This window comes from Thermococcus sp. M36 (genome assembly GCF_012027355.1).
In the GTDB taxonomy this organism is placed as follows: Archaea; Methanobacteriota_B; Thermococci; order Thermococcales; family Thermococcaceae; genus Thermococcus.
Genome location: NZ_SNUH01000001.1, coordinates 328,844 through 437,126, shown reverse-complemented (window position 1 = coordinate 437,126; position 108,283 = coordinate 328,844). Strand labels below are relative to the sequence as shown.

Below are 108,283 nucleotides of genomic sequence, written 5' to 3'. Positions count from 1 at the left end.
ACTTCTTGTTGGTAACGAGGATAAACCCCTCAACACCGTTCCTCTGGAGGAGGGTCATAGTGCGGTACAGAATCTCCCTTCCAGCTACCTTGACCAGGCCTTTGGGCTTTTCACCCATTCTGGTTCCAAGGCCCGCCGCGAGAATTACTGCCTTTCTCGGTGTCACTGGCATCACCTTTTTAAGCCCACTTTCGAGGTCGGATTAGAAAGCCGGAGTTAAATTAACTTCAAGTGATTTGAACCTTTCGGGTGAGTGAGATGCGCGTTGCTGTCCTGTATTCCGGCGGGAAGGACTCAAACTACGCCCTTTACTGGGCGCTGAAGCAGGAATTTGAAGTGAAGTATCTCGTTAGCATGGTGAGCGAGAGCGACGAGAGCTACATGTACCACGTGCCGAATATACACCTTACTGAACTGCAGGCAAAAGCGGTTGGAATTCCGCTCATCAAGGGATTCACGAGCGGTGAGAAGGAGAAAGAGGTTGAGGACATGAAGGCCGTCCTCGAGGGGCTTAAGATAGACGGCGTCGTTGCCGGTGCTCTGGCCAGCGAGTACCAGAAGCAGAGGGTCGATAGGGTAGCAAAGGAGCTTGGCATAGAGAGCTTCGCTCCCGCCTGGCACCGCGACCCGGTTGACTACATGCGCGAGCTGGTGGGAATCTTTGACATCGTCATGGTCGGCACTGCCGCTTACGGACTTGACCGGGGGTGGCTCGGCAGGAGGATAGACGAGAAGGCCCTTGAGGAACTTGTGAAGCTCCATGAGAAGTACAAAATTCACGTCGCCGGCGAGGGCGGTGAGTTCGAGACCTTTGTGAGAGATGCCCCATTCTTCAGGGCGAGGATAGTCTTCGATGAAGTGGAAAAGAGGTGGAGCGAGTGCAGCTATTCGGGCGTGCTTGAGGTCAAGAGGGCGCATCTGGAGTGGAAATCTTAAAATGGGAGTAAAAGGGAGCTTCCTGAAATACCACATATCCATAGGCCAGCGCCCAGTACTTGGTCGGTATTGTGGATCTGCCCTTTCTCTCCGAATGGCGAGGCTCGGGAAAGAAGATGCTGGGTGGCAAAGTTTATTAAGTGTCTGGAATTATTATGCCCGGTGGTATAATGATCGAGGTCGAAAACCTCGTCAAGAGGTTCGGTTCTACCGTGGCGGTCAACGGGATAACCTTCACCGTTAAAGACGGCGAGATATACGGCCTTCTTGGTCCCAACGGGAGCGGAAAGAGCACGACTATGAAGATTCTCTCGGGGATTCTGACGCCAAGCTCCGGAAGGGCTTTCGTCGAGGGGATAGACGTCTCGGCCGACCCCATAGGGGTTAAAGAGGTAGTCGGCTATGTCCCTGAAACACCGGTTCTTTACGAGAGCCTGACCCCTGTGGAATTCTTTAACTTCATCGGGAGCGTGAGGAGGATTCCGGAGGAGAGGCTCCAGGAGAGGGTGGACACCCTTGTGAGAGCCTTCGGGATAGAAAAGTATATGGGCGAGATGATAGGTTCTCTCAGCTTTGGAACAAGGCAGAAAATTTCCCTGATAGCGGCGATGCTCCACGACCCGAAGGTTCTGGTGCTCGACGAGGCGATGAACGGTCTCGACCCAAAGAGCGCGAGGATCCTGAGGGAGCTCCTCCTCCAGTCGCGTAGGAGGCGTTGACGGTGGTTGTGTAGAGGGCCATGACGAAGGGCAGCATGGCATATGTGGCAAAGGTCACGGAAGCCCTGAGCTCGTCCCCGGAGCCCACAACGGCCCCGGCCATCATGAGGCCGAAGAACAGGAAAGCCACCGACTGGAAGGCTATCCCCCTCTTTATGTCCCCAGTTTTCCGCAACTGCTCTTTGAACTTCTTCGGGTCGGCAGCTATCTGGGGATTGTTTTTTAACCTTCTGTAGTGGAGCTCCCGGTAGAGAATTTTAACTATTTCCCTCATGCTCTCACCTAAAGCGTCTCCTTCAGGGCCCGCACTATGCTTGCCACCTCGTGCTGGCTCTCTGTGAGCTTAAGGAAGACATCCTCAAGGCTCTCCTCGTGGGCGAACTCCTTGAGCTGTTCCACCGTCCCCTCAGCGATTATCTCGCCGTTGTATATGACCCCAACCCTGTCACATATCGTCTCCGCCAGAGCAAGCACGTGGGTCGAGAAAACTATGCTCCTGCCCTCCTCCCTGAATATCCATGGGCGTCTTCGAGCCCCTCAGACTCCTTCCTGTAACAGCAGGTGCCAGGTACCTCAGTGTTCTGCTCGCTATAGACAACATCCCAGCGGTGGTGGCCCTGTTTCCGTCCGTCTCTGTCCTGGCTGCGAAATACGGTATGCCTGGTCTCGTGGGATTTCTGTGGATACTCGTGGGGACATTCCTTGGCCACGTCCTTGGATTGGCCGTCTTCACCTTCTTCGGCTCGGCGAGCGTCGGCGGCAGGTTTTCAAGGCTGAGGACGATGGCAAGGGTTCTCGGCGTCCTGCTCTTCATAAGCATGTTCTATGCCCTCAACTACATACAGCAGTACGTAAACGAGCACTACGAGGAGCTCCTGCCGTTTTTCTCAAAGTACTCTGTGGCATACCCGTTCTCGATAGTCTCGATAATTGAACCGCTGAACTCCTTCCTGCTGGTTCTGGGCTATCTTGCGGTTCTTGTCCCCGTCTACGCCGTCATCCTCGGCAGGCTCTGGCGCAGGATGGAGAATGGGGCCGTTGTTTCCCTGACTAAAACGGTGCGCTTCAGGGCCAGAACACACCATCCTGTTGTCGCCATCGCCCTCAAAGACCTCAGAATAGCCCTCAGGAAGAGCGCCCTCTTGGTCGGGCTGATATTCCCGCTCTTCATAATTCTGCCCAGTGCTATCAACCTCCTGATGGCGGGGGCAGTGAGGGAGTGGGCCGTCGTCTCCGTCCTCCTTATGATAGCCTGGGTGGCATCGGTTGGGGTGGACACCGTCCTTAAAATAGACGGCAGGGAGTTCGAGTTCCTCCGGAGCCTCCCGATAACCCTCTCGGGGTTCCTCAGGGCGAAGCTCCTCGTGATGAACGCGGTCCCTGTAACGGCTGGCGTTTTCCTGGTTCTGGCCTCAACTTATCTGAACCCGGGAATACTCAAGCTGCTCCCCGCTGCACTGTTGCTGCCATTCCTCACCTCATCGATATCGCTGGCCTTCTTCTATCACGGGGAAAAAGAGCTCTCGGTTCCGGAAACGAGTTTCGGCCACGTCCTTGCTCTGATGCTCGTAAACGGAATCGTCCTTGGAACCATAGCTGGGGTGTGGTATTTCCTCGGTTATCCCTACGTAATGGCCGTGGCTGGGGTGGCCCTTGCGGGGGTCATGAGAGCCATCAGCAGGTGACGTGGAACAGGGCGAGAACCTTTTTCTTTCCCCACAGCTCGTTGAACTTTTCAGCGGCTCCCTCTGTGGGGAGCTCGATGACCTCTTTTTCCACCACCAGCTCCCTGCTCTCCGGCAGGAGCGAGAGCATACCGTAGGCGCCGGTGCCGACGATGAGGACATCGAAGTCCTCGCTCAGGTATTCCCTCAGCTCGTCCGGGTCGAGCCTATGACTCGTGCCGTGCTTGTTCTTGCTGAGCCACTTTTTGCGCTTCTCAATCTTTCCGCTCGGGTAGATAACAACGTCGTGGCCGTAGGTTTTCCCGTCCACTACTATCCTCCCGAAGCCGGGAAACTCGATCTTCACAGTATCACCTCGGGCTCAGCGCGTCCCGGAGTATCTTTCCGTGGTCAAATGCGAGGGGGAGCTTGAGGGCCTCATCTATCGGAACCACGTGGACGTCTTTGGCGTCGTCTCCGGCCTTCAGCTCTCCAGTCCCAACCGCCAGAAAAGCCGCCGTAACAGTGTGTCCTCTTGGGTCTCTTGCCGGGTCCGAGTACACCCCGACCAGCCGCAGGAGCCTGACGTCCAGGCCAGTCTCCTCCTTCGCCTCTCTGACCGCGGCATCTTCGACCCTCTCCCCGTACTCCACAAAGCCCCCGGGGAGGGCGTAGTGGCCTTTGAAGGGCTCGCGCCCCCGTTTGATGAGAACAATGCCGTTGTTGTAGAGAATAACCAGGTCAACAGTGAGACCTATACACCGATGCATCTCAACCTTCAGCTCTGGGTGGTTTTTGGTGAGAAATTCCTCCAGCTCCTTCCGTACTGGAGCTATATCGTGGCCCTTCGGGGCCTTAACAAGCAGGACGTACCTGTCCATAACACCACCTCAGGGAAGTCCCTTGTCATCATCTTCAGCATGCTGACGTCTCATCATCGGCGGTTATAGTTGTTCCTGTGGATTTATCTTTTTCTCTTGAAAACCTCGCCCTTTAGGGCGGGGATGCAAAGACTGAAAATCAAGCCTGTCAGCAGGAAAGCGACACTCTTTTAAAGCCTAAAAACCATACCATACCTTGTGATGAAACGGACGATAACCGTGAAACTCCAGCCAAGCAAGGAACAGGAGGAAATACTCAAAGAGTTAGCCCTAATCAGCTCAAAAGTCTGGAATATGGTGAACTATCTCAGGAGACAGGAGTTCTTCCAGGGCAAGCCCATAGACTTCCTAAAAACACAGAAGATAACTTATGAGGAATTCAAAAAAAGAAATTGGCTCAGCAACAGTTCAAACAATAGCCAGAAAGAACGCTGAAAGCTGGAGAGGCTTCTTCTCCCTCTTGAGGAGCAAGCGGGACGGTGAGCTTCCAAAATGGATGAAGCCAAAACCGCCGGAATACATCAAAGAGGGCAATCTGATAGTCCTAAGAAACACCCAATACCGCATCGAAGACAACGAACTAATCCTGATGGGACTCGGTAAATTCAAACGCTTGGAAGTCCAGTTCAAGGGGAGAATACACTTGAAGGGCAAGCAGGGAAGGTTGGAAATAACCTACGATCCCGTAAGGCGGAAATGGTATGCTCACGTGAGCTACACGGTGAAAGAAAAACTAATTAATGAGGAATGGGTCGAACTCCCAAGAGAACCCAAAGGAAATCTCTCCGCTGGAATAGACTTGGGAGTGAATAACTTAATGGCCGTTTACGTTGAGAACGGGGAGAGTTTCCTCGTGAATGGGAGACCGTTGAAAAGCATTGCATTCTACTGGCAAAACAAAATTGCCGATTACCAGTCGAAACTCAATAAATCGGGTTGTAAGAGGAGTAGAAAACTCCAAAGGATGCACCAGAGGACCAAACTTCAAGCAAAACACTACATCAATACTGCAGTTAGACAGACTGTCGAAAAACTCTATCACCTTGGAGTTTCGAGGATTGTGGTTGGCTATCCAAAGGGAATAGCCAGAGGGTCGGAGAAGGGTAGAAAACAGAATTTTATCCTCTCTCACGTGTGGCGGTTTAACACGGTGATTCAGCGACTCAAGGAAGTCGCTGAAGAGTATGGTATTCAGGTTTTGGTTGTTAATGAGGCTTTCACGTCTAAAACTTGCCCCGTCTGCGGGAAGCCCCACGAGGGGGCGAGGTTTGTTCGTGGATTATTTAAGTGTCCCGCAGAGGGGCTTATCTTCAATGCAGACTTGGTTGGGGCGTTTAATATTTTGAGGAAGGTCGTGAAAACGATAACCCCGAATTTGGGCGGTCTTTACGCTCAGAGGAGGGGTAACGGGAGGAAGACCCTCCCCGAGGGGCTGAAAGCCCGCTTTGAGTTGGGCTTTAATGGAGCCCCTCGAACCTCCCCGTCTTTAGCGAGGGGTTAAACCGTTGGAACCCTCGCCCTTAGCCGGGAGGAGGTCAGATCGTTAGCTTTTCGACACCCACTTTCATGGCGAGCTTGTTCACATCATCTTCCGAGAAGTTGAAAGCCCTGTGTTCCAAAAAAAGGGCTGTGAAGGCGTTTGCCCTCTTCAGCGCCTGGACGAAGGGACAGCGGGTGTAGAAGTATGAAAAGCTGGCGAGAAAGACATCGCCTGCCCCGGTGGATTCTTTAACTTCTACTCTAACGGGTCTGTATGCATACCTGCTACCCCTGAAATAGGCAAAGCCCGTCTCGGGGCCGTTGGAGGCCAAGAAGACTTCCACCTCCTCGGGTTTTAGGTTCTTCAGGTAGTCCATTTCCGAGGTGTCCGCGTGGACGACCTTCAGCCCCTTGAGAAATGACACATCTGCCTTCTGGAGCATTACATTGCCGGGCCTTGGGGTCCTTATAAACCCCTGGACGTCTGCAGCTAAAAACGCTGTCTTTTTCTTCAACTTCTCGACAATATCCGGGGGGATTTCGTTCGCAACTGGGTTTAGCAGAACCATGTCGTACCTTTTTGTGGGTGCTTTGGATATAGGGGTGGCCCTTGAGAGAAGCCTTAGCGTCCTCCTGTTGGGGTCGAGATAGCGGAGCTCATATGAAGTGCTCTTGTCAGATGGCAGGGCTCTCAGCTTTATTCCCGCCCTTTCCAGGGCCTCCAGCCACTCATCGGGGAAGTCGTCCCCCACGCTGGTGAGTACCTCGACGTCACAGAAGTTCGCGAGGGCCACGGCGGAGTAGTAGGCCCCACCGCCAATCCTGGTTTCCGGCTTTGCATCCCTCACAATGATGTCTATAACAAGGTGTCCAACTAGAAGGCACTTCATTTTTGCCCCGCCTAATTTCACTTTCTAGGCGTGACTTAAATAAAAATCTTTTGGAAATTGGGCGAAAAGTTTATAAAGGCAAAAGCGAAAAGCTTAAAAGGATATGTCCTTTTGGGGTGGGGCTATGAGGCGCCTGGGCAAAGTTTCTCACTACGCGAAGCAGGGGTTTTTGATTCTGCGCACCGACTGGGTTCCATCGCTCAACGACCCGGTGGTTGACAAGGGGCTCACCGTGGTCGGGATAGTTAAGGATGTCTTTGGGCCGGTTAAGAGGCCCTACGTTGCCGTCAAGCCCCGTGTCAGGGATCCCGAGGGCTACATTGGGGCTGTGCTCTATGTGGACACGAAGCGCAAGAAGGTTCGGCAGAATAGATCCGCCAGGAAACGTGCCAAGGGCGGAAAGAGCAGACGCCCTGCCCCCAGAAAGAGGGGGTGAGAGCCTTTGGCTGATAAGAACGTATGTCCCGTATGTGGTTCCGATAAGCTGTTTTACGATCCGAGGAGAGGCGAAATCGTCTGTTCTGTCTGTGGTTACGTCGTTCAGCAGAATGTCATTGATGAGGGTCCCGAGTGGCGCGCCTTCGACCCCGACCAGCGGGCCAAGCGTGCCAGGACTGGCGCGCCCATGACTCTGATGATCCACGATAAGGGCCTTTCCACCGATATAGACTGGCGCGATAAAGATATCCATGGCAACCAGATAACCGGCATGTACCGGACGAAGATGCGCCGCTTGAGGATGTGGCAGCGCAGGATGCGCATAAACGATGCCGCGGAAAGAAACCTCGCCTTTGCTCTCAGCGAACTCGACAGAATGGCTGCCCAGATGATGCTTCCGAGGCGCGTCAAGGAGGTGGCGGCCTCACTCTACCGGAAGGCGGTCATGAAGAAGCTCATCCGCGGGAGGTCAATAGAGGGCATGGTCTCGGCGGCGCTCTACGCCGCCTGCAGGATGGAGGGCATCCCGAGGACGCTCGACGAGATAGCGGCCGTTTCAAAGGTCACCAAGAAGGAGATAGGAAGGAGCTACCGCTTCCTGGCAAGGGGGCTCAATCTGAACCTCCGCCCAACGAGCCCGATTGAGTACGTTGACCGCTTTGGCGATGCACTCAACGTCAGTGCAAGAACCAAGAAGCGCGCCAAGGAGATACTTCAGGAGGCCATCAAGAGGGGGATAACGAGCGGCAAGGGCCCGACCGGACTCGCCGCCGCTGCGCTCTACGTTGCCTCCCTCCTTGAGGGCGAGAAGAAGACCCAGCGTGAGGTTGCGGAGGTAGCGCACGTCACAGAGGTTACCGTCAGGAACAGGTACAAGGAGCTCGTCGAGAAGCTCGGCATAAACGTCCCGATATGAGGGATGGGCTTGCTGGTAGCGGTAATGAGCGACACACACCACGGGGACAAGACGAACAACCTTCCTTCCCTTCTTTTAAAGGAACTTGAAAAGAGGAAGCCCGACCTGATACTCCACGCGGGCGACGTTACTTCGGCAGAGCTCCTCGAAAGGCTTGAGGACTTCGCCCCCACTGTGGCCACCCGGGGCAACGCCGACCATCTAGGTCTTCCAGAGGAGCAGGTCGTCGATGTGGAAGACGTGAGAATTGGCGTTCTCCACGGCCACCAGTTCTTCTCGCTCAACGCGCAGTTCCTGACCCTCAAGGCCCTGGATATGGAGGCTGACGTTCTAATTTTCGGCCACACCCATCGCTTTTACCACGACACCTATTCCGTCCATGGAAACCGTGTCGTCCTCCTGAACCCCGGCTCGCCTACGTTCCCGAGGATGGACTCCGCGGGCTTTGCCCTCCTGGAAGTTAAGGGTGAAAAAGTCAGGGTTGAGCGGGTAAGGTTCTGGTGAGCCCCCCTTGGCCCCAGAAAAATGATTTCACGTGCATAGTGGATCTAGAAACTCCAGAAAAGCTAAGGAAGGAAAAGAAAGGCCATCAGCTCTTGATGGCGAGCTTGATGTCCTCGGCCTTGACGGTCTTCCTGCCGGCGTGGTGGGCGAGGTCGACCGCCTTCTTGGCGATCTCAAGGGCCTTCTCCTCGAGGTGCTCTGCGAGAACCTTGGCGGCCTCCTCGCTGACGCGGGCGGCGCCGGCCTTCCTTATAAGCCTGTCAACCGGGGCAATTGGCAACTCAGCCATTTTCCCAACCTCCTAAACGTTGTTTTGCAGGTATCTGCGTTTTATTCTAAGAACGAAGGCATATATAAACCTTTCGGAAATGGGGGGCTCTGAGGGCAATACTCGGCCGTTTTTGGGTGGGATGTAGAGAAATCAGGAATCATTCCGCTGTTAACTTATGGAATACCTTATACTCACCAGAGGGCAAAGTTCTAAAACGGGTTTTCCTGCCTCCTACGGCTGTTATATCCTTTGAATCCCCGTAAATTCTTGAAAGGAAAACGGGAGTTTGGGGCTTCGGGGGATAAAAGGGGGCTTTCCTATCCATTTAAAGACATGGATGTCCCAATTATGCACCGTAGCATTTTTATAGGGATTGATGCAACCCCTAATTTACCTAGGAGGTGAAAGCATGAGTGAAAGGTTTGACAAGATATATGACTACTACGTGGACAAGAGCTATGAGCCCAACAAGAAGAGAGACATCATAGCCGTGTTCCGCGTGACGCCGGCCGACGGCTATACCATTGAGGCTGCTGCCGGAGCGGTTGCCGCTGAGAGCTCAACCGGAACCTGGACAACCCTCTACAACTGGTATGAGGAGGAGCGCTGGGCCGACCTTTCGGCCAAGGCCTACGACTTCCACGACATGGGCGATGGCAGCTGGATAGTGAAGATAGCCTACCCGTTCCACGCCTTTGAGGAGGCCAACCTCCCCGGACTTCTGGCCAGCATAGCGGGCAACGTCTTTGGAATGAAGCGCGTCAAGGGCCTCCGCCTCGAGGATCTCTACTTCCCTGAGAAGCTCATAAGGGAGTTCAACGGCCCGGCATTCGGTATCGAGGGCGTCAGGAAGATGCTCGACATTAAGGACAGGCCGCTCTACGGTGTCGTTCCCAAACCAAAGGTCGGCTACTCTCCGGAGGAGTTCGAGAAGCTCTCCTACGAGCTGCTCTCCAACGGTGCTGACTACATGAAGGACGACGAGAACCTCACCAGCCCCTGGTACAACCGCTTTGAGGAGAGGGCCGAGATAATAGCCAGGATCATTGATAAGGTCGAGAACGAGACCGGCGAGAAGAAGACCTGGTTCGCCAACATAACTGGCCCGCTCCTTGAGATGGAGCGCAGGCTTGAGATCCTCGCAGACCTTGGCCTCAAGCACGCCATGGTCGATGTCGTCATAACCGGCTGGGGCGCACTCGAGTACATAACCGAGCTCGCCGCCGATTACGGCCTCGCCGTCCACGGCCACAGGGCCATGCACGCCGCTTTCACAAGGAATCCCCACCACGGCATCTCAATGTTTGTTCTTGCCAAACTCTACAGGCTCGTTGGTATCGACCAGCTCCACGTCGGAACGGCTGGAGCCGGCAAGCTCGAAGGAGGAAAGTGGGACGTCATCCAGAACGCGAGGATCCTAAGGGAGAAGCACTACAAGCCCGAAGAGAACGACGTCTTCCACATGGAGCAGAAGTTCTACGGCATAAAGCCGGCCTTCCCGACCAGCTCTGGCGGACTGCACCCGGGCAACATCCAGCCGGTTGTTGAGGCGCTCGGAACTGACATCGTCTTCCAGCTCGGTGGCGGAACGCTCGGACACCCGGACGGACCGGCCGCTGGAGCTAGGGCCGTCAGGCAGGCCATCGACGCCATCATGCAGGGAATACCACTCGACGAGTATGCCAAGACCCACAAGGAGCTCGCGAGGGCCCTCGAAAAGTGGGGCCACGTCACCCCTGTCTGACCGCACTGACGGTTTTTCTCTTCCCTTTTCGTCTTCCGTCCAACTTTTTCTCCGCAGGTGATTTAACCTCCCGAGGTGTTCCACATCCGGTGAGTGTCATGGTTCACCCGGGGGGTTTTCTGGAAGTCATAACCGGCCCCATGTTCGCGGGTAAAACTACCGAGCTGATAAAGCGCATTGAGAGGCAGATGTTCGCCAAGAGGAAGGCGGCGCTCTTCAAGCCCGCGATAGACAGGAGGTACTCGGAGGATGAGGTCGTTGCGCACAACGGCCTCCGCTACGAGGCCTTTGTCATCCCAACCGACGAGACCGGCGTTGATAGAATAGTCGAAATAACGAGGAGGGAGAAATACGAGGTCATAGGGATTGACGAGGTTCAATTCTTCCCCATGGGGATCGTTGAGGCCCTGGACATGCTCGCGAATGAGGGCGTTTACGTCATCGCCAGCGGCCTCAACCTTGACTTCAAGGGGGACCCGTTTCCGGTCACGAAGGAACTCCTCGCCAGGGCCGACAACATAGTTTACCTTACAGCCGTCTGCACAGTCTGCGGGAGGCCTGCAACCAGGAGCCAGCGCCTCATAGATGGGAAGCCCGCCCCCCGCGACTCCCCGGTAATCCTGGTCGGGGGGCGGGAGAGCTACGAGGCAAGGTGCAGGGAGCACCACGAGGTGCCCTAACGCGAGAGCACCTCCCTCCACGTGTTGATGTCCTTGAGCCCGTGGCCGGTCGCGACGACCACCACGCTTTCGCCCCTGTCTATTATGCCCTCCTCCCTCATCTTCCTCGCGAGCGCCAGGGCAGTCGCAGATGAGGGCTCGACGAAGAGCCCCTCCCTTCCGAGGAGCATGCCCGCTTTGACGGCTTCCTCGTTGGTCACGGTGTCGAGATGCCCACCGCTCTCCTTTACGGCCCTGAGCACGTTCTCTCCGTCCACCGGGGCCTTGACCGCTATGGCGCTGGCGACCGTCGCGGCTTTCTTCGTAATCTTCTCGATGGGCTTTCCTGTCTTCCATGCCTTAACCACCGCATCGTATCCCTCTATCTGAACCCCCGCTATTCTCGGTAGCTCTTCTATGAGGCCTACCCGTTGAAACTCATTGAGACCCTTCCAGATGGCCCTCAGGTGGGTTCCGGCCCCGATGGGCACGACTATCCAGTCCGGAACGTTGAAGTGGAGCTGGTCAATGATCTCGAAGCCCGTCGTCTTCTGCCCCTCAACCCTGAAGTGGTAGTTGCCCGTCAGGTGGTAGTTCTCCTCCCTGGCCTTTCTCTCGGCCTCCGCAAGGGCCTCGTCGTAGGTCTTCCCGAAGACTTCGACCTTCGCGCCGTACATCCTCGCCTGGACGAGTTTGCCCTCGGGGGTTCCCTCCGGCACGACTATGGTTACTTCAAGTCCGGCTTTGGCGCCGTAGGCACTTATAGATGCCGCCATGTTGCCGGTGGAGGCCACTATAATCCTCTGGGCGTGGAACTCCAGGGCCTTGGTTATCTCGACGCTCGAGCCCCTGTCCTTGAAGGCCCCCGTCGGGTTCTCGCCCTCGTTCTTGACGTAGAGCCTCGTGATGTCCAGCTTTTCCTCAAGCTTCTTCACCCTGTAAAGCCTCGTGCCGCCCTCGTTGAGCGTGACCACCTTTCTGAGGTTGGAAACCGGGAGGAACATCCAGTACTTCCATGTGTGGGGGTGCTCCCTAAACCAGGGGTCGCTGTCTTGGATGACCTCCGCGATGTCGTCGTAGTGATACCTGACGTCCAGCGGGGCACCGCACCGGGTGCACTTGTAAACCCCGCACGCGAGGGAGTACTCCTCACCGCACTCTGTGCAGACGAGCTTTGAAGCGAACATAGTGATCACCGCTGGTACTTCATCGGATACCTTTTAAACCTGAACCCGACCGAAAAGCTTAAAGTAATCTTTTCTTACATCAGGTTAGGGAAAGAGGGGGTGAGACCATGGAGTCAAATAAGAACATGGGGAGGCTGCTCGACATCCTCGGAAACGAGACGCGGAGGAGGATACTCATCCTGCTCACCAGGAGGCCGTACTTCGTCAGCGAGCTGAGCCAGGAGCTCGGCGTTGGTCAGAAGGCCGTACTTGAGCACCTCAGGATACTTGAGAGTGCAGGCCTCATCGAGGGCAGGACGGAGAAGATCCCCCGCGGCAGGCCGAGAAAGTACTACACCATAAAGCGCGGCTTCCGCCTTGAAGTGCTGCTCACGCCGTACGCTTTTGGCACGGAGATGTACGAGCCCAAGGCCCCGAGACAGACGAGGGAGTACGCGCAGGCCAAGGCGCTGATAAAGTCCACCGAGCCGGCGGAGGCAAAGATCGGCGAACTGCTGACCTTCTTGGGCGAGATCCAGGAAAGGATTGAGGAGGTGCTCAGGACGAAGCAGGAGCTGGAGGAAGTCCGCCTCCTCACCGAGACGTACATCGAAAACCTCTTCAGGCGCATAGCCCAGGAGAACGAGAGGGAGTTCGAGAGGCTTTTGAAGGAGTTCCGCCCGAAACTCCCGAGAAAAATACTTGAAGACCTTGAGGGCTTTTAGGAAGACCCCGGAGGATAATAAAGCCGGAGAAAAAAGCGTTTAGAGCATCTTGCCCTCTTCCTTCATCCTCACGAGCCTGGTTATGTAGCCCGCTATCCTGTTCCTGATGGTCTTGCTGGTGACGTTGGTGAGCTCGGCGACCATCCTCTTGTTGTGCTCGAAGTCCCTGGTGAACTGGTCGGGATAGCGGTCAAACAGCTCGCGGGCAACCCTCTTGATGAACGTCTGCTTGATGTTTCCCATCATCAACCCCCCGTTAGCTTGATTCTGACAGCCGTAACTCACATCATAAGAGGCCTTTTAAAAGTTTTCCCAGAACCGGCAAAAATAAAGTGGTTCCTCACTCCTTCCCGAGCCTCCTGCGGAGGACTTCGAGTACATCAACGCTGGTTTTTTCGGGATAGACTTTTCCAAGGGAGTTCACCCTTACGATGGCGAACCCCGCGTGAGCCCTCACAAGGCCCTTAACGGCGCGCCTCAGGTCCATCCTATCACCCGATGTAGTATTTCTCTGCCACACTTAAAAAGTTTTTCATTGGTTTGACCGGAAATTTATAAACTCCCATACATATCCAGGGGCATGCTTAGGGAAGTCATCCGCTGCAGGGGGCACAAGAACGTTAGGGCGACGCATAAATCCACCCTTGAGTTCACGAAGGAGGACTACCTTACGCCGCGCGGGGACTGCATACTCTGTGTCTCGGCAGATAGGGGGATAAACGACTTCAGCAAAGAGTTCAAAAAAGCCCTTAAATCCGGGAAACGGCTTCTGATCCGCATCCGCGTGGGTGATCTGGTGGATGAGGTTCTCGCCGAGGGAAGCTCTGACCTGATCCTCGACCACGAATACTCCATGGTCGTCAGAAAGAGCACATACATTGACGCCAGAACCCTGGCGGTGAGGGCCAACAAGGCTGCACGGGACATAAACAGAGAAATAGTGGAGCTCCTGAAGAACCCTGAAACGGAGGCCGAGGTGGAGCTTATAGTCATTGACTAGCCCGGGAGGGCTCGCTGTCTCCGTCGGCAGTTTTTTCGTTTTCCGCAATGTTCCTGGGAAGTGCCCCAAACAGGGCTATTTCCTCGGTCTTAGAAAGGACTTCGTCTAGGTCTATGGGCGGGAACTCCCTCCGGAGTATGGACGTTTCGGTGCTCTCGAACGTCCCCTCCTCCACCATCACAAAGAGGGACGAGCCCGTTAGGATCATGTAGTCCTTCAGGGAGGTCAAGAATTTTATCACGCTCCTGAAGTCGTTGTAAATTACTAGATGTTCTATTCCCTCCAGTATGACAATGACGCCTCCTCCGCGCTCGGAAACGAACCTTATAACGGACTCCTGGAGAACGTGGAGCTTGGAGGGGTCGACTGAGTTGGGTGCTTTTATCCTGCTGATCCATATTACCTTGTCGAAGCGGGGGCACATCTGGGGCTTCCTGTTGCGCCCCACGTATATGGCTCCCTTCGCCAGCCTGCACAGCGGCTTCAGTTTGGGCGCGTCCTGGGGCTGCACTGTGAAGCCTCCACGGGGCAGAACCTCCTCCAGGCCCGCCTCATAGGGGGCGGCTTCACCCGGTTTTGCATCCTCATGAATTGCATCCGGCACTGTCCCCGAGATGGATCTGTAAAAGAGCCTCAGGTAAATCGACACGGCGACGGTTATTGTGAGGTATGAAACCGTGAAGAACACTGCCATTATCCACCACATACCCGTTTCCGTGTACGACACTATCATCGCTCCCAGCGCGCCTATTATCGCCGATACCGAAGAGATAAGGGCCATTTTTGCCAGACGTTTTGAGAGGGGAGTGTCGAACTTCCTGTAGTACGTGTACGACATGTATGCCGAAAACAGGGCTACCACCAGTACTACTACCCCGGCGATGACACCCCAAGGGTTGTGTACCTCCATACGGCCCTACCTCTAAACATCTATGCCTTAGGTTGTACTTAAACTTTGGCATCCCCCAGAAAAAATTGGGCTGTAAAAATCAGCCCTTAAATCCTCTTTGAGACCGCCAGCCCAACGTACCTGTCCGATCCCCCGTAGTAGAGGTACATCTTCCCACCGTGCTCCACCATCGCCTCGGCGAAGACGACGTTGTCCACCCAGCCCTTCTTTTCCCACTCGAACTCCGGCTCCAGCAGGGGCCTTTCGGTCCTCCAGAGAAGCTTTCTTGGGTCTTCTCTGTCAAACAGTGCCGCCTGCACTGTATATATGAGGTCTCCGCCCATCCAGAATGCCTCGTTGTGGATGAGAAGGATGCCCTCTTCGAGCACCAGCGGGGCCGGCCCCGGCTCGACAAGGTAACCCCTCGGCGTTAGAACTGGCTCGGGTTCATACTCCCAGTGGATTAGATCCTTCGAGTAGGCGAGCCATACGTTCGAGTCCCCGAAGTACATGATGTAGTGTCCCCTGAACGGGCCTGACTCCATCTTCTCGGTAAGTATGGCCCCGCTCTTTGTCCAGTTGGGCTTTCCGTTCTTCTCGAAGGGGAACTCCTCGAAAACTACTCCGTGCTTCTTCCAGCTCAGGAGATTCTTCGATGTTGCTATGCAGAGCCTCGCGACCCTTCCGTCGTAGCCCGTGTAAGTCATGTAGTAGGTCTTTCCCACCCTAACCACGCGGGGGTCTTCGACCCCGACTTTCTCCCAGCCGTACTCCGGCTCCATCACCGGCTCCGGATGCCTCACGAAGTTTATCCCATCACCGCTGAGGGCCAGTCCAATCCTTCCTGTTATTTTCTCGCCCTTAGCCTCTGCCCTGTAGAGCATCACGAAGGTTCCCCTGTGCTTGATTACGGCCGGATTGTAGGTGTTCTTCGAGTCGAAGCCCTCCTTTGAGGGCGAGAGAACCGGGTTGGAAAGCTTCTGGAAGCGGAGCTCAAACGGGTTCAATCTCAACACCTCCGTTGGCCCGTATAAGGTACTTCCTGCCCCTGAAGGCAACGGCCCTTACTAGGATGTTTACGCCCTCCGCCGGCTTAACCGTCAGCTCGTCCCCTGCTTCCATGCCGAGTGAGGCAGTAACGAGGGCGAAGACGCTCGCCGCGCTCCACGCCTGTGGTGAGTTGGCCCTTGGAACGGGCACAAGCTCGTCCAGTCCGCTGTAGAGCTCCGGCAGTTCCTTCTCGGGCATGAGCTTTGCGGCGGCGAAAATTCTGTCCACGAGCTCCTTCGCAAGGTCGACCCTCCCAACCCTCGCGAGACCTAGAGCTATGAGGGCGTTGTCGTGGGGCCAAACACTTCCGCGGTGGTAGCTGAAGGGGTTGTAGGCCCTTTCCTTCGAGCTCAGGGTTCTTATCCCGTATCTGGAGAGCATGTCCTGCTGGAAAAGCCTCTCCGCGAGCTCGTTTTCACGCTCGGCTATCCCGGTGATGAGGAGGTGCCCCATGTTCGACGAGACGACCCTCAGCGGTTTGTCATCTCCGTCAAGGGCCAGGGTGTAGTATCCATCGACCCAGAAGTCGCGGTTGAACCTCTTCCTGAGCCTCTCCGCTTCGCGGAGGAGCGTTTTTGAGTCGAAATCCGTCAATTCAAACTCCCCAGCGAGCCTGAGGGCCCAGTAAGCGTAGCCCTGCACCTCGACGAGCGCTATTGGCGGTTTTGCCGGCCTCCCGTTTTCATCGACTATCGCGTCCTTCGAGTCCTTCCACCCCTTGTTGCTGAGTATTCCGGGGATGTACGTTATGTAGCCGCTTTTGAGCTTGCTTAAAATCCATTCGACGGCTCTGGTAATATTTGGCCTTATCTCCTCTATAAGCGCTTTATCCCCCGTCCAACGGAGGTACTCGCCGGCTAAAGCCACGTAGAGGGGCGTCGCATCGACGGTTCCGTAGTACGGGGCGAAGGGAATCCTCCCGGACTGTGCCAGCTCGCCGAGACGGAACTCGTGGGGAATCTTCCCCGGCTCCTCCTCGCTTCTCGGGTCGTTTTTCTTTCCCTGGAGTCCTCCAAAGAGCTTCAGCGTCCCGGCGGCATATTCTGGATAATACGGTAGGAGGAAGAGCGAGGTTATTATCGCATCCCTCCCGAAGGGGCACATGAAGTAAGGTATTCCCGCGAGGGGAACGGGCCCGTAGGTAGTGTAGAGGGTCAGGGCGTAAATGTTCGCCACGGCTCTCTCGAAGACGTCGTCAAGTGCTATTGACCCTGTGAAGACGGGATTTCTGAGGGGGGGTTTCCTCTCACCGAGCAGTCCTCGCACCTTTCCCCGAATCTCTGGGATGAAGCGGACGTAGAGGGTCTTCTTGGAGAAGGGGGGTAATCTTACCGCTGCCTTTAGGGAGTTCCCTTCCCGCTCCATATTGGTCTCTACCCTGAGGCTCCGCCCTCCCCTTGAGTGCAGTCCCCCAGCCGGCAGGGTGGTTTTTTCTCCCTTCAGCCCCATGAAGCCCCTAACCTGGAATATGTCCTCAAGGGGCGCCTCGTAGGTGTACTCAAGCTCGACGGTCAATTCGTCGTCAGAAGCGTTGTATATCGAAATCTCCTCCTCATAAAAGCCATCGAGTCTTCTTCGCCTTAGGAGAACGGCTTTTCCTGAGGTTGAAAAGTGGGAAACGGCCTTCCTGAACGTTGCCGAAGCCCCAAAGAACTCCAGTCCTGGGGACACCCTGAGGACGGCCCTCCTGACAAAGCGTGTGTCGAGGAAGTAGAGGCCGTCGTAGTGGCTCCTCATGTTCCCCTCTCTGTCCGTGAGCACGAATGCCCCGTTTCCGGCCAGTATCGTCTTCATGACTACACCCCAAGGACACCTTTTACCTCTGCCCTGTCTTCAAGGTTCACCGCTTTGACCCCCCAGAGCCTCGCCACGAAGCGGAGCTCCTCTGTGTAGTCCCCTGGAACGAGGCTCAGGTGGTTCGCCCCCATCGCCGAAATAAAGCCTTCCTTATCGAGCGGATTCTTTATGGCTGTATGCGGCCACTGCCTGCCCCATTTCAGCTTCGACTCCATTTCTTCTGTTATCTCAACACCCTCCGCGAGGAAGTATAGGAGGCGGTACTCTCCGCCCTTCCTTATCAGTCTGGCAACCGTAAAGGCCGCCCTGGGCGTCCTGTAGGTCAAAGCTCCACCGCTCGCCCCCTGGCACTGCCCCTGAACTGTCGTCGCCCTCAGATTTTCCTCCGGGTTCTCGCTGAGCCTGGCGTAATAGAGCGAGGAAGCACCGCAGTTGGCTATCATCACGATATCGTCGTCCACGTACTTTATGTCCCCGAAGAGTGGTGGCTTCCCGCTCAGGTAGAAGAGGAGTGCCGAGCTTATCGTCCCCTTGATGTCGCCCTCGCAGGTGGCCGGTACAACCTCCTTCCCGCCCTCGGCGTCGAGGTTGAACGGGAAGAGAGCTGGAATGAGGCACGCGGTTACTCCATAAATCTCGCTCAGCTCGGGCTGGCACTTTATCGAGACCGCTGAAATTTCCCCGTGCTCCTTCCAGCTCTCCTTTGCTGCCAGGTAGAGGGCTATTTGCCTCCTCAACGCTTCCGGCGTCAGCATGAGGTCGTCAAACTTCACGGTTGTCTTCTCGGTCAGCCAGTTGTAGAACTCCTCGACGCGGACTCTCAGGTGCTCATCGGAGAGCATTTTATCCGCTTTTTTAACGAGGACGTACTGGTCGAGCATTATGAAGTCGCCGACGATTCTCTTAAGCCTCGGGAGGTCGTCCATGAGGTGCTCCATTCCGAGGGTGTATGGGGCGCCCCAGAGGAGAATGGACTTCTTCGAGAGCTTATCAACGGCTTCAACTGCTCTGGCCCAGGCCTTGACCTTTTCAACGTCCCCCTTGAGCCTCACGTGGTTGAGAGCGTACTCGTTCACAGCACTCTCCCACAGCGAGGCCCCGACAGAGGTAACGCAGGTTGTTCCTGCCCATGCTAGGTCGTCGTCCGCGTAGAGAAGGAGCGGCCTCTTTGCCTCCCTTGCCATCGCTGTAACGAGGTTGCTCTCTGTCCAGTGCCAGAGACCCGCTATGATGCCACTCGCTCCCTTCCCGGCTATCAGCCTTCCTGCTTCCATTGCCTCTTCCATTGAGTCTATTCCGAAGTTTCTGCCCTCATTTATTGCCCCGTACTTCCTCAGCTCGTCGTTGATGTCGAAAACTTCAAAGCCCGCCTTCCTGAGCTCTTCAACAAGTCTGACGTGCTTCTCCATGAGGGCTTTTTCACGTTCGGCCGAGAGGGCCGTTGGACGGGGGTCGGTAAAGGTGATGACGGCTATCATGGGACAACACCTTGGGGAAAATCGGCAAAAAGGCATATATAATCGTTGTGTTATAAACCACTCCCAATGGTTGCATTTTGGTGATGGGGGATGATGGTCTCGATCGGTGAAGTGCTCATAGACTTCATAGCCCTCCAGGAGGGAAAGCTTAAGGACGTGAGGTCTTTCGAAAAGCACCCCGGCGGCGCCCCGGCAAACGTTGCCGTTGGTCTTGCGAGGCTCGGCGTTGAAAGCGCGCTGGTGAGTAAAGTTGGGGACGACCCCTTCGGCGACTTCCTGCTCGAAAGGCTCTGTGATGAGGGTGTGGAAACCTTCATCCCCCGCGACCCGGAAAAGCACACCGGAGTGGTCTTCGTCCAGCTGATAGGGGCAAAGCCGGAGTTCATACTCTACGACGGGGTCGCGTACTTTAACCTGAGGAAGGAGGACGTCCCCTTTGATGTTCTGGAGGGGGCCGAGGTCGTCCACTTCGGTTCGGTGCTCTTCGCCAGGGAGCCGTCGCGGTCAACTCTCTTCGGGCTCCTGAACGGGCTGAAGGGAAAGGTCCCGCTCAGCTACGATGTCAACATAAGGCCAGACCTCTGGCGCGGAAGGGAGGAAGAGATGCTGAGGGACATCGAGCGGGCTTTGACCTTGGCGGACATCATCAAGCTCGGAGACGGTGAACTGACGTTCCTCACGGAAAACGGCATCGAAGTTGGGGGCTTTGATTTCAAGCTCCTCGCGGTCACCAAGGGTGAAGAGGGAAGCGAGCTGGTGAGCGGAGGGGCCAGGGCTCACGTGCCGACCTACAAGGTCGAACCCGTTGATACAACCGGGGCTGGAGATGCCTTCATGGCGGCCCTTCTCGCCGGCCTGCATTACTCCAGCCTCCTGGGAAAGGAGGGCCTCAACGAGAGCGAGCTCGCAAGAATAGGCCGCTTTGCAAACCTCATAGCTGCTCTCTCGACGATCCTCAGAGGAGCATGGAGCGTCCCAAAAATGGAAGAAATAGCCCTGATGAGGGAATTCCGGGAGCTTCACCAACGCTCTAGCAGGTAGTCCTTCTCCTCAAGGAAGATCTCCGCCCTCTCCTCTATCAGTTTTTCTGCCTCTAGAGTGCTCATCTCCACCGTTCTCTTCACGAAGTCTGCAGTTTTTGCGAAGTATAGCGGAACGAGCGGCTCGGCTTCCTCAAGGATTCCATCCCTGTAGGAGACGGCCCCGTCATAGAGGACGTGGCTCCAGAGCCTGTCGTCGAGTTCGAAGGTTTTCAGGGCTTTTTTCACGCCTTCGAAGGTTTCTTTGCTCAGAGCCCTCTTAAGGACGGCCTCATGCTGGGCGAACAGCTCCTTGGCCCTTATCTCCAGCAGCTCAAGGGTTACCTTCACTGGCTCGGGTTCACCCTTCTCAAGCTCCCCGAAGATTGGCACCTCCTCTATTGCCTTCACGTTCTTCCAGACGTTTTCGTAGCGGGTCATCAGCATGAAGAGCGTCCCAACGACCTGGTTGAACATCGGGCCGAGGGAAGCGGCAGGGTCTTTGGGGTCGTGTATCTTCATTCCGAGGGCGGTCTGTATGATCCTGAAGCCCCTCGCTATGGCCGTTGTGGTCAGGAAAATGTCCACGCCAAAGCGCGCGACGTGCGTCTTCCACACGTCCTCGTTCTCCAGGTAGACCTCCATGAGCTTTCTGCTTATTCCGAAGTCCCCGCCTATCGGCTGTCTGACGTTCTTGCCGTAAAGCGAGGCCGTCATTGGATATGCTATGTTATTGGTTATCGTTCCGTCCCACTTGTGCCTTATGTAGAGTGGCGCCACGAAGTCATAGCCGTCCTCTATCGGCTTCGCAAAGCGGTAAATCCATTCGGGAGTTATGCTCCTGAGGTCGCTGTCCACGAACACTATCGCGTCGGCCTCTTTCTCAAGGGCGAACTCCATAAGCTCCTTCATGGCACTGCCCTTGCCGGGAATGGGCCACTTGTAGACGAAGCTGTGGACTTCCACTCCTTCCGGCACCTGGGTCTTCAGCACGGCCTCCCTCGTCCCGTCGGTGCTGCCGCCGTCGGCGTTCACCACGACACCCCCGCCGAAGTACTTCTTGAGGCCTTCCGCCGCCTGTCTGACTACGAAAGAAATCGTCCCTGCGTTGTTGTAGCTGGGAATCCCGACGATAACTTTCATTGCCTCCACCTCTCCAGTTACAACCATTTAAAGTGGTTTGTTTTGAAAAGGGTTATATACCTTTCGACGGTATTTCCTCTGAGGGATTCCCAATGGAACTGAAGGTAGGTGTGGTAGGCTGTGGAAACATATTCAACCTCGCCCACAAAAATGCGCTGAGGGGAATGGAGGGAATCAAGGTCGTTGCCTGCATGGACTTAGACGAGAGCAGGGCGAGGGAAGGGGCCAGGGAGTTTGGGGCTAGGCCCTTCACGAGCTTCGACGAGTTCCTTGACCTTGACCTGGACGTCATTGAGATTCTGACCCCGACGTACACACACTCCGAACTGGCCGTAAAGGCCCTCAGGGTCGGGAAGCATGTCATCGTCGAGAAACCCATAGCACTCACGGTTGATGAAGGCGAGAGGATGATAAAAACCGCCGAGAAAGAGGGTCTCTACCTCCTCGTCGGCCACGTGAGGCGCTTTGACAAGAGATGGGTTCAGATGAAGGAAACCATCAAGAAGCGCAACATTCTGCCCATGCACATAAGGAAGGCCGAAGTCCAGAACCTGCCCTTCCCCAAGGACTACTGGTATTGGGATGAGAACAGGAGCGGTGGAGTCGCGGTTGACCTGGGCGTCCACGTCACGGACTTTCTGAGGTGGTTCTTCGAGAGTGAGCCTTTGAGTGTTTACGCCGTGGGGAAGGCCATAAAGGAAGAGGCCAAGGCCAACGGAACCTTTGACCACTTCGTCATGATGATAAGGTTCGAGGGAGGAAAGACGGGCATAGCCGAGGTCAGCTGGGCCTATCCTTATCCCTCACGCTACGGCATCTTCTACCACCACGTGGACATAATCGGCAGGAACGGCAGGATAAGGTACACCCCGCTCGATACTCCTGTGGTCGGTGTTGCAAAGGCCAGCTTTGAGATGCCGCGCTTCTCACCCCTGCTGTCCACGTTCCCGGATGCCTTCGAGCGGGAGCTGAGGCACTTCTTCAACGTCATAAGAGGCAGGGAGGAGCCAGTGGTGACGGCAGGGGACGCTCTGACAGCCCTGAGGATTGCAGAGAAGGCCAAGGAAAGCGCCCGCAGGGGGGAGGTGGTCGAAGTATGGAGAAGCTGAACTTCGGAATAATAAGCTACGCCCACCCGCACGCCCTGCGCTTCGCCTCTGTAATTTCTGGGGGCAGGCACTCAGAGCTTGTGGCAGTATCAGGGGACGGCTCCAATTCTGATGTGGCGAGGATTGAGGCGAGAAGGCACGGAGCGCGCTTCTACAGGAACTACGAGGAGCTTTTGAGGGACGATAATGTCGAGGCCGTCTACATAGCAATCGAGACTTATAGGCACAAGGAGGTAGCTATTAGGGCCGCCGAGGAGGGCAAGCACGTACTCCTTGAGAAGCCCATCGCCCTGAGCCTCAAGGACGCCGACGAGGTCATAAAGGCAGCGAAGAGGGCAGGGATAAAGCTCATGCTCCCCTTCAACCCGCGCTTTACAGAGCCGCTGAGGAAGGCCAAGGAGATGATAGATGCAGGTGAGATAGGGCCTCTAGAGTACATACAGACGATTTCGGAGAACGTTAAGCCGCCGATATCCCTGCAGGGGCTTGATATGAGCTGGTTCCTGGACGCGAGCAAGTCCGGCGGCGGTGGCTTTATGGACACCGCTCCACACGGTGTTGATTCCCTCCTCTGGCTGACGGGAGACACTCCAGAGAAGGTCTACGCAGACATAGGGAGCAAGATATACGGCTTCCCTGTTGATGACATTGGAACAGCGGTTCTTGAGTTCAAAAAAGGCGTTGTTGCTGTCCTGACTGCCGGTTGGGGCAGTCCGAAGGGCTACCCGTACGGGATAGAGATTAAGTACTACCTCGTCGGAAGAGACGGCTTCCTGGACGTTAGAACGGCCTATCCGGACTTTACCGTTTACCAGGAAAGGGCCGAGAAGATATACTGGGACAGACCCGACGTCAGGGGTATCGTTGAGGCCTTTGTGGAGGCAGTTCTGGGGGACAGTGAAGTGCCCATAACGGGCGAGGACGCGAAGAAGAACCTCGCGATAATCCTGGCGGCATACAGGTCTTCTCGGGAGGGCAGGGCAGTCAAGCCCAGGCTTTGACACGAACTTTTACTTTTTTGTAAATACAACCACTTTAAGTGGTTCTAAATCATAAGTCTTATATACTTTGGTTCATATAAGCTCGTTGAAGTATCCTGTATGTACTGCAACACACGAAGGTGGTGTCGTATGAAGAGGTTGTTTGGACTTTTGTTGGTGGGTGTTGTTGTTTTTGCAGCAGTGGCCAGCGGCTGTATAGGGGGGACTACCGAGAAAGTTACCGTGACCTTCCTGTCCACCCAGCTGAACCCGCCCGAGGAGAGGGTCTTCGTAAAGGACGAGCTCCTTAAGCCCTTCACTGACGAGAGCAACGTGGAAATTAACTTCGTCCCGATACAGTACACCGACCTCATCACGAGGCTTGAAGGTGAGGAGAAGACCGGGAAGGTAACCATAGACGTTATCGGCGACCTCCACGGCGGTATGGACTACATGGCCTCCCAAGGCTGGCTGACGGACCTGAGCAACATGCCCAAGCTTGAGGGTAGGACGTTCATAAGCACTTTCGAGAAGTATTCCGTCATAAACGGGAAGAAGGTCTACGTCCCGTGGATGAGTGCCACCTACGTCATGGTCGTCAATAAGGACGCCTTCAAGTACCTTCCGGCGGGCCTTACTCAGGAGGACGTTATGAAGGGAACCGAGAAGTGGACCTACGACGCGCTCCTCCAGTGGGGCAAGAACCTCAAGGAAGCCACCGGCCGGCCGCAGCTCGGGTTCCCCGCTGGCCCAAAGGGTCTCTGGCACAGGTTCCTCCATGGCTACATCTACCCGAGCTTCACGGGCTACCAGGCAAAGAAGTTCAACAGTCCAGAGGCCATCGAGATGTGGGACTACATGAAGGAGCTCTGGCCCTACATCAACCCGTCCAGCACCGTCTGGGACGCTATGTCAGATCCGCTCCTCAAGGGAGAGGTCATGATAGCCTGGGATCACACGGCGAGGCTTAAGAACGCCATTGAGACCAAGCCAGACCAGTTCGTCGTCGTCCCGGTTCCGAGGGGGCCGAAGGGCAGGGGATTCATAGTCGTTCTCGCAGGCCTTGCCATACCCGAGGGTGCCCCCCATCAGGATGAAGCCTGGAAGCTCATAGATTACCTCACGAGGCCAGATGTCCAGGTCAAGGTTCTTGAGAAGACAGGATTCTTCCCGACCGTTGAAGAGGCCAGCGGGAAGTTGCCCGAGGGACCGCTCAAGATACTTGCCCAGGGAGTCCAGGCACAGGCCAGCACTCCGGACGCGCTCGTTGCCATAATACCCAATCTGGGGGAGAAGGGCGGACAGTTTACCAGCATGTACAGGGAGGCCTTTGAGAGGATAGTGCTCAAGAACGAAGACCCGCAGAAGGTTCTCAACGAGCTCGGCCCCCAGATGGACGCCATTTTCAAGGAGCTTGGAGCTGAAGCACCGTGAGGGGTAGCTATGGAGAGGCGCTACCTCATCCCCTACCTTTTACTTTTGCCGGCGGTTCTCTACCTTCTGGGTTTTATAGGCTATCCTCTAATCCAGGCGTTTTATCTGGCATTCACAAAGGATGGTGCCTTCTCCCTCGACACCGTGAGGAGGGCTGTCAGTGATTACTACTTCTGGGACGCCATCAAGAATACTCTTCTGTTCGGGGCGGTTATAGTCCCCATCCAGCTTACGCTCGCTGTTGTGCTCGCCCTGTTTATGAACCGCGCCTTTAAGGGGCGCGACCTCGGTATTTACGCCCTTATAATCCCCCTGACAATAAGCGATGTTGCTGCAGGTTTGATATGGTTCTCCATGCTCTCCCCCTATGGCTTCCTCAACAAGATGCTCATGAACATTGGAATAATTGATACGCCAATATACTTTTTCGGGTACCAGTACCGGATGAGGGAGTTCCTGGTCATAGTGCTCGCCGAGATCTGGAGGGCAACCTCGATAGTCTTTGTCATAATCCTTGCCGGCCTCCAGATGATAAGCAGGGAGTACATCGAAGCGGCCGAGGTCTTCGGCGCCGGCTACTGGACGAGGCTCAGGCACATAGTCCTTCCCATGCTCAAGCCCAGCATCCAGAGCGCCCTTATAATAAGGACGCTTTTCGCCATGCAGGTCTTTGGTATAGTCCTCATACTGGCTGGAAGGGACATACCGGTCCTAGCTGCCGAGGGCTTCCGCCAGATGGTTGACATCAAGGATCCGGGGGTTGCGTCGATCTACGCCCTCATCATAGCGGGCGTCTCCCTGGTACTGGCCGCTCTATACGTGAAGTTCCTCAGGGCGGAGTACCTGGAGGTGGGTAGGGAATGAACGACGAGATGAAGTACCTCCTGAAAAGAATCGCCACGTACGCGGTGGTCTTCACGATATTCATCTGGGTACTGCTCCCACTGGCCATCGCTTTCCTCTACGGCTTCACTACGGCGGAGGACTACTACAACCCGGACAAGATAATCCCGACCAAGCTCACGACGAAGTACATTGAGACAATACTCTTCACCCTCGGGGCGTGGAATGGAATACGGAACAGCGTCATAGTCGCCGTGATGACCATAGCGATAAGCTTCCTGCTCGGAATTCCGGCGGGGTATGCAATGGCGAGGTTCATCTTCCCCGGCAAGGACACCATAAAGCTCTCCATAGTGGGCCTCAGGATGTTCCCGGTCATAGTCATGGCCATACCGCTGGTCATCCTCTACATCAACCTCAGGCTTATAGACACCCTCCTCGGTGTCGCCCTGGCCCACACGGCGATGTCCCTTCCCTTCGTGATCCTGATAACGTCGAGCATATTCGCCGGTGTCTCGAAGGAGCTTGAGGAGGCGGCACTGGTCTTTGGCCTCACCCGCTTGGGGGCTTTCAGGAAGATAACCCTCCCCCTTACCCTGCCCGGACTGGCAGCGGCGGCGATGTTCACCTTCGTCATGAGCTGGAACGAGGTCTTTATGGCCTCCATCCTGACCCTCAACAACAGAACCCTGCCGGCGCTGATACTCTCGATAGTAGCGGGTGCCGGCGGAGGCGCCGCCCCGGACTACTATAAGTTCGCGGCGGCCTTCATAATGACGCTCCCGGCGATGGTGTTCGTGTTCTTCACCAGAAAGTACTTGGTGACAATGTGGGGTATAACGCTCAAGTGAGGTGTTGGTATGGTTGAAGTCAAACTTGAGAAAATCACCAAGAGATTTGGGAACTTCGAGGCAGTTAAAGATCTGAGCCTGACGATAAAGGACGGCGAATTCCTCGTCCTCCTCGGGCCGAGCGGTTGCGGCAAAACCACGACGCTGAGGATGATATCCGGCCTCGACACCCCGACGGAGGGGAGGATATACTTCGGAGACAGGGACGTTACCTACCTCCCGCCAAAGGACAGGAACATATCCATGGTCTTCCAGAGCTACGCCGTGTGGCCTCACATGAAGGTTTTCGACAACATAGCCTTCCCTCTCAAGGTGAAGAAGTACTCCGAGGACGAGATACGGAAGCGTGTCAAGTGGGTGGCGGAACTGCTCCAGATAGAGGAGCTCCTCGACCGCTATCCTGGACAGCTCTCCGGTGGCCAGAGGCAGCGCGTCGCAGTCGCGAGGGCGATAGTGGTCGAGCCCGATGTTCTGCTCATGGACGAGCCGCTCAGCAACCTCGACGCAAAGCTCAGGGTCGCGATGCGCGCTGAGATAAAGAAGCTCCAGGCGAAGCTCGACGTTACCACCATCTACGTCACCCACGACCAGGTCGAGGCAATGACCATGGGCGACAGGATAGCCGTGATGAACGCGGGGAGGCTCCTCCAGGTCGGCCCGCCCACGGAGGTCTACCTCAAGCCCAGGTCGCTCTTCGTCGCGACCTTCATTGGTGCGCCCGAGATGAACGTCGTCGATGTCAGCGTGGTCGAGAAGGACGGCGGAATAGCCCTTGAAGGGGACGGATTCACACTTTCCCTCCCGGACGATTTCGGGGAGCTCCTCGGTGAGTACACTGGAAAGGACGTCCTCCTTGGCATAAGGCCCGAGCACATGACGGTCAAGGGGGTTTCAACGCTCGAGCACGTTACCAGGACTGCGGAGATGGATGGGGTAGTTGACTTCATCGAGGCCCTCGGTACAGACACGATAATCCATGCTAAGATTGGGGGCTCGATAATCAAGATAAAGCTTCCCGGCCACATACCCCTTCCGATAGGCGAAAACATTAAAATCGAGATAGACCTTGACAATATCCATATGTTTGACAGGGACACCAAAAAAGCGATAGTCTGAGGTCCTGCATATGGAGGAGAAGGATGTAAAAGCTCTCCTGAGGGAACTGGGTCTGAACGAATACGAGGTCAGGGCATACCTTACCCTCATAAAAAAAGGCCCTCTGACTGCCGGAGAGCTGGCCACACTCTCAAAGGTGCCCCAGCCGAGGATATACGACGTAATCAGAACCCTTATGGCGAAGGGCTTCGTGACGACGAGCCAGGGACGGCCGAAGCAGGTCATACCCCTCAACCCGGAGAGCGTGATGGACGCCATCAGGAGGAGGTACGATGAAAAGATAGAGGCGCTGAAGACGGCCCTGGAAGAGCTCTACACTCCCCACAGCGAAATAGGCAGCGTTACCGTCGTGAAGAGCCGCATCACACTTGAGGAGTATATGAGGCGCGCGGTAGCCAACGCCCGCTTCCACCTCAGCGTGGCCGTTCCGGTGAATTTCCTCAGGAAGCTGGAGGGAGCCCTTGGAGAGAAAAAATCCACGGGCGTCCATGTGAACCTCTTTGTATATGGCACAGGAGAAATCCCGCCTATTGCCAACGAGATTAGGATGAGGGAAGTGCCCGATCCGATAATCATCATCCAGGACAGAGAGATGGGCATCTACCTTCCCTACGAGGCCCTGACCTCCGGCAGCTCGCTCCACGGCTATGGTCTCATAATCAGGGACAACAACCTCCTCTTTATGCTCGACCGCTACTTTTACCACGCCCTGTGGCCCACGGGGAGGCAGGTCCACCGGGAGGAGCGGAAACTGCGGCTTCCGAGGGAGTACATCCACATAAGGGAGCTCGTTGAGGATATCAGGACGTTCGGCCTGATCGGGGCAAGGGTGGAGGTGCTGGGAAGATTCGTCCGCTCGGGGGAGCCGGTTCACATCACGGGCAGAATAGTGAACCTCTTTGAGGATGAGAACAAGGTCGTCTCCAATATAACGGTCGAGACTGAAACGGGAGAGCGCTACGTCGTCGGCGGCTGGAACGCTTCCCTTGAGGACATAGAGGCCGAGCGGATTGTCCTCTTTGAGTGAACTTTTTTACCGGAGATGGTGGAGATGAACGCCAAAACTGCCGCGCTTGAGATCATGAGAGCCGCCATCGGGAGCGCCGACCCCTATTGGGCAGTGAGGAGAAGCCTTAAGGTCGAGGGAAACCGTCTGGTGGTTTCCGGAAAGGAATTCCCAGTACGGGGAAAGGTCTATCTCCTGGCCTTCGGCAAGGCTGCCTGTGCGATGAGCAGGGCGGTCATTGATGTCCTCGGAGAGAGAATTGGAGAGGGGATAATCGTCACCAAGTACGGCTACGCTGAGGACTGTCCGAAGTGGTCAAACATCATGGTTCTCGAAGCGGGCCACCCCGTTCCTGACAAGAACTCCCTCCTCAGCGGAAAGCTCGGCGTTGAACTTGCCAAAAAAGTCGGAAATGACGACATCCTCATAGTTCTCATCTCCGGGGGCGGTTCGGCGCTCTTCCTCCTCCCCGAGGAGGGGATAAGCCTCGAGGACAAGATAAAGACCAACGAGCTTTTGCTCAGGAGCGGGGCCAAGATATACGAGATAAACACCGTGAGGAAGCACATCTCGGCCGTCAAGGGTGGCAAGCTGGCGAAGCGCGTAAGGGGAACGGTGATAAGTCTCATCCTCTCGGACGTCGTCGGCGACCCCCTTGAGGCTATTGCCTCCGGTCCAACGGTGAAGGACCCCACCACCTTCGAAGATGCCTTCAGAATCTTGAAGCTCTACGGCGTCTGGGAGAAGCTGCCCGAGAGCGTTAAGAGGCACATCGAGCTGGGACTTGAGGGGAAGGCGGAGGAAACCCTTAAGGAAGACCTCCCAAATGTCCACAACTTCATAGTCGGAAGCAACACCCTCGCCTGTGAATCTGCCCTGGCGAAGGCGGAGGAACTCGGCTACAATGCCCTGTTGCTCACCACGACCCTCGAAGGTGAGGCAAGGGAGATAGCCCTGGCAATAGGCTCGGTAGTCCAGGAGATCGCCAAATACGACCGCCCGGTTCCAAAGCCAGCGGTTCTAATAGCCGGCGGCGAGTGGACGGTGACTATTGAGGGAAAAGCCGGCCTCGGCGGGCCGAATCAGGAGTTCGCGCTAAGTGTGGCCAGAAAGATAGCTGGTCTAAACGCCGTCGTCTTAGCGGTCGATACCGATGGAACGGACGGGCCGACGGATGCGGCCGGCGGGATAGTGGACGGGAAAACGCTTGGACTTCTCGGGGAAGCTGGAGTGGACGTCGAGGAAGTCCTCAGGAAGCACAACGCCTACGGTGCGCTGGAAAGGGTGGGCGCGCTCCTCAAGACCGGGCCAACTGGAACCAACGTGAACTCGCTGGTGATAGCGGTCATACAAGGTCCTGCCACTCCCTCTGAAAACACAAAATCATGAGGGCGAGGATTATTATTGGACTGCTCACCAGGAGGAATGCCGCGAAAACCCTGATGTCCCCGATGTCTCTGTGTATCTCTTGGAAGGTCTTTATGAGGGGTATAAGATAGATCATTCCAGCGAGCAGGGAGGCTGTTCTATAGGCCCTCTTGTTTCTCTTAAAAATCATGATTTTCTCTCCGTGTCTGATGGCGACTTTGGAGTTCCCGGGCATTAATCCAAGGATTAATATCAAGAGCGTTAGTGCGAAGATGTATGGGTTTAACCACAGGAGAACTCCGCCGAGGAGGGCAAGGCCCAGGAGCGATGTGATGTTCAGGCCGATGGTTCTCTGGAGTTTGACATTCCTGTTCAGTGGATCCATGAGGTGCAGTCTTATCCTTCTGGCGACGGATTTCCTGCTTCCCTCCAGCGATAGAACTCCTCTGCCTGGGATTGGGATCTTCAGGGGAACCGTTGAAGCTATTAGAAAGCTCTTCTCTGAAAAGTCGATCAGATAAAAGTGGGTTTCGTAGCGTTCTTTGATATATCTCGGCGCGTAGCCCCAGATTTCCCCATTCGCGCCTTGAATGTAGTGTACAAATCTCAGCCTGAGTAAGGTTTCCTTCACTCTCTGGGCGTCGTCATCGTCGAGGGGAATGATCCTCTCAAACCTTACTTGCATAGGTGTCCTTATGATTATGCCTTTTTATAGTTATCGCGGGAAAAAGCGATAAATACGGGCGTGTGGAATCAGTGGGGGTGAAATCATGAACCGCGTTCCACGAAGGGAGCTTGTGAGAAAGGGCTGGCACGTCCTCCCGGGATTCTCGAGGCCCCAATAATAGTGTTCACCCCGAAGTGGGTTACGCTCGCCGTCGTCTGGTTCTTTGCCTCTCTCTACACGCTCCAGCACCTCAAGCTCCTCCGCGGCTGGAAGCTTACCGTGCCCATAGCCGACCTGAGCTACAGGACGATGGCGAGGGATGACGAGGCGGACAACTACCTCGGCAGCTTTCTCTTTTGGGTCACCGCAGGAATAATCTGCACGGTCTTTCCAAAAATAGCGGTCCTCTCGGCGCTGTGGGTTTCGACCTTCGGCGACTGCTGCAACGCCATAGCCGGCCAGCTCCTCGGCGGGCCAAGAATCCCGTGGAACCGGAGAAAACCCTCGTCGGGAGCACCGTAATGCTCATGGTCTCATTGATTGCGCTCTGGGCAAGTCACTGGATCCTTAATCTCGACGCCCCTCCGGCCCTCCTGGTGGGAATCGGGCTGGTCGCTACCTTCTTCGAAAGCCTCCCCCTGCCCTCGGCCTACGATGAGTTCACCGTCCCCTTCTCAACGGCGCTCCTGCTCTGGCTGGCCTACGGAGGGGCCCTGCTCTCTCCGACGTGGTGAATCACAGCTCCACGAACTCCCAGCCCTCGCGGTGGGTCTCTATTCCCTCCGCCTTAACGCGTAGGGCCCTTATCTCCTTCTTCAGCCCCCATAGAAACTCTTCAAAGGCCTCATCGTCGGTCAGAACCTCGTAGCTTTCCGGATACTCATCGCGGAGGAGTTCCTGAAATTCTCTCCCCGATGCACGGAGGTTCAGCACTTCAAAGAAGTAGTAGTCAGCAAAGCCTCTTGTGTCCTCAACTATGGCAGAGACATCCGTTATCTCTGGAATTATGGGGCTGACGAAGACGTACGTCTTTAGACCCGCTTCGTGAAGCTCTTTGAGGGCGTTAACCCTCGCCTCGTGAACCGGCGTCAGCGGTTCAAAAAGCCTCTTCTCCCTTCCGGTGAAGCCGTTTATCGTGAGGCCAACCTCTATCGTCCGGAACTCCTTGAAAAGGTCGATGTTGCGGGTTACCAGCGGCGATTTGGTAAGCACCGAAAGTTTGTTCCTCTTGTCCATGTATCTCAAAACTTTCCTAGTAAGCTTTAACTCAGCCTCTATCGGTTGATAGGGGTCGCTCACCGTTGACATGACGACACTCCCAGAAACGTGCTTTCTCGCCAAGTCGGGCGCGTTGGTCTTAACCTCGATCCAGCTTCCCCATCTCCCGTAGTCCTTCCACCTCGTTAGAAACTTGGCGTAGCAGTATTCGCATGCGAAGGCACAGCCGACGTACTGGTTGACAGCCCACTCCACGCCCGGAATCTTCGATTTTGTATAGATGCTCTTGGCGCGCCTCTCTATAACCCGAACCTTCATAAGGACTTTTTATCCATTCTCCTTAAAAGGTGAGCGGCATGAGGTTGAGGGTTCGCCGTCGGCCGGTTAAGTATGCAAGGCTTGAGGTAAGGCCGGACGGAACGGTTGTGGTTACTGCTCCAGATGGCTTCGACGTTGATAACCTGATTAAGAGGCACCGAGGCTGGCTTGAGGCCAAGCTGGTGGAAATAGATGGCCTGCGCGAGATAGCTGAATCCGGCTTCCCCATTAACGGCGAGTTCTACCAGGTGATCCAGGGCAGGAAGGCCAAGGTTCACACGAGGTTCAAGACGGTGGTTCTCTCCCCGAGCAGGGATGAAGTCCTCTTATGCCTCAAAAAGTTTCTCAGGAAGGAGCTCCTCCCCCTCGTGGAGAAGTACGCCCCGGAGATGGGAGTCAACCCTGGGAAAGTCTACATCCGCCACCAGAAAAGCCGCTGGGGGAGCTGCTCTCCCAGGGGAAACCTGAACTTTAACGTGAGGCTCGTGGCGATCCCTCCTGAGCTGAGAAACTACGTCGTGATTCATGAGCTGGCGCATCTCAAACACATGAACCACTCGAAGGCGTTCTGGGAGCTCGTCGAAAGGTTCTACCCCGACTACAAAACCGCGAGGAAGGAGCTCAAGAGGTGGTGGAGCATCATAGAGCTCAACCCCCACTGGCGGTGGCTGAGCGAAAGCATATAAACTCCAAGGGGCATTTTTAGCGATGTCTGTGAAAATATCACGCGTGCTCAAGTTCCTTGCAATCAGCGCGGACGAACTAATCGCGGCTGTGTTTCTCCTGCTGGTGCTCCCCGAGATGGGGATAAACATCCCTCTGGCGGTCTCCGCCGTTATTCTCGTGGCTCTTATACTGAAGGACCTGCTGGTTGCTCCCTTTGTTCTGGGAGGCGGTGCCGAGAAGAGGCCTGAGGCCGGGCCTGAAAGCCTCATAGGAAGAGCCGCAACGGTTGTAGAAGACCTAGCACCTGAAGGCCTGGTAAAACTCGCTGGGGAGCTGTGGACCGCAGAGTGCATCAACGGTACTGCAAAGAAGGGCGAGAGTGTCAGGGTCGTTGGGGTAAGGGGGGCTAAGGTTCTCGTGGAACTCCCAGCATCGCCAGAACCCTCGCGACCTCCTCGGGATAGTTCGTCGTGAAGGAAACGCTCCATCCCTTTTTCTGCCTCAGCATTATGCACCCCTTCGCGGGGAGGTTGAAGTGTATCGTCCCGTAGCAGGAGGTCCAGCCCTCGCCGACCCGGAAGCTCGCCATGTTCTCGATGGGAACCGTCTTCCTCACTATGAGTCCAAGAACGCCTCTGATTCTTAGCTCACGCTCGTCTATCTCGATTCTAATCGCCATAATATCGAGGAGTAGGACGGTAACCCCTATCGTAGCCGCGAGCATTATCTCAAAGCCCTCTCCAGCGGAATAAGTCGAGTAGAGCCCGATCAGCATGCTCACGATGGGAATCAACAGAACGATCTGCAAAATCCTGTTCGTCAGGGTCTCCTCGTACAGCGCCATACTCTCACCGAAGGAACTTCTCCGCTATCCCTTTAAAGTTTGGCTCACAAACTTCTCCGGTGATAACATGGTCCGGATAATGCCCGTTGACAAGTTGAGTGACGAGGAGATTACAGGAATCCTGACGAAGTACAGAAAGATCGCTCTCGTGGGTGCTTCACCGAAGCCGGAGAGGGATTCCAACGATGTGATGCGCTACCTCCTTGAACACGGCTATGAAGTCTATCCCGTGAACCCCCGCTACGATGAAATCCTTGGAAGAAAGTGCTATCCGAGCGTTCTGGACATACCCGAGGAAGTCGAGATAGTCGACCTCTTCGTAAGGCCTGAGTTCACCATGGACTATGTCGAGCAGGCGATAGAGAAGGGGGCGAAGGTGGTCTGGTTCCAGTTCAACACATACAGCAGGGAGGCGTTCAAAAAGGCGAAGGAGGCCGGTTTAACGGCCGTTGCCCACAGGTGCATAAAGCAGGAGCACGCGAGGTTAATTGGTTAACCCCGATATCTCAGCACGTGGATGTCCCTCACAAGCCTGTGCCTCTCTTCGTAGTCGGTGTATTTTCCGAGGACTTCGAAGCCGAGCTTTTCCAGCCACTTCCTTTCTTTTCTGTAAATCCTGCCGTTACTGAGTCTGTATGCCGGGAAGACGAAGACGACCCTCCCGTTCCTCTTGAGAACATCTCCGAAGCTCTCGAAGACGGAATAATAGAACCTGTCCAGCTCGTTGGCGAGCTTTATCGCCTCTCCCCTGCTCGGGTTTCTTTTTAGAGGATTTCCAAGGTACGGCTCCGTGACTATGGCATCAAACCGCTGTCTAAAACAGCGCTTCAGCTTCCTTGCGTCACAGACCTCCAGATGGGCTGAGGTCTTGACCCTGAACTCATTCCTCAGCCAGGTGAGGTTTTTCTTCGCTGCCTTTACCTGCCCCTCGTCCCTGTCGCTCCCGAAGGCGGTAAGCCCCTGGAGAACGAACTCTTGGACTATCGTGCCTATTCCGCAGAAGGGGTCGAGGAAGGAGCCCCTCCTCACCTCAGTAAGGTTCACCATTATCCTTGCCAGCCTCGGGGGGATGGATAGTATCGGCTTTTGAACTGGTCTCTCGACATCGAGCTTCTTCAGCTCGAAGGGGTCTGTGACTTTCACGGTCTCGCCTACGAGAAAGCTTCCGTCTTCCCTAAAGAGGAATACGAAGTCCTTAACTTCGGGGAAGCCTTTCAGGATTAGCTCTGCTGGCATCGCGTAGGTCTTCGCCGGCTTGAAGAACTTCGCCGGGCCTTCAGCTTTGAACTCCCTTTTTATCCCGCTCCCGAGCTTCCTCCAGAGCTTCCAGTCGCTCCTGCCGTAGAGGCTCACGGTGAAGAGCTTCGCGTATTCCAGGTCTTTTATGGCTTCCTCACCTTCGCCGGCTATCCTAACGAGCTTCAGGGCACCGCCGAGCCAGTGGAAATATCTTTCAACTTGGGGCGATGAATCGAATAACAACCAGTAACGGCTTGACTCAATTGGGCTAACCTTTAGGCCGAATCTCCTGCTGAATGAGTAAAATTCCGCCTCGCTGAGCGCCGGATTCTTGCCAAATATGACCGCGTACATGTTCAGATACTGAACGGAGCCTCTTAAAAACGTTCCGAGGGTTAGGTTAATAAGATTCGTCATTCATCTTTCCCTGTAGCGATCCCGTGAGGGGGCACGGCATGCTGGTGGAAGAGATACTTTCCTCTGTTGATGTTATCCAAGACCCGTACATAAAATCAACAACGTACGCTAAAATCGGCGAGAGGCTGGCCAGGGCAAAGCACAACGGCTACAGGGCCGCGTTTCTTAAGTCCATTGAGACCGCCAGGGAGATAGACGATCCCGTGAGGATGTTCAGGGCGCTGCTCTCCACCGCATATTCCATGAGGAAAGCGGGGATTAAGTCCGCTAAAAGGATATTCCGGGGTGTCCTGGAGGACTCTAAAGTGTTGCCACGGCAGCACAGGGACGCCGTCATGGCAAGCGCCGTTTCCTACCTTATCTCGCTGGGGGACTTTGGGGATGCCGTCGTCTATGCGCTTGAAATTACCGACGGACGGCTCAGGGACGACCTGCTTCTGGAGATCATACGTGTGAACTCCAAGACGATCAGCAGAGAGCGCCTTAAGGTGACCTACCGTCTAAGGAGGAGTCAGCTTGCTCTTGAATACATCCGCAACGAACCGCAGCGTTCAAAGGCGCTGTTCGAGTTCATTAAATCCCACCTTGCCGTGGGCAACTATGAGAAATCCATCTCGCTTCTCGGACAGATTGGACGGCGTGAATGGGCAAGGCAAGCGTTTAAAGAGGTTGTTTTTTACCTCAAGGAACGTGGCGTTCTGGGCCACTACATAGACGTTCTCGTTGAGACTGCACGTGGACTGGCGGAGAGGTTCGGGGAGAGCTTCAAATGGGAGCTGGCCTTGGCGTTTGCTCTTACCGGGGAAGGCTTCTCTGCTGTGGAGCTTGTACGCGAGCTTGAGGATCCGGGGGAGATCCTGGTACGGCTTGCGGTCGAGCTGTTTGACAGGGATCCCTATGTACTCCCTGCTTTTATAGACGCGCTGGATGATGACGAGACCACGCTGGTCGGCAAGGCCCTTCTCAACAGGATCCTTGATAATCCGTCCCCATCACTAGCCGGCCTCGTTGAGGCGGTGGTTAAGAACACCCGGAGCGAGGAGGTGTGGGTTAAGGCGGCAAGATACTACGTCCTGACGGACAGGCTGGATCTGGCCAAGGAGATAGGTTTGAGAATACAGAACCCGAAGCTCCGTTCCGTTGTCATGGCGGACGTTGCCCACAGCCTCCTCAGAAAGGGGAGAGTCGGTGAGGCCGTGGACGCGGCCCTTGAGGTCAGGGAGCCGAAGTACTCGTCCATTCTCATATCCGAGATACTCGTAGGCGCCCTTGACAGAGAACTGTCCGGGAGGGTCAAGCAGTGGAACGGCTCAAGGCGCTGATCGGGCGGAGGGAGAATAGGGTGGACTTTGTGTCTGACCTCATAACACTCCTTCTGACCGAGGAGCTGTACTCGGACGAGGCCCTTTTTAGGGATGTTGTTGAGGAGGTCTATCGGATACTCAGGGAGGAAGTGCTGAAAAACGGCAGAAAGGAACTTATCGCTGCCTATGAGGCCGCTGTTGTCCTTCGCGCTTCGGTTCGTGGAGATATTACGGCCCCCGAACAGCTCCTCAGGAGCATAAAGAGAAGCCTTGGGGGGGTGGGCAGTGCTCTTTGAGATAGAGGTGTCCACAGAAGAGAGGTTTCAGGTCGTTGATATAACCGAGCGGATACAGCACCTCGTGTGGAAGAGCGACGTGACATCTGGTATAGCCGTTATCTTCACCACCCACACTACGACGGGCCTTTTAATAAACGAGAATGAGAGTGGCCTGCTGGAGGACATCAGGGCAAAGATGAAGGAGCTGGTTCCCAGAGGGGCGGGCTATGCTCACGACCGCATAGACAGCAATGCCCACTCACACCTAAGGGCGACCCTCTTTCTGAACCCAGAGGTCGTCGTCCCGATAGAGGACGGGGAGCTGCTCCTCGGGACTTGGCAGAGGGTGCTCTTTGTGGAGCTCGATGGGCCCAGGCACCGGAAGGTCTTGGTCAAAATATGCCGTTGCTAGCTGGTCACCAGATGTACTGGGCATAGTACGCTATGGCCTTCAAGAGGTCGTTGAAACCTTCGTAGGTGACCAGTGATAGCGGAATGGCCTCCTGCTCCAGCCGCTTCTTTATGATTTCGCGCAGTTCCTCCACCCTCTCCCGTGGAACCAGGTCCACTTTGTTGATGACGACTATTATCGGCTTCTCATAGCGGAATTTGAGCAGGTGGTGGAGCTTCTCCATCCCCCGGTGCAGGCCTACGGTGGCGTCGACCATGTGGATGATTATGTCAGACGAGACTATCTCGTTGATTACTTCCCTGAACTTTTCCTCACTGAGCACCTTGCCCCTGAACTCCCTTTTGGGGTCAAAGAGGCCGGCTGTGTCGATGAGCACGAACTCGTCAGCCCCTCCGAGGGGGTTCTTCATGCTCTTGGGTATCTTGAGCTTGCCGAAGCGGCGTCTTATTACCCCCTTTGTCGTTCCGGGCAGGTTCTCGACCTCACTTATCCTGCCCCCGATGAGCGCGTTCATGAGCGTTGACTTGCCGACGTTCTCTGCACCTATAATCGCAACCTTTATCATACCCTCACCCCCAGATAGTTACGGTACCCTGCTATAAAGGTGGTGAGCATGCCCAAGCGGGTCAAACTCGGTCATCATTACTATTACATCGTTACGGTTGATGAGCTCAATTCCGGCGGTTTCAGGGGTAAGAACGTTGTTATAGAGGGGGAAATAGAGGACAAACCACTCATAGAGTTCCTCCCCATGGAGTTACCTGGGTACAGAACCACCTTTAAAGTTTCCGGGCTCAGAATAGAATTCTCCGGGAGCCCATGTATTGGGAAGGGGGACAGGGTCAGGGTCTACGGCAGGTTCTTGGGGGACTGCATAATGGCGAGCGCTATCGAGACGGAGAGGGCTCTCTACACGACGGAGGAGTGACCATGCTGCTCGACCTTCTCATCGAGGTAGGGAACCTGAAAAGGCTCCCGAGGACGGGATGGCTCCTCCGGGGAGTTTCTAATCCTGAGAGCATAGCCGACCACAGCTTTCGAACGGCGCTGATAACCCTCTTTCTGGCCGATGAGCTCAGGACAAGGGGGGTTGATATCAGCGTCGAGAGGGCCGTTAAGATAGCCCTCATCCACGACCTGGCGGAGGCGAGGATAACCGACGTCCCCCTGACTGCCCAGCGCTACCTCGACAAGGGAAAGGCCGAGAAGCGTGCCGCTATGGAGACCTTCCTGAAAACCCCCGACCCAAAGGAGTACTTCCGGCTCTGGCGTGAGTACGAGGAGGGGCTGAGCCTGGAGGGCAGGCTCGTCAAGTTCGCCGACAGGCTGGAGATGCTCATCCAGGCCTACGAGTACGAGAAGGCCGGCTTCAGAGACCTCGGTGAGTTCTGGGGGACGGTTGAAAAACTAAGAGAGAGCGAGTTCTATGCCTATTTTGGCGAACTCGTGGAGAGGCTAGTGGCGTTGAGGAAAGACCTCAGGTGAACCTGCGGCTATTCCCCTCAAGCTTGTCCTTTATCTCTACTGGCAGGTTTTCGTAGATCTTCTCCAGGGCTTCGATCAGCTCGGCGAGCTCCTTTGCCGTTAGCACTGTGGTCTTCGGCCCGATTTCAACCACTAGGGCCTCATACTCTTCCGGCTGAACTTCCTCAAGCTCGTCGAGATGTTCACCCCTCCTCGGAATGAGGTTTACCTCGCCTACCTGCCGCGATTCCCCTATCTCCAGCTCCTGCTCTTCTATTGGCGTTTCTTTCGGGCAGTCAAACCTCTCCACGAGTATCTTGATGTCGGCCACGGGGGTTCCGTCGTGAGCGTCTATCCAGTCTATGTAGAGCCTTCCCCCCTCGATGCGGTTTATTCTCACGGCGTAAATCGCTAGGGGGTTCGGCCTGACGGGTGAGCGCGTGGCGAAAACTCCCCTGAGCGGGTTCTCCGGGTTGTTGTATGGATGAACCTTGAGAACGCTCCTCCTCTCGGGGGTGTCGCTGGCGTGGAACCAAAGGATTAGCTTTATCCAGTCGCCCTCGTGGAGGCCATCGAGGGCTTCTCTGAACTCAGGGAGGATTTCCAGGAACGTTTCACCGTCCTTCCGCACATAGCCGACCGGAGCGATCTTGAAGGGTTCGAAGGTCATGGGCACCACCGTTTTCTTTTCGTGAATCTCATTAAATACCTGATGTCCACAAAACTTTTAAAGCGTGATATGTCTTTTTATCATCAATAGTAACAAACATCTGTTGGGGAGATGTATCATGATGGATGTGGCCGAGTTTAAGCAGCTCGCTGATGAAATAATCGATTCTATTTCGTCGGTTTATATCGGGAATGAGGCTGTTGTGAGGAAGACTCTTGCGGCAGCCCTTGTTAACGGGAACGTGCTGTTTGAAGACTACCCGGGCTTGGGCAAGACGCTCTTAGCCAAAGCCTTTGGAAGGGTTCTTGGCTTAAAGTACACGCGAGTCCAATTCACTCCAGACTTACTACCAGCGGACATTCTGGGGACAAAAGTCTGGCGGCAGAACCTTGGAACCTTCGAACTCATCAAGGGCCCAATCTTCACACATGTGCTTTTGGCAGATGAAATCAACCGCGCTCCGCCGAAAACCCAGAGTGCACTCCTCGAGGCTATGGAGGAGCGGCAGGTCACCATCGAAGGGGAAACCTTCCCTCTCGAACGCCCCTTCTTCGTGATTGCAACTCAAAACCCGATTGAGTTCGAGGGGACTTACCCGCTCCCAGAGGCGCAATTAGACAGGTTCCTCCTAAGGCTTAGAGTGGGTTACCCGAGGAGTGAGGAGGATGAGTTGGCGATTCTAGAGGCGCGCTTGAGCTGGCGGAAGGATGATCCAACTGTTGACTTGAGGCCGGTTATTGACAGGGAAACCTTTGTTAGGATGCAGGATTTGGTGGAGGAGGGGATCTTCATCGGCAGGGATGTTGTCAGGTACATTGTAAACCTGGTGCGGAATGCTCGCGCGGATGAGCGTGTTGAGGCTGGACCAAGCCCGAGGGGTGGGATTTCCCTCATGAAGGTGGCGAAGGCGAATGCTCTGCTTGATGGGAGGGATTTTGTCCTCCCTGATGATGTTAAAGCTTATGCGGTTGATGCTCTGGCTCACAGGATTGTGGTGAAGGCGGAGTACTCGTTCGAGGGCGTCACTGGTGAGGAGGTCGTGAGGGAAGCTTTGGAGAAAACACCAGTCCCAAAAGGGGCTGAAGAAGAATGAGACGGGAGCATCTGACGGTTCTGCTTCTCTTTGTGGTCTTTCTGTCCACTTTGACACTGGGCTACGGTTTCGTCTCTTGCACCAGCGAGACCGTTAAGAGCCCGTTGAGCTATTTGACTTCCAGTGGCTCTGCTGGCGATTCGGGGGGTCCTGGAGGGAGTTTTGGGGCTTCTGTTAACTTAGGAGATCTCGGAAGTTCTGGATCCTCTGATTCACACGTTCCTCCGGATTCAGATTTTCAATTCAAGCCCACGGACATCCACGTTGACTGTCCCGTTGCCGTGCTCCCGGATGACCCTGAACTGGTATGTATCGATTCTCCCGCGGTTTCCCTGCCTCTGCTACCAGATAGGACTTACTCCGACTGGGACATGATTGTATGGTACTCTGGAATCTACTATCTCCCAAAGGTTACGCTCGACCGTGACGTCACCGTTCTTAGGGGGGTTCACATAGAGGCACCTATAAACATGGATCCTCCTCTGGTTTTCGCGTCCCCCGGAGAGAACCTTACAATGAGGATCAGGGCTTTCGGCAGCGTTGAAGACCTCTCCGTCCATTTTGCGTTCTCGGGGCATCTGTCCGTACTTGAGAGGGACGGGAATACCACCATCCTTGAATACCGCGCCCTTCTTCCGGAGAACCGTCCGACCGGGTACTATCCATTCTTTGTGACGGGCAGATACAAAAACAAAACCTATGCGATGCTCAGCTGGGTCGCGATCCTGAGGAGGCCGGTTGTGGAGATAACCGATTACCCCTCGGAACTTTTTGGGAACGGTCCCCGCTCCGTAGACATCTCAGGAAGGGTTTATTTCCCGGATGGAACCCCTGTCCCCGGGGGCAGGATCTGGATAACCCTCAATCAGAGCAAGGGCATGCAGGGATTCCGAATCGGCACAGGGGCGGTTGAGAACGGTACCTTCACGGTGCATGCCATAGTTGACGAGTCGATTCCACCTGGGAACTACCATCTCATAGCCTATTACAGGGGGTACATGGCGGCACCCTCCGACAGCGATCCTATAGTGTCAATCCGCAGGGAGCCGCTGGTTGGCGTGGAGGTGCGGAACGACACTCTCATCATCAGGCTCCACTGGCAGGGAACCCCCCTGGCAAATAGGCAGCTCTGGGTGGAGGCTGGAGGCGAGACGCTAACGGTTCGGACGGATGAGAGTGGCCGTGCCTACATTCCCTTGAACCTCAGCGGTCTGAATAAGGTCAGGGTTTTTTATCCTGGGGACGACAGGTACCTCCCCCTCAACAGAACTCTTTCGCTTGAAAGCATGAATCGGGAAGGGGATGGTGATAAGCGTTCTGTTCCCAATAAATTCTTAGATTACCTGAGTTATCTCCGCCTACCGATCCTGTTGCTGGCTGTCTCCTCGGCTGCAATCACACTCGGCCGCAACCTGAAAAGGTCCAAGATCAAACTGCCGCAGGTGGTTCAGAACGATGCTCACGGGAGAAAGGTCAAGTTCGTCGAGCCCCTCAGGCGTGTGTTCCTTCCAGGGGAGAAGATAAAGGTTGTCCTGTCCGGGGAGGCACCCCTTCTTATAGACGGGGAACTTCTTGGTGAGGGCAGGGTCTTTGAGATAGCTCCTGCCCCGGGACATCATGTCCTCTCCTCCACTGGGGACGAGATCGAGATCCACGTTCTTCCCCCGAGGGAGGCCATACTGGCCCTGTACGAGCTGCACTTCCTCCCGCTTGTCCGTTCACATGGAGTTTTTGATGGGCCATTGACCCCATACGAGATTCTCCGGAGTCTCTCTGCCAGAGGGCTCGATCAAAAGGCCCTTTCAACCATCGCGCGGGTTTTTGTACGGGCCAAGTACTCCGGGCTGCCCGTAGATGAAGGGGACTTCCAGCTGCTCCTGAGGACGATGGAAGAACTGGGGGTGCTGGGATGAAAGAGCCGGTTAAAAGGCTCAAATCCATCGTGAGCACGTTCTTCACATGGACAATGATAGCGTTCATATTCTCGGACAACGCCTTGGTGGCCATCATCTTCGGTGCAGGTGGCCTTCTCCTTGGTGCGGCGAGTTCCGCCGAGCGCTACACCGACCTCCTCGTTAGGGGTGGCGGTTTTTTCGTAATGGCCCTATCCATCCTTCTGACTGATGGGGGCTGGATGAAGGATTTCCTGTTTTTATCGCTCGCGGGGATAGGGTTTGGCTACGTCCTCGCCTATGCGGCGATAAAATTCACCGGCAGCGACTTCGTCGAGAGGAACTTTCTCGTGTTCTCAGGCATGATCGTGATGGCGGCTTTACTGGGGTCGTATCCGGATCCGGCGAGGGGTTTCCTGGCGCTTTTCTATATACTCGTCGCAGCGGCCATAGTTTACCTGGTTTACCTCGTTTCCACCTACGTCTCCGTGAGACTCAACGTAAACGCGGTTCAGGATCTACTGCCGCCCCCGGAGTCCCAGCCCAAGGGTGATGCTTATTCCCGTGAGCTGTCCCGCGTTGTGAGGGCCTTCGTTGAAAGGGGCGACAAGGGCCCCCTGCTCGTGTTCGTCCTCAGACATTCTCCAAGGGGGGTCCTCGACATCCACCTAGAGCGCGCGGTTAAGCCCCTTGTCGAGTACAGTGAATCCCCCTCCTCTCCCTTTGCTCCCCCGTGGGTCGTTGAGAAGATGAGGAACGAGGAGAAATTCAGGCGCAAGAAGCTCGTGGAGAAGCTGATAAAGACCATCGAGAGCATGGGGGGATTTGAGTGAGGCCCCTGACGTTCCTGGTTTCCCTCACGTTCCTCCCCTTTGCTCTTGCCGTTCTAACTGGCATACTCGGATTCGCGTATATGAGCCTTGTCCCTGCGGCGGTTCTGGCCTACGGGCTCCTCGTTGATCCACCCTCTGGGATATCCTTTGAGAGATCCGTTAAGGCGCGAAACCTCCGCACGGGCGAAACTGTGGCTGTAAAGGTTCGTCTCCGTGTTGAAAAGGGGGCAGGAACGGTTTTCGTTGGGGACGCTCTTCCCCCGGGCTTTGCGCTCGTTAAGGGAAGCAACAGACAGGTGTTCTTCAAGCACGTTGGAAAGCCCCTTGAGGTGGAGTATGAGTACACACTGAAGGCTCTGAAAAGGGGCAGGCACGTCATTTCCCCAGTTGAGGTTGTTGGGATGGATCTGCTGCAGATGGGGAGAACCTCGTACGCGGTTTTCGGAGACGAGGTAACCATCGAAGTGTCACCAGACTTCGTGCCCACAAGGCGATTCGTCTCAAGAAAACTCAGGGTTCGGGAGAACAGGCCATCTTCCCACAGGTCTAAAATGGGTCCGATATCTAACGACTTCAGGGAGATCAGGGAATACCGCTCCGGGGACCCGATAAAGTTCATCAACTGGAAGGCCACTGCCAGGCTGAACGAGCCGCTCGTCAATGAATATGAGCCAGAGGGAAGGGCCAAGGTCATGATATACCTCGACACCACAGAGACCATGGGCGTTGGAACCGTCGTCAGCGGTGCGCTTGAAGCGGCCGTGAGTCTAACGCTGTCCCTACTGTCCTTTCTGCTCAGGAACGATTTTAAGGTTGGCCTCTATCTCGTAGGATCTAGAAAGCTCGTAACTCCCAGGACTGGTGTTCAGGCCCTCTCAACGTTCTCAAAACTTCTGCTCCATGCGGGCCCCTCTCTGAACTATGAGTCCCTGGAACTGGCTGTTGAGCGCTCACGGGCGGTTCTGAAAGGCACTACCGCACTCACCCTTTTCATAACCAACATCACGCCGTACAACATCGATGAAGTCTCCAATGCCGTCAGGGAGGTCATGAGATTCGCCAGGAGCAGGGTAGTGGTTGTGGACATCAACCCATACCCCCAGATAGACGGGACACTGGGTGATTTAGCGGGGCTTCACAAGAGGAGTCTTGGTGACGAGCTAGGGGTCAGTGTGGTTCACTGGAACCCCCTTCGGGAGGGGCTGTCCAGGGGCACAAAAAAGGTGCTGTGGGTGATGCTCCGTGAGGCCGGCTGATGCCGTTCGTCTCCTGCGGGTAATCCTCCCTGTTTCGGGCTCCATTCCCCTGGCCTGGTCGCTTTCTCACACGTGGGTGGGAGGACTGGCGGGAGAGGTTTCCCTCCGCGTGTTCGATAGCTACTTCCCGTTGGTATCCCTGTTAATCATCATACTCCCCATATCAATGGTGGCCTCTCTGGTATTGGAGAACGGTTTTACTCTCGCCGCTTTCCAGTTTGCCCTCTTCCTCCTGCCAACGCTCTGGGGCGTCAGGCTCTCGGCGCTGAAAGGGTACACCCTGGGAGGGATAGTGTTCTCGCTCCTGCTCCTCGCCATGTACTACATCGAGTGGCTCGCACTGGGGGGCGAGACCGTCAGAATTCCCCCATCTATCATCTTGGCGACTCTCGACGAGCTTAAAGTACCCGTTCTGGTGGGCCTGCTCTTTACGGTACTCCCACTATACTGGAGCGGACTCGGAGAGTCCCCCTCAAACGCCATCCCGTTCTCCCTTCTCCTGCCCCTTGCCTTCATCGGAGCCTTTGCGATAGCGGCCGGCTATTCAAGCCATTCCAGCGGAACGGAAGGTAACGTTGCATCAACAGTAATAGTCCTCAGGACGTTCATGACGGCCGGCGATTCCTTCGAAATCAAGGATATGAAATCCGAGGAGGGTTTAGTAACCCTGGCCCTTACGGGGGGCAGTCCATCTAAGAGGCCTATCCTAATGACCCTCAAACAGAACGGAGAACCTCCAAGGGTGATAATCCTTCGTTCGCCGTGGGAATCCAAAATGCTCTTCAAAAAATATGAGTGGATGGAGGGAAGAACTAGATACCTGGTCTATTCGGACTCTAGGTTCCGTGCTCCCAGCTCTCCAGATAACGCCTCTGCTCCTCGGTCAGCTCCTCAATCCTTATTCCCATCGAAGATAGCTTGATCCTTGCCACCATCTCATCTATCTCCCTTGGAAGGACGTAGACCTTTGGCTCAAGTTTTTCGTGGTTGTTCAGTATGTATTCGGCGGCCTTCGCCTGTAGTGAGAAGCTCATGTCCATTATCTCCGCCGGGTGGCCGTCCGCCGCTGCCAGATTGACCAGCCTGCCCTCCGCGAGCAGGTAGAGCCTTCTACCGTCCTTCAGTTTGTACTCCGTGATGTTGGGCCTCGGCTCGCTTATTTCGACGGCCAGAGCCTCAAGATCTGGCTTGCTTATCTCGACGTCGAAGTGCCCAGCGTTGGCGAGGATTACACCGTCCTTCATGACCTCGAAGTGCTCCTTCCTTATGCAGTTGATGTCGCCCGTCGAGGTGACGAAGATGTCTCCAACCTTAGCGGCTTCCTTCATGTCCATGACGAGGAAGCCGTCCATCCTCGCTTCCAGAGCCCTTATCGGGTCAACCTCGACGACTATGACGGTAGCGCCGAGCCCCTTCGCGCGCATGGCTATGCCCCTTCCGCACCAGCCGTAGCCGACAACGACGACGTTCTTGCCCGCTATAAGGAGGTTCGTCGTCCTCAGTATTCCGTCCCACGTTGACTGGCCGGTTCCATAGCGGTTGTCAAAGAGGTACTTGGTGTAGGAATCGTTGACCGCTATGATGGGGAACTTCAGAACCCCATCCTTCTCCATCGCGCGGAGCCTTATCACGCCTGTGGTGGTTTCCTCACTCGCGCCCCAGACCCCATCGACGAGCTCCTGCCTCTCCCTCATCAGGGTGCTTATCATGTCTGCACCATCGTCTATGATGATGTTGGGCCTTATGTCGAGCGCCTTGTGCATGAACTCGTAGTATTCCTCCCTATCCTCGCCCCTAATGGCGTAAACCTTGACACCTGCCTTGGCCAGTGCTGCGACGACGTCGTCCTGGGTCGAAAGTGGGTTGCTCGCAGCCGCTGAGACTTCGGCACCTGCAGCTTTGAGCGTCAGGAGAAGGAAGGCCGTCTTCATCTCAAGGTGGAGCGTTGTGGCTATCCTGACTCCTTTGAAGGGCTTTCTCTTCTCGAAGTCAGCCCTTATGTGCTGAAGAACCGGCATGAACCTGGAGACCCAGTCTATCTTCTTCTTCCCGCTTGGGGCGAGCGATATGTCCCTAACGCAGTAATCCTTCGTGCAGTCCATATTCATCACCGGTGAAACCTTCGGGGCACCCCTTAAAACACTTGAGCTACCATTTTTGTGTATTCGATTTCATATTTAAAGCGGTTCATCCAATTCCGGAAAGGTTTTTAGGCTAATGTGGCTACAACCGTTGGTGTTCCCATGATAGTTGACCTCTCAGTACCCATCTCCGAGGAGACTCCCGTATATCCGGACGATCCCCCTGTGGGGATGAAGCTCTGGGCCGTCATCGACAGAGATGGCTACTACATGAACGCCCTTAAGCTCGGTGAGCATACTGGAACCCACGTTGACGCCCCGGCCCACTTCGTACCTGGTGGAAAGACCGTGGATGAGATACCCCTTGAGAAGTTCATCGGCCGCGGCCTTGTTCTGGACGTTCGCGCCGGCGACGGGCCGGTAAAGCTCGACGAGATTCCGGATTCGGGCTACTTCGATAGAATAGTCCTGTTCCTGACAGGCGGAAGGGAGCTCTCCCCCGAGGTGGCGCTGTTCCTAGTGGCTGAGGGGGCAAAAGCCGTCGGAACCGACGCGATGAGCATCGGCGACGACGCCGTCCACAAGATACTACTGTCGGCCGAAGTGCCGATTTTCGAGAATCTCACCAACCTCGAAGTTCTTCTGGACATGGAGTTCACATTTATGGCCTTTCCTCTGAAAATAGAGGGCGGCTCAGGGAGCCCCGTTAGGGCCGTGGCGGTGGTTCACTCAGAGCCCGAATGATTGCTTCCTTTAATACTCGTCTGTCCCGCTTTTTCGCCGGTCTTTCCCTTCATGGAGTTCCTTCTCCGTGCCTTCTGCTCCCTCAAATACGGGTAGCGCATGATGTGTCCGCAGTTGAGGCATTTGATCACGACGTGGGGGTAGGGCCGGCTCCTCAGCCTTACCCTTGTGTTCTTTCCTGGAACTAGGAAGGAGTGGCATTTCTTGCAGTAGCGCCGCTTCCACTTCCTCGGCATCCTTATCTTGGCCTTCTGCTGAACTGCGAGGGCTATCTCGACGTAGCGGTTGGCTAATTCTGGCTCGTAGGGAAAAACCCGCTCTGCTAACGTGAAGAGTATCTCAACCCTTTCCCTGGCGATTCTCTTCTTCTCCCTCTGCTCTTTCTGGCGTATAAACTTCTTCCTTGACATACCATCACCGTATGAGCCTGAGCTTCCCTGGGAACGGCTCGTATACGTAGCCGGTGGCTATAAACCTTTCAATCATGTCGAGGGCGTCCCGCTCGTTGAAGCCGTTTCTCACCATCTCACTCAGGAACTCCTCCCGGGTAACTTCCCCTGTGGGACTGGTGGAGGCAAGGTCATGGAATATATGAAGCGCCTTTTGGGCCCGGACGTCGTGGGGGATGTAGCGCTCATACTCCTTCTCCAGCTTCATTATGACCTCCGGCCTCTTTCTAATGATCTCGTTAAGAACCACGTTCCACTCGTTCAGTATCGTATCATCAATCTCTCTGACATCTTTCACGGCCCTGTCTGTGACCCTTCCATAAAACCTTGTAATGGCCCCAAAGAGCCGGGTGTCGAGGTAGAACCTCATTCCGAGGTGGAGCACCCCGCTTGGGGTTGTCAGCTTTCCAAATGTTTCGCTGTACTCCTCCCTGCCCCACCTCCTCCATTTTAGGTGCTCCTCCCTCAGCCTGCTTAGCTCGTCATAGCTCATGGAGCGATAGCGTTCCCTGTTGATGAAAATAGTCACGAGCAGGTTGGGGATCAGCTGCCGGAATTCCCTGTTCTCCTCGAAGTAGGGCTTCTCCTCCCACGGCATGAGAACAAAGGGAGTCTCGGAGATTTTGGCCAGGGGGTCGGTGGGGTCCGCCTCGACGTCCTGGGGCAGGAGGCCGATTGCCCTTTTGTTCACTAAGGGTCTCTCGCTCCATTTTGGTATCCTCATCAGCCCCCTCTTTGAGGAGGGGGTGTAATATTTCATGTCCGTCCCGTTGGGGTTGCGGATCCGGAAATCAATGTCCAGTACTGGATCAATTATTTCGAGGGAGGTTTCTTTTCTCAGACGAACTTCCCACGGTAGACTCGATTGGAAGTATTTTAGTGCCTTCCAGAGGGCCAGAAGCCCCATGTTTTCCCTGTACTTGTAGACTGTGTACTCAAAGCCCTCGCCCCATTGGGGGGTCTCGCTTCCCCAGAGGATATAGGGGACGCCGTAGAGTGAATAGATAAGAGCTTTCCTCATATCGCTGCGGACATAGATAGTTCTCTCAAAGAGGTCGAGAACCTCCCGTCTGCTGAGCGCAAACTCACGGTAGTCCTTCCAGTACTCCGAGTAGTCCCTTCCCTCAATCGAACTCGCGTGAACCATCCTCAGGTTGCCGAAAGGGTAGGCATCTATGACGCCCTTAACCAGGACATAGCTTCCGGGTTTTACCTCTCCGGAGACTTTTGTCCCCTCCGTTGCCCGTATGATGAGGTAAGTCCTGAACTCGTTCTCTCCGAGCTTGGCAAGCTCCGAGGGCGATAGCGGGGAGAGCATGTAGTATGCCGCATCCCTTGGGGCATTGGGGGGCTTTCTGGCGAGCAGGAAACCCTTTGCCTCGACGTTCTCTCCGTTTTTCATGGTTTGGAGCCATCTCTGGAATTCCCTAACCCTTTTGCCGGGACTTAGCGGTTCCCTGGTTCGCTCCAACATCAGCAGTTCCAGTATCTCCCTCTCCATCGAGACACCTAAACACCGTAAGATTTATAAACCCTCCGCGGCAGGTATGTATCGGTACGGCGGTCATAGCGGCGGGGTCACACCCGGTCTCGTTTCGACCCCGGAAGTTAAGCCCGCCAGCGATCCCGGGTGTACTGCCCTCCGAGAGGGGGCGGGAAACCGGGGACGCCGCCGGCCACTATCCACCTTCTCACGGAATTTCTCGCAAGCCTTAAATCCTTTGGAGTGTATTCTCTCTTGATGAGTCCGATGGTTGATGGGGAGGAACTCAAGCGGAGATGGGAGAGAACCGTTGAAGCGCTTTTCCGAGAGAGGGTCATCAAAAGTGAGGCTGTTAAGCGGGCTTTTCTGAAGTATCCTCGATATCTCTTTGTTGAAAAGCGCTACTGGAGCTACGCCCACATCGATGAGCCCCTTCCAATCCCTGCGGGGCAAACGATAAGCGCACCCCACATGGTGGCGATAATGCTCGAGCTCACCGAGCTAAAACCTGGAATGAGAGTCCTTGAGATAGGAACCGGAAGCGGGTGGAACGCGGCTCTGATATCTGAACTCGTGAAGACCGACGTTTACACCGTTGAGCGGATTCCCGAGCTGGTCGAGTTCGCGCACAGAAACCTCGAACGGGCTGGCGTTAGGAACGTTCACATCTTCCTCGGAGACGGTACAAAGGGCTTTCCGCCGAAGGCGCCCTACGACAGGATAATAGTCACCGCTGGAGCACCAAAGATTCCGGAGCCTTTAGTGGAGCAGCTCAGGCCCGGTGGGAGGCTTATAATCCCGGTCGGAAGATACCACCTCTGGCAGGACCTCTATGTGGTCGAAAAAACTGAGGATGGAAAAATACGAAAGAAGCACTGGGGCAGCGTTGCGTTCGTGCCCCTCATAGGTGAGCACGGCTGGAGGGAGTAGGCTTTTAAGCTCCTTCCGAGCTTTTCTTTAGGTGGTACCATGGTGAGGCTTATCTCTTTCGATCTTGAGGGCACGCTAGTGAAATCAATCTCGAGCTGGGTGGAACTCCACAAGAGGTTCGGGACCTGGGAGAAGGGGAAGGAGTACGCGGAGCTTTTCTTTGCAGGTAAAATAGACTACGTGAAGTGGGCCGAGCTGGACGCGTCGCTCTGGAAGGGGCACACGAGGGACGAGATACTGGAATGGGCGAACTCTGTAGAATACATGGACGGGGCCAGAGAGCTGATAGAATTTCTGAAGCGGAACGACTTCAAGATAGCGATCCTCTCGAGCGGTCTTATGTGTCTCGCCGGAAGGATAGCGGAAGAGCTCGGCGTCGATTACGTCTATGCCAACGAACTCATCTTTGACAAGAACGGCGTTGTCACCGGGAAGGTGAATCCCGCGGTGGACTTCAAGAGCAAGGGAAACATCCTGCGGGAGCTTAAAGAGGAACTCAAGCCCGAACTCACGGTAGCGGTCGGCGACGGCTATAACGATCTCAGTATGTTCAGAGAGGCCGATGTCAGCATAGCGATAAACCCCCACGAGGGTGTGGAAGGCGACCACAACGTCGACAGCCTCTGGGAAGTGAAGGAGATAATAACAGGCCTGCTGGAGTAGCGGGGTCGGTGAAGGGCGTGCTCATCACGCGTCAGCAAAGCAAAAGCTCCTCATCCCCCTGTTGGCCCGGCCGGAATCCCCGCCTCACTCCTCCGCGGGGTGGGCGGACGCCGGGCCGGCGGTGGGGTTTACGGGCGGGAGGTTAAAAGCCTAACTCACAGCCCGGCCATCTTGAGCTGTATCCACCAAAAGATATCGCCCCAGAAGTAGCTAATGAGGAAACCGAGGAACAGTGCAGGGGCAAAGGGCATGGACTTCTTTCTTAAAAACCTGTTCTCGAGCCTTCCCTCTTCCACAAGGCGCCTGAGCTCCTCTATCTGCTCCTTTCTGAGGCCCTCCGCAGTGGGGGACGCTATTATCCTTCCGTAGTCAGACCTCAGGAGTGATGGGTCCCCGGAGACAACGGCGTTCTTCATGCGCGTGAGGGGGTCACTCCTGTCCCTGAGAACTGTCCCATCCTTCTCGAAAACGGTCTCACCGAGTATGTCCCACTCCCTCAACTCCTCGACAGGCACCTCCTCCATTAGGACGCCGGTTCTCATGAACTTAACGAGGGAGAAGAACACCTTGAAGATGTACAGGACTGCTAGGAGCCTGAGGAACACCCCCATCACAGGTGCGGGGTCGGTGTAGAGAAGGTAAGCCAGCACTGCTAATCCTATGGCGTCTCCGACTTTCCTGAACTTTCCAAGGGCGTATATGACCGCGATTGTGAACAGCCATGACCATATCCCCGTTATCGCTGTTCCCGACAGGTCATATATTATCAGCCTGAAGCCGAGGGCTGCCATTATCCACAGGGCGACCTCACCGGTCAGCCTGGCCCCGTCCGTGAATATCCGCTTCAGTTCATCAAACTGTCTTCTGGACAGTATCACGCCAAAGGCGTAGAGGAATATGAAGGGGAAAATCGCTATGAGGCTGTTCAGGAGTATCGTCAGCGGGTAGAGGGGGTACCGGAGGGCGTAGGGAGCCACCACTGACGCTGTTGCGGGTGCGTAGGGGAGCAGTGCCGAGAATCCGGCCAGTATAACGGCATCACCGCTCGCCCATGCTCCAATGTAGTAGAGGAGCAGACCCAGTAAAAAGCCGAGGATTAGCCCTATGAGGCCCGAAGCGGCAAGTGTTGGATCCTGGGCTTTGATGCCGAGGTAGAGGTAGTACAGTATTCCGACCTCAACGGCCGGAACAGTGAGCTTTTCGACCCATCCGGGGAGGCCGGTGTCGCCTTCTTCACCCTCTTCCCAGCCGAGGAGTTTCCCCATGAGGGTGAGCGTCGGAAAAACGTGGTTGTCAAAGATGAAGCCTGTCTTTACGTCCGTGTAGGAAGTAAGAAGCCCCATAGCCAGGCCCAGAACGAAGGGCAGAAACTCCATGATTCCACCTCAGAGGTTTTCAAGGATCTGCTGTCTTACCTGTGTTATGTAATCTTCTATTGCCGCGTCCATGTTCCTTACCCCGTTGAGAACGACCCTCGTCGCCACTAGTACTATGATGAGAACAGCGGCAAGCATGAAGAGGTACTCTATTGCGCCCTGGGCCCGCCTCATTCCCTGCACCTGGTTCACCTTCTGCGCTAAAGGATTTAAAAGTTTCCATCAGCCTTTTAAGCGGGGCGAGAAATCGGAGTGTGGTGAAAGATGAGGGTCTATCGACTCAGGGTTCGTGAGGAGTACCTTGATTATATACGGTCTGGGGAGAAGAGAATAGAGGTCAGGGTCGCATACCCACAGCTGAGGGGCATAAAGCTGGGGGACAAAATAATATTCAACGACCAAGTGCCCGCGGTGGTAACGTCCGTTAAGCGCTATGAGACCTTCCGCCAGGTTCTCCGGGAGGAGCCGATAAAGAAGATATTTCCGGACGAGCCGAGCTTCGAGAGGGCGGTGAAGAGGTTCCACAACATGTACCCCAAGTGGAAGGAGAACCGCTACGGTGTCATAGCAATAAGGTTCAAGCTCGTGGGCGAGAAAGGGTGATGCCCATGCGCCACCTGAAGTTCGACGGGCGCTACGCCGAGGCGATACTCAGCGGAAGGAAGAGGGCCACCGTCAGGCTCGGCAGGGGGCCAAACCTCAAAGAAGGCGATACCATCCTCATACACTCCGGCGGCTACGCCCTCGGAAAGGCAGTCATCGAGAGGATTGAGACCAAAACCGTCGGCGAGCTGACGGATGAGGATGCTTTTCTTGACGGTTTCTCAAGCCGTGAGGAGCTGATAAACGCGCTCAAACAGCACTACAAGCACGTCAGCGACGACTCAACGGCCCATGTCATAGTCTTCCGGCTGGTGGAGAAGTTCAGCAGGCCCGTCATGAGTTCGGACTATGCGTACGAGGGCAACAACCCCATAGAGATAGCGGAAATAGCGCTTAAACATCTCGACCTTTCTGAAGAAGACAGGCAACTCATAGAGCTTTTCCTCCGGATAGGGAGCCTCAGGAAAGCCGCCCACAGGCTCGGCGGCATGAACAAGCGCTACCTCATCAGGAACGCTCTGAGGAGGGCCTACGAGGAGCTTAAAAGGCGGGGCCTCATGGGGCCAAAACTCTGAGGTCCTCAAGAACGGATACTGTCTCGTTCTCTCCATCACCTGTCTTGATTGCGGAGAGGGTAACCGGCATGAGCTTGAACGTTCCACCGTGAATTAAGCGTCTAAGCTGTCCGATAAACTGCTCCATCTCGAACTCGTCCCTGAATTCCACCTTCGCTATGAAGTCGTACTCCCCGTAGAGCCAGTGGCCTTCGACGGGGAGCTTCTCCAGAACCTCGTCCCGGACGCCCCAGACGAGGAGTATTGCTTCGATATTGCACACCCCCCAATGTTTTCTGCTTTCAAAATTCGCCGAGCAATAAAACTTTTTCTAAATTTTTTCTATCAAATTGGCAATTTCCCGAAGGATTTTGGTTCAGATTTTGTCATTGTGGCGGGGAAGGGTTTTAACTCCTCCAGACAATTTTCTGCGGTGGTCAGAATGCTAAGGGCGGTGTTCTTCGACTTCGTCGGGACGCTCATCACTAAGGAGGGCGAGAACGTTACCCACCAGAACATAGTGAGGGAAGTCCTTAGAAAGGCTGGCAGGGAAGACTTAGATTATATTAAGCTCTGGAAGGAGTACGAGGCTGAAAGCTCCGCCCTCTTTAAAGAGCTGGCCGGAAAGCCCTACGTTAAAATCAGGGACGTTGACACCGAGGCCATGAAAAGGGTCGCGGAAAGGCGCGGCTTCGATGTTCCGGCCGATTTCTGGGAGATAAGCATGGCGATGCACGAGAAATACGGTGAGCTGTTCCCCGATGCGGTCGAAACGATCAGAGCCCTCAAAGACCTCGGCCTCCACATAGGAATAATCACCGATTCGGACAACGACTATATAGAAGCCCACCTCAAGGCCCTCGGCATCTACGACCTCTTCGACAGCATTACCACGAGCGAGGATGCCGGTTTCTATAAACCCCACGAGGGGCCTTTCCTTCTGGCGCTTGAGAGGGCGGGGGTTAAAGCTGGGGAATCCCTCTACGTCGGCGACAACCCCACGAAGGACTGCGTCGGAGCCAGAAAGGTTGGGATGCTGAGCGTCCTCCTCGATCCTGAGGGGAAAAAGCGCGAACTCTGGGGGGACTGCGACTTCGTGGTCTCGAAGCTTTCCGACGTGGTCGCGATAGCGAAGGGACTAATGGAAAAATGAAGGGGTCGGCAACGGCAGGGCTCTTCATGGCCGCTTTCCAGCGGCTCGCCTAGCGAAATTCTCGTCATTCCCCCTTTCTTCACCTGAGCCTCTGGTATGCCGCCCACATGCGCTGGAAAACCGTTATCCACGCGAGCACGGCAATGATGTAAACCCCGTACTCCACGTAGCCAAACATGGCGGTTATTATGAGTATGAGCAGCCTTTCGGCCCTCTCCGCTATTCCCACGGCGAGCTTCCCTGAACCGGCAAGCTCCGCCCGGCAGCGCTCGTAGCTCACCAGATAGCTGCCCATGAAGGCAATGAAAGCTATTCTCCAGTCCACGAGATTCCCCAAAGCAATGCCGAAGAGAACGGTCCCATCGCTTATCCTGTCGAAAGTTGAGTCGAGGAAGGCACCGAAGCGGCTGGTCTTCCCGGTCATCCTCGCGAGGGTTCCATCAAGGGCGTCTATGAGCGAGCCGAATAGCAGGACAATGGCTGCCAAGAACTGCTCCCTCTGGGAAAACAGGTAGGCACCGACGAGGCTTATCAGCAGTCCCAGGATGGTTATCGTGTTCGGCGTAATGCCCGCCTTTGCCAGAGGTCTCACTATCGCTTCGAGGTAGCCCTTGACGTTTTCGCGGTACCTGTTGAGCACCATCGCGACCACCGGTTACCCAAGCTCGATTACCCTCTTCCCGCGCTCCTGTGGGACTATCCTGAGCTTTGCGTTGCTGAACTCCTTCCTGAGGCCCCCACCATCCAGCAGCCTGTCGAGGAAGACCGCCAGAGCGGCAACCTCGCTGTGGGGCTGATTACCAACCGCCACGTTGTAGTCTGCCATCTCGTAGACGTCCCTTGGGACCTTCTCGGCCCCGACGACAACCATCACGTCCCTTCCGGTTTTCAGTTCTCTCTTTATGGCTGGCAGGGCGTCGTCTATGTGGATCCCGTACATCGTCAGGTGGACTATTATTCCCCCGGACTCCTTCCACCCGCGCATCATCCTTTTCCAGCTGGGATCGAATGCTATCTCAAAAGGCCCTCCCCAGCGCCTCACGACGTCCTCGACACTGTCCCTGACGTGCTCATCTTCCTCTGCGGCGATTATTATTTTATCCGCTCCGAATGCCCTCGCTGTTAGTGCCACGTGTGTCGTAATCCTCTTGTCCCTCTCCGGCCTGTGTCCCAGGCGAAGCACCGTTATCATCACTCTTCACCCGCGAATATCTTCCAGTACCTGGTGAAATCGTCGGCCCATTTCATGTTCTTGTAGAAATCATACATGGTTTTTACGTTTTGCTCTATCTGGGAGATGCTGTACTCTCCAACCACCCTGTTGAGGTCGTCCTGGCTGGGCGCCGCTGACATCAGGAAGAGCGCGTAGAGCCTCTCATCCCCCTGGAGGTCGTTAATGGCGATCATGAACTTGGACCTAAGCTCGGGCTTGAGCCTCTGGAGTATTGTGGCAAGCAGCCTGTCTTCCAGGGATGCCATAAAGTACTCAGTAACGTCCACGTGTTCATGCCCCGTGAGCAAGGATGGGTTCTGGGCCACGAGCCGGTATCCTCCGTCGTTTACCAGCTGGTGTACCTTGGGGAAGTATGGGCTTGCAAGGTACTCATCCATGGAACCGAGGAACCCGTGCCGGATGTCAACTATGTACCACCCGTCGGCTGTGTAAAATCCCGTGATTGGATGCTTCATACAGGATGTGCCGTCGTACAGTGTTATCATCATTGCAGGAACGTTGATTGAGCGCATCATGGCGGTGAAGAGTATCTGGGCCTCGCTGTAGCTGGCCCTGTCTTTCAGGAGTATCTCACCGGGTTCAAGGGTTGATGTGTTGCTGGAGAACGAGTAGTGCCTGTCCATCCAGTTCAGTATCGCCCTAGCGGCTTCCACCTCGGATTCGGCCCCGTCGATTATGCCCCGGGTGAAGTTGCCGAGCTCCTTTCTGTCGAACTCGGAGGTTGAGTTGTAGAAGGACTCCCAGTACGAATCAACAATGCGGTTCTTAACAACCCAGTAGTATTCGGGCCCGTATGCCCCGTCAAGGTCATTGCTGGACGCTTCCCACGGCCTCCACACAACTTTCATCGGCACGCTCTCGACGGCACTGCGCTCCACCCTTCCTATGCGGTACTTTACTATCACAGACACGTATCCTTCCCTTTTGGTGTATGGGGCCTTGATGAGGTAGCCGATAGTCACAGTCTGACCCGGCTCAACTGTCTCCGGAACCGCGTCCGAACCCAGCACTTCCATTCCATCAAGGAGGTCAAGCTGGATGTCAGACAGGCTTATCTGGCCGTTCATCGGGTTCTCGATCCTCAGGGTCAGCCGGTAGACGTCCCCACCGCTGACCGTGTCCGGTGCTTCCACAGAAACCGGGATCTCCTCCGAAGAAGATATGGTGTCCGAGACCGTTATCCGGAACTGTCCGTAAAATCCAGTCCAAGAGCGCTTAAGCTCGTCCGTCAGCTCAAGGGAGAGTTTGAGGTTGTAAACTCCCTGTTTGGGAGGGGCGCGCAGTATCCAGACCAGCTGGACGCTCTCACCCACCGGGAGAACCTTGGGGAACTTTGGTTCCTGGAGTATCTGGAAAGTGTCGTCTCCAAGGACCAGCGTGGCCCCGGTGAGCCCGACTTTTCCGGTGTTGTTGACGAGTATCATGACATGGATTGTCCCGCCGGGTCTGACCACAGTCCTGTCCACCGAGAATTTGACCTCGGCGGGAGGTTTGAACAGACAGCCTGATGCCACCACAATGAGAACGAGGAGCAAAGCAGGGATAAACTTTCTCATGGCCATCTTCCAAACCCTTTAAAGCTTCAACCGTTAATAAGCTTTAGGTGATGGGCATGATAACGCTGACGACCGATTTTGGTCTTAGGGGCCCCTACGTGGGTGAGATGAAGGCGGCCATACTCCGGGTGAATCCGAACGCCACGCTGGTTGACGTTACTCATTCCATAACGAGGCACTCCATAGTCGAGGGCTCCTTCGTCATGGAGCAGGTGGTCAAGTATTCGCCGGAGGGAACGGTTCACGTCGGCGTCATTGACCCGGGGGTTGGTACAGAGAGGAGGGCCGTTATAGTCGAGGGCGACCAGTGGCTGGTAGTGCCGGACAACGGTCTCGCAACGCTCCCTATGAGGCACATAAATCCCAGGCGTGCCTGGGCCATAGACCTAGTGAGAATAAGGAGCTTCACTGGATGGAGAATAAGCCCCACCTTCCATGGGAGGGACGTCTTCGGTCCGGCGGGGGCTCTGCTCGAGGCGGGCATAGAACCCGAGCAGTTTGCGGAGGAGGTACCGTTGGAGGGCCTCGTCAGGCTCGACATCGAGCCGAAAAGAAAGGGTGACTCCTGGCTGCTTAGGGTCATCTACATAGACGACTTTGGCAACGTCATCCTGAACCTTGGGGGCTACGGGAGGCCGGAGGCAGTTGAACTGCCTGATCTGGGGCTTAGAATCCCGTACCTTGACACCTATGGACAGGTCGAGCCCGGCGAACTGTTGGCCCTCCCAGGAAGCCATGATTACCTTGAAATAGCGGTCAACCAAGGTTCTGCCGCTGAAAGACTTGGGCTCCGGGTTGGGGATGAACTGAGGGTGCGGCTGGTTTAAGAAAACTGGACGAAAATCCGAAAAATCTTGAACAAGGGGGTGAAAATTCGTGCCAGCTCCAAGACGCGGTCTCTTCGTCGGCCGTTTCCAGCCGGTTCACAACGGGCATATCAGGGCCCTTGAGTTCGTTTTCTCGCAGGTGGACGAGGTGATAATAGGCATTGGTAGTGCTCAGGCCAGCCACACGCTCAAGAACCCCTTCACGACGAGCGAAAGGATGGAGATGCTCATAAGGGCTCTGGACGAGGCGGGTCTGAAGAAGCGCTACTATCTGATTCCACTACCGGACATCAACTTCAACGCTATCTGGTCAACCTACGTCCAGAGCATGGTTCCAAGATTTGACGTCGTCTTCACTGGAAACTCTCTTGTCGCCCAGCTCTTCCGTGAGAGAGGCTATGAAGTCATAGTACAGCCCATGTTCAGGAAGGACATCCTCTCGGCGACGGAGATAAGGAAGCGCATGATGGACGGCGAGCCCTGGGAGGAGCTCGTGCCGAAGAGTGTCGCCGAGTTCATCAGGGAGATCAAAGGCGTTGAGAGGATAAAGATGCTCGCCACAAATCTTGAAAACTCGGAGAAAGAGCTGCAGGCGCCAATAAGGATTCCGGAGTTCTGAGGAGGACAAAAAGAGGTAAAAACTTTACAGTGAAAATGGATTAGGTGGGGTCCTGTGCTATATACACACGAAAGGGCCTCCAAACATCGAGAGAAATTCAAAAAGCTCATGTTGGTAACACTAGCACTGTTTGGATTAGGTTTGATATTTCCTCTGCTTCTTATCGGAGCTTTAATGATGCTTTTGATAAGTCTTAAGGAGTACAACACGTATAAAGCTTGGCAAAAGGGATTTGAAGGGGAATCAAAAGTAATTGATGAGCTTTACATACCAGGTAGCATTCTTTTGTCGGACATTCACCTTCCAGGCAAGAAAGGCAATATCGATCACGTTCTGGTAAGCAGTAGAGGAGTGTTCGTTCTTGAAACAAAGAACTATTCTGGCGAGTATTGGGTTAGTGGAGATACTTGGAAAACGAGGGGATATGGCAGAAGACGGCGGGGCAAAATTGCAGTGAGAAGTCCTGCAGTAGAAGTCAAAAAAGAAGCTACGGCGGTTTCTTCCTTTCTTAAAAAGAAGCTCAGGAGAGAATACACCGTCCATCCTATTATTGTCCTTACTGGGGATGCAAAGATACATGGAATTAAAAGTTCAGAGATTCCAATACTCCATTTGGAAGACGTCCCTGTGTACATCAACAAGTTTCCTAACGTGCTCACTCAAAGGGATATTTTTGAGATATCTCAAACACTGGAAGAGTATGCAGCTCACATAAAAGATATGAGAACGGCAACTGGGGAGTGAAACAAGGATGAGCAGCTGGGAGGCACTTGAAAAGTTCCTGAAGCCATGGAAGGAAAAAGATTTCGTTGAGGCCGCTCTGCTAACTGGAAGTTATGCAGTTGGGCTACAGACCAGATACTCCGATGTGGACGTTTACATCGTGCTCTCCGATGACGTGGAATGGAGGGAGAGGGGAAACGTCGTTATAGATGGGACTTTAATTGAGTACTTCGCAAACCCGGCGAGGCAGATCAGGCACTACTTTGAGAAGGAGTTTGCCCAGAACAGCCGGGCCACCGCGAGGATTATAGTAATTGGGAAAGTGCTCTTTGACAGGACTGGAATAGCTGAGGTTCTAAAGGCGGAAGCGCTGGAATACATGAAGAGACCCTTTGAACGGCCCGATGAGACATGGGTGGAAGTAGCCAAGTACTCCCTCTGGGACATGCTCGACAGCCTGAATGACGCCGGGGAGAGGGGAGACCCCAGCTTCCACTACCTCTACCATCTGGCACTCCACAGGGCCCTTGAGGTCTACTCCAAGTTTTTGGGCTTGGAGGTTCCCCCTGCGAGCAAAGTTTACCGGCTTTTCAGCGACGAAGGGTTTAGAAAGGCGTACATGTTTGAGGAATTTCCAGATGGAGAGTTCGTGAAGCTGTTCCTGAAGGCCCTTGAGAGGTGCGAGACCAGAAACCTTGAGGAAGTGATAACCCACGTCTTTGAGGGGATGGGCGGTTTTGACATCGATGGCTGGCGGCTGAGGACTAAGGTTGAAGTTTAGATGCCGGTGCTCTTGCTGCCCTGGATCTATAAAGCCTCATAAACAGCGCCCCTGTCGCCATGAACGGCACCAGGCTCGCCGCGTACGGGAGAGTCGCGTGGACGCTCGCTAGTGCACCGGCGATGAGGGGGTAACAAGGCCGATCGGCCTGTTGTAGCTCGATATTGCCGCGTGGAACGCACTGGCGTGCTCCTCTGGAATCTCACCCCAGCGCATCTGGAACTCCGTTCGTATTTTTCAGAGACCTTTTAAGGTTTAACGTCGAGCTTTGAGGGAGTGATTCCATGCTCAGGGGGGTCGGCTACCTCCTTTCGATAACGCTCTCGCTCTACGCCCTCTCGGCGCTCTCGGCGGGAGTGGCGTTTTTCTCAACGCTAGTGGGGAGGCTCTTCGGACTTCTTTTGGCCCTCGTCTTGGCATATCTCGTGTCCGGGCTTTTCTATGGCTTTCCTATGGGATGGAGCACTGACCGGGAGAGCATCTCCCACGCCATAGCCCTCATGCTTCCCCTATACGCGCTCTCCTTCGTCGCCATGCTCTACTTTGGTGCGGAAAGGTTCATGGATATGGCGAGGCCAAGCTTTGCGGTAGAATGGGGCCCCTCCCTCATCCCTTACTCCCTCGCCTTCTGGACGCTGAGTGGGATTTTAACGGCGTTCTTCCACAATGCCGTTCCTTACGAGCTTTTCGGCGAGAAGGGAAGGCTCGCGGGGATAGCGGGAGCCACCGCCGTCTTTGCCCTAACTACAACCGGCCCCTGCTCACGGGCTTCTGGAGGCCAGAGGACATAATCTTCTTTGGAGCAGCATTCTCCTACTCTTATTCGGTCAATGGGAAGCCTCTTGCCCTCGTTGTTGCGTACCTGTTCTCTGAGCTTCCCCTCTGGTGGTGTTTGCTCTCTCCCCTCGGCGAGGCGGTCTTTGCGGGCTACATCACGGTTCGGTTTCTTATATCTACCTACTTCCTGCTCAAGCACTTGGCGTAAACTAGCGCCGGCTCGCCCCACTCGGGATGCGGGTCTATCAGCGCGATTCTCACGAAGCCCCTCAGCTCATAGAAAAGCCTCGTCTCATCGTAGGGCTTATACGAGAGGTCACCAGAGGTTTTGACGACGAGAACCTCAAAGCCCCTTCCCTTCGCCCACCCCTCGACGGACTGGAGCAGGTTCGTCCCTATTCCTTTGCCCCTCAGCTCCCGCCTAACGGCCATCCAGAGGATTTCAAGGGCTTTTTCGTTGAGCGGTTTGACCGTTACAAAGCCGAGAACCTCCTCCCCTTCAACGGCAACGAAGGTCTTCTCCTCTCTCAAATCCCGCCCCATAGCCCTCAGACCGGCCTCGTTGAACCACTCTGGCAGGGCCTTCGCTATCTCCAGGCATGCACGCCTTTCTCCTTCGGTTTCGAGGGACTTAATGACCATGCTCTCCTCTCCGTTTTGGCTGGATTCCCATCTCACGGGATATATTTAAACCTCACCTGCGATTTTACCCTGGGGGCAGTGATGAAAAGGGCGGTAGGGTACGTGCTTGTGCTCACGGCTTCGCTCTACGCCATTACCGGAGTTATTCTGCGGAGCGGGGTTTCCCTAACCCCCTCATTGAGGCTTTTGGCGGCCTTTTCGGCCCTACTGATTTCGTTTCTAATCTCGAGGGCATTTTACCCCCGGTTGCCAGGCATGGACATCAAGGGGGAGAGCATCTCCCACGTTCTGGCCCTGATGTTCCCGCTCTATGCCCTTTCCCTCATAGGGGTGCTCTACTTCGGCCCGGAGAGGTTCATGGAGATGACCTTACCTCCATGAAACTCCAACTCTAGACCGTCGTGCGGGACAACGAGCCTTCCGAAGGCGGAGCTTTCCACGGGCGCGATGTAAACCCCCCGCCGGAATCTCGACCTCGCGCATCCAGACGTAGTCCACGTCCACTGCGGAGATGAACTCCAGGAGGTATTCATTGGGCTTTATCCCGTCTTCCTCAAGCCACGCCGGCGGGGGAAGGTTCACGAGGAGCGTCGGCACCTTCTCGTCCTGCAGGAGGCCATACATAGAGTTCCAGAAAGAGAAGACCTTCTCCTGAACGTCCTCGGATAGATCATCGACGGCCGTGTACTGGGAGAGCCATATTACGACATCAGCTTTCCTGAGGATGCCGGCAACGCTTTCTGAAGGCTTTTCTGGAAAATCAGATACCAGCGAGTCGTCGAAACTCCAGAGGAATGGGAGCGCACCAACGCGGATGGCTTCCTCGGCCAGTAAGCTGGCGAAGTTCCTGTTGTGTGCCCCGTGAATTATCAATACAGATTCATCCTTTCCAACGAGCGCTGAGTCCCTGATTATTCGCCTGGCGGCGCTCCTGAGGTTGTTCCTCATCCCAAACACCTAAACCAGCTTTTTCCTGAATACCAGCACGTTCGGCTCCTCGGTTTCGTCCCAGAGGAAGAGGCCAAGCCTTTTCAGTCCCGGCAGGACTGGTTTCATGCCGCTGGGGATCATAAGGTCGAACTCTTTCCGTCCCTTTTCCCGTGCAACCCATGCCATTCCAGGGAGCATGGTCCTCAGGCACGCCAGACCCGTGGAAAGCGGAGTGAAGGTAACCTCGCCCTTTGGGGCAAGGAACTTGAAGCCGTCGATCTCATACACCTCACCCTTTTCCCTTAGCCACTCCAGGGCCTCTTCGCTTCTGTGGACAAATTTCCAGCCCAGAGGAACGATCCCGAAGGGCAGGTCTTCCATAGTCAGCTCCGCCGGCTGGGGCCCCTCCGGCTCAAAGGTCTCTACACTCGCCCCCAGGTTAAAGAACTTCGCGATTATCGAGAAGCCGTCCTTCTTTGCCATGGCTATGCTCTCCCTGTTCAGGAAGTACGTGGAGAACTCAAGGGCCTCAATCTTCCCCTCACGGGCGAGCCTTTCGCCCAGTTCTAGCATGAAGCTGTGGAGCTTTCTCCCGTAGCCCCTGCCCCTGTAGTCCGGGTGAACCCTCAGCCCTTCAAGCCAGCCGACCTTCCCTGGGAGAAGCGTCATCTTGGCCGTGCCGATTACCTTTCCATCAATCTCAAGGACGTAGAAGTTCCCGTCTTTGACCCACTCATCGAAAACCCTCGCCAAGTAATCATCGCCGCCCCATGTTAGCCTTGCAATCTCCTCGATAAAAGGTCTGTCCTCCGGCTTTGCCTCGCGGATGAGCGGTTCCATGTTATCACCAAGTTTAATTCACGTTGTCCCAATTTATGGGTTTGGGAAGGTTAAGTTGAAGATGAGTCCTCCGGCAGTATCTGTAATTTTCTGCTTTATCCCCTCCACAGTTGCGTTGCGGAATGGGATCTTGTCGAGGAGTTCTCTAATTCTCAGTTCATCATCCCTCTCACAGCTCCCTGGAAACGGCTTTGTAATCTCAAGCCGCTTTAAAACACCGGTTCGCTCATCCACCTCCCCCATGATGAGCCAGCGGAGGGAAGTGTTTTCCGCTGAGACGCATTCGAACTCGACGTGAAGCCAGATCCCTTTGTCCGCGACCGAGCCCACTGAACCCCCGCACCTCCCCCGGCTTTCGTTTTGGTCAATCCTGAGAGTGGCGCTGATGTTATCAAAGAGCTTCCAGTAGGCTCGCATGACTGCCGCTTGTGCCGTGTCCTCTGTAATCCCCAGAACCTCTCCAGTGGTGTGATTGATCCGATACGTTATCCACGGGAAGCCCGGCACGCGACTTCCGTTCGAGGGGTAGTAAGCGGAAACGCGGACGTAGACAACGTCTCGCTCTTTCCATCCGTTCAGATTGTGCCACATCCAGAACACACCTTTTTTCGGATCGTAGTCCGCTTCAAAGCTCCAAGAAAAGATGCTTCCGACCGTCAGGGACACGTTTCCGAGTTTCTCCATTATGTCAGGCCGCGTTTCTCTAAGGTGGTCAATCGCGGCGTAAATGTCCCTTCTATACTCCTCCCAGATAATTCGACTAAACTGCTCCTGCTGGTCCTTAAGGCTTTCAAGCTCCCCGCGCAACTCGCGGATTTCGTAGTGCATCTGGGCAATCTGGACGAGCAGGATAAAAACAATGACGAAGGGGATGACGATTTTGAGGTCTTTGTCCATGGCTCATCCCATGTTAATAACGCTTTGAGATTTATAACTTTACCCTTTTGAGTGGTGGCGATGCCAGGCCCTCTAGTCCTTTGTCATACATCCTAACATGGACACAAACAATAGAGATGCCAGAAACGCAATAAACGCCGCGAGGAGTGAGGCATTCAAAACGGTCGTGCCCCTCTCCACAAGCCACGCAAAGAGTATCTGTGATAGAGGAATCACCAGCGTCACTAGCGCGTCAAAAACTCCCCTCGCCTTTCCGAGGCTTTCAAGGGGTATGTACCTCTGCATCAGGCTGTCGAAGGAGACGTTGAGAAGTTCCCCACCGAAGCCCACTAGGAAGACCGCGGGGAAGAGCGCGATCAATGCTGGAACGCCGACAATGAGAAGTGCGAGGCTCTGGAGGAGCATTCCCGCGACCAGTGGTCGCTTTAAACCTGCCAGCCTTCTCCGGGCCAAATACGCCAGTCCCACCACTGCCACGAGGCTTCCGGCCGTTGTGAGAGACTGAAGGAGGCCGTAGAGAACCTTACCCTCCGCAAGTTCCCTCAGGGAGGCGAAGACAAATATTCTAAATGAGCCGAGGGCGAAGTTGAAGAGCAGCACTGAGGTGATGATCCCAATCACGAATCTCCTGTTGACGCCTAGTGGTTCCCCAGGTAGCCCTTCGTCCGTCTTCTCCCTCCCCACTTCAACGTTGAGATACGGAACCAGCGTAAGCGCTCCGGGGATCAAGAGGGCTGCATCAAAGAGCATTGCCCTTATCCCGAAGCCGTAAGCCAGGAGACCGGCCAGGGGAAAGGCTATTAGAGAAACGGCGTTCCCAACGGTTGCCAGCGTCGCGTTCAGTCCCTGGAGCTCGGACTCGTCAAGGGTTATTGAGGCAACTAGCGAAAACCCGTAGTAGCGGTGGAGGATGTCGAGGGCTGAAATGCCCGAAACGATGAGGTAGAACGCCCAAACGTTCGAGGAGAGCGGCACTATGAGAACCGCCAGCAGGGCCTGAAGTATGAGTGCCAGAAAGGCCAGCCTCACCTTTTTGGTCGTTCTATCGAGAGTTCTCCCGAGGATTGGGGGAAGGATGACCCACGGCAGATGCGTGAAGAGCGCAAAACCGCCGATGCTTACCAGCGAGCCCGTCCCCTCCAGCAGGCTCCAGGGTAGGGCGACGCTCTCGATTGCATCTCCCACTATTCTGAGGGACGATGTGAGCAGATGGAGGTGGTAGAGGGTTCGCTTCATGAGAAGAAAGTCAGAGGGAGGATTTAAAAGACTTATGAGGCTGATTTCATCTGGGGTCTGAAATGGAGAGGTGGGACTTCGACGGATGGGCGAGGAGCTACGACGAGGACGTAACAAAGGAGGACTGGATACACAGGGACTACGAAAAGGTTCTCAAGCTCGTCGCGGAGAGGGCCACGGGCCTTGTTGTAGACATTGGCTGTGGCACCGGAAACATCCTGCACTTTCTCAACTGCAAGGGATACATAGGTGTTGAGCCATCCAAGGGCATGCGCAGGAAGTTCGCCGAGAAACACGGCTTCGAGCCGCTCGACGGCCACTTCTTGGCACTCCCCCTACCGGATGGAGTAGCTGACACCGTGATAAGTACCTACACTTTCCATCACGTACCGGACGGTGAGAAAGAAGACGCGATAAGGGAGATGCTTCGGGTTCTAAAGCCTGGTGGGAAGGTAGTCATCGCCGACGTCATGTTTGAGTCAAGGGAGGAAAAGAGGCGTATAGCCGAGGAGGACGGCATAACAGAGGAGATTGAGGACGAGTACTTCGCAACCCTAACCCACCTCAGGGGAATCTGCAGGAAGCTTGAGCTGGAGTGCAGCTTTGAGAGGATAAACCGGTACGTCTGGGTGGGGGAAATAAAGAAGCAGTGAGCAGAGGGCACCGCTGCCCATTTTCATAAGTTCTTCATGTCTGCTCATCTCTGACCGGAAAGGCTATATGATTGAGCAGACAAGGAACCATTATGCCCGATGAAGACCTCGCCAGGGAAGTCCAGGAGCTCAAGAAGGCCCTCGAGGCAATGAGGGCGAGCTTCGAGATCGTTTCTCAAATGGCGCAGTCCTACCTCCGGTTGCTCAACATATACGCCGAATACGGCGGGCTGGGCATAGACGTCGTTATCCCGGAGATAAAGCACGACCCAATAGCGAGGGAGATAGTGAGGATTCTCTTCGACCTCAGGAGGGCAAACGTGAGCCAGATAGCGCGCGAGCTCAAGGGCAGGCGCGGAAAAGCATCGCGCAACACCGTCCGGGCGAAGCTGGAGGGGCTTGTGGAGCTCGGAGTTGTGAGGGAAGTCCCGGTTGAGGGCAGCAGGGGTAGGGTATACACCCTTTCCCGCGACGTGGTCAGAAAGTGGTTAGAGCTGATCGGAATGCCGATTAGGTTTGAGCAGACTAAGGATTATTGAGGTGGTTGATATGGTGGACATTGAAGTTGAGAAGAAGGGCCCGACCCAGCTGGAGAAGCTACTGGAAGAACTGGTTGAGGGGATAAGGAACGCCAAGAGTGAGGAGGAGATCAAGCTCCTAGAGAAGAAGGTCGACATTATTGAAGACCTCATAAATGCCTATGAGGGCGACAGGGATCTCGACAAGGTCGCGATGCTCATGGACAAGGTCGGCCCCATGATAGAGGACATTCTCGGCCCCCTTAAGGAGCTCCTGATGGAGCTTTACAGCCCGGAGAAGATGCAGGCGATGGGCAAGAGCGTGGCCGAATTCTACAAGAACCTTGTCGAGGCCGGTATGGACAAGGAGACGGCGACTGAGCTCACCAAGGAGTACATGAACAGCATCAACGCCGCCAAGAGCCTGCTGGAGATGTTCCAGGGCTTCGTAACGAAGGGGATAAGCCGCCACGGAGGGCCAACAGTCAACATTGTGCACTCAGGTAAGAAGGGGCTCGGGATCGTCGAGGAGGAAGAGAGGGAGAAAGAGTGAGCCTCGGCCGTTCTCTCTTTAAATTTCTTCTCTTCAACCTCCCGCGGCTTTTGTTTCAAGTAGCCGGGCTATTTCGGGCTGTAAACCGGGGCAAGCGGCACTTTAAAAAGGCTCTCAGGAGTGAGGGTCTTCCCAATGAGCTCGTTGAGGAGCTCATGAGGGAGTTCGACCCGCTAGAAGGCGTCAGCCTTAGAGACATTTCAGGATTTTCTCGGCGGCACGTGGAAACTGGAGATAGAAAATGAGTCATCTTCTGTTCTTCTTCGAAATCACCACGAACATCCCCCCCGGCCAGCGCGAAGAACCCCAGGCTCGCCGCGTAGGGCAGGGTCGCGTGGACACTTGCCAGCGCGCCGGCTATGAACGGGGCAATCATCCCTATCAGCCTGCGGTAGCTGGAAATCGCCGCATGGAACTCGCTCGCCTTGTCCTTGGGGATTATTCTAAACATCCACGCTCTGTAGAACGGGAACCAGAAGGTGTTCCCGAAGTCGCCCAGCGCGTAAACCGCAAGGACAAGCCAGAAAGGCGGTGAGAGCGCCATAACTAATGCATAAAACGCGTTAAGGAACATCCCGAATGCTATCGCCCGGAAGCCTTTTTCCTTGGGCACCCTCTCGCTGGTATAGGTGCCGAGGATTGACGCCACACTGCTCGCCACCGCTATCAGCGTGACCTCAAAGACGGTCTTGTGGAGCACGAAAACGACATAGTTGATGAGCACTATCTCCGGGGCGAGCTCCCACGCGAGGGTGAGGAGAGCCTCGAAGACGAGAAGGAGCTTGAACTCGCCTGCTTTAAAGGTGAAGCCCTCTGGCGCAACCCTCTCCTCCTTTCCGACGCTCGGAAGGAAGAACCGAATGTATGCGATGGTAAAAACCGAGAGCAGGCCGAAGAAGAGGAAAGCAAGACGGTAGTGCTCCGGTTCGGTGTAGACGTACCCGAGGAGATAGCCGAGAAGAGGAAACGTTAGTGCCCTCGCGATCTCGGGGAGGCGGAGGTGCCATGCGAAAATCTCCTCGTATTTCTCCTCCGGATAGATTATCTGCTCGTAAGCCCGGTAGAGGGGGTAGAGCATGGAGGAGAGCTTCTCTATGGCCCTTCCAGCGAAGAGTAGGAAAGGCGCTATAGCTCCTTTCGAGATGCCGTAGAGGACGTAGGCTATCCCGTCGAGGACGTCTATCGCGATTAAGCCCTTCTTTATGTCCCAGCGGTTGAAGAGCCTGCCGAAGAGGTATGTGAGCGGGATAGCGGCGACGTTAACGGCGGTGAAGAACGCCCCGACCTCCAGAATGGAGTAGCCAGTCTTCATGAGGTAAAGGGGAAAGAGAATCCAGACTATCAGCCCGGGCGCTATGATGGTGTGGTAGAGCATGTATGCCTTGGCGCCACGGGGAATCTCACTCCAGCGCATGGGAATTAATGAATAACTTTGCATTTAAATTTTTCGGAGGCACTTCATGTATATCAGCGCTTCCTCACCCCACTCGGGATAAGGATCGATCGAAGCAACCCTCACGAACCCTTCCTCTCGTAGAACACCCATGGGAAAATTTCAGGGTTTATTTTGAAGCCATTGAAAACTCTGGTAGAGCATCTTTCCTTTACAAGGATATGGGGGGATTGAACTTTTGCCGTTCAATGGGAAGCCCACATTCACGTTCTCTGGGTTCGAGAGGAATACGAGGGCAAAGGCCTTGGCTCAGAAGTGGGCAAAGAAAAGATAGCTGAGGAGGGCTAAGCGTAATTCCAGAGGATGAAAATGCCAGGCGATTTTATGAAAAAACGGATTTGAAGTCAGGAACTGGCAGGTGAAGGGTATAAAAAATGTTGAAGGATGCGACATAAAAGCAGAGCCCTGTTATGATAACCTTCCAACGTTCCTGAATCTTTCTAACGTTTATATTTTTCTTCCGAAAACCTCGCCCTTCAGGACGGGGATGCAGTAAACCGCCCAACGAGCCATTGGGCGGGAAAGCAATGCTCTTTTAAACCCCAAAACCCATACCATACTTTGAGATGAAGCGGACGGTAACAGTAAAACTCCAGCCAAGCAAGGAGCAGGAGAAAACCCTATTCGAATTAGCCCACGCCACGAGAAAGGTCTGGAACCGAGTGAATTACCTACGGAGACAGGAATTCTTCGGGGGCAAACCTGTGGACTTTCTGAAAACGCAGAAGATAGTCTATGAAGAGTTCAAGAAAGAGATAGGTTCTGCGACGGTTCAGACAATAGCGAGGAAAAACGCCGAAGCTTGGAGAAGCTTTTTCTCGCTCCTTCGGAGCAAAAGGAATGGAGAACTACCCGAATGGTTCAAACCGAGACCACCAAACTATCTGAAAGAAAATGAGAAGAGGAAATTGTTTTTAATTCTCAGGAACGACCAGTACAAAATTGAGGGGAATACGCTAATCCTCAAAGGCCTCGGCAAGTTCAAACGCCTTGAAATTCAGTTCAAAGGCAGGATACACCTGAAGGGCAAGCGGGGAAGGTTAGAGATAACTTATGACGACGTTAAGATGAAGTGGTATGCTCACATCGGTTTCACTATTGAAGAGAAACTAATTGGAGACGAGTGGGTAGATGTTCCAAAACAACCCTTGGGCAACCTCTCTGCTGGCATTGACTTGGGAGTGAATAACTTAATGGCCGTTTACGTTGAGAACGGGGAGAGTTTCTTAGTCAATGGCAGACCGCTAAAGAGCATTGCATTCTACTGGCAAAACAAAATTGCCGATTACCAGTCGAAACTCAATAAATCGGGCTGTAAGAAGAGCAGAAAACTCAAAAGAATGCACCAGAGGACCAAACTTCAAGCAAAACACTACATCAATACTGCAGTTAGACAGACTGTCGAAAAACTCTATCACCTTGGAGTTTCGAGGATTGTGGTTGGCTATCCAAAGGGAATAGCCAGAGGGTCGGAGAAGGGTAGAAAACAGAATTTTATCCTCTCTCACGTGTGGCGGTTCAATATGGTGATTCAACGTCTAAAAGAAGTGGCTGAAGAGTATGGTATTCAGGTTTTGGTTGTTAATGAGGCTTTCACGTCTAAAACTTGCCCCGTCTGCGGGAAGCCCCACGAGGGGGCGAGGTTTGTTCGTGGATTATTTAAGTGTCCCGCAGAGGGGCTTATCTTCAACGCTGATTTAGTTGGAGCTTTCAACATTTTGAGGAAGGTCGTGAAAACGATAACCCCGAACTTGGGTGGTTTGTACGCTCAAGGGAGGGGTAATTGGCCGAAGACCCGGCCTGAGGGGCTGAAAGCCCGCTTTGAGTTGGGCTTTAATGGAGCCCCTCGAACCTCCCCGTCTTTAGCGAGGGGTTAAACCGTTGGAACCCTCGCCGTTCACGGCGGGGAGGAGGTCAGACTTCCGGTCTCTTCCTTTGAAATCTCCACAAAAAAGCCCTTCGATTTAGATCTGGGGGGACTTTGCAATACTCCTTTTGATGAAGGAAGATGTGTAAACCGCAGCCCCCAGCAGGAACGAAAGGACGGGCATAACGTACGCGGCAACGAGCAGTAAGAGACCGGCATCACTGTAACCGGAGTGGTTGGAGAGAACACTTACTAGGAACACTCCTGCGAGCGTTGCCAGCGGGACGGGTTCTGATGCAATTACCCAGCATACCACCCAGGATAGGGGTGAGGGTGGGGGGTGATATCTACTCGCTGCTTTCCTCTTCGACGTAGGGTGCGGTGATCACCTTTCTTATCTCCCTCGCCTTCTTCGGCCCGATCCCTTCAACCTCCTGCAGTTCCTCCTCGGTTGCGGTAAAGACACGCTCAACGCTGCCGAAGTGTTTCAGGAGCCTCTTAGCGAGCGTTGCCGAAACGTTGGGCAGGCCCTCGACTATAAGCCTTTGCCTCTCCGCAAGGGTCAAGGCCTTCTTCTCACTCCTCAGGCGGACCTCCTTTTTCCTCTCTTCCTGCTCGCGCTTCGCCAGGAGGTAGATGAACTGGGCGGTCTCCTCCTTCCCCGAGGAGAACAGTATCGGAACACCCCAATCAAGGGTCACGGCCGCTATCGCACCCCTGATGGCGTTGGGGTGGACGTTTCTGATGCCGTAGAGCTCGCCTTCGATGATTATGACGGGTTTCTCGTACGCCTTTTTGAGCCGCTCTACTTGGTCAAAGAGCCTACCGTCTATTATTGACTGGATGAAGTCGTTGGCGCTCTTGCGCTCTATCCCCACCTCCTCGCTGACTACGTAGTCGGCAATATCGAGCGTCCTCACTTCAACCTCCGCACCAAGCTCCTTCAGGTGCTTTGGTACCCCGCTTCTTAACTCGCGGCTGTCCACATAGACCACTATTCCCTTAGGTTTCCTCACGAAGATGGGCTTTATTGGGAGGTGCTCCAGGGATTCCTTCCCGGGTTTTTCGGCCTTTTCGGACTTCAAACCTTCTCCGCTCTTCTCTGGCTTCTCCTCTTTGGCCTTTTTGGGCTTCAAAAACGCGTCCAGAGGGGTGATCCTTCCCCTGCCCATTTCGACACTCTCCGGGACGTTTTCCCTTATTTCAGCAGACTTTGGTATTTCCCTCTCAAGCTCACGGGCTATCTTCCTTATCGCGTCGAACATGCCCTGCTCCTTCCGCTTTGAGCTCCAGTAATAGGCCTCATCGCGCGTTCCCTTTGCCATCAGCACCACGACCTTCCCGGGCCTGTGCCTCCCAGTTCTGCCGCGCCTCTGGATGCTCCTTATCGCCGAGGGCACCGGCTCGTAGAACACCACCAGATCAACTTCCGGGACGTCGAGGCCCTCCTCACCAACGCTGGTGGCAACGAGAACACTGAACTCCCCCCTTGAAAAACGTCGGAGGACTTCTTTCTGCTGTCTCTGGCTCATTCCCCTGTCGTCCTTTCTGCTGGCCTGGCCGATGAAGCGCTCCGCGGAAACCCCCATTTCCGTGAGTTCCTCAACTATCTTCCGTCCCGTGTCGCGGTAGTTCGTGAAGACTATGATCTTGGAATCAGGCTTTCGCGAAAGCTGCTTTTCAACAAGCTCCTTCAGCCTCTCCATCTTCGGGTGATCCATCCCCAGCTCCTTCGCCTGGACGAGTAGGTATATCACCTTCCTCATGAGGGGGTCTTCCATGAGCTGCCTGCTCGACTTTGTTCTCCTGTCCTCGCGGAGCTTCTTCAGGTAGGCCCTCAGTGCCGTCAAACCCTGGGTTTCGAGGAGCTCTATCGCGTGCTGGAGCTTAACGGCTTTGGCCTGATACATTCTCAGTCTTCCCAGCTCGTAGTTGCCCCTCGCGACCTCCTGGTTTATCCTTGAACCTGCCTGGAGAACTTCCCTCTTCGAGATATCGGGCGAATAGGTGCTGACAAGCTTGAACTGGGCGAGCGGCTTAAGACTCTCCCTGAGCATCTCCCGAAGGAGCTTCCTGACCTCCTTGTATATCCCAGGTAGCTCAACCCTGACCCACTCAAAGGATATCCTCTGGACGTAGGGCTTCACATCGGGCGAATCCTCGTTTCTGACCTCAATCCTCCTGATGCCGAGGTTCTTCACTATCTCACGTATCTTCTCCTCATCGCTTCCCGGTGAAGCGGTTAAACCGAGAACGAGGGGATGGCTGGCAGTCTTAAGGTACTCCCTAGCTATAAAGACGTAGGAATAGCTCCCAACCGCCCTGTGGGCCTCGTCTATGACCAGCAGGACAACGTCCCTGAGGGATACCCTACCCGTCAGGACATCGTTCTCAACCGTCTGGGGGGTGGCGGTTATTACGATGCTGTTCTCCCATACCTCCCTGCGCCTGTCCGGGGAGAGTTCCCCCGTCAGGACGTTTATTCTCTCAGGGGGGAGGTCAAAGAGTCTCCTAAAGCTCTCGGTGTGCTGGAGGGCGAGGGGCTTCGTGGGGGCGAGCATGAGGACTTTGCCACCGTACCTTGAGAGCCTGTAATCCGCTATAAGCATGGCTATGAGCGTCTTTCCCAGCCCCGTTGGGAGAACCACGAGGCAGTTGGTCTCCTTACAGCGAGCGTAGATGACCTCCTGGTAAACGCGCGGCTCGATTACATCTCTTCTGAGATAGCTCATGGTGACCGGTACGTTCAGGAGGCTAAAAATGTTTCACTCCTCTTCACTCCGAAAGGGAAAGCTATATCCCCAGCAGGATCAGTGCGTTGTTCACGACAGGAAGGGCCCTTAGGGCAACGAAGAACTCGGCGAAGTACCTGAAGGCCACGCTCAGCTTTTCGAGCTTCAGGGCAACCACCAGAACCGCGACGCCGATGGCGGTGTAGGCGGCATAACTGCCTATGAAAAGGTATGGGCTCGACATCCTCCCTGCCATAGCGGGGTTAATCTCGGCATGGCCCATCCTGACCCCGGCCAGGGTGGTAAGGAGGTCGAGGGCGGACAGCAGAAGGAACACCGCTGGATATACCAGCAGGCTGCCGGCAGGGAGATGGGGGGTGTGTACTCTCATTAGTGGTCATCACCTACATAAATACCTACACACAGGAAGGTTTAAACCTTTCGCCATAACTTGATCCATGCTTCTAACGAGGCACGCAAAGGAGCGGCTCGTAAAAAGGCTGACGAAGAGGAGAAAGCTCGGGTGCATATACTCCGAGCTCTGGTCGTTCCTCGACCGGTCGGTGAGGCTAGACGTTGGGGAAGGGATAGTCATCTTCACTGACGGCAGGAAGAGCCTCGTCTGCACAAAACTCGACTGCGAGAGGCTCCCCCTGGAGGAGATACGTAGGCGGGTAGCAGGCACCGAGAGATCATACGAATGCGTCTTTTTTGACGGCAGGCTCGTGAAGGAGACTACCCCCAGAAAGTTCATTGAGGAAGTGCCCGACGGGGAGTACTGCTTCTATATAAATATGAAGAAAAGGAGCCTCTATATTGGGAGCAGGGAACCCTTCCTGGTGATAACCATAAGGCCCGCGAAGGGGAGGGAGAGAGAGGCCTACGCCTCCTCCAGGGGCACCACCATGATGTCCCCAAACGGCTCCTCTTGAATCAGCTCCACCTTCCCCATGTTCGAGAGAAACAGGAGGTAGAGGAACGTTCTGGCTATTATTTTCGGACTGGGGTCGAAGACGAGATCCCAGAAGTTTATGGGCCTCCCTGTTTCCAGGTACATCTTCCTGACTATCTCGTGGAGCCTGTAAACGTGCTTCTCGATGTCAACGCGGAAGTCGTCAACGACGAACACTTCCTCCTCTATCTCGACCCTCTTTTTCTTCCGCGGCTTCCTCTTCTCTGCCTCCTCAAGGGCGTCCATAAGGGCATCCAGAAGGTCGTCAAAGGTGTAGTAGCGCTCCACCCTGCGGAGTGGGGGTGCCAGAGGCTCAACCTCAACGTGGAGTCTCTCCTCGTGCTGTTCCTCACTTTCCTCCTCGTCAGCGTAGAGCAGTGCCTCGCTCTTCATCCTGACGAGGATCGAAGCGGCTAAGATAGCCCTCGCCGAGACGCGGAGGTCGAGCTCCTTCATCTCCCTCAGCCGTTCGATGTACTTCTCGGTAAGATCGACTATGTCGATGTTCCAGGGGTCGACCTTTCCGAGCTGGACGAGCTGGAGCAGGATGTCAACGGGGGTTATCTCCTCCTCGCGGCGCGATTCCATAGTTCTCACCCGCTCAAATGCCCGAACATCTCCGCGTGCTCGGCTTCGCTCCTCTTCTTGGCCTCTTCGAGTATCTTCAGGGCCTTTTCAAGGCTCAGAGCCACGACCCTGCTCACTCCCTTCCTCATACTGACGCCGATTATCTTGTCCGCGTTGGCCATCATGACGTCCCTGAGGGTTATGACTATGAACTGGCTGTCCCTCGACGCCTCCTTGATGAGATCAGCAACGCGTTTGACGTTCGCATCGTCGAGGTGTGCATCTATCTCGTCGAAGAGGTAGAATGGAGCGGGCTTGTAGCGCTGTATTGCGAAGACGAAGGCGAGTGCCGTTAATGCCTTCTCGCCGCCGCTCATAGCCTCAATCCTCTTGACGTCCTTTCCTGCTGGTTTAGCCTCTATCTCAAGTCCCCCCGCGAATGGATCGTCGGGATTTTCTAGGATGAGCCTGGCGCTTCCTCCTGGAGAAAGCTTCGCGAAAAGCTCCGAGAAGTTCTTGGCTATCTCGCTGAGGGTCTGGAGGAACACCTGCTTCTTCTGCCCCTCTATTTCTTCGATGAACTCTTCTATGCTCTCCTTCTCGGCAACCACCTGCTCGCGTTTGCTCTTCAGCTCAAGGTACCTCCGCTCGACGACCTCGAAGTCCTCAATGGCCTTCATGTTGACCGGTTCGAGGGCGCGTATCTCCTCCTCCATCTTCTCTATTTGCTCCCTCAGGGCCTCAAGCTCCAGCGGGACTTCCTTTATTGACCTGATGAGTTTGGCATCATGGTGTTTCAGCTCGTCCTGCTTCTCCTTTAGCGTCGCCTCATACTGGGCGAGCTTTATCTTGAGGGTGTTGGCCTCTATGCGCAGCTCCTGGAGCTTTGAGCTTAGATCATCCTTCTCTTGCCTGAGGTCAATAATCTCGTTCCTGAACCTTTCACGCCGTTCGCGGAGCTCTTTGAGCTCGTCCTTTACGTTCTCCTCCGCCCTCTTCAGCTCATCAAGCTCGGCCTCAAACTCTTTTATAGCCCTCTCGTTCTCCTCGATGTTGGCCTTTAGGGCGTTTATTCTGTTGATAAGGCCCTCAATTTCTTCCTCCAAATCGGCTTTCCTCGGAAGGAGCTCCTCGTTTATCCTGGCCTCAAGGTTCTCCAGCTTGCTCTCGACTTTGCTGAGCTCCTCCCTCAGCTTGCTTATCTCGTGCTCGACCTCCCTGATCTTCTGGTTGAGCTCTCTCGCCTCGGGGTTCTCCAGGGCCCTCTTGAGCTTCTCCCTCTTTTTCTCCAGCCTCTCTATCCTCCCCCTGAGCCTGGCCATCTCACCCTTGGTCTCGTGGATCTTCTTCTCAAGAGCACTTATGAGCCGCTCGCTCTCCTCTATGCCCTCCTTAAGTGCCCTGTCTTCAGCGAGGAGCCTCTCCATTTCCCTCTGAATCACCTGGAGGTCTTTGCTCAGATCGCTTTTCTTCATGCGCAGCTCGAAGAGCTCGTTCTGGAGCCCTTTGATCTCCAGGCGGAGGGCATTGACAGCGGATTCCAGGGCATCCTTTTCCCTCTCCAGCCTTTCCACCCTGGCCCTTATCTCGTCAACGCTCACACCGAGCTTTCCGCGCGGCCGGTAGTGGCCGCCGGTTATGGCACCGCTCCTCTCCAGGAGCTCACCGCCGAGGGTCACCATGCGGACTTTCCCTATCCCCACGGCCCTTGCCTCATCCATGTCCCCAACTATGAGGGTGTCCCCGAGGGCATAGGCAACGGCGTTCTTAAAGCGCGGGTCGTACTGGACGACGTCCATCGCCGGAATGCCAAAGGATGGTCTCTCCTTCATGGAGCGCGGCTTTATCCTGTTGAGCGGGAGGAAGGTCAGCCTTCCGAGCTTTTTCTCCTTGAGGAGCTTGATGGCCCTCTCAGCAACCCTGTCGTCCTCCACAACGACGTTGTCGTAGTGTCCGCCGAGGGCTACCTCAACGGCGAGGGCGTATTCCTCATCGGCAACAGTTATCAGCTCCCCCAGTGTTCCGTAGAGGCCGGGAATGTTCTGTTTCTTTAAGAACTCAACGGCACGGTTCCCCCTGACCTCCCTCTGGGCCTCTGCTTTTATCAGCTCCTCCCTGGCCTTCGCCAGCTGGGCCTCGGCAGACTTAAGCATCTTTGTCTTCTCTTCAAGCTCTTTCTCTGCCTTCCTCAGCCGGGACTCGGCCTTCGACATCCTGCCATCTATCTCCCCCAGCTCCGAGCGCTTGGCCTCCAGCGAGGCCTTTGCCTCATCTATTTTTGACTTGAGGGCAATCCTCCGGGTGCTGTCCTGGGCCATCTTCGCCTTCAGACGCTCTATCTCCTCCTCAAACTTCCTGATGTCGCTCTCCTTCATGTAGAGCTCCTTCTTGGCCTCCTCAAGCTCGCCGACTACCCTGTCAAACTCCTCCTTCGCTATCGCAAAGTCCCTGTCTATCTCGCCCAGCTTGATGACCAGCTCGTTCTTGACGACCTCCCTCTCCTTTATCTCCGCGATGAGCTTCTCACGCCTCTTACTCCAGCGGACTATGGCATTCCTGCCCTTTTCAATTTCATCCGAGACCTTTCTGAGCTCCTCCTTTGCCCTGGTCAGACGGTGCTGGCTGTCCTCAATTTCCCTCTGGGCGAGCTCTATGTTCTTCCTAGCCATCCCTATCTTTGACTTGACCTCGCTTATCCTCCTCGTGACCTCCAGGATGCCGTCCTCGCTCTTCTCTTCCAGCTCCCTCTCTATGGCGTTCAGCTCCTTCTCCCTCTCCACTATCTCCCTAGCGATGTCCTTCAGCCTCGCCTCCATTGCAGATATCTCGGCCTCGATCTCCTTGTCGCGGAGAGTGCTCTCCTGGATCAGATTTTCCAGCCTCCTTATCTCACCCAGGAGGAGCGTAACCTTCGCCTTCTCGACACGGTCTTTGAGGTCGAGGTAGCGGAGGGCATCGTTGCGCTCCTTCTCAAGCTTGTCGAGCTGTGCCTTGACCTCACGGATGAGCAGGTCAACGCGGGCGAGGTTTTCTTCGGCCTGCTTGAGCTCCTTCAGGGCCTTCTCCTTCTTGGCGTCGTACTCGGCTATTCCGGAAATCTCATCAATGAGGAGCCTCCTCTCGGTAGGGCTCATCTTGATGAACTTGGTTATATCTCCCTGGAGAACAAGGTTGTATCCTTCAGGGGATATCATTGCCGCGCTGAGGACATCGAGTATGTCGCTCCTGCTGGTTCTCTTGCCGTTGAGCCAGTACGTGCTCCTGCCGTCGGGATAGACGCGGCGCTTTATTACCACCTCGTCCTCATCGACCGGGAAACCCCTATCCTCATTGTTGAAGTACATGGCCACTTCGGCGTACTTCGCTGGAGGTTCGGTTTTCGTTCCCGCGAAGATGAGGTCGCTTATTCTCGTGGCACGCATTGCCTTGGCGGACAGGCCGCCGAGAACGAACAGAACTGCGTCACCGATGTTGCTCTTTCCAGAACCGTTGGCCCCAACGATGGCAGTGAACCCCTTGGACAGCGGGACAACTACCTTCCGGTTGCCGTAGGATTTGAAGCCTTTCATTTCAATCTTCTCAATGTACGGCATGCCTTACACCTGAACTGGAAAAGTGGTGAAGGGGTTATATAACTTTACCTGCGGGCCTAATCAACTATTTTCTTCAGGATGTTGACCACAATGGGCTCCAGGCCCTCCCCGACAGTAACGTAGAACTCGCAGCCGTTGATCACAGCCATGTCTCTTATCTTGCTGACGAAACGGAGCGTTGATTCGACCCCGTTCTCCAGAATCAGGTACTCCACCGCGTCCAGAATCACGTCGGCCTCGCCTTCCCTGAGCTGCTCCCAGACCCGTTGCTCTATCGCATGGAGTCTGGAGGGCGGCACCCCCTGGGGGTGGGATATCTTGGTGAGCCATATCTGCTGGATGTTCTCTGCCCTGATCTCACAGGGCGGCTTCCTGGTTATAAGGAGCTTTTTCCTATCGCCGTTTGCCTGGAGTAACTCGCCCAGGCGGCGGTAGTCAATGACCCGTGATTCGGAGGGGGATCTCCTCAGTTTCAGCATCTCCATCCCCTGTAAGGATTTCACCGTGGTGTGCCCTGGTGCGGCTTTAGAGACATCGTAGCATTGATGATAGGTATATAAATATTTTTCCTACTTGGGTGAACATAAATCCCCAACCGAGCCACATTGTGACGAACAAAAACCAAAAACAACCGGGGAGTACGGAGGCGCGCCTGCGCCGCTCATTCCTCCCTTTCGCAGAGCTCAAGAAGGACCCCTGTGACGGCCTTCGGGTGGACGAAGGCTATCTTGGCGCCGCCGGCACCGGTGCGGGGCTTCTCGTCTATGAGCCTGTAACCGGCCTCTCTGAGCCCCTCAAGGTGGGCCTCGATGTCATCAACGCCGAGGGCTATGTGGTGTATTCCCTCACCGCGCTTGGCCAGGAACTTTGCTATCGGGGAGTCCTCAGCGGTCGGTTCAAGGAGCTCTATTCTGCTCTCCCCGACGTGAATTATCGCAGTCCTGACCTTCTGCTCCGGAACTTCCTCAATCTCTTCGACCTTAAGGCCGAGACCCTCCCAGATCCTGATAGCCTCCTCCAGGTTTTTAACAGCTATACCCACGTGGTCTATCTTCTTTATCATACCTTCACCCCCAAGGCTTCTTCAAGGACAAGATCCGCAGCAGAGTATGGGTCTATCTCCCTCCGGACGATCCGATCTATCAAGGACGCAACCTCCTCGTCATCCAGCTTTTCGCCTATCATCCTGGCGATCCTGCCGGACACTATGGTTTTAACCTCCTCCTCTGCCCTGAAGCGCCTCTTGCGTTCTACCTCCCCACTCCTGTTGAGGAAGTCCCTGTGATTGCTGATAGCCCCCCAGAGGTCGCGTATGCCCCTCATGGTTGTCGCGACCGTCTCGATTATCGGCGGCCTCCAGCCCCTCTTTTCCCAGCGCTCCTTTTCCAGGTCGAGCATCATGTTGAGCTCGAAGTACGCTGCATCCGCCCCCTCCTTATCGGCCTTGTTGATTACAAAGACGTCTGCTATCTCCATGAGGCCAGCCTTGATGGCCTGTATGTCATCGCCCAGTCCTGGAACCGTGACGAGGACGACGGTGTCGGCAGTCTTCACGATGTCAATCTCAATCTGACCGACTCCCACGGTCTCGACGAAGATTATGTCGCAGCCGTAGGCGTCGAGAACCTTGATGGCGTCGTTGGTGGCCTTGGCAAGGCCGCCGAGGGAGCCGCGAGTGGCCATACTCCTTATGAAAACGCCCGGGTCGGTGGAATGCCTCTGCATCCTTATCCTGTCGCCGAGAAGGGCGCCGCCTGTGAAAGGTGAGGTAGGGTCTATGGCTATAACGCCGACAACCTTACCCTCCTCACGAACGACCCTGATGAGCTTGTCGAGAAGCGTTGATTTGCCGGCCCCTGGTGGACCGGTTATTCCCACAATGTAGGCGTTGCCGGTGTGGGGGTAGATCTTCCGTATTATTTCCCTCGCCTTCTCCTCATCATTTTCGACGAGGGTTATCAGCCTTGCCGTGGCCCGCTTGTCCCCCTTAAGCATGCGTTCCACAAGATCGTCTATCATCGTCACCACTCGGACAAATTATCCAGAGAGAAATTATAAATGTTAGCCTCAGCCCGACCGAAACTTTCTAAGTCTGGGGACGTTCTCGTCAATGAAGGATATTATCTCCCCTATCGGGCTCCCAGGGCCGAAGACCCGGGCAACGCCCATGCCCTCAAGCTGTTCGGCGTCGTCGGGTGGGATTATGCCCCCGGCAATGACGAGGACATCCTCGTTTGGATTGATGCCCCTCTCCTCAAGGAGCCGGAGTATCTTCGGTATGAGAACCATGTGCGCGCCGGAGAGGATGCTTATCCCCAGGACATCAACGTCCTCCTGTATAACGCTCTCGACTATCTGTTCTGGCGTCTGCCTTATGCCCGTGTAGATGACCTCAAAACCCGCATCACGCAAGGCCCTCGCAACGACCTTTGCTCCCCTGTCGTGACCGTCAAGTCCCGGCTTTGCAACGAGAACCCTAACCCTGGAGCGCTCGACCATTTCCACCACCGGCTTAGGTTTCGGGCCTGTCATATTTAAAGATTGTCAAAACTCAAGATTGGGCTTTACTTTGGATATTTTGTCCAGAAGGGTTTTTAATCGGCCCGGGGGAGTAACAGGTATGATGGGATTTCACCACGACGCTCATACGCATACCGTCCACTCAGATGGCACCTCAGGCATAGGGGAGAGCGTGGCGACTGCCGAGGAGAGGGGGCTGGGGCTGCTCGGAATAACCGACCACGTCCACTACCTCACCGGAAGGGTATTCAACCGCTATGTGAGGGAGATAGAGATATGGAAGGAGGAGGCAGAGCTAACGCTCTTGGCAGGCATTGAGGCCAACATAACCCACAGTGGAGTTGATGTTGCCGGCGGGATGAGGGAGAGGCTGGACTACGTGATAGCCAGCGTTCACCTGTGGCTCGACGACCCGGAGGAGTACATTGAGCTAGTCAAGCTTGCGCTCCTCGATGAGAGCGTTGATATAATTGGGCACTTTGGGGCAAGCTTTAGGTACATTGGGTACCCGAGCGAGGAGAGCATCAGAGAAGTCCTCGAACTCGCCGAGGAAAAAGGGAAGGCCTTTGAGATAAGCTCCCGCTACAAAGTCCCGGAGCCGGACTTCGTAAGGGAGTGCATAAAGCGCGGGATAAAGCTCGTCTTTTCGAGCGACGCCCACTGGCCCAAGGACATCGGGAACGTTGGATGGAGCGAGAAGGTGTTCAGAAAAGCCGGGGGAAGAAAGGAGGACTTGCTGTTCTCAGAGTTTTTATAGATTTGGTTCTTGTAGAGTCTTATTGGAACGAGGCGGGCGCCGATACGGCCGACATTATGGAAATATTCTTCAATTCTCCTAGAGTCTTATTGGAACCTGGTTCTACTGAAACAATCACAATCCTACCCCCTACCTTTCAATTCTCCTAGAGTCTTATTGGAACACCACCAACAAACAGTGATATACGAATATCAAACTTTCTTTCAATTCTCCTAGAGTCTTATTGGAACAGGTGAAAGAATGAGCTTCGTCCTCAAGCGTAAGAAGCTTTCAATTCTCCTAGAGTCTTATTGGAACTGACATCAAGGTCATCAAGAGGACGACCTACCTCTTCTTTCAATTCTCCTAGAGTCTTATTGGAACCCGAAATGTTACACCTTGCTCCGAGCGATGAGGAGAGCTTTCAATTCTCCTAGAGTCTTATTGGAACGTATGATATAGGCAAGGGCCAGGAGCAGGCCGGTCTTCCTTTCAATTCTCCTAGAGTCTTATTGGAACCCGAGTTGCCCTTCATAGGCTGGAAGCTCAAGCATTCTTTCAATTCTCCTAGAGTCTTATTGGAACCCTATACACGAGCGAAAGGCCTTTCGGGGGCTCCTCTCTTTCAATTCTCCTAGAGTCTTATTGGAACCTGACATCCCGGAAGTCCCGGCGTGGGAGCTTTATAATGCTTTCAATTCTCCTAGAGTCTTATTGGAACGAGGTTCCTGACCGTCGAGGGCTTTCCGATGGCGCTCACTTTCAATTCTCCTAGAGTCTTATTGGAACAATTTCAAAGCAATGATCCCGAAAAATAAAAAATATCTTTCAATTCTCCTAGAGTCTTATTGGAACTCAAGGGGGTTCAAGCTCCAGGGACTGCTGGACGCCACCTTTCAATTCTCCTAGAGTCTTATTGGAACAATCTCGCCGAAGGTGCTGGTTCTGGACTCGAAGGCTCCTTTCAATTCTCCTAGAGTCTTATTGGAACAAGCAACCTCGTTAAGGAGCTCTGGGACAACTTCAAGCTTTCAATTCTCCTAGAGTCTTATTGGAACCTCGCCAAGAGCGGGCTGGCCAACGCCGGGGATAAAACTTTCAATTCTCCTAGAGTCTTATTGGAACGGTGAAGGAGCTGGCGCCGCTCGGAAGAGCGATTTCAACTTTCAATTCTCCTAGAGTCTTATTGGAACGAGATGCGGCCTGGCTCGGCTACATCGTCGGTTCTGCCGGCACTTTCAATTCTCCTAGAGTCTTATTGGAACGAGTATGATGTATGACAGCGCCAGCACGTAGCCGGAGTCCTTTCAATTCTCCTAGAGTCTTATTGGAACTTGACTTCGACGACATCCTCATCTACGCCTACCACGCCCTTTCAATTCTCCTAGAGTCTTATTGGAACGGAAGACACACCTGTCCTTGTGACTGGCCCTAACTATGCTTTCAATTCTCCTAGAGTCTTATTGGAACTCGATTCTGTTCCTAACCCTAACCACCACGCCTCCTCCTTTCAATTCTCCTAGAGTCTTATTGGAACAAGTTGCTGGAGCGCCGACGCCAAGCTCTGGAGAACCTCTTTCAATTCTCCTAGAGTCTTATTGGAACTTGAAGAATTGCGACTTGTTAATGCCCATCTCGTTCACTTTCAATTCTCCTAGAGTCTTATTGGAACAGGGCGGCTTTTTCCTTCTTTTGCCATACAAAAGGATAAGAGGGCCCAATTCTTATAAGCTTTACTCCAGAGAGGTCTTCAAAACGGTACCTCCGCCCTTCTTTTCGGGGCGGGAAAATGGCGCGGTGGTGTAGCCCAGACATGCTACAGCGCCTCCGAAATTATGGACAACCATGTTCATGAGACTTCCGGGGGACAAAGAAGGGCCCGATCTGCAGTTATGATATTTTAACGGTCGGAATCCTAAAAATGAACGATTTAATCTGAGGGTAGACTCATTAGCGTGTTTAATGGGCCTTTTTGGAGACCTTGAAAAATTTTCGTCATGAAATACCTGAATTTGTGTAACAATTCGTCAGATACTAACAATGGATTATTAAAGACTCCCTGACGTTAGACTCGACTTCTTCTTAGAGAATATTGATTCAGACGGGAATTCTCTGAAAAAGAGAACCTTTCAGTGTGTTATATGACCTCAAAGCCCAGTTCCTTCAGCTTCCATACAATCTCCAGAGGAAATCCGACGACGTTGTAGTAGTCACCCCTGATCCACTCAACGAAGAGGCCGGCCCTCCCCTGTATGCCATAGGCACCGGCCTTGTCCATGGGCTCTCCAGTTCTGATGTAGGCCCAGATCAGCTCATCGTCGAGCTCCCTGAACTTTACCTCTGTCACGACTGCCCCGGAGTGCTCCTCGCCGCGGTGGACGATGCAATAGCCCGTCGTGACCCGATGAACCCTCCCGCTGAGGAGCTTCAGCATCCTGAAGGCGTCTTTCTCGTCTTTAGGCTTGCCAAGGACGTGGCCGTCTATGCTGACGACCGTATCGGCGCCTATTACCGTGCCTCCTACGCGGTTGTAGACCGCCCACGCCTTGGCCCTGGCTAGCTCAAGGGCACATTCAACCGGGTCATCGGTGTGACAGCTCTCCTCGACGTTGCTCGGGACTACTTTGAAATCCCGGATGAACCCTGCCAGCAGTTCCCGCCTCCTGGGGCTTCCCGATGCCAGAACCAGCATGGTAGTCCCTCCGGAAAAGGGTTAAAAAACCTTGCGAGAACAAACTCCGGCGATGAAGACAATTTCGCTAGCTGAGGGGTGATGAGTACCCTCGCAGCTGAGCCTTAGCTGGAGCTTTCTTCACGCTTAGTGCCCTTGATCCACTTCTCGATGCCCTTGCCCAGGGGACTCTATCCTTCTGGATCATGGACACCACGGCTCCTTTTTATTTCCTCAATCTCCCTCTCAAGTGCTTCTATCCTCTCCATAAACTCCCTCTGCACCTCCCCCACCTTCCACGTCAGCAGTCCAATGGCCGTGATTAATAGACCGACACCGATGCCGCCCATAACGCGGAGCACCAGACCAACGGCGCTGATGACCGCACCCACAGCTTCCATACCGCTTTCCCCGGCCATTCACTCAGCCTCCTTACTCAATCCTCTTCTGAGGTTCTCCAGCTCCTTCCTCAAGGATTCAACTCTGTCGTCCAGCTCCGAGACTCTCATGACGAGATAAACCAGAAGCACAATTAGCAGAATTCCGAAGAGAAGCTTCATCACTACATTACCTCCTGCAACAAACGGCATCATTATAATGGTCATGAAAAAGAGTGCTGCAAGGATCGCCGGAACGTCAGCCGTCTCCACTAATTACCACCATGGGAAAGAATGAATAAAACTATAAAAAGTTTCGGATCACGCCGTGGCCCATATCGGAATCCCTGCCTCGATGAGCCTCCTGAGCTCCTTCCCTATCGGCGTGCTCTTGCTGACCTTCACGAGACCCTTCTTGCTGGGCGTTGCAGTGAAGACGTACTGCTCGCCGCCGTAGAACTTGAGGGGCCTCTTTGCGTAGTCCGGGGAAACGCGGAGGACTATTGTTTTCTTCTTCTCCTCGACCTCAACGGGTATCTTCTCCTTGGGTCTCTCCGCTTCCCTCTCGGCGAAGCTCTTGACGTCGATGCTTATACCTATTCTCTTCTCCAGCTCAGTTATTCTCTTTCCCTTCTTGCCGATTATCGCCGGGATGTCGAACTCGTCGGCGTAGATTACCGCCTTGTGCGGGCTGACTATCTCCACCTCGGCGTAGACATCGGGCAGGAACTTCTTTATCTCCTGCTTGAGCCTCTTCTCGGCGAGCCTCAACGCTGGGGCCTTTTCCTCCTTCTTCACCGGGACGACGCTTACCTCTTCGCCGTAGGTGTAAATCTCGTACTCCAGCTCACCGGTCTCGAAGTCCCTGACCTCTATGACCGGCCTGGCAAGGTCTTCCTCCCTCATGCCGCTGGGCACCTTGACTAAGTATTCGAGTGTGAGAACCTTGGCGACGCGGCCGGCTTTTATGAAGATGACCGTGTCCACTATCTGGGGTATCATCCCCAGCTCGACCCTTCCTATGAAGCGCTGGACTGCATCGATAGGCTTGGTGGCGTGGACGACGCCGACCATTCCGACACCTGCCAGCCTAAGGTCGGCATATATCTTGAAGTCGCTCGTCTTTCTCATCTCGTCGAATATCGTGTAGTCCGGCCTGACCAAAAGGAGGATGTCGCCGGTGAGCTCCATCCTGCCGTTCAGGGCCGTGTACTGGGTTATCTCCTCCCCCACCTGAAGGTCGCGCGGCTTCTCCATGGTCTTTACAATCTTGCCCATGCTAGCGTACCACTCGGCCAAGGCCTGGGCAAAGGTCGTCTTACCCTCCCCCGGGGCACCTGCTATGAGTATCCCCTCGGCCCTCTCCTTCAGTCTCTCAAGGAGCTTCTCGCTCAGCCCGTAGTCCTCTATGCTGAGCTTCTTGACAGGCCTTACAGCTGTTATCTCAATCCTGTCGGCGAAGGGGGGCCTAGCTATGACTATGCGATAGTTTCTGAGCTGGACAACGGTCGCTCCGGGCTCGTCAAGCTCTATGAAGCTCTCCGGGTCTCTCCTGGCCCTCTCGACGATGTCGTCCGCTATTTCCTCAAGCTCCTCGTCGGTAAGGATTTCGTCCCTAACCGGAACGAGCCTCCATTCTCCGGGTCTCCCCTTCTTGGCTAGGGGTTTTAAGCTGGCCTTGAGGTGGACGCTCATCGTTGTTTCATCGAAGAAATCCTCCAAGCGGTGCTTGACTTCTTTCTTTGTGGTCAGATAGATGACGTCTATGCCCTTTGCTATGGATATGTCCCTCTGCACCTGGTCGCCGGTGATCAGCGTGGCGCTGAGGGTCTGGGCCACCTCCCTGACCATGTTGTCTATCTCGCCGGCCTTTGCCTTCCTTATCTGCCAGAGCTCGGGCCTCTCGCCGTGGAACTCCAGGAGTATCTCGTCCCTGTCCGCCATCTCGCGGAGCTTTTTGAGCTCCTCAAGTCCTACATGACCTATGGCCTTCCCCTCGTTGGCCTGGTGCTCTATCTCCGCAATGACCGCTTCCGGGATGACCACCTTGACCTTCTCTCCCAGCGTTGAAAGGAACTGGGTAAGCCTGCCGTCAACAATGACACTGGTATCGGCAACAAACACTTTCATCTTTCTCACCTCAAAAGTTCTTCAGACTCTCTCCTCCCTCCCCAAAGGGGTGCTACAACTAAAGGTTCATAAAGGTTTACATGCCAGAAAGTCTGGGGTTGATGCCGGGATGGGGCGGCTTATCTCAATCGCATCGGGTAAGGGGGGCACTGGGAAGACAACCACGACGGCCAACCTTTCAATCGCGCTGGGCAAAATGGGCTACCGGGTCTGTGCAGTGGACGCAGACCTCACAATGGCGAACCTCAGCCTAGTCATGGGGATAGACGACGCCAGCACCACGATCCATGACGTCCTCGCGGGGAACGCCACCATAGAGGAGGCCATCTACGCCACCAGATACAAAAATGTCCACCTGATCCCCGCATCGATAGACTGGGAGCACGTTATCAGGGCGGATCCGCGTAAGCTCCCTGGCATAATAAAACCCCTAAAGGAGGAGTTTGACTTCGTGATCATAGACTCCCCCGCGGGTCTCCAGATGGATGCCATGAACGCCACGATGAGCGGGGAGGAGGTCGTGCTGGTCACGAACCCAGAGATTTCCTGCATCACGGATACAATGAAGGTCGGCATAGTGCTGAAAAAGGCAGGACTGGCGGTTCTTGGTTTCGTTCTCAACAGGTACGGGAGGAGCGACACCGATATCCCACCCGATGTTGCCGAGGAGGTCATGGAGGTACCCCTCCTAGCGGTCATTCCGGAGGATCCGGCCGTCAGGGAGGCCACGCTCGAAGGGATGCCTGTGGTCGAGTACAAGCCCAAATCAGACGGGGCGAAGGCCTTCATGGAGCTCGCAGAGAGGATCACAAGGATAGCAGGCTTCAAGTCAAGGGTGATGAGATGATAATGGTGTTCATCGGCACTGCGGGGAGCGGAAAAACGACGCTGACGGGGGCCTTTGGGAAGTACCTGGAAAAAAACGGCCTCAGTGTTGCCTACGTTAACCTCGATACGGGCGTCAAAAGGATCCTGTATACGCCGGACATAGATGTGAGGGAACACGTGACGGCCTGGGAGCTGATGGACGAGGGGTATGGCCCCAACGGGGCGATAGTTGAGAGCTACGACAGGCTCCTGCCGGCGGTTGAAGAGTACACCGAGCGGGTGCTGGCCCTGGATCGGAAGAACGACTACGTTCTGATTGACACTCCTGGCCAGATGGAGACGTTTCTATTTCACGAGTTCGGGGTGAGGCTCGTGGAGGGCCTTCCTGAGCCCCTTTCGGTCTACCTCTTCGGCCCCGAAATCCTGAGGAGGCCCTCCGACTTCTGCTTTGTCCGCTTTTTTGGCCTCATGATAGACCTCCGCCTGGGAACCACCACCGTCCCCGCGATGAACAAGGTGGACACCGTGGCCGACCTCTCCAGCTATAAAAAGTACCTCGATGACGCTGAATACCTGACATCACGGCTGAAGCTGGAGCCGTCCACAGGGGCACTGCTGGCCTACAGGATGTGTTCGGTCTTTCCAGAGCTCGCGCCCCCAACGCGGGTTGTATACCTCTCTGCGAGGACGGGGGAGGGGTTCGACGAACTGGAAACCCTCGCCTACGAGCACTACTGCACCTGCGGCGACCTCACATAGTTCAGGCTGTCCCGACACTGTCTGAACATCCTTTCACCGCGGAGGCTCCTTTCTCATAACTTTCCCACGTTGAAAACGGGAACCCTTATCTCATCCTTTCAGAGAGTCTATGCGGTGGGGGACGTGTGCCTGATAGCTGGAGGCATCGGTGAGAACCTGAAAGAGCACCTGATAACGATGATCCAGGCCGGGAAACACCGGGGAGAGGACGCCTTCGGTGTGTGGACGGACACCGGTGTCCTTAAGTCGAAGGACTTTTCAAAGGTAGGAGAGATCCCGGACGGAAGCATCGGCATCCTCCAGTGCAGGCTCGCCATGACGGGCTCCCTCGACTACACCCAGCCTTTTTACAATGAGTTCGTGCTGGCCCACAACGGGGAGATATACAACTACCCCCAGGTCAGGGGCTGGCTCGAGGGCAAGGGGGTGTCATTTGAAACGGACGTGGACAGTGAGGTCATCCTGCGCCTTATCGAGTTCTTTATGGACGGGGGTGCGGGGATAGAGCGAGCTGTGGGGGCGGCAATGGAGATTCTCAGCGGCGACTACGCCGTAGCCCTCAGCGACGGGAGGAGGATATACCTTTTCCGTGACCCGGTGGGCGTCAGGCCCCTTTACTACTCCACCGACGGCTTCTTTGCATCGGAAAAGAAGGTGCTGTGGGCAATCGGGAGGGAGACCGTCCCGGTAAACCCCGGCGAGCTTGTTGTCATCTCTGAAAAGGGGGTCTCCAGGAAGCAGGTTTTCAGCTTGATGGAACTCAGGAGGCGGCGGCTCCCCCTGGAAACCGCGGTAGTGGCCGTCAAAAAAACGCTGGCCCACGCAGTGAGGATCAGGACACCAAAAAAAGTCGGAGTCCTGTTTTCCGGAGGCATTGACAGCTCCCTTGTGGCGCTCCTGGCCTCGGAGCATTCGGACGTTGTCCTGTACACCGCAGGGGCCGAAGGGAGCCCCGACCTGGAGTGGGCGAGGAGGGCGAGTGACCTGCTGGGACTGCCCCTCAAGGAGTACGTCTTTGACCAGGAGGACATCGCCGGTGCGGTCAGGGAAGTGGTCTTCGCGATAGAGGAGCCGAACCCGATGAACCTGGCCATTGGCCTTCCCCTGTACTTTGCCACAAAGCTGGCCTCAAGGGACGGTGTGAAGGTGCTCCTCAGCGGCCAGGGTGCGGACGAGCTGTTCGGGGGCTATGCCAAATACCTCCGGAGACCGGAGCTCATGGAGAAGGATCTGTGTGAAATGGGGGAGAAAAACCTAGCGAGAGACGATAAGATAGCCATGCTCAACGCCGTGGAGGGACGCTTCCCGTTCCTTGACCTTTCGGTTGTCTCGGCGGCGCTCGGCACACCTCTGGAGGCTAAGATAGGCGGCGGGGTGAGGAAGGCCGTTCTGCGGAAGGCCGCCGTTGAGCTCGGCCTCCCCGAGGAGATCGCTGGAAGGGAGAAAAAGGCCGCACAGTATGGCAGTTTTTCCCAGAAGATGCTGGAAAGACTTTCGAAAAAAGAAGGCCTCACACTCAGGGAATACGCGCAGAGGGTCTTCAGCGAGGTATTTAAACGGCAGTAAACCTTTCTGAACGTCCGTTAATTTTTTCCGGGCCAAAATTCCTCTGGCCACTCCCCTTATCCCCCAATTTCAAACATACGCAAACAGTTTCGTGAAAAAGGCTTAAATACGCCTTTTTGCAACTGAAAGAGGGTGGTGCAGTGATGTCCAGGCAAATCATCCCCGTGATCATGATGTTCATACTCATCGCGGGATCCTCACCGGCGTCCTTGGCCTCTGCCTCCGAAGGGGGCCAGGGGATAGCCATCCTTGTGAGTGACAACGGGGCGGATATGGCGGTGGCCCAAAACGTCGGGGAGCTTCTCGGTGCGGAAGTTTTCGTCAGCCCGTGGGGAATGTATAGCGCCGAAATAAGCGCCGAGATCCTGAGCTCGGAGCCCGAGAGGGTGATAATAATAGGCGGCCCTGTGGCGGTCCCCGAGGAGTACACCAAGGATTTCAGCGTCTTCGGAATATCCTACGAGCGCTGGTACGGGGAGACGAGATACGAGACTAACCGCGCGGTTATGTCCGCATTGAAGGAGGAGTTCCCCTCCGTCTTCAGCGGAATAACCACCGTGGTAATAGCAAACGGCCGCGACATCCTGGCCATAGAGGACTACATGAACAGGTACGCTGGCAAATCCGTCCTTATTCTGACGGACGCCGGGAGGGAAGCGCTTACCATGCAGGTGCTCCGGGAGTTTGGCTCTCTCTCTGAGGTGAAGTACATTGAGACCGGCAGCTTCCCTGTGGACAAGAACGGACTCGGCTCGTGGATCAGGACACACTTCGGGAACGTATCTTTTGAGAACGTCTCCCCGGCACCGGGGCCCCTTGAAGTCTACTCACTGCTTACCGTGGTGGAGAACAGAACTAGGAGGGCGGAGGGGCTCCTTGACGGACTCCAGGTGCCACAGGCCAAAAAGAAGCTCGAAAGCGCGAGGAAGGCCGTGGAACTGGCGTGGGAGAAGTACCGCATGGGACGCTACGAGGAGGCATACAGGCTCGCCGTAAAGGCTGGGACTGACTCGGATTTTGTTATCGCAGCAGCGTATCGGGAGCTCAGAACTGTTTACCAGGGGTCGCTGGAGCTCCGCCTGCGCATCGAGCTGACAAACCTTGAAGTCATGGCAGGTGTCCTCAAGAGGAGGGGCTACGATGTAAGCGACATCGAGGCCCTCCTGGACAGGGCCAGGGGCGCCCTCCAAGAAGGTGATTATTCTACCGTCCTCAACGACCTGCTCCCCAGGATAAGGGGGATGCTGGCCGAAAAGACTGTCAGGAGGGCCGCCAGCAGGGGTTCCGGCCGCTCGCCACCGGCAAGAAGGCCCGGAAGACCATAATCCTTTTTAACGTCCTTTCTTATTCTCTCTGGTCAAAATGAAGGTTCTGATGGTCGGACACTACCCTCCTCACGGTGGCGGCGTTGCAAACCACCTTGACAGCCTCGTGAGGGAGCTGAGGAAGCGCCACGAGGTCCATGTTCTGACCTATGGGCCGGTAAAGCCCAGGGATTTTGAGGAGAAGTTTGTGCACCAGGTTCACGTCCCACAGGTCTACGGCCTCAGGGGGACGAGCTTCGCTTTTCTCGGATCAAAGAAAATAGTGAAGCTCCACAGAAGGCTCAACTTTGACCTCGTCCACGCTCACTTCGTCGGCACAACGAGCTTCGCCGGTGTTCTGGCCAAAGAAAAAACCGGCCTGCCCCTTGTTGTGACCGCACACGGTAGCGACCTGGAGCACACGGCAGAGCTGGCCCTGGGGAGGTTCTACGTGAAGAAAAGCCTTCTTGAGGCGGATGCAGTCATAGCCGTGAGCCACTGGCTGGCGAAAAAGGCGCTCTCGCTGGGCGCCCCGTCGGTCAGGGTAATACCGAACGGGGTGCGGGAGCTTGGGGGTGTCAGGTCAAAGACACGGTACATCACCTTCATCGGCGCCCTCCGGGACTACAAGAGCCCCGAAACGTTCATAGGGCTGGCTAGGTACTTTCCAGACAGGGAGTTCCTCGTCGTCGGGGATGGACCGCTGAGAAAAAGGCTCGAAGAGAGCGCACCCGGCAACGTCCGCTTCCTCGGCTACAGAAAAGATGTGGAAAAAATCCTCTCCGAGAGCGCCCTCCTTGTCCTCCCCTCCAAAAGGGAGGGCTTCGGCCTGGTGGTGCTGGAGGCCGGCTCACTCGGGGTTCCTGCGGTGGGGAGGCGTGTGAGCGCGATTCCTGAGCTGATACGGGACGGAAAAAATGGGCTGACGTTCCGAGACTTTGACGAGCTCGTGAGGGTGGTTGAGGAGCTCCTTGAGCCAAAGAGGAACGTGAAGGCCGGCAGAACAGGGAAGAAAGTGGCGTCAATGTACTCGTGGGAGGCCGTTGCCAGGGAAGTCGAGGACGTCTATCTGTCCGTTCTGGGATAGCTTTTTAACCGCTTTTTAGCCCCTCGCTTCGGGTGAGAAAATGACGGTAGTAATCAACATGCGAGACGGAGCTGACGAGAGGGGCATAAAGATAGCCGCTAGGTTCATACTTGGGGGAAAGCTCGTGGCCTTTCCCACAGAGACGGTTTACGGCCTGGGGGCGGACGCGCTCAATGCTAACGCCGTGAGGAGGATATTTGAGGCCAAGGGGCGACCTGCTGACAATCCCCTGATAGTCCACATAGCGGATTTCAGAGACCTGAAGAAGCTCGCCCGTGATATTCCCAAGGAAGCGAAGCTCCTGGCCGAGAGGTTCTGGCCGGGGCCGCTCACCATGGTGCTTCCCAAGCGTGAGGAGGTGCCGATGGTAACAACCGGTGGCCTCGACACCGTTGCGGTGAGAATGCCCGCCCACCCCATAGCCCTCGCCCTGATAAGGGCCAGCACGCCGATAGCCGCTCCCTCAGCGAACATAAGCGGAAGGCCCAGCCCTACCCTTGCGGAGCACGTAGTGGACGACTTCTACGGAAAGATCGAAGTGATAATAGACGGCGGCGAGACCAGGATAGGCGTGGAGTCAACGGTTCTCGACCTGAGCTCGGAGAGGCCCACTCTTCTGAGGCCGGGCGGCCTGCCCCTGGAGGAGATTGAGGGGGTTATCGGGGGGGTGGAGATTCACCCGGCCGTCAGGGGGAAGCTCGTTGACGTTGCCCGCTCCCCCGGGATGAAGTACAGGCACTACTCGCCGAACGCCCAGGTTGTGGTCGTTGAGGGGAGGCGCGAGAACGTGAGGAAAAAGATAGCCGAGCTCATTGAGGAGTACCGTTCCAAAGGCCTGCGCGTCGGCGTCATGGCGACAGAGAGGTATGAGGCCGACGAGTTCTTCCACCTGGGAGAAACTGATGAGGATGTAGCGAAGAACCTATTCAGGGCCCTCCGCGAGCTTGACAAGAGGGGTGTTGACGTCATAATCGCCGAGGGGGTTGAGGAAAAGGGCCTTGGCTTTGCGGTGATGAACAGACTTAGAAAGGCAGCGGGGTACAGAATAGTCTGGGCATAGACAACGCTTAAATATTCGGACTTCCAATTTCACCCAGTTGAACCCGGACTCGAATCATGAGGGGTGAGAAGTTTGCCAGTGGGCCTTGGGCTGGAAGAGCCGGAGGATCTGGAACAGCTGGGCATGCAAAAAGTCCGCGAGGGTAAGGTCAAAGACGGCCTGAAGCTCATTTTGAGGGCTGCCAGAGGGTATGAGGAAGCCGGGAGGAAGAAAGAGGCCGCCAGGCTTTACCGATACCTCGGATATTTCCTCCTCAAGAAGACGGGGGCCATCGAGAAGGCCAGGCCCTCCCTCCTCAAGAGCGCGTATCTGTATGTTGACCTCATCGAGAGGGAGATTTCAAGGCCCGAGGTTGACCTCGATGTCCTCGATGAGTACTGCTTTAACGTCCTTGAGGTCTTTGCCACAACCAATGACAGAAGGAACCTGGTAAAATACGCGGAAGAGTTCGCCTCAATATACGAGGATCTGGGCGACTCATACCAAGAAAATGACGACATCCCCATGGCTATAAGGGCGTATGAATCCGCATACTGGTATTACAGGCTGGTTGACAACATTGAGGGCTACAAGAAGCTGGCTGAGACCATCATAACGCTGTATGGGCAGGTCGCGGAGGAGAAACTTGAAAAGGGGGATACTGAAAACGCCGCGGTGGCATTCTACAGGCTCGCCACGTACATAAAGGCTATCTTTGGGTACGATATTCACTTTATAGAGATGATGGACACCGCAGCGAAGAACTTCGAGAAGGCCAGCAAGATAGCTTACTCCGAGGGGGACCTGGACAGAACGACCACCTATCTTGTCAGGGCCCAGTACGCGTACCTTCTGGCCAAAAACTTTAACCGCGCCAAGCTCATAGGCCTCAACACCGTCAGGATGCTGTACCAGGTGATAAGCTCATACCGGGGCAGGGGAGATGAGGAAAGGGCCGCTGAAAAGCTCATGGAGATAAGTGAGGCCCTCATAGGAATGGGGAAGTTCGAAGACGCCATTGAAACGTATAAGGGGGCCCTCGACTACACCGGCCAACTCCCCTTCAGAGTTAGGATCCGGTTGGCCGTCCTGAAAAAGCTCGCCGCGTCCAACACGTCCTCCGAAGTGCTCGACGACGTTGAACACGTTGAGTACTACCTGAGAAAGGGCAAATACGGCAAGGCGCTTGAGCTCGCGGAGAAGGCAATGAAAAGGGAAGAACTCAGGAAGATGCTGAAGAGCATCCACGAAGCGGAGGGCATCTACTAGGGCTTCACCTCAACCCGCGGGAGCGGGATGTGGTACGGAAGGCGCATCTCTTTGGCCAGAACCATCAGGATGGGAGAGACCTCCTTGGTTATGAAGTTGACGACCTCCGCAAAGACCACGGGGTCTATCTTCTTCTCATCCTCCCACAGGTTCAGTATGTCGTCTATCTTGTCCTTTGAGGGCGGCACGTACAGAATCGCACCTTCCACAGAGCCACCCGCGATTTTGGGATCGTACTCGATGTCATACCTGAAGAGTATCTCCACCCCGTTCATTTTGCCCGTGGGGGTGCGAACCTCGCCGAGGCGGACTTCCTTCACGCGGGGGGAAAGTTTGACTGCAATCTGGCCTCCAGGAACCGCAGACGCCATTTTTTCCATCTGAATCTTGGTTATGTTGAACCCAAGCACCGGCATTTTCTTTCACCACCCCAACTAGTCAGGGCCACATATAAAACGCTATCGGTAGGGCTTTAAGCTTTCTCCCCAACTATCACCGATGCCGCGGGAGAAAGTCGTAAAGGTATGGGACGAGAGGGAGGTCGTCTACTCCCCAAAGCGCTGGCGCTACCTGTGGGAAAAGCGGGAGAAGGCCCTGGCAATAATGGAGAGACTGGAGCAGTTCGACCCCCAGCTCTACGGGAGTGTCGCCAGGGGGGACGTCAGACGGGACAGTGACGTGGACATCTTTATACCCTACCGGGTGCCGAGCTATCTGATCGAGCTCGCCCTTGAGGGGCTTGTGAGCAGGAGAAAGATAGTCATGGCCACCCCTTGGCACCTCATCAAGGGGGTCATCGAGATAGACGAGGAAACAACCGTTACCTTTCCATTAATTGACCCCACCGACAGGGAGCTTGAGTTCTACAGGTGGGGCGGAACCGTGGACATCTGGGGCGTGAAAACGAGGCAGCGCGTCCCCGGCGTCAACAAGAAGCTTATACTCATAGTGCCCACCGAGGAGGGACACATCGAGAGGGAGGTCGTTGGAAGGGAGAGCGAGGTGGCGAGAGTTTTAGGAGTGAGCATAGACATCATTACCGAGCGCGTCCACGTTCTGACGAGAAGGGACGCCATCGGAAGGACCGGCATCTACATCAACGAGGAAGTGCCGGACTGGATGAGCTTCGAGGAGGCGCTGAAGGTGATAGCCGACCGCGACCCGAACGTGAGGAGAAAGGTAAGGGAGCGCGGTGGAATATAAAAAAGTCAATACAAGATAACAAGATAGAAAAGAAGTGCTCAATCCTGACAGCACCTCTCCTTCATGTGGGCCGGCAGAATCTCCTTGAAGCCCGTGTACTTCCAGAGGGCCTTCGGGAGCTTTACGACGCCCTCCTCGGTCTGGAAGTTCTCAAGTATCGCCACTATCGCCCTTGAGGTTGCTATGGCCGTCGAGTTGAGCGTGTGGACGAACTTGGGCTTCTCGTGGGTCTTGTCGCGGTAGCGGATGTTCAAGCGCCTCGCCTGCCACTCGGTGCAGTTGCTCGCACTGACAACCTCGCGGAACTTGCCCTGGCCTGCCATCCAGGCCTCGATGTCGTACTTCTTCGCAGCCACATAGCCCAGGTCGCCGGTGCAGATGTTCACAACGCGGTAGGGAATCTCAAGCTCCTGGAATATCTCCTCGGCGTTGGCTATGAGCTTCTCGTGCCACTCCCAGCTCTCCTCTGGTCTCGAATAGACGAACTGCTCGACCTTGTGGAACTGGTGAACGCGGAAGATTCCCTTCGTGTCCTTTCCTGCCGTTCCGGCCTCCTTCCTGAAGCACGGGCTTATTCCAACGTAGAGCAGCGGTAAGTCTTTCCCCTCTATTATCTCGTTGGCGTGCATTCCAGCGAGCGGGTGCTCGGCGGTCGGGATTAGGTAGAGGTCTTCACCCTCGACCTTGTAGATGACGTCCTCGAAGTCGCCGAAGCTCGTGACGCCCTCTTCTACAAAGCGCCTGACCATGTACGGCGGTATGACTGGGACGAAGCCCTTCTCGATGAGCTTATCGAGAGCAAAGCGGAGCAGCGCCAGGTCGAGGATGACGAGCTCATTCATGAGGTAGTAGAACCTCGAACCGCTGACCTTCGCGGCCCTCTCAAGGTCTGCTCCCCTCAGGAGCTCCAGCATGTCAACGTGAAGCCTCGGCCTCCAGTCAAGAACCTCGTAGTCCATCTTTCCGAGGCTCTGCTCCTTAAAGCTCTCAAGGAAGCCCTCCCAGACTCTCGCCTTGCCCCAGAACCTTATGGGAACGTTCTCGCTGTCGTCCTTGCCAATAGGAACGGTTTCATGGGTGATGTTCGGGAGACGCCAGAGGTAGTAGTCTATCTTTGCCCTCAGCTCCTCGACTTCCTTCTCAAGGGCCTCAATCTGCTTCACTATCTCGTTGCTCCTCGCGAGGAGGTCGTCTATCGGTTCGCCAGCCTTCTTGCGCTTGCCTATCTGAACCGCCAGCTGGTTGCGTTCCTTCCTGAGGGCGTTGATTTTCTTCAGGTTCTCGCGCCACCTGGCATCGAGCTCCAGAATCTCGTCTATCCACTTGAGCTTCTCAAGCTCGCCGCGCTTTATGAGGTCGCCCTTCACGAGGTCGGGATTTTCACGGATGAGCTTTATGTCCAGCATAGTCTTCCACCTGGGAAAAGAATGAGGAGGAGTTTAAAAAAGGTTTTGATGGGGGATTTGGAGGGGCGACGAAGTCAACCGAAAAACGTAACCTCCACCTCTTCACCAGCCTCCAGTATCTCCACGTTCTCCGGCACCTCAATGAAGCCGTCGGCCTCTATGAAGCTCGTAACGGCCCCGCTCCCTTTGAGTATCGGCACCGCTTTTTCACCCTCTACCCTGACCGGCAGGAACTGACGCCTCCCCTTGACGGAGAAGACCTTGTGGGCGAGCCTCTTCCTGACCTTCCGAACTTCGCTCTCCCTCCCGAGGAGCTTTCTCAGGAGGGGGGCGACGAGCAGGGTGAAGTTAGTCAGGCAGCTGGTCGGGTAGCCCGGAAGGCCGAAGACGGGCTTTCCGTTGATTAGGCCGATTATCGTTGGCTTTCCTGGCTGAATCGCTATGCCGTGGATTTTCACCTCACCGAGCTCCTCGATTATCGAGCTGGTTAGATCCCTTATTCCACCGCTCGCACCGCCGCTGAGAAGCACTATGTCACAGCACTCAATCCCCTTCTCGATGAGAGCCTTAAGGCTCTCGCGGTCGTCCTTTGCAATGCCGAGGAAGAGGGCATCCCCACCGAGCTCCCTAACCGCGTCCGCTATGGCGCGGCCGTTTATGTCGTATATCTGCCCGTACCTCAGCTCCGTCCCGGGGAGGACTACTTCGTTTCCGGTGCTTATAACTGCCACCCGGGGTTTTCGGAAGACAGGAACCTCGGCAATTCCCACAGCGGACAGGAGGGCGGTGTCCTTGAAGGTCAGCCTAGTCCCTCGTTTGAGAAGAGCCTTCCCCTTCGGGATGTCGGTTCCGGCCTTCATGACACCGAGCCCAGGATAAGCCGGCTTGTAGATGATGACCTCCTGGCCTTCCCTGTCCACGTCCTCGAACTGTATTACCGCATCGGCACCCTCGGGTAGCGGCGCGCCCGTGGAAATGTAAACGCTCTCACCGGGCTTGAGCTCCATTGCTGGCGTATCTCCTGCGTTTATCTCACCGATAACCTTCAGCCTCACCGGTTCGCTCTCGCTCGCCATGAACGTGTCCTCGGCCCTAACGGCGTAGCCATCGACGGTTGCCCTGTCAAATGGCGGGACATCTATTGGAGAGACTACGTCCTCAGCGAGAACCCTGCCGAGAGCTTCTTCGAGGGAAACTTCCTCAATCTCTGGCTTCAGCGGAAATGAGTCTATAACCTTGAGAGCCTCTTCGAGCGGAACCACCTTCAGGAACGCCATTCTATCACCGGGAGAAAAGAGAACACGGTTCTATAAATGGATTGCGTAAAAGAAAACGTTTAACTCACCACTCCTCCTCTTCCTCCCAGTCTTCTTCCTCCCACTCCTCTTCCCAGTCATCCTCTTCGAACTCGTCCTCTTCGAGTTCCCACTCCTCCTCTTCCTCGAAGAGCTCTTCCTCCTCAAACTCCTCGACCTTCTTCTTTTTCTTAGGAGGCTGCATCCCGATCCCCCTTTCTACTTGCCAATAATGGCTTATAAACTTTTTTCCACAGAATTAAAGCCTTTCGTGGCCAAAATTTTTGATTAGAACTGTTAGAAAGGTTTTTAATTGTGGAGACGTATCAGAAACCATGAGGGTAGCGATAGTAACGAGCAACGCGCGGGTGTACTACACCGCGACCAAGGTTCTGAAGGAGTACAGGATACCTTTCCATAGCCTCAGGGTGGGGGATAAGATACCCTTCGACGTCGAAGTGGTGCTGACCGGAGAGGAAGACTACGGTAATATAGACTTTCCCATCAAGGTCATCGTGAGGGACGAGAACTTCATAGACGAGCTCCTTGCCAAGCTCGAGGGGAGAGAGAAGTTTAAAAGGGTTTACATAGCCATCGACCCCGGGGAGAGGCCCGGCCTGAGCGTCGTCGCCGATAACCGCGTGATAGAGGTTCACCATCTGAAGAATCCCAGGGACGTTGGCGTAATCCTCGACCTGCTGGAGAAGTATCCCGGCGCTAAAATCAAAATCGGACACGGGGCGAAGAGGCAGCGGGTGCTTATGCTAAAAGCCCTCGCCGACCTGCTGGGATACGATTACCCCATAACCGTCGTCAACGAATCGAGAACGACCCCCAAAGTCGGGGGGATAGAGGTTTCCCAAGTTCAGGACATCGTGGCGGCCATAAACATAGGCCTCCGTGAGGGGCGGGAGGTTAAAATCGGCGAGCTCCTTGAGGTCAAGGAACCGACGAAGAAGGAGATAGAGGACATAAAGAGGAGAAGCCGTGAGGTGAGCGGCACGATAACCATCTCATCCGAACTGGCCCGAGACGTGGCCATGGGTAACCTCACCCTTGAGGAGGCCATAGAGAGACAGAGGAGAAAAAGGAGGGGTTCAAGATGATTTTTGGTAGGGAAGAGGAGAAGTATGAGAAAATAAAGCTCCGCGTTGCCGAGGCCCTCAAAAGGGACGTAGGCAGGGGGATAGTCCGCTTCGACAGGAAGTATCAGCGCCAGCTCGGCGTTGAGCCCGGCGACATAGTGGAGCTCATTGGAGAGCGCTCCACAGCGGCCATAGTGGCAAACGCCCACCCTGACGACAGGGGGCTGGACATAATAAGGATGGACGGCTACATAAGGAGGAACGCCGGCGTCAGCATAGGCGACTACGTCACCGTCGCAAAGGCCGAAGTTAAGGAGGCCAAGAAGGTCGTTCTCGCCCCGGCCCAGAGGGGAGTGTTCATACAGATCCCCGGCGACATGGTGAAGGGCAACCTCCTCGGAAGGCCCGTTGTGAAGGGAGACCTTATAGTCGCCAGCAGCAGGGGCGAGACTTACTACGGGGGCTCCCCATTTGAGGAGCTCTTCAGGGGACTCTTCGAGGCCATGCCCCTCGGTTTCGGAGAGCTGAAGTTCGTCGTCGTGAACACGGTTCCTAAGGGCATCGTCCAGATAACCTACAACACCGAGGTCGAGGTTCTCCCGCAGGCGGTTGAGATACGCGAGGAGGCCATCCCTGAGGTCACCTACGAGGACATAGGCGGTCTGAGCGACGCGATTCAAAAAATCCGCGAGATGGTTGAACTGCCACTCAAGCACCCCGAGCTCTTTGAGAGGCTCGGAATTGAGCCTCCGAAGGGAGTGCTCCTCTATGGCCCGCCGGGAACGGGTAAAACACTCCTCGCCAAGGCTGTGGCAAACGAAGCCAACGCCCACTTCATAGCCATCAACGGACCAGAAATAATGAGCAAGTTCTACGGTGAGAGTGAGGAGCGCCTTAGGGAGATATTCAAGGAGGCCGAGGAGAACGCCCCGAGCATAATCTTCATAGACGAAATTGATGCCATAGCCCCGAAGAGGGAAGAAGTCGTTGGGGAAGTCGAGAAGCGCGTTGTAAGCCAGTTGCTCACGCTGATGGATGGCCTCAAGAGCAGGGGCAAGGTCATAGTCATAGCGGCGACTAACAGGCCGGATGCCCTCGACCCGGCCCTCAGGAGGCCGGGTAGGTTCGACAGGGAGATTGAAGTCGGCGTCCCGGATAAGCAGGGCAGGAAGGAGATACTGCAGATTCACACAAGAGGAATGCCCCTTGAGCCGGACTACGACAAGGCAACCGTTCTCAAGGTTCTTAGGGAGCTAATGAAGAGGGAGACCTTTGAGAGGGCAAAGCTGGAGAGGCTCATCGAGAGGGTCGAGGTTGCGAAGAGCGACGAGGAAGTTAAGGAGGCCCTAAAGAGCGAAGGGGAGATTTATCCAGAGGTTAGGGGCCGGCTGATAGACAGGATGCTTGAAGAGATAGCCGAGAAGACGCACGGCTTCGTTGGGGCTGACCTGGCGGCTCTGGCCAGAGAAGCGGCTATGGTCGTCCTGAGGAGGCTCATCAACGAGGGCAAGATAAGCCCGGAGCAGGAGAGAATCCCACCAGAAGTTCTCCAGGAGCTCCGCGTCAGGAAGAGCGACTTCTATGAGGCCCTGAAGATGGTGGAGCCGTCAGCGCTCAGGGAAGTATTGATAGAGATGCCCAACGTCCGCTGGGAAGACATCGGCGGCCTTGAGGACGTCAAGCAGGAGCTCAGGGAAGCGGTAGAATGGCCTCTCAAGTATCCAAAGGCCTTCCAGAGGCTCGGAATAGAGCCACCGAAGGGAATCCTGCTCTACGGCCCGCCGGGAACGGGTAAGACACTCCTCGCCAAGGCCGTTGCAACGGAGAGCGAGGCCAACTTCATAGGCATCCGCGGCCCCGAAGTCCTCTCAAAGTGGGTCGGTGAGAGCGAGAAGCGTGTGAGGGAGATATTCAGGAAGGCGAGGCAGGCGGCGCCAACGGTGATATTCATAGACGAAATAGACGCAATAGCCCCGGCAAGGGGCAGTGACGTGAGCCGCGTTACCGACAGGCTCATCAACCAGCTCCTAACGGAGATGGACGGTATAGAGAGGAACAGCGGTGTGGTTGTCATAGCTGCAACCAACAGGCCGGACATCCTTGATCCAGCTCTGCTCAGGCCCGGCAGGTTCGACAGGCTCATACTCGTTCCAGCCCCGGACGAAAAGGCCAGGCTGGAGATACTGAAAGTCCACACGAGGCGCGTCCCGCTGGCGGAAGATGTGAACCTCCGCGAGCTTGCCAAGAGAACCGAGGGCTACTCCGGAGCGGACATAGAGGCCCTTGTGAGGGAGGCGGCACTCATAGCCATGCGCAGGATAATGGCAAAGCTGCCTGCCGAGCTCGTCGAGGAGGAGAGCGAGGAGTTCCTCGGTAAGCTCAGAGTGTCGAGGAGGGACTTCGAGGAGGCCATGAAGAAGGTCCGCCCGAGCATAACCCCCTACATGCTCGAATACTACAGGAACTTCGAGGAGAGCAGAAAGACCCGGGCAGAGAAGAGTGCAAAGGGTCCGGATTACTACACCTTCTGACTTCCTCCTTTTTCGGAAAAAGTTTTATACGTTGGTGTCCAAGAGCCTACACGATTAAACCCAGGGGTGGAGAAGATGGTCAAGATAATGGCTTCCAAGCTTAGGGACGTCGAGCTGATTACTGACACAGGAATAAGGCTCGGCTGGGTCTACGACCTCAGCTTTGACGAGGAGACCGGCGATATCCTCGTGATAGTCGCCGAGCCTGACGAAGACCTCGACACCAGCGAGTTCGTTACCGACCACGAGGGCCTGCTCCTCATCCCGATCAGCGCGGTTAAAAGCATCGGTGAGGTCATCATAATAGACTCCAACAAGCTCGCCGTCAAGTCTAAGCTCAGGAGGATACCCATACCCCCACAGGCCTCTTCTGAAGATGGGCTTCCAAAATCACCAGAAGGGCCCTAATATCCCTCGTACAGCCTCATCGCGAGGAACCGCGGGAGGCCCGCCTCCAATATCTTTCTCGCCGCCTCTTCCACGTCGTATTCCACCCTGCGGAACTCGACGTTCTCAGGCGGTTCTTCGTCGGTGTCTATTAGCGCATAGGCCGCCCGCCAGTCGCCGTCCCTTGGCTGGCCGACGCCGCCAGGGTTGATTATCCGCCGTTCTCCAACCAGCTTGAGCATAGGGACGTGGGTGTGGCCGACGAGGAGGTCGTCCTGCTTAACGTAGCTTAGAACGGCCCTGAACTCGCTATCCGGGAGCCAGGGGAAGAGGTACTCGTCTAGGGGTGCTCTAGGGGAGCCGTGGATTAGGAGATAGCTCCGTCCCCCGTCGTCAGTGAAGAGCTGTCGTACCGGAAGGCGCCTCAGGAACTCAAGGTTCTCGATCGTCATCACGCGCTGGTGCCACCTTACGGCCTGCCTCGCGTAGGGGTTGAAACCCCAGTCGAGGCCAAATGCCACCGCGTTGTCGTGGTTTCCCCTGACGCAGAGGAAGACCCTTTTTTCCATCTGCTTCCTCACGAACTCTACGACCTCGTTTGGGCTCGCCCCGTAACCGACAAGGTCACCCATGCATAGGATTGCGTCGGCGCTCTTTATCTCCTTCCAGACGGCCTGAAAGGCCTCCCAGTTGGAGTGGATGTCGGAGATGATGGCTATGAGCATGGGACCACCGAGAATCAATGGAGGGGAAAGTTGAAAAGGTTTAGCCCTTCCAGAGAACGCCGGCGAAAATCAGCAGCAGGCCGAGGGCCAGGAAGAGCGGCCCTGCAGGTCCGATACTGTGTGTTACCGTGCATTCCGCGGTTTCGTTTCCCGGGGGATAGTGGCCGTAGAGGAGCATCGAGGAGAACTTGAAGCCCTTTTCAAACTCCACCAGCTCGTCCCTACCCACGGAGATGCCGTGGGTGTAACCGACCCTTCTTCCGTCGATTTCCACGTAGCCATCTAGCCAGAGCTTCGAGGGCTGTTCCGAGGAGTACACGAGCTTCAGGAGCCGCGGGGTGCCAAGGAGGGTCTTGTTGATCGAGGCAACCTTCAGGGACTCGTCGGTCAGGACTATCTCGAACGTTCCGTTCGGGGATATTCTAATGACTCCTCTCGGGTCATGGATCTCCGCGTAAATGCCCGACCAGAGGGGGTACTCGGTAGTCTGGACGTACTCAAAACCTCCGGGCACGGGCTTAAGTGAGGGGGTGTCAAGCACCACGGTGGTGCGTGGGTCCTGCCAGTGGACCTCAACCGTCACGTTTCCAAGGCTACTTATCTGAAAGCGACCGAAGGGAAGGGGAGCCCCGACAGGGACATACAGCTCGCCCTCCCTGTGGTACTCGGTGGAGCGTCCCGTCTCCGGATCGGTGACCGTGACTGCGGGAAGGTCTATGGGAGCCCTAAAAGCGAGAACGTAGCCGTTCACCTCACCGCCGTTGGTGACGTTGAAAATCGTGGCGTTAATAATGGCCGCAGGAACCATACGGGCGCACGTGCAGGCGGGGCTGGAGCTGTAATCCCTCGCGAGGAACAGGCCACCCAGGAGAACAAGAATGACACCCAGTACCAGCATGGAACGCCTCATGGAACCCTCAGGATAGAATCGCGCAAACTTGCTAAAAAACTTTTCGGAGTAAAAGATTGAACAAAGAGGGAAAGAAAGTCACTCCCTCCTCTGCTTGGCCTTCCACCTGCTCCAGCGGTAGAGCGCTGCCAGAGCCTTTATCGCCCTCTCCGGCTCCGGATAGGCCGGAATGCCCTCCTCGTTGAGCATGTCTATTGCCTCTTTGGCCTCTATGCCGCCGACGATGGCAACAACGAGAGGCTTCTTCCTGCCGCTCTCGTTGTACTCGCGGATGACGATCCTGGCGAGGTCGCGCGGGTCGAGCACAGCCGTCTGGCAGTAAAGGACGGCTATGGCGTGCATCTCCGGGTGGGCAAGGGCGTCCCTCACCGCTCCTTCGTAGCTCTCGGCACCTGCCATACCGGTGAGGTCGACCGGGTTCTTGTAGCTTCCGAAGGGCGGCATGTGGTTGGCGAAGACCTTGAGGTCTTCGAGGTTGTCGTAGAGGTGCAGCCCCTCCTCCTCGGCCGCGTCGGTGGCCATAACTCCGATTCCACCGCCGTTGGTGAGTATGACGAGGTTCTCGCCTTCCGGCTCCGGAAGGTTGCTGAGCGTTCTCGCCCAGTCAAAGGCCTCGCCGATGGTGAGGGCGCGGAGAACGCCGCTCTGCTTGAAGGCGGCTGTGTAGATGCTGTCGGCACCGGCAAGCGAACCGGTGTGAGAAGCAGCTGCTTTAGCACCGCGCTCGCTCCTTCCGGCCTTTATGATGATAATCGGCTTCTCCTTGCTGACCTCCCTCGCGACCTCCATGAAGCGCCTTCCGTCCTTGACGCCCTCCATGTAGATGAGTATCGCCTTGGTGTTCTCGTCCTCCTTGAAGAACTCGAGTAAATCAGCGTCGTCAATGTCGCTCTTGTTTCCGACGCTGACAACCGCTGAAAGGCCGACCTTCTCGAGGATAGTCCAGCCCATAAGGGCTATTCCCAGTGCACCGCTCTGGCTGATGAGGGCCAGGTTTCCGGGCATGACGTCGGTCGGACCGAAGGTGGCGTTCATCTTGGCCGGGGTGTAGACGACGCCGAAGATGTTGGGGCCGAGGATCCTCATGCCGTATTTCCGTGCCGTCTCGACGAGCTGCTGCTCTATTCTCTTGCCCTCCTCACCGAGCTCTCCAAAGCCAGAACTGATTATCGGGAGAACCTTAACGCCCTTCTTCCCTGCCTCCTCAACGACCTGCGGGACAAACTTGGCCGGGACAATTATGACGGCCATGTCCACCTCGTCAGGTATCTCAAGGAGGCTCCTGTAGGACTTGAACTTCCTTCCGTTTATCTCTATCTCTACCCCCTTGATGTTCACGGGGTAGATCTTGCCCTCATAGCCGTACTCCACGAGGTTCTTCATGACTGCGTAGCCTATCTTACCTGGCTTCTCAGAAGCGCCAACGACGGCGATGCTCCTGGGCCTAAAAAGTGCCTCAATATTCCTGTCCATTCCTATCACCTCACTCCGATGAGAGTTACAGTTTCACGTCCGTGAAACAGGTTATAACCTTTCTCCTCTCTTTTTGACGATAACAGGCTCGACGGACGTTAAAAGAACCAAAAGTTTGCCACCAAAGATTGGGAAGCCGGAAAAAGCAGTCATAGCCATTTTAGGCCATCACTGACCACAAACCTCCATGACATCACAGCCCCTCCCATCAGTGCCCCTCCCGAAAGGCTTTTCTGGTGGTGCCCCTTGCAGAATACGGGGGTTAAAATGGGGCGCGATCCGGCGGCCGTGGAAGGCGTCATCATGGGATGGCTCAACTTGCTCTTTGACATGGTCGTCATGACCCTCGGCACGTTGACCATGGGATACGTCATATATCTAACCTGGAACCTGCTTGTGACCTCCCTCAGGAACTTCGACGTCGAGACGGTGCTCCACCAGATTGTGCTCATCATAATATTCCTCGAAATATTCGAGCTGCTGGCGATGTACGTCCGGGAGCACCACGTCAGCATGAGGAACGTCGTTGAGCTCGGCGTTCTGGCGATAGTGAGGAAAATAGTCATAACCCTCGACTACAGCAAGTTCGAGTGGACCACCCTCATGGGCATGGCGGCCCTCATACTGGTCATGGGATGGATATACACCCAGGAGAGGAAGCGCATCACTCAGCACGAACAGTTCCTGATAGAGCACGGCGAGGGCCGATGATGACCCTTCCCCTCCCTGAGGGATGAGGAGCAATCCGGTAGGCTGAGGCAAAGGCTAAATATTTCCTCCCCAACTCTTTTTAGGTGGTGGTTATGGGAGTACAGATAGGCGAGCTCGTGCCGAGGAAAGATATAGAGCTTGAGAACCTGTACGGGAGAAAGATCGCGATAGACGCTTTCAACGCGATATACCAGTTCCTCTCAACCATAAGGCAGAGGGACGGTACCCCCCTCATGGACTCCCGCGGGAGGATAACCTCCCACCTCAGCGGCCTGTTCTATCGCACGATAAACCTCATGGAGGCAGGTATAAAGCCGGCCTACGTCTTCGACGGCAAGCCGCCGGAGTTCAAGAGGAAGGAGATAGAAAAGAGGAGAGAGGCCAGGAAAGAGGCTGAGGAAAAGTGGTACGAGGCCCTTGAGAGGGGTGACTTAGAGGAGGCCAAGAAGTACGCCATGAGAGCTACAAGGGTGAACGAGCAGCTGGTAAACGACGCCAAGAGGCTCCTTGAGCTGATGGGCATCCCGGTTATACAGGCGCCTAGCGAGGGTGAGGCCCAGGCGGCATACATGGCTGCCAAAAAGAAGGTCTATGCCTCCGCGAGCCAGGACTATGATTCCCTCCTGTTTGGGGCCCCCAGGCTCGTGAGGAACGTGACAATAACCGGCAGGAGGAAGCTACCAGGCAAGAACATCTACGTCGATGTCAAACCGGAACTGGTTGTTCTGGAGGCGGTGCTCAGGGCCCTTGGCATCGACAGGGAGAAGCTTATTGAGATGGCGATCCTAGTCGGCACCGACTACAACCCCGGTGGAATAAAGGGGATCGGCCCGAAGAAAGCCCTCACTATCGTTAAGCGGAGCAAAGACCCGCTCAAGAAATACCAGAAAGAGAGCGAGGTTGACCTCTACGCGATAAAGGAGTTCTTCCTCAACCCACCTGTCACGGACGAGTACGAGCTCAAGTGGCGCGAGCCGGACGAGGAGGGGATCCTCAAGTTTCTCTGCGACGAGCACGACTTCAGCGAGGAGCGCGTTAAGAACGGCCTTGAGAGGCTGAAGAAAGCCGTGAAAAGCGGAAAGCAGAGAACGCTTGAAAGCTGGTTCGGGGTGGGCTGACATTTTTATCTTTCAAGCCTCGCCCTTCAGGGCGGGGAGGAGGTCAGCCCTTCAGGTTATCCCTCTCCGAACCCAATTTTAAGATCGGATCAGACCGGTATCTTGAGGTTGAGCTTGTCAACGAGCTCCTTATAGCGGTTCCTGACGGTGACTTCCGTGACGCGGGCAACTTCCGCGACTTCCCTCTGGGTTCTCTTCTCGTCCTCAAGGAGGCCCGCAACGTACAGCGCGGCGGCAACCAGACCTGCGGGGCTCTTGCCGCTGGTCAGGCCCCTCTCATAGGCCTCTTCCAGTATCTCGACCGCTCTCCTCCTGACCCTTTCGCTGAGGTCGAGCTCGTCGGCGAACTTGTTCACGTAGTCCGTAGGCTTAACGAAGAGCTTCTTCGGGGTGAGGTTTAGGTTCCTGGCGATGAAGCGGAAGCTCCTTCCTATCTCCTTCTTGTCAACGCGTGAGATGTCGGCTATCTCGTCGAGGGTTCTCGGGACTTTCAGAAGCCTGCAGGCGGCATAAACGCACGC

Annotated in this window: 118 protein-coding genes, 1 rRNA gene, 6 pseudogenes and 1 CRISPR repeat array (2 of these 126 cut by a window edge); of the genes and pseudogenes, 69 read left to right on the top strand and 56 right to left on the bottom strand. The window is 55.2% G+C overall.

The window, feature by feature from the left end; genetic code table 11:
• On the bottom strand, positions 1–166 hold the beginning of the coding sequence (locus tag E3E36_RS02500) for a bifunctional L-myo-inositol-1-phosphate cytidylyltransferase/CDP-L-myo-inositol myo-inositolphosphotransferase (RefSeq protein WP_167894720.1). The gene continues 1,121 nt to the left of window position 1, outside the view; the window shows 166 of its 1,287 coding nt (coding positions 1–166); its start codon is at positions 164–166; its stop codon lies beyond the left edge, outside the window.
• Positions 167–258: 92 nt separating this feature from the next.
• Between E3E36_RS02500 and E3E36_RS02495 the strand changes: the two genes are divergently transcribed.
• The 3 genes and pseudogenes from E3E36_RS02495 (at position 259) to E3E36_RS02485 (ending at position 1,891) form a co-directional block, all read left to right on the top strand.
• Entirely contained in the window at positions 259–936 is a 678-nt protein-coding gene (locus E3E36_RS02495; protein WP_167893817.1) for a TIGR00289 family protein, read from the top strand.
• Between the two features lie 170 nt (positions 937–1,106).
• Positions 1,107–1,637: pseudogene (locus tag E3E36_RS02490) on the top strand (ABC transporter ATP-binding protein); the annotation flags it as partial.
• Positions 1,638–1,675: 38 nt separating this feature from the next.
• Positions 1,676–1,891, top strand: coding sequence for a hypothetical protein (locus E3E36_RS02485; RefSeq protein WP_167893816.1), 216 nt, complete (start codon positions 1,676–1,678; stop codon positions 1,889–1,891).
• A 46-nt stretch (positions 1,892–1,937) separates the two neighbouring features.
• Here the strand turns inward: E3E36_RS02485 and E3E36_RS02480 are convergent.
• Positions 1,938–2,168: pseudogene (locus tag E3E36_RS02480) on the bottom strand (ABC transporter ATP-binding protein); the annotation flags it as partial.
• Between the two features lie 5 nt (positions 2,169–2,173).
• Here E3E36_RS02480 and E3E36_RS02475 point away from each other — a divergent pair.
• Positions 2,174–3,340 carry a hypothetical protein gene (locus E3E36_RS02475; protein ID WP_167893815.1) on the top strand — a complete coding sequence of 389 codons (1,167 nt, stop codon included), beginning with the start codon at positions 2,174–2,176 and terminating at the stop codon, positions 3,338–3,340.
• On the opposite strand, the gene E3E36_RS02470 is transcribed toward E3E36_RS02475, so the two are convergent.
• Both E3E36_RS02470 and E3E36_RS02465 read right to left on the bottom strand, forming a co-directional pair.
• Entirely contained in the window at positions 3,330–3,686 is a 357-nt protein-coding gene (locus E3E36_RS02470; RefSeq protein WP_167893814.1) for an Mth938-like domain-containing protein, read from the bottom strand. The genes E3E36_RS02475 and E3E36_RS02470 overlap by 11 nt on opposite strands.
• 4 nt (positions 3,687–3,690) lie before the next feature.
• Positions 3,691–4,200: an NUDIX hydrolase gene (locus E3E36_RS02465; protein WP_167893813.1), complete on the bottom strand. Its 510-nt coding sequence runs from the start codon at positions 4,198–4,200 to the stop codon at positions 3,691–3,693.
• Positions 4,201–4,401: 201 nt separating this feature from the next.
• On the opposite strand from E3E36_RS02465, the pseudogene E3E36_RS02460 reads away from it, so the two are divergent.
• Positions 4,402–5,701 (top strand): annotated as a pseudogene (locus E3E36_RS02460) (RNA-guided endonuclease InsQ/TnpB family protein).
• A gap of 34 nt (positions 5,702–5,735) precedes the next feature.
• On the opposite strand, the gene E3E36_RS02455 reads toward E3E36_RS02460, so the two are convergent.
• Entirely contained in the window at positions 5,736–6,569 is an 834-nt protein-coding gene (locus E3E36_RS02455) for a PfkB family carbohydrate kinase (RefSeq protein WP_167893812.1), read from the bottom strand.
• 124 nt (positions 6,570–6,693) lie between these two features.
• Between E3E36_RS02455 and E3E36_RS02450 the strand changes: the two genes are divergently transcribed.
• The 3 genes from E3E36_RS02450 to E3E36_RS02440 are packed head-to-tail and all read left to right on the top strand — an operon-like array spanning position 6,694 to position 8,427.
• Positions 6,694–7,005 (top strand): Gar1/Naf1 family protein, encoded by a 312-nt coding sequence (locus E3E36_RS02450; protein WP_167893811.1) that lies wholly within the window; start codon positions 6,694–6,696, stop codon positions 7,003–7,005.
• Positions 7,006–7,011: 6 nt separating this feature from the next.
• Complete coding sequence (locus E3E36_RS02445) at positions 7,012–7,923, top strand: transcription initiation factor IIB (RefSeq protein WP_167893810.1); 912 nt, start codon at positions 7,012–7,014, stop codon at positions 7,921–7,923.
• Positions 7,924–7,932: 9 nt separating this feature from the next.
• Positions 7,933–8,427 carry a metallophosphoesterase gene (locus tag E3E36_RS02440; RefSeq protein ID WP_167893809.1) on the top strand — a complete coding sequence of 165 codons (495 nt, stop codon included), beginning with the start codon at positions 7,933–7,935 and terminating at the stop codon, positions 8,425–8,427.
• Positions 8,428–8,512: 85 nt separating this feature from the next.
• On the opposite strand, the gene hpkB is transcribed toward E3E36_RS02440, so the two are convergent.
• On the bottom strand, positions 8,513–8,716 hold the full coding sequence (gene hpkB, locus E3E36_RS02435; RefSeq protein ID WP_167893808.1) for an archaeal histone HpkB: 204 nt from the start codon (positions 8,714–8,716) through the stop codon (positions 8,513–8,515).
• 391 nt (positions 8,717–9,107) lie between these two features.
• Here hpkB and rbcL point away from each other — a divergent pair, with 391 nt between their 5' ends.
• Both rbcL and E3E36_RS02425 read left to right on the top strand, forming a co-directional pair.
• Positions 9,108–10,442 carry a type III ribulose-bisphosphate carboxylase gene (gene rbcL / locus E3E36_RS02430; protein ID WP_167893807.1) on the top strand — a complete coding sequence of 445 codons (1,335 nt, stop codon included), beginning with the start codon at positions 9,108–9,110 and terminating at the stop codon, positions 10,440–10,442.
• 98 nt (positions 10,443–10,540) lie between these two features.
• Positions 10,541–11,122 (top strand): thymidine kinase, encoded by a 582-nt coding sequence (locus tag E3E36_RS02425; protein ID WP_167894718.1) that lies wholly within the window; start codon positions 10,541–10,543, stop codon positions 11,120–11,122.
• On the opposite strand, the gene thrC is transcribed toward E3E36_RS02425, so the two are convergent.
• Entirely contained in the window at positions 11,119–12,288 is a 1,170-nt protein-coding gene (gene thrC / locus E3E36_RS02420) for a threonine synthase (protein ID WP_167894719.1), read from the bottom strand. The two genes, E3E36_RS02425 and thrC, sit on opposite strands and share 4 nt — an antisense overlap.
• Positions 12,289–12,395: 107 nt before the next feature.
• Here thrC and E3E36_RS02415 point away from each other — a divergent pair, with 107 nt between their 5' ends.
• The gene (locus E3E36_RS02415; RefSeq protein ID WP_167893806.1) at positions 12,396–12,992 is read left to right on the top strand and encodes an ArsR family transcriptional regulator; all 597 of its coding nucleotides are present in this window, start codon (positions 12,396–12,398) and stop codon (positions 12,990–12,992) included.
• A gap of 39 nt (positions 12,993–13,031) precedes the next feature.
• Here the strand turns inward: E3E36_RS02415 and E3E36_RS02410 are convergent, their stop codons facing one another.
• Both E3E36_RS02410 and E3E36_RS02405 read right to left on the bottom strand, forming a co-directional pair.
• Positions 13,032–13,235, bottom strand: a complete 204-nt coding sequence (locus E3E36_RS02410) for a 30S ribosomal protein S17e (RefSeq protein WP_167894717.1) — start codon at positions 13,233–13,235, stop codon at positions 13,032–13,034.
• A 97-nt stretch (positions 13,236–13,332) separates the two neighbouring features.
• Positions 13,333–13,479, bottom strand: coding sequence for a hypothetical protein (locus E3E36_RS02405; protein WP_167893805.1), 147 nt, complete (start codon positions 13,477–13,479; stop codon positions 13,333–13,335).
• Between the two features lie 93 nt (positions 13,480–13,572).
• Here E3E36_RS02405 and E3E36_RS02400 point away from each other — a divergent pair, with 93 nt between their 5' ends.
• On the top strand, positions 13,573–13,992 hold the full coding sequence (locus E3E36_RS02400) for a DUF371 domain-containing protein (protein ID WP_167893804.1): 420 nt from the start codon (positions 13,573–13,575) through the stop codon (positions 13,990–13,992).
• Here the strand turns inward: E3E36_RS02400 and E3E36_RS02395 are convergent.
• From E3E36_RS02395 to E3E36_RS02380, 4 genes are all read right to left on the bottom strand, one after another.
• Positions 13,982–14,902: a DUF835 domain-containing protein gene (locus tag E3E36_RS02395; protein ID WP_167893803.1), complete on the bottom strand. Its 921-nt coding sequence runs from the start codon at positions 14,900–14,902 to the stop codon at positions 13,982–13,984. The genes E3E36_RS02400 and E3E36_RS02395 overlap by 11 nt on opposite strands.
• Before the next feature lie 86 nt (positions 14,903–14,988).
• Positions 14,989–15,888: a glycoside hydrolase family 130 protein gene (locus tag E3E36_RS02390; protein ID WP_167893802.1), complete on the bottom strand. Its 900-nt coding sequence runs from the start codon at positions 15,886–15,888 to the stop codon at positions 14,989–14,991.
• On the bottom strand, positions 15,875–17,725 hold the full coding sequence (locus E3E36_RS02385; protein ID WP_167893801.1) for an amylo-alpha-1,6-glucosidase: 1,851 nt from the start codon (positions 17,723–17,725) through the stop codon (positions 15,875–15,877). The genes E3E36_RS02390 and E3E36_RS02385 overlap by 14 nt, the downstream gene beginning before the upstream one ends.
• A 2-nt stretch (positions 17,726–17,727) precedes the next feature.
• On the bottom strand, positions 17,728–19,206 hold the full coding sequence (locus tag E3E36_RS02380) for an L-fucose/L-arabinose isomerase family protein (protein WP_167893800.1): 1,479 nt from the start codon (positions 19,204–19,206) through the stop codon (positions 17,728–17,730).
• 90 nt (positions 19,207–19,296) lie between these two features.
• Here E3E36_RS02380 and E3E36_RS02375 point away from each other — a divergent pair, with 90 nt between their 5' ends.
• The gene (locus E3E36_RS02375) at positions 19,297–20,247 is read left to right on the top strand and encodes a carbohydrate kinase (protein WP_167893799.1); all 951 of its coding nucleotides are present in this window, start codon (positions 19,297–19,299) and stop codon (positions 20,245–20,247) included.
• Here E3E36_RS02375 and E3E36_RS02370 read toward each other — a convergent pair.
• Positions 20,226–21,368 (bottom strand): glycosyltransferase, encoded by a 1,143-nt coding sequence (locus tag E3E36_RS02370; protein ID WP_167894716.1) that lies wholly within the window; start codon positions 21,366–21,368, stop codon positions 20,226–20,228. The two genes, E3E36_RS02375 and E3E36_RS02370, sit on opposite strands and share 22 nt — an antisense overlap.
• Positions 21,369–21,460: 92 nt before the next feature.
• On the opposite strand from E3E36_RS02370, the gene E3E36_RS02365 reads away from it, so the two are divergent.
• The 8 genes from E3E36_RS02365 (at position 21,461) to E3E36_RS02330 (ending at position 30,096) form a co-directional block, all read left to right on the top strand.
• Positions 21,461–22,477 (top strand): Gfo/Idh/MocA family protein, encoded by a 1,017-nt coding sequence (locus E3E36_RS02365; protein WP_167893798.1) that lies wholly within the window; start codon positions 21,461–21,463, stop codon positions 22,475–22,477.
• Positions 22,465–23,478, top strand: a complete 1,014-nt coding sequence (locus tag E3E36_RS02360; protein ID WP_167893797.1) for a Gfo/Idh/MocA family protein — start codon at positions 22,465–22,467, stop codon at positions 23,476–23,478. Before E3E36_RS02365 ends, E3E36_RS02360 begins: the two co-directional genes overlap by 13 nt.
• A gap of 129 nt (positions 23,479–23,607) precedes the next feature.
• The gene (locus tag E3E36_RS02355; RefSeq protein WP_167893796.1) at positions 23,608–24,891 is read left to right on the top strand and encodes an ABC transporter substrate-binding protein; all 1,284 of its coding nucleotides are present in this window, start codon (positions 23,608–23,610) and stop codon (positions 24,889–24,891) included.
• 9 nt (positions 24,892–24,900) lie between these two features.
• Positions 24,901–25,755 (top strand): carbohydrate ABC transporter permease, encoded by an 855-nt coding sequence (locus tag E3E36_RS02350; protein ID WP_167893795.1) that lies wholly within the window; start codon positions 24,901–24,903, stop codon positions 25,753–25,755.
• Positions 25,752–26,585: a carbohydrate ABC transporter permease gene (locus E3E36_RS02345; protein WP_167893794.1), complete on the top strand. Its 834-nt coding sequence runs from the start codon at positions 25,752–25,754 to the stop codon at positions 26,583–26,585. Before E3E36_RS02350 ends, E3E36_RS02345 begins: the two co-directional genes overlap by 4 nt.
• A gap of 9 nt (positions 26,586–26,594) precedes the next feature.
• Positions 26,595–27,701: an ABC transporter ATP-binding protein gene (locus E3E36_RS02340; RefSeq protein WP_167893793.1), complete on the top strand. Its 1,107-nt coding sequence runs from the start codon at positions 26,595–26,597 to the stop codon at positions 27,699–27,701.
• Between the two features lie 10 nt (positions 27,702–27,711).
• Positions 27,712–28,728: a TrmB family transcriptional regulator gene (locus tag E3E36_RS02335; protein ID WP_167893792.1), complete on the top strand. Its 1,017-nt coding sequence runs from the start codon at positions 27,712–27,714 to the stop codon at positions 28,726–28,728.
• Positions 28,729–28,752: 24 nt separating this feature from the next.
• Positions 28,753–30,096 (top strand): glycerate kinase, encoded by a 1,344-nt coding sequence (locus tag E3E36_RS02330; protein WP_167894715.1) that lies wholly within the window; start codon positions 28,753–28,755, stop codon positions 30,094–30,096.
• On the opposite strand, the gene E3E36_RS02325 is transcribed toward E3E36_RS02330, so the two are convergent.
• Positions 30,053–30,760, bottom strand: a complete 708-nt coding sequence (locus E3E36_RS02325; RefSeq protein ID WP_167893791.1) for a hypothetical protein — start codon at positions 30,758–30,760, stop codon at positions 30,053–30,055. The two genes, E3E36_RS02330 and E3E36_RS02325, sit on opposite strands and share 44 nt — an antisense overlap.
• 162 nt (positions 30,761–30,922) lie before the next feature.
• On the opposite strand from E3E36_RS02325, the gene E3E36_RS13150 reads away from it, so the two are divergent.
• Together E3E36_RS13150 and E3E36_RS13145 are read left to right on the top strand one after the other, a co-directional pair.
• A complete protein-coding gene (locus E3E36_RS13150; protein ID WP_240911753.1) occupies positions 30,923–31,264 on the top strand; it encodes a hypothetical protein in 342 nt (113 codons plus the stop codon).
• Entirely contained in the window at positions 31,264–31,476 is a 213-nt protein-coding gene (locus E3E36_RS13145) for a hypothetical protein (protein WP_240911752.1), read from the top strand. The genes E3E36_RS13150 and E3E36_RS13145 overlap by 1 nt, the downstream gene beginning before the upstream one ends.
• A 1-nt stretch (position 31,477) precedes the next feature.
• Here E3E36_RS13145 and E3E36_RS02315 read toward each other — a convergent pair whose 3' ends face one another.
• Positions 31,478–32,278 (bottom strand): radical SAM protein, encoded by an 801-nt coding sequence (locus tag E3E36_RS02315; protein ID WP_167893790.1) that lies wholly within the window; start codon positions 32,276–32,278, stop codon positions 31,478–31,480.
• 38 nt (positions 32,279–32,316) lie between these two features.
• Here E3E36_RS02315 and E3E36_RS02310 point away from each other — a divergent pair, with 38 nt between their 5' ends.
• Positions 32,317–32,964 (top strand): M48 family metallopeptidase, encoded by a 648-nt coding sequence (locus tag E3E36_RS02310; protein ID WP_167893789.1) that lies wholly within the window; start codon positions 32,317–32,319, stop codon positions 32,962–32,964.
• 22 nt (positions 32,965–32,986) lie between these two features.
• Positions 32,987–33,418 carry an NfeD family protein gene (locus tag E3E36_RS02305; RefSeq protein WP_206203459.1) on the top strand — a complete coding sequence of 144 codons (432 nt, stop codon included), beginning with the start codon at positions 32,987–32,989 and terminating at the stop codon, positions 33,416–33,418.
• Here the strand turns inward: E3E36_RS02305 and E3E36_RS02300 are convergent.
• Complete coding sequence (locus E3E36_RS02300) at positions 33,351–33,788, bottom strand: hypothetical protein (RefSeq protein ID WP_167893788.1); 438 nt, start codon at positions 33,786–33,788, stop codon at positions 33,351–33,353. The two genes, E3E36_RS02305 and E3E36_RS02300, sit on opposite strands and share 68 nt — an antisense overlap.
• Before the next feature lie 67 nt (positions 33,789–33,855).
• Between E3E36_RS02300 and E3E36_RS02295 the strand changes: the two genes are divergently transcribed.
• Entirely contained in the window at positions 33,856–34,284 is a 429-nt protein-coding gene (locus E3E36_RS02295; protein WP_167893787.1) for a CoA-binding protein, read from the top strand.
• Here E3E36_RS02295 and E3E36_RS02290 read toward each other — a convergent pair.
• Entirely contained in the window at positions 34,281–35,381 is a 1,101-nt protein-coding gene (locus E3E36_RS02290; RefSeq protein ID WP_167893786.1) for a TRM11 family methyltransferase, read from the bottom strand. The genes E3E36_RS02295 and E3E36_RS02290 overlap by 4 nt on opposite strands.
• 101 nt (positions 35,382–35,482) lie before the next feature.
• Here E3E36_RS02290 and E3E36_RS02285 point away from each other — a divergent pair, with 101 nt between their 5' ends.
• From E3E36_RS02285 to E3E36_RS02275, 3 genes are read left to right on the top strand one after another with little or no spacing between them, the layout of a single operon-like run.
• A complete protein-coding gene (locus E3E36_RS02285; RefSeq protein WP_167893785.1) occupies positions 35,483–36,766 on the top strand; it encodes a prenyltransferase in 1,284 nt (427 codons plus the stop codon).
• Positions 36,745–37,044, top strand: a complete 300-nt coding sequence (locus E3E36_RS02280) for a hypothetical protein (RefSeq protein WP_167893784.1) — start codon at positions 36,745–36,747, stop codon at positions 37,042–37,044. The genes E3E36_RS02285 and E3E36_RS02280 overlap by 22 nt, the downstream gene beginning before the upstream one ends.
• Entirely contained in the window at positions 37,034–37,438 is a 405-nt protein-coding gene (locus tag E3E36_RS02275) for a secondary thiamine-phosphate synthase enzyme YjbQ (RefSeq protein WP_167893783.1), read from the top strand. The genes E3E36_RS02280 and E3E36_RS02275 overlap by 11 nt, the downstream gene beginning before the upstream one ends.
• A 4-nt stretch (positions 37,439–37,442) precedes the next feature.
• Here the strand turns inward: E3E36_RS02275 and E3E36_RS02270 are convergent, their stop codons facing one another.
• Positions 37,443–38,003 (bottom strand): Era-like GTP-binding protein, encoded by a 561-nt coding sequence (locus E3E36_RS02270; protein WP_167893782.1) that lies wholly within the window; start codon positions 38,001–38,003, stop codon positions 37,443–37,445.
• 48 nt (positions 38,004–38,051) lie between these two features.
• On the opposite strand from E3E36_RS02270, the gene E3E36_RS02265 reads away from it, so the two are divergent.
• Together E3E36_RS02265 and E3E36_RS02260 are read left to right on the top strand one after the other, a co-directional pair.
• Positions 38,052–38,366, top strand: a complete 315-nt coding sequence (locus tag E3E36_RS02265) for a GTP-binding protein (protein ID WP_167893781.1) — start codon at positions 38,052–38,054, stop codon at positions 38,364–38,366.
• A 2-nt stretch (positions 38,367–38,368) separates the two neighbouring features.
• Positions 38,369–38,923 (top strand): HD family hydrolase, encoded by a 555-nt coding sequence (locus E3E36_RS02260; protein ID WP_167893780.1) that lies wholly within the window; start codon positions 38,369–38,371, stop codon positions 38,921–38,923.
• Here the strand turns inward: E3E36_RS02260 and tsaA are convergent.
• Complete coding sequence (tsaA, locus tag E3E36_RS02255) at positions 38,916–39,572, bottom strand: tRNA (N6-threonylcarbamoyladenosine(37)-N6)-methyltransferase TrmO (protein ID WP_167894713.1); 657 nt, start codon at positions 39,570–39,572, stop codon at positions 38,916–38,918. The two genes, E3E36_RS02260 and tsaA, sit on opposite strands and share 8 nt — an antisense overlap.
• Positions 39,573–39,693: 121 nt before the next feature.
• Between tsaA and E3E36_RS02250 the strand changes: the two genes are divergently transcribed.
• From E3E36_RS02250 to E3E36_RS02230, 5 genes are read left to right on the top strand one after another with little or no spacing between them, the layout of a single operon-like run.
• A complete protein-coding gene (locus E3E36_RS02250; RefSeq protein WP_394353049.1) occupies positions 39,694–40,665 on the top strand; it encodes an AAA family ATPase in 972 nt (323 codons plus the stop codon).
• Positions 40,662–42,578, top strand: a complete 1,917-nt coding sequence (locus E3E36_RS02245; RefSeq protein ID WP_167893778.1) for a DUF4129 domain-containing protein — start codon at positions 40,662–40,664, stop codon at positions 42,576–42,578. The genes E3E36_RS02250 and E3E36_RS02245 overlap by 4 nt, the downstream gene beginning before the upstream one ends.
• On the top strand, positions 42,575–43,390 hold the full coding sequence (locus E3E36_RS02240) for a hypothetical protein (RefSeq protein WP_167893777.1): 816 nt from the start codon (positions 42,575–42,577) through the stop codon (positions 43,388–43,390). The genes E3E36_RS02245 and E3E36_RS02240 overlap by 4 nt, the downstream gene beginning before the upstream one ends.
• A complete protein-coding gene (locus E3E36_RS02235) occupies positions 43,387–44,646 on the top strand; it encodes a DUF58 domain-containing protein (protein WP_342764368.1) in 1,260 nt (419 codons plus the stop codon). Before E3E36_RS02240 ends, E3E36_RS02235 begins: the two co-directional genes overlap by 4 nt.
• Complete coding sequence (locus E3E36_RS02230; RefSeq protein WP_167893776.1) at positions 44,633–45,568, top strand: hypothetical protein; 936 nt, start codon at positions 44,633–44,635, stop codon at positions 45,566–45,568. Before E3E36_RS02235 ends, E3E36_RS02230 begins: the two co-directional genes overlap by 14 nt.
• Here E3E36_RS02230 and E3E36_RS02225 read toward each other — a convergent pair.
• Entirely contained in the window at positions 45,483–46,748 is a 1,266-nt protein-coding gene (locus E3E36_RS02225; protein ID WP_167894711.1) for an adenosylhomocysteinase, read from the bottom strand. The two genes, E3E36_RS02230 and E3E36_RS02225, sit on opposite strands and share 86 nt — an antisense overlap.
• 141 nt (positions 46,749–46,889) lie before the next feature.
• Between E3E36_RS02225 and E3E36_RS02220 the strand changes: the two genes are divergently transcribed.
• Positions 46,890–47,471: a cyclase family protein gene (locus tag E3E36_RS02220; protein ID WP_167893775.1), complete on the top strand. Its 582-nt coding sequence runs from the start codon at positions 46,890–46,892 to the stop codon at positions 47,469–47,471.
• On the opposite strand, the gene E3E36_RS02215 is transcribed toward E3E36_RS02220, so the two are convergent.
• The gene (locus tag E3E36_RS02215; protein ID WP_167893774.1) at positions 47,453–47,881 is read right to left on the bottom strand and encodes a ribonuclease P protein component 4; all 429 of its coding nucleotides are present in this window, start codon (positions 47,879–47,881) and stop codon (positions 47,453–47,455) included. The two genes, E3E36_RS02220 and E3E36_RS02215, sit on opposite strands and share 19 nt — an antisense overlap.
• Before the next feature lie 4 nt (positions 47,882–47,885).
• Positions 47,886–49,421 carry a hypothetical protein gene (locus E3E36_RS02210; protein WP_167893773.1) on the bottom strand — a complete coding sequence of 512 codons (1,536 nt, stop codon included), beginning with the start codon at positions 49,419–49,421 and terminating at the stop codon, positions 47,886–47,888.
• A gap of 55 nt (positions 49,422–49,476) precedes the next feature.
• On the opposite strand from E3E36_RS02210, the gene rrf reads away from it, so the two are divergent.
• The 3 genes from rrf to E3E36_RS02195 all read left to right on the top strand — a co-directional run bounded on the left by rrf (position 49,477) and on the right by E3E36_RS02195 (position 50,996).
• Positions 49,477–49,598 (top strand): 5S ribosomal RNA (rrf, locus tag E3E36_RS02205).
• 72 nt (positions 49,599–49,670) lie between these two features.
• Entirely contained in the window at positions 49,671–50,333 is a 663-nt protein-coding gene (locus tag E3E36_RS02200; RefSeq protein WP_167894710.1) for a protein-L-isoaspartate(D-aspartate) O-methyltransferase, read from the top strand.
• 39 nt (positions 50,334–50,372) lie between these two features.
• A complete protein-coding gene (locus E3E36_RS02195) occupies positions 50,373–50,996 on the top strand; it encodes an HAD-IB family phosphatase (protein ID WP_167893772.1) in 624 nt (207 codons plus the stop codon).
• 155 nt (positions 50,997–51,151) lie between these two features.
• On the opposite strand, the gene E3E36_RS02190 is transcribed toward E3E36_RS02195, so the two are convergent.
• Both E3E36_RS02190 and E3E36_RS02185 read right to left on the bottom strand, forming a co-directional pair.
• The gene (locus E3E36_RS02190; RefSeq protein WP_167893771.1) at positions 51,152–52,372 is read right to left on the bottom strand and encodes an A24 family peptidase C-terminal domain-containing protein; all 1,221 of its coding nucleotides are present in this window, start codon (positions 52,370–52,372) and stop codon (positions 51,152–51,154) included.
• 9 nt (positions 52,373–52,381) lie between these two features.
• Positions 52,382–52,546 carry a class III signal peptide-containing protein gene (locus tag E3E36_RS02185; RefSeq protein ID WP_167893770.1) on the bottom strand — a complete coding sequence of 55 codons (165 nt, stop codon included), beginning with the start codon at positions 52,544–52,546 and terminating at the stop codon, positions 52,382–52,384.
• Between the two features lie 90 nt (positions 52,547–52,636).
• On the opposite strand from E3E36_RS02185, the gene E3E36_RS02180 reads away from it, so the two are divergent.
• A complete protein-coding gene (locus tag E3E36_RS02180) occupies positions 52,637–52,975 on the top strand; it encodes an ASCH domain-containing protein (RefSeq protein ID WP_167893769.1) in 339 nt (112 codons plus the stop codon).
• A 5-nt stretch (positions 52,976–52,980) separates the two neighbouring features.
• A complete protein-coding gene (locus E3E36_RS02175) occupies positions 52,981–53,550 on the top strand; it encodes an ASCH domain-containing protein (RefSeq protein ID WP_167894709.1) in 570 nt (189 codons plus the stop codon).
• Here E3E36_RS02175 and E3E36_RS02170 read toward each other — a convergent pair.
• Entirely contained in the window at positions 53,531–53,812 is a 282-nt protein-coding gene (locus tag E3E36_RS02170) for a hypothetical protein (protein ID WP_167893768.1), read from the bottom strand. The two genes, E3E36_RS02175 and E3E36_RS02170, sit on opposite strands and share 20 nt — an antisense overlap.
• A 159-nt stretch (positions 53,813–53,971) precedes the next feature.
• On the opposite strand from E3E36_RS02170, the gene E3E36_RS02165 reads away from it, so the two are divergent.
• The gene (locus tag E3E36_RS02165) at positions 53,972–54,682 is read left to right on the top strand and encodes a TIGR02253 family HAD-type hydrolase (protein ID WP_167894708.1); all 711 of its coding nucleotides are present in this window, start codon (positions 53,972–53,974) and stop codon (positions 54,680–54,682) included.
• A 79-nt stretch (positions 54,683–54,761) separates the two neighbouring features.
• Here E3E36_RS02165 and pgsA read toward each other — a convergent pair whose 3' ends face one another.
• Genes pgsA through E3E36_RS02150 form a run of 3 tightly spaced genes read right to left on the bottom strand, consistent with a single transcriptional unit; the run spans position 54,762 to position 57,478 of the window.
• Complete coding sequence (gene pgsA / locus E3E36_RS02160; RefSeq protein WP_167893767.1) at positions 54,762–55,325, bottom strand: archaetidylinositol phosphate synthase; 564 nt, start codon at positions 55,323–55,325, stop codon at positions 54,762–54,764.
• 12 nt (positions 55,326–55,337) lie between these two features.
• The gene (locus E3E36_RS02155) at positions 55,338–55,874 is read right to left on the bottom strand and encodes a tRNA (cytidine(56)-2'-O)-methyltransferase (protein WP_167893766.1); all 537 of its coding nucleotides are present in this window, start codon (positions 55,872–55,874) and stop codon (positions 55,338–55,340) included.
• Positions 55,874–57,478: a transglutaminase-like domain-containing protein gene (locus E3E36_RS02150; RefSeq protein ID WP_167893765.1), complete on the bottom strand. Its 1,605-nt coding sequence runs from the start codon at positions 57,476–57,478 to the stop codon at positions 55,874–55,876. The genes E3E36_RS02155 and E3E36_RS02150 overlap by 1 nt, the downstream gene beginning before the upstream one ends.
• A 50-nt stretch (positions 57,479–57,528) precedes the next feature.
• On the opposite strand from E3E36_RS02150, the gene E3E36_RS02145 reads away from it, so the two are divergent.
• The 5 genes from E3E36_RS02145 (at position 57,529) to E3E36_RS02120 (ending at position 61,213) form a co-directional block, all read left to right on the top strand.
• The gene (locus E3E36_RS02145) at positions 57,529–58,299 is read left to right on the top strand and encodes an S-adenosyl-l-methionine hydroxide adenosyltransferase family protein (protein WP_167894707.1); all 771 of its coding nucleotides are present in this window, start codon (positions 57,529–57,531) and stop codon (positions 58,297–58,299) included.
• Positions 58,300–58,348: 49 nt separating this feature from the next.
• On the top strand, positions 58,349–58,918 hold the full coding sequence (locus E3E36_RS02140; RefSeq protein WP_167893764.1) for a nicotinamide-nucleotide adenylyltransferase: 570 nt from the start codon (positions 58,349–58,351) through the stop codon (positions 58,916–58,918).
• A gap of 54 nt (positions 58,919–58,972) precedes the next feature.
• Positions 58,973–59,662 carry a nuclease-related domain-containing protein gene (locus E3E36_RS02135; protein ID WP_167893763.1) on the top strand — a complete coding sequence of 230 codons (690 nt, stop codon included), beginning with the start codon at positions 58,973–58,975 and terminating at the stop codon, positions 59,660–59,662.
• 7 nt (positions 59,663–59,669) lie between these two features.
• Positions 59,670–60,422 (top strand): nucleotidyltransferase domain-containing protein, encoded by a 753-nt coding sequence (locus tag E3E36_RS02130; RefSeq protein WP_167893762.1) that lies wholly within the window; start codon positions 59,670–59,672, stop codon positions 60,420–60,422.
• Between the two features lie 284 nt (positions 60,423–60,706).
• A complete protein-coding gene (locus E3E36_RS02120; RefSeq protein ID WP_167893761.1) occupies positions 60,707–61,213 on the top strand; it encodes a hypothetical protein in 507 nt (168 codons plus the stop codon).
• Between the two features lie 166 nt (positions 61,214–61,379).
• Here the strand turns inward: E3E36_RS02120 and E3E36_RS02115 are convergent, their stop codons facing one another.
• Positions 61,380–61,877, bottom strand: coding sequence for a GNAT family N-acetyltransferase (locus tag E3E36_RS02115; RefSeq protein ID WP_342764367.1), 498 nt, complete (start codon positions 61,875–61,877; stop codon positions 61,380–61,382).
• Between the two features lie 45 nt (positions 61,878–61,922).
• Here E3E36_RS02115 and E3E36_RS02110 point away from each other — a divergent pair, with 45 nt between their 5' ends.
• The gene (locus E3E36_RS02110) at positions 61,923–62,222 is read left to right on the top strand and encodes a hypothetical protein (RefSeq protein WP_167893759.1); all 300 of its coding nucleotides are present in this window, start codon (positions 61,923–61,925) and stop codon (positions 62,220–62,222) included.
• Here E3E36_RS02110 and E3E36_RS02105 read toward each other — a convergent pair.
• From E3E36_RS02105 to E3E36_RS02090, 4 genes are all read right to left on the bottom strand, one after another.
• Positions 62,211–62,789 (bottom strand): hypothetical protein, encoded by a 579-nt coding sequence (locus E3E36_RS02105; protein ID WP_167893758.1) that lies wholly within the window; start codon positions 62,787–62,789, stop codon positions 62,211–62,213. The genes E3E36_RS02110 and E3E36_RS02105 overlap by 12 nt on opposite strands.
• Positions 62,790–62,798: 9 nt before the next feature.
• Positions 62,799–63,611: a GNAT family N-acetyltransferase gene (locus E3E36_RS02100; RefSeq protein ID WP_167893757.1), complete on the bottom strand. Its 813-nt coding sequence runs from the start codon at positions 63,609–63,611 to the stop codon at positions 62,799–62,801.
• Between the two features lie 33 nt (positions 63,612–63,644).
• A complete protein-coding gene (locus tag E3E36_RS02095; protein ID WP_167893756.1) occupies positions 63,645–64,508 on the bottom strand; it encodes a hypothetical protein in 864 nt (287 codons plus the stop codon).
• Positions 64,509–64,580: 72 nt separating this feature from the next.
• Entirely contained in the window at positions 64,581–65,744 is a 1,164-nt protein-coding gene (locus E3E36_RS02090; protein ID WP_167893755.1) for an MFS transporter, read from the bottom strand.
• Positions 65,745–65,806: 62 nt separating this feature from the next.
• Between E3E36_RS02090 and E3E36_RS02085 the strand changes: the two genes are divergently transcribed.
• The 3 genes from E3E36_RS02085 to E3E36_RS02075 all read left to right on the top strand — a co-directional run bounded on the left by E3E36_RS02085 (position 65,807) and on the right by E3E36_RS02075 (position 67,468).
• Positions 65,807–66,397: a class I SAM-dependent methyltransferase gene (locus E3E36_RS02085; RefSeq protein WP_167893754.1), complete on the top strand. Its 591-nt coding sequence runs from the start codon at positions 65,807–65,809 to the stop codon at positions 66,395–66,397.
• 92 nt (positions 66,398–66,489) lie between these two features.
• Positions 66,490–66,936: an ArsR family transcriptional regulator gene (locus E3E36_RS02080; protein WP_167893753.1), complete on the top strand. Its 447-nt coding sequence runs from the start codon at positions 66,490–66,492 to the stop codon at positions 66,934–66,936.
• A 10-nt stretch (positions 66,937–66,946) separates the two neighbouring features.
• Positions 66,947–67,468: a hypothetical protein gene (locus E3E36_RS02075; protein WP_167893752.1), complete on the top strand. Its 522-nt coding sequence runs from the start codon at positions 66,947–66,949 to the stop codon at positions 67,466–67,468.
• 286 nt (positions 67,469–67,754) lie between these two features.
• Here E3E36_RS02075 and E3E36_RS02070 read toward each other — a convergent pair.
• A pseudogene (locus tag E3E36_RS02070) lies at positions 67,755–68,882 on the bottom strand (MFS transporter); the annotation flags it as partial.
• Between the two features lie 234 nt (positions 68,883–69,116).
• Here E3E36_RS02070 and E3E36_RS13375 point away from each other — a divergent pair.
• Positions 69,117–69,209: pseudogene (locus E3E36_RS13375) on the top strand (hypothetical protein); the annotation flags it as partial.
• A 278-nt stretch (positions 69,210–69,487) separates the two neighbouring features.
• On the top strand, positions 69,488–70,798 hold the full coding sequence (locus E3E36_RS02065) for an RNA-guided endonuclease TnpB family protein (protein WP_167893751.1): 1,311 nt from the start codon (positions 69,488–69,490) through the stop codon (positions 70,796–70,798).
• An 87-nt stretch (positions 70,799–70,885) separates the two neighbouring features.
• Here the strand turns inward: E3E36_RS02065 and E3E36_RS02060 are convergent, their stop codons facing one another.
• From E3E36_RS02060 to E3E36_RS02050, 3 genes are all read right to left on the bottom strand, one after another.
• A complete protein-coding gene (locus tag E3E36_RS02060; RefSeq protein ID WP_167893750.1) occupies positions 70,886–71,104 on the bottom strand; it encodes a hypothetical protein in 219 nt (72 codons plus the stop codon).
• Between the two features lie 31 nt (positions 71,105–71,135).
• Positions 71,136–73,520, bottom strand: a complete 2,385-nt coding sequence (locus E3E36_RS02055; protein ID WP_167893749.1) for a DEAD/DEAH box helicase — start codon at positions 73,518–73,520, stop codon at positions 71,136–71,138.
• Between the two features lie 61 nt (positions 73,521–73,581).
• Positions 73,582–73,911 carry a DUF5658 family protein gene (locus tag E3E36_RS02050; RefSeq protein WP_240911751.1) on the bottom strand — a complete coding sequence of 110 codons (330 nt, stop codon included), beginning with the start codon at positions 73,909–73,911 and terminating at the stop codon, positions 73,582–73,584.
• 67 nt (positions 73,912–73,978) lie between these two features.
• Between E3E36_RS02050 and E3E36_RS02045 the strand changes: the two genes are divergently transcribed.
• Positions 73,979–74,452 (top strand): hypothetical protein, encoded by a 474-nt coding sequence (locus tag E3E36_RS02045; RefSeq protein ID WP_167893748.1) that lies wholly within the window; start codon positions 73,979–73,981, stop codon positions 74,450–74,452.
• Here E3E36_RS02045 and E3E36_RS02040 read toward each other — a convergent pair.
• The 6 genes from E3E36_RS02040 to E3E36_RS02015 all read right to left on the bottom strand — a co-directional run bounded on the left by E3E36_RS02040 (position 74,401) and on the right by E3E36_RS02015 (position 81,131).
• Complete coding sequence (locus E3E36_RS02040) at positions 74,401–75,060, bottom strand: ScpA family protein (RefSeq protein WP_167893747.1); 660 nt, start codon at positions 75,058–75,060, stop codon at positions 74,401–74,403. The genes E3E36_RS02045 and E3E36_RS02040 overlap by 52 nt on opposite strands.
• A 5-nt stretch (positions 75,061–75,065) precedes the next feature.
• On the bottom strand, positions 75,066–78,632 hold the full coding sequence (gene smc, locus E3E36_RS02035; protein ID WP_167893746.1) for a chromosome segregation protein SMC: 3,567 nt from the start codon (positions 78,630–78,632) through the stop codon (positions 75,066–75,068).
• A gap of 56 nt (positions 78,633–78,688) precedes the next feature.
• On the bottom strand, positions 78,689–79,117 hold the full coding sequence (locus E3E36_RS02030) for a DUF835 domain-containing protein (RefSeq protein WP_240911750.1): 429 nt from the start codon (positions 79,115–79,117) through the stop codon (positions 78,689–78,691).
• 176 nt (positions 79,118–79,293) lie between these two features.
• On the bottom strand, positions 79,294–79,695 hold the full coding sequence (gene mce, locus E3E36_RS02025) for a methylmalonyl-CoA epimerase (protein WP_167893745.1): 402 nt from the start codon (positions 79,693–79,695) through the stop codon (positions 79,294–79,296).
• Positions 79,692–80,651, bottom strand: a complete 960-nt coding sequence (gene meaB / locus E3E36_RS02020) for a methylmalonyl Co-A mutase-associated GTPase MeaB (protein WP_167894704.1) — start codon at positions 80,649–80,651, stop codon at positions 79,692–79,694. Before meaB ends, mce begins: the two co-directional genes overlap by 4 nt.
• Before the next feature lie 48 nt (positions 80,652–80,699).
• The gene (locus tag E3E36_RS02015) at positions 80,700–81,131 is read right to left on the bottom strand and encodes a cobalamin B12-binding domain-containing protein (protein ID WP_167894703.1); all 432 of its coding nucleotides are present in this window, start codon (positions 81,129–81,131) and stop codon (positions 80,700–80,702) included.
• Positions 81,132–81,252: 121 nt separating this feature from the next.
• Here E3E36_RS02015 and E3E36_RS02010 point away from each other — a divergent pair.
• A pseudogene (locus tag E3E36_RS02010) lies at positions 81,253–81,906 on the top strand (PHP domain-containing protein); the annotation flags it as partial.
• 2 nt (positions 81,907–81,908) lie between these two features.
• Positions 81,909–83,560: direct repeats of the CRISPR family, unit length 30 nt; unit sequence CTTTCAATTCTCCTAGAGTCTTATTGGAAC.
• Between the two features lie 465 nt (positions 83,561–84,025).
• On the opposite strand, the gene E3E36_RS02005 reads toward E3E36_RS02010, so the two are convergent.
• The 4 genes from E3E36_RS02005 to E3E36_RS01990 form a co-directional block, all read right to left on the bottom strand.
• Positions 84,026–84,580: a Maf-like protein gene (locus E3E36_RS02005; RefSeq protein ID WP_167893744.1), complete on the bottom strand. Its 555-nt coding sequence runs from the start codon at positions 84,578–84,580 to the stop codon at positions 84,026–84,028.
• A 170-nt stretch (positions 84,581–84,750) separates the two neighbouring features.
• On the bottom strand, positions 84,751–84,978 hold the full coding sequence (locus E3E36_RS02000; RefSeq protein WP_167893743.1) for a hypothetical protein: 228 nt from the start codon (positions 84,976–84,978) through the stop codon (positions 84,751–84,753).
• Positions 84,979–85,209 (bottom strand): hypothetical protein, encoded by a 231-nt coding sequence (locus E3E36_RS01995; protein ID WP_167893742.1) that lies wholly within the window; start codon positions 85,207–85,209, stop codon positions 84,979–84,981.
• A 48-nt stretch (positions 85,210–85,257) separates the two neighbouring features.
• Positions 85,258–87,066 (bottom strand): PINc/VapC family ATPase, encoded by a 1,809-nt coding sequence (locus E3E36_RS01990; RefSeq protein WP_167893741.1) that lies wholly within the window; start codon positions 87,064–87,066, stop codon positions 85,258–85,260.
• A 109-nt stretch (positions 87,067–87,175) separates the two neighbouring features.
• Here E3E36_RS01990 and minD point away from each other — a divergent pair, with 109 nt between their 5' ends.
• The 7 genes from minD (at position 87,176) to E3E36_RS01955 (ending at position 94,918) form a co-directional block, all read left to right on the top strand.
• Positions 87,176–87,913 carry a cell division ATPase MinD gene (gene minD / locus E3E36_RS01985; RefSeq protein ID WP_167893740.1) on the top strand — a complete coding sequence of 246 codons (738 nt, stop codon included), beginning with the start codon at positions 87,176–87,178 and terminating at the stop codon, positions 87,911–87,913.
• The gene (locus tag E3E36_RS01980; RefSeq protein WP_167893739.1) at positions 87,910–88,653 is read left to right on the top strand and encodes an ATP/GTP-binding protein; all 744 of its coding nucleotides are present in this window, start codon (positions 87,910–87,912) and stop codon (positions 88,651–88,653) included. Before minD ends, E3E36_RS01980 begins: the two co-directional genes overlap by 4 nt.
• Before the next feature lie 123 nt (positions 88,654–88,776).
• Positions 88,777–90,219 (top strand): asparagine synthase (glutamine-hydrolyzing), encoded by a 1,443-nt coding sequence (asnB, locus tag E3E36_RS01975; RefSeq protein ID WP_167894702.1) that lies wholly within the window; start codon positions 88,777–88,779, stop codon positions 90,217–90,219.
• A gap of 143 nt (positions 90,220–90,362) precedes the next feature.
• On the top strand, positions 90,363–91,544 hold the full coding sequence (locus E3E36_RS01970; RefSeq protein ID WP_167893738.1) for a cell wall-binding repeat-containing protein: 1,182 nt from the start codon (positions 90,363–90,365) through the stop codon (positions 91,542–91,544).
• Positions 91,545–91,581: 37 nt separating this feature from the next.
• On the top strand, positions 91,582–92,610 hold the full coding sequence (locus E3E36_RS01965; RefSeq protein ID WP_167893737.1) for a glycosyltransferase family 4 protein: 1,029 nt from the start codon (positions 91,582–91,584) through the stop codon (positions 92,608–92,610).
• Between the two features lie 40 nt (positions 92,611–92,650).
• Positions 92,651–93,670, top strand: a complete 1,020-nt coding sequence (locus E3E36_RS01960) for an L-threonylcarbamoyladenylate synthase (protein WP_167893736.1) — start codon at positions 92,651–92,653, stop codon at positions 93,668–93,670.
• Between the two features lie 78 nt (positions 93,671–93,748).
• A complete protein-coding gene (locus tag E3E36_RS01955) occupies positions 93,749–94,918 on the top strand; it encodes a hypothetical protein (protein ID WP_342764391.1) in 1,170 nt (389 codons plus the stop codon).
• Here the strand turns inward: E3E36_RS01955 and E3E36_RS01950 are convergent.
• Positions 94,915–95,334, bottom strand: a complete 420-nt coding sequence (locus E3E36_RS01950) for a hypothetical protein (RefSeq protein WP_167893735.1) — start codon at positions 95,332–95,334, stop codon at positions 94,915–94,917. The genes E3E36_RS01955 and E3E36_RS01950 overlap by 4 nt on opposite strands.
• Positions 95,335–95,416: 82 nt before the next feature.
• Here E3E36_RS01950 and E3E36_RS01945 point away from each other — a divergent pair, with 82 nt between their 5' ends.
• Positions 95,417–96,121 (top strand): nucleotidyltransferase domain-containing protein, encoded by a 705-nt coding sequence (locus E3E36_RS01945; RefSeq protein WP_167893734.1) that lies wholly within the window; start codon positions 95,417–95,419, stop codon positions 96,119–96,121.
• 38 nt (positions 96,122–96,159) lie between these two features.
• Here the strand turns inward: E3E36_RS01945 and serS are convergent, their stop codons facing one another.
• The 3 genes from serS to E3E36_RS01930 all read right to left on the bottom strand — a co-directional run bounded on the left by serS (position 96,160) and on the right by E3E36_RS01930 (position 99,027).
• Complete coding sequence (gene serS / locus E3E36_RS01940; RefSeq protein ID WP_167893733.1) at positions 96,160–97,527, bottom strand: serine--tRNA ligase; 1,368 nt, start codon at positions 97,525–97,527, stop codon at positions 96,160–96,162.
• Between the two features lie 74 nt (positions 97,528–97,601).
• Positions 97,602–98,804 (bottom strand): gephyrin-like molybdotransferase Glp, encoded by a 1,203-nt coding sequence (gene glp / locus E3E36_RS01935; RefSeq protein WP_167893732.1) that lies wholly within the window; start codon positions 98,802–98,804, stop codon positions 97,602–97,604.
• 64 nt (positions 98,805–98,868) lie between these two features.
• Positions 98,869–99,027 carry a hypothetical protein gene (locus tag E3E36_RS01930; protein ID WP_167893731.1) on the bottom strand — a complete coding sequence of 53 codons (159 nt, stop codon included), beginning with the start codon at positions 99,025–99,027 and terminating at the stop codon, positions 98,869–98,871.
• A 130-nt stretch (positions 99,028–99,157) separates the two neighbouring features.
• On the opposite strand from E3E36_RS01930, the gene E3E36_RS01925 reads away from it, so the two are divergent.
• The 3 genes from E3E36_RS01925 (at position 99,158) to E3E36_RS01915 (ending at position 102,846) form a co-directional block, all read left to right on the top strand.
• A complete protein-coding gene (locus tag E3E36_RS01925; RefSeq protein WP_167893730.1) occupies positions 99,158–99,928 on the top strand; it encodes a hypothetical protein in 771 nt (256 codons plus the stop codon).
• On the top strand, positions 99,925–102,438 hold the full coding sequence (locus tag E3E36_RS01920; RefSeq protein ID WP_167893729.1) for a CDC48 family AAA ATPase: 2,514 nt from the start codon (positions 99,925–99,927) through the stop codon (positions 102,436–102,438). Before E3E36_RS01925 ends, E3E36_RS01920 begins: the two co-directional genes overlap by 4 nt.
• Positions 102,439–102,513: 75 nt before the next feature.
• The gene (locus E3E36_RS01915; RefSeq protein WP_167893728.1) at positions 102,514–102,846 is read left to right on the top strand and encodes a PRC-barrel domain-containing protein; all 333 of its coding nucleotides are present in this window, start codon (positions 102,514–102,516) and stop codon (positions 102,844–102,846) included.
• Here the strand turns inward: E3E36_RS01915 and E3E36_RS01910 are convergent.
• The 3 genes from E3E36_RS01910 to acs form a co-directional block, all read right to left on the bottom strand.
• Positions 102,843–103,550: a metallophosphoesterase gene (locus E3E36_RS01910; protein ID WP_167893727.1), complete on the bottom strand. Its 708-nt coding sequence runs from the start codon at positions 103,548–103,550 to the stop codon at positions 102,843–102,845. The two genes, E3E36_RS01915 and E3E36_RS01910, sit on opposite strands and share 4 nt — an antisense overlap.
• A 40-nt stretch (positions 103,551–103,590) precedes the next feature.
• Positions 103,591–104,460 carry a hypothetical protein gene (locus E3E36_RS01905; protein ID WP_167893726.1) on the bottom strand — a complete coding sequence of 290 codons (870 nt, stop codon included), beginning with the start codon at positions 104,458–104,460 and terminating at the stop codon, positions 103,591–103,593.
• Positions 104,461–104,538: 78 nt separating this feature from the next.
• A complete protein-coding gene (gene acs, locus E3E36_RS01900; protein ID WP_167893725.1) occupies positions 104,539–105,933 on the bottom strand; it encodes an acetate--CoA ligase alpha subunit in 1,395 nt (464 codons plus the stop codon).
• A gap of 267 nt (positions 105,934–106,200) precedes the next feature.
• Here acs and E3E36_RS01895 point away from each other — a divergent pair, with 267 nt between their 5' ends.
• Both E3E36_RS01895 and fen read left to right on the top strand, forming a co-directional pair.
• Positions 106,201–106,644, top strand: a complete 444-nt coding sequence (locus tag E3E36_RS01895; RefSeq protein WP_167893724.1) for a phosphate-starvation-inducible PsiE family protein — start codon at positions 106,201–106,203, stop codon at positions 106,642–106,644.
• A 92-nt stretch (positions 106,645–106,736) separates the two neighbouring features.
• Entirely contained in the window at positions 106,737–107,762 is a 1,026-nt protein-coding gene (gene fen, locus E3E36_RS01890) for a flap endonuclease-1 (protein WP_167894700.1), read from the top strand.
• Positions 107,763–107,851: 89 nt separating this feature from the next.
• On the opposite strand, the gene E3E36_RS01885 is transcribed toward fen, so the two are convergent.
• Positions 107,852–108,283, bottom strand: the end of a protein-coding gene (locus E3E36_RS01885; protein WP_167893723.1) for a transcription initiation factor IIB. The gene runs 468 nt beyond the window's last position; the window shows 432 of its 900 coding nt (coding positions 469–900); its start codon lies beyond the right edge, outside the window; its stop codon occupies positions 107,852–107,854.

Excerpts from the sequence above, each read along its gene's own strand:
- E3E36_RS02495 (WP_167893817.1), top strand. The coding sequence starts at position 259 with ATGCGCGTTGCTGTCCTGTATTCCGGCGGGAAGGACTCAAACTACGCC.
- E3E36_RS02485 (WP_167893816.1), top strand. The coding sequence starts at position 1,676 with ATGACGAAGGGCAGCATGGCATATGTGGCAAAGGTCACGGAAGCCCTG.
- E3E36_RS02475 (WP_167893815.1), top strand. The coding sequence starts at position 2,174 with ATGGGCGTCTTCGAGCCCCTCAGACTCCTTCCTGTAACAGCAGGTGCC.
- E3E36_RS02465 (WP_167893813.1), bottom strand. The coding sequence starts at position 4,200 with ATGGACAGGTACGTCCTGCTTGTTAAGGCCCCGAAGGGCCACGATATA.
- E3E36_RS02455 (WP_167893812.1), bottom strand. The coding sequence starts at position 6,569 with ATGAAGTGCCTTCTAGTTGGACACCTTGTTATAGACATCATTGTGAGG.
- E3E36_RS02450 (WP_167893811.1), top strand. The coding sequence starts at position 6,694 with ATGAGGCGCCTGGGCAAAGTTTCTCACTACGCGAAGCAGGGGTTTTTG.
- hpkB (WP_167893808.1), bottom strand. The coding sequence starts at position 8,716 with ATGGCTGAGTTGCCAATTGCCCCGGTTGACAGGCTTATAAGGAAGGCC.
- rbcL (WP_167893807.1), top strand. The coding sequence starts at position 9,108 with ATGAGTGAAAGGTTTGACAAGATATATGACTACTACGTGGACAAGAGC.
- E3E36_RS02425 (WP_167894718.1), top strand. The coding sequence starts at position 10,541 with ATGGTTCACCCGGGGGGTTTTCTGGAAGTCATAACCGGCCCCATGTTC.
- thrC (WP_167894719.1), bottom strand. The coding sequence starts at position 12,288 with ATGTTCGCTTCAAAGCTCGTCTGCACAGAGTGCGGTGAGGAGTACTCC.
- E3E36_RS02415 (WP_167893806.1), top strand. The coding sequence starts at position 12,396 with ATGGAGTCAAATAAGAACATGGGGAGGCTGCTCGACATCCTCGGAAAC.
- E3E36_RS02410 (WP_167894717.1), bottom strand. The coding sequence starts at position 13,235 with ATGGGAAACATCAAGCAGACGTTCATCAAGAGGGTTGCCCGCGAGCTG.
- E3E36_RS02405 (WP_167893805.1), bottom strand. The coding sequence starts at position 13,479 with ATGGACCTGAGGCGCGCCGTTAAGGGCCTTGTGAGGGCTCACGCGGGG.
- E3E36_RS02400 (WP_167893804.1), top strand. The coding sequence starts at position 13,573 with ATGCTTAGGGAAGTCATCCGCTGCAGGGGGCACAAGAACGTTAGGGCG.
- E3E36_RS02395 (WP_167893803.1), bottom strand. The coding sequence starts at position 14,902 with ATGGAGGTACACAACCCTTGGGGTGTCATCGCCGGGGTAGTAGTACTG.
- E3E36_RS02385 (WP_167893801.1), bottom strand. The coding sequence starts at position 17,725 with ATGAAGACGATACTGGCCGGAAACGGGGCATTCGTGCTCACGGACAGA.
- E3E36_RS02380 (WP_167893800.1), bottom strand. The coding sequence starts at position 19,206 with ATGATAGCCGTCATCACCTTTACCGACCCCCGTCCAACGGCCCTCTCG.
- E3E36_RS02375 (WP_167893799.1), top strand. The coding sequence starts at position 19,297 with ATGATGGTCTCGATCGGTGAAGTGCTCATAGACTTCATAGCCCTCCAG.
- E3E36_RS02370 (WP_167894716.1), bottom strand. The coding sequence starts at position 21,368 with ATGAAAGTTATCGTCGGGATTCCCAGCTACAACAACGCAGGGACGATT.
- E3E36_RS02365 (WP_167893798.1), top strand. The coding sequence starts at position 21,461 with ATGGAACTGAAGGTAGGTGTGGTAGGCTGTGGAAACATATTCAACCTC.
- E3E36_RS02360 (WP_167893797.1), top strand. The coding sequence starts at position 22,465 with ATGGAGAAGCTGAACTTCGGAATAATAAGCTACGCCCACCCGCACGCC.
- E3E36_RS02355 (WP_167893796.1), top strand. The coding sequence starts at position 23,608 with ATGAAGAGGTTGTTTGGACTTTTGTTGGTGGGTGTTGTTGTTTTTGCA.
- E3E36_RS02350 (WP_167893795.1), top strand. The coding sequence starts at position 24,901 with ATGGAGAGGCGCTACCTCATCCCCTACCTTTTACTTTTGCCGGCGGTT.
- E3E36_RS02345 (WP_167893794.1), top strand. The coding sequence starts at position 25,752 with ATGAACGACGAGATGAAGTACCTCCTGAAAAGAATCGCCACGTACGCG.
- E3E36_RS02340 (WP_167893793.1), top strand. The coding sequence starts at position 26,595 with ATGGTTGAAGTCAAACTTGAGAAAATCACCAAGAGATTTGGGAACTTC.
- E3E36_RS02335 (WP_167893792.1), top strand. The coding sequence starts at position 27,712 with ATGGAGGAGAAGGATGTAAAAGCTCTCCTGAGGGAACTGGGTCTGAAC.
- E3E36_RS02330 (WP_167894715.1), top strand. The coding sequence starts at position 28,753 with ATGAACGCCAAAACTGCCGCGCTTGAGATCATGAGAGCCGCCATCGGG.
- E3E36_RS02325 (WP_167893791.1), bottom strand. The coding sequence starts at position 30,760 with ATGCAAGTAAGGTTTGAGAGGATCATTCCCCTCGACGATGACGACGCC.
- E3E36_RS13145 (WP_240911752.1), top strand. The coding sequence starts at position 31,264 with ATGCTCATGGTCTCATTGATTGCGCTCTGGGCAAGTCACTGGATCCTT.
- E3E36_RS02315 (WP_167893790.1), bottom strand. The coding sequence starts at position 32,278 with ATGAAGGTTCGGGTTATAGAGAGGCGCGCCAAGAGCATCTATACAAAA.
- E3E36_RS02310 (WP_167893789.1), top strand. The coding sequence starts at position 32,317 with ATGAGGTTGAGGGTTCGCCGTCGGCCGGTTAAGTATGCAAGGCTTGAG.
- E3E36_RS02305 (WP_206203459.1), top strand. The coding sequence starts at position 32,987 with ATGTCTGTGAAAATATCACGCGTGCTCAAGTTCCTTGCAATCAGCGCG.
- E3E36_RS02300 (WP_167893788.1), bottom strand. The coding sequence starts at position 33,788 with ATGGCGCTGTACGAGGAGACCCTGACGAACAGGATTTTGCAGATCGTT.
- E3E36_RS02295 (WP_167893787.1), top strand. The coding sequence starts at position 33,856 with ATGGTCCGGATAATGCCCGTTGACAAGTTGAGTGACGAGGAGATTACA.
- E3E36_RS02290 (WP_167893786.1), bottom strand. The coding sequence starts at position 35,381 with ATGTACGCGGTCATATTTGGCAAGAATCCGGCGCTCAGCGAGGCGGAA.
- E3E36_RS02285 (WP_167893785.1), top strand. The coding sequence starts at position 35,483 with ATGCTGGTGGAAGAGATACTTTCCTCTGTTGATGTTATCCAAGACCCG.
- E3E36_RS02270 (WP_167893782.1), bottom strand. The coding sequence starts at position 38,003 with ATGATAAAGGTTGCGATTATAGGTGCAGAGAACGTCGGCAAGTCAACG.
- E3E36_RS02265 (WP_167893781.1), top strand. The coding sequence starts at position 38,052 with ATGCCCAAGCGGGTCAAACTCGGTCATCATTACTATTACATCGTTACG.
- E3E36_RS02260 (WP_167893780.1), top strand. The coding sequence starts at position 38,369 with ATGCTGCTCGACCTTCTCATCGAGGTAGGGAACCTGAAAAGGCTCCCG.
- tsaA (WP_167894713.1), bottom strand. The coding sequence starts at position 39,572 with ATGACCTTCGAACCCTTCAAGATCGCTCCGGTCGGCTATGTGCGGAAG.
- E3E36_RS02250 (WP_394353049.1), top strand. The coding sequence starts at position 39,694 with ATGGATGTGGCCGAGTTTAAGCAGCTCGCTGATGAAATAATCGATTCT.
- E3E36_RS02245 (WP_167893778.1), top strand. The coding sequence starts at position 40,662 with ATGAGACGGGAGCATCTGACGGTTCTGCTTCTCTTTGTGGTCTTTCTG.
- E3E36_RS02240 (WP_167893777.1), top strand. The coding sequence starts at position 42,575 with ATGAAAGAGCCGGTTAAAAGGCTCAAATCCATCGTGAGCACGTTCTTC.
- E3E36_RS02225 (WP_167894711.1), bottom strand. The coding sequence starts at position 46,748 with ATGGACTGCACGAAGGATTACTGCGTTAGGGACATATCGCTCGCCCCA.
- E3E36_RS02220 (WP_167893775.1), top strand. The coding sequence starts at position 46,890 with ATGATAGTTGACCTCTCAGTACCCATCTCCGAGGAGACTCCCGTATAT.
- E3E36_RS02215 (WP_167893774.1), bottom strand. The coding sequence starts at position 47,881 with ATGTCAAGGAAGAAGTTTATACGCCAGAAAGAGCAGAGGGAGAAGAAG.
- E3E36_RS02210 (WP_167893773.1), bottom strand. The coding sequence starts at position 49,421 with ATGGAGAGGGAGATACTGGAACTGCTGATGTTGGAGCGAACCAGGGAA.
- E3E36_RS02200 (WP_167894710.1), top strand. The coding sequence starts at position 49,671 with ATGGTTGATGGGGAGGAACTCAAGCGGAGATGGGAGAGAACCGTTGAA.
- E3E36_RS02195 (WP_167893772.1), top strand. The coding sequence starts at position 50,373 with ATGGTGAGGCTTATCTCTTTCGATCTTGAGGGCACGCTAGTGAAATCA.
- E3E36_RS02190 (WP_167893771.1), bottom strand. The coding sequence starts at position 52,372 with ATGGAGTTTCTGCCCTTCGTTCTGGGCCTGGCTATGGGGCTTCTTACT.
- E3E36_RS02185 (WP_167893770.1), bottom strand. The coding sequence starts at position 52,546 with ATGAGGCGGGCCCAGGGCGCAATAGAGTACCTCTTCATGCTTGCCGCT.
- E3E36_RS02180 (WP_167893769.1), top strand. The coding sequence starts at position 52,637 with ATGAGGGTCTATCGACTCAGGGTTCGTGAGGAGTACCTTGATTATATA.
- E3E36_RS02175 (WP_167894709.1), top strand. The coding sequence starts at position 52,981 with ATGCGCCACCTGAAGTTCGACGGGCGCTACGCCGAGGCGATACTCAGC.
- E3E36_RS02165 (WP_167894708.1), top strand. The coding sequence starts at position 53,972 with ATGCTAAGGGCGGTGTTCTTCGACTTCGTCGGGACGCTCATCACTAAG.
- pgsA (WP_167893767.1), bottom strand. The coding sequence starts at position 55,325 with ATGGTGCTCAACAGGTACCGCGAAAACGTCAAGGGCTACCTCGAAGCG.
- E3E36_RS02155 (WP_167893766.1), bottom strand. The coding sequence starts at position 55,874 with ATGATAACGGTGCTTCGCCTGGGACACAGGCCGGAGAGGGACAAGAGG.
- E3E36_RS02150 (WP_167893765.1), bottom strand. The coding sequence starts at position 57,478 with ATGGCCATGAGAAAGTTTATCCCTGCTTTGCTCCTCGTTCTCATTGTG.
- E3E36_RS02145 (WP_167894707.1), top strand. The coding sequence starts at position 57,529 with ATGATAACGCTGACGACCGATTTTGGTCTTAGGGGCCCCTACGTGGGT.
- E3E36_RS02130 (WP_167893762.1), top strand. The coding sequence starts at position 59,670 with ATGAGCAGCTGGGAGGCACTTGAAAAGTTCCTGAAGCCATGGAAGGAA.
- E3E36_RS02120 (WP_167893761.1), top strand. The coding sequence starts at position 60,707 with ATGCTCAGGGGGGTCGGCTACCTCCTTTCGATAACGCTCTCGCTCTAC.
- E3E36_RS02110 (WP_167893759.1), top strand. The coding sequence starts at position 61,923 with ATGAAAAGGGCGGTAGGGTACGTGCTTGTGCTCACGGCTTCGCTCTAC.
- E3E36_RS02105 (WP_167893758.1), bottom strand. The coding sequence starts at position 62,789 with ATGAGGAACAACCTCAGGAGCGCCGCCAGGCGAATAATCAGGGACTCA.
- E3E36_RS02100 (WP_167893757.1), bottom strand. The coding sequence starts at position 63,611 with ATGGAACCGCTCATCCGCGAGGCAAAGCCGGAGGACAGACCTTTTATC.
- E3E36_RS02095 (WP_167893756.1), bottom strand. The coding sequence starts at position 64,508 with ATGGACAAAGACCTCAAAATCGTCATCCCCTTCGTCATTGTTTTTATC.
- E3E36_RS02090 (WP_167893755.1), bottom strand. The coding sequence starts at position 65,744 with ATGAAGCGAACCCTCTACCACCTCCATCTGCTCACATCGTCCCTCAGA.
- E3E36_RS02085 (WP_167893754.1), top strand. The coding sequence starts at position 65,807 with ATGGAGAGGTGGGACTTCGACGGATGGGCGAGGAGCTACGACGAGGAC.
- E3E36_RS02080 (WP_167893753.1), top strand. The coding sequence starts at position 66,490 with ATGCCCGATGAAGACCTCGCCAGGGAAGTCCAGGAGCTCAAGAAGGCC.
- E3E36_RS02075 (WP_167893752.1), top strand. The coding sequence starts at position 66,947 with ATGGTGGACATTGAAGTTGAGAAGAAGGGCCCGACCCAGCTGGAGAAG.
- E3E36_RS02065 (WP_167893751.1), top strand. The coding sequence starts at position 69,488 with ATGAAGCGGACGGTAACAGTAAAACTCCAGCCAAGCAAGGAGCAGGAG.
- E3E36_RS02055 (WP_167893749.1), bottom strand. The coding sequence starts at position 73,520 with ATGAGCTATCTCAGAAGAGATGTAATCGAGCCGCGCGTTTACCAGGAG.
- E3E36_RS02050 (WP_240911751.1), bottom strand. The coding sequence starts at position 73,911 with ATGAGAGTACACACCCCCCATCTCCCTGCCGGCAGCCTGCTGGTATAT.
- E3E36_RS02045 (WP_167893748.1), top strand. The coding sequence starts at position 73,979 with ATGCTTCTAACGAGGCACGCAAAGGAGCGGCTCGTAAAAAGGCTGACG.
- E3E36_RS02040 (WP_167893747.1), bottom strand. The coding sequence starts at position 75,060 with ATGGAATCGCGCCGCGAGGAGGAGATAACCCCCGTTGACATCCTGCTC.
- smc (WP_167893746.1), bottom strand. The coding sequence starts at position 78,632 with ATGCCGTACATTGAGAAGATTGAAATGAAAGGCTTCAAATCCTACGGC.
- E3E36_RS02030 (WP_240911750.1), bottom strand. The coding sequence starts at position 79,117 with ATGGAGATGCTGAAACTGAGGAGATCCCCCTCCGAATCACGGGTCATT.
- mce (WP_167893745.1), bottom strand. The coding sequence starts at position 79,695 with ATGATAAAGAAGATAGACCACGTGGGTATAGCTGTTAAAAACCTGGAG.
- meaB (WP_167894704.1), bottom strand. The coding sequence starts at position 80,651 with ATGATAGACGATCTTGTGGAACGCATGCTTAAGGGGGACAAGCGGGCC.
- E3E36_RS02015 (WP_167894703.1), bottom strand. The coding sequence starts at position 81,131 with ATGGTCGAGCGCTCCAGGGTTAGGGTTCTCGTTGCAAAGCCGGGACTT.
- E3E36_RS02005 (WP_167893744.1), bottom strand. The coding sequence starts at position 84,580 with ATGCTGGTTCTGGCATCGGGAAGCCCCAGGAGGCGGGAACTGCTGGCA.
- E3E36_RS02000 (WP_167893743.1), bottom strand. The coding sequence starts at position 84,978 with ATGGCCGGGGAAAGCGGTATGGAAGCTGTGGGTGCGGTCATCAGCGCC.
- E3E36_RS01990 (WP_167893741.1), bottom strand. The coding sequence starts at position 87,066 with ATGAAAGTGTTTGTTGCCGATACCAGTGTCATTGTTGACGGCAGGCTT.
- minD (WP_167893740.1), top strand. The coding sequence starts at position 87,176 with ATGGGGCGGCTTATCTCAATCGCATCGGGTAAGGGGGGCACTGGGAAG.
- E3E36_RS01980 (WP_167893739.1), top strand. The coding sequence starts at position 87,910 with ATGATAATGGTGTTCATCGGCACTGCGGGGAGCGGAAAAACGACGCTG.
- E3E36_RS01970 (WP_167893738.1), top strand. The coding sequence starts at position 90,363 with ATGTCCAGGCAAATCATCCCCGTGATCATGATGTTCATACTCATCGCG.
- E3E36_RS01965 (WP_167893737.1), top strand. The coding sequence starts at position 91,582 with ATGAAGGTTCTGATGGTCGGACACTACCCTCCTCACGGTGGCGGCGTT.
- E3E36_RS01960 (WP_167893736.1), top strand. The coding sequence starts at position 92,651 with ATGACGGTAGTAATCAACATGCGAGACGGAGCTGACGAGAGGGGCATA.
- E3E36_RS01950 (WP_167893735.1), bottom strand. The coding sequence starts at position 95,334 with ATGCCGGTGCTTGGGTTCAACATAACCAAGATTCAGATGGAAAAAATG.
- E3E36_RS01945 (WP_167893734.1), top strand. The coding sequence starts at position 95,417 with ATGCCGCGGGAGAAAGTCGTAAAGGTATGGGACGAGAGGGAGGTCGTC.
- serS (WP_167893733.1), bottom strand. The coding sequence starts at position 97,527 with ATGCTGGACATAAAGCTCATCCGTGAAAATCCCGACCTCGTGAAGGGC.
- glp (WP_167893732.1), bottom strand. The coding sequence starts at position 98,804 with ATGGCGTTCCTGAAGGTGGTTCCGCTCGAAGAGGCTCTCAAGGTTATA.
- E3E36_RS01930 (WP_167893731.1), bottom strand. The coding sequence starts at position 99,027 with ATGCAGCCTCCTAAGAAAAAGAAGAAGGTCGAGGAGTTTGAGGAGGAA.
- E3E36_RS01925 (WP_167893730.1), top strand. The coding sequence starts at position 99,158 with ATGAGGGTAGCGATAGTAACGAGCAACGCGCGGGTGTACTACACCGCG.
- E3E36_RS01920 (WP_167893729.1), top strand. The coding sequence starts at position 99,925 with ATGATTTTTGGTAGGGAAGAGGAGAAGTATGAGAAAATAAAGCTCCGC.
- E3E36_RS01915 (WP_167893728.1), top strand. The coding sequence starts at position 102,514 with ATGGTCAAGATAATGGCTTCCAAGCTTAGGGACGTCGAGCTGATTACT.
- E3E36_RS01910 (WP_167893727.1), bottom strand. The coding sequence starts at position 103,550 with ATGCTCATAGCCATCATCTCCGACATCCACTCCAACTGGGAGGCCTTT.
- E3E36_RS01905 (WP_167893726.1), bottom strand. The coding sequence starts at position 104,460 with ATGAGGCGTTCCATGCTGGTACTGGGTGTCATTCTTGTTCTCCTGGGT.
- acs (WP_167893725.1), bottom strand. The coding sequence starts at position 105,933 with ATGGACAGGAATATTGAGGCACTTTTTAGGCCCAGGAGCATCGCCGTC.
- E3E36_RS01895 (WP_167893724.1), top strand. The coding sequence starts at position 106,201 with ATGGGGCGCGATCCGGCGGCCGTGGAAGGCGTCATCATGGGATGGCTC.
- fen (WP_167894700.1), top strand. The coding sequence starts at position 106,737 with ATGGGAGTACAGATAGGCGAGCTCGTGCCGAGGAAAGATATAGAGCTT.